General features: G+C 69.9%; 118 protein-coding genes (1 of these 118 running past the window's edge). 64 read left to right on the top strand and 54 right to left on the bottom strand.

Annotation, left to right across the window (positions count from 1 at the left end):
• From QSK25_RS32980 to QSK25_RS32970, 3 genes are all read left to right on the top strand, one after another.
• On the top strand, nt 1-8 hold the final stretch of the coding sequence (locus QSK25_RS32980) for a hypothetical protein (protein ID WP_285644094.1). 286 nt of this gene lie to the left of the window's left edge; only the last 8 of its 294 coding nucleotides appear in the window; the start codon falls outside the window, past its left edge; the stop codon is at nt 6-8.
• 205 nt (nt 9-213) lie between these two features.
• Entirely contained in the window at nt 214-1386 is a 1173-nt protein-coding gene (locus QSK25_RS32975; protein WP_285644093.1) for a M20 family metallopeptidase, read from the top strand.
• Nucleotides 1383-2660, top strand: a complete 1278-nt coding sequence (locus tag QSK25_RS32970) for a M20 family metallopeptidase (RefSeq protein ID WP_285644091.1) — start codon at nt 1383-1385, stop codon at nt 2658-2660. The genes QSK25_RS32975 and QSK25_RS32970 overlap by 4 nt, the downstream gene beginning before the upstream one ends.
• A 139-nt stretch (nt 2661-2799) precedes the next feature.
• On the opposite strand, the gene QSK25_RS32965 is transcribed toward QSK25_RS32970, so the two are convergent.
• Together QSK25_RS32965 and glpD are read right to left on the bottom strand one after the other, a co-directional pair.
• Nucleotides 2800-4233, bottom strand: coding sequence for an alkaline phosphatase D family protein (locus QSK25_RS32965; RefSeq protein ID WP_285644090.1), 1434 nt, complete (start codon nt 4231-4233; stop codon nt 2800-2802).
• A 30-nt stretch (nt 4234-4263) separates the two neighbouring features.
• Entirely contained in the window at nt 4264-6027 is a 1764-nt protein-coding gene (gene glpD, locus QSK25_RS32960) for a glycerol-3-phosphate dehydrogenase (protein WP_502881915.1), read from the bottom strand.
• Between the two features lie 230 nt (nt 6028-6257).
• Here glpD and QSK25_RS32955 point away from each other — a divergent pair, with 230 nt between their 5' ends.
• On the top strand, nt 6258-7001 hold the full coding sequence (locus QSK25_RS32955) for an MIP/aquaporin family protein (protein WP_285644089.1): 744 nt from the start codon (nt 6258-6260) through the stop codon (nt 6999-7001).
• A gap of 13 nt (nt 7002-7014) precedes the next feature.
• Nucleotides 7015-8523 carry a glycerol kinase GlpK gene (gene glpK, locus QSK25_RS32950; RefSeq protein ID WP_285644087.1) on the top strand — a complete coding sequence of 503 codons (1509 nt, stop codon included), beginning with the start codon at nt 7015-7017 and terminating at the stop codon, nt 8521-8523.
• Nucleotides 8524-8662: 139 nt separating this feature from the next.
• Here the strand turns inward: glpK and QSK25_RS32945 are convergent, their stop codons facing one another.
• Both QSK25_RS32945 and QSK25_RS32940 read right to left on the bottom strand, forming a co-directional pair.
• On the bottom strand, nt 8663-9166 hold the full coding sequence (locus QSK25_RS32945; RefSeq protein WP_285644086.1) for a sortase domain-containing protein: 504 nt from the start codon (nt 9164-9166) through the stop codon (nt 8663-8665).
• Between the two features lie 108 nt (nt 9167-9274).
• Nucleotides 9275-10678 carry an NAD(P)H-quinone dehydrogenase gene (locus tag QSK25_RS32940; protein WP_285644084.1) on the bottom strand — a complete coding sequence of 468 codons (1404 nt, stop codon included), beginning with the start codon at nt 10676-10678 and terminating at the stop codon, nt 9275-9277.
• Between the two features lie 109 nt (nt 10679-10787).
• Between QSK25_RS32940 and QSK25_RS32935 the strand changes: the two genes are divergently transcribed.
• Nucleotides 10788-11237, top strand: coding sequence for a gamma-glutamylcyclotransferase family protein (locus tag QSK25_RS32935; protein WP_285644083.1), 450 nt, complete (start codon nt 10788-10790; stop codon nt 11235-11237).
• A 172-nt stretch (nt 11238-11409) separates the two neighbouring features.
• Here QSK25_RS32935 and QSK25_RS32930 read toward each other — a convergent pair whose 3' ends face one another.
• The 8 genes from QSK25_RS32930 to QSK25_RS32895 all read right to left on the bottom strand — a co-directional run bounded on the left by QSK25_RS32930 (nt 11410) and on the right by QSK25_RS32895 (nt 18091).
• On the bottom strand, nt 11410-12219 hold the full coding sequence (locus QSK25_RS32930) for an ESX secretion-associated protein EspG (protein WP_285644082.1): 810 nt from the start codon (nt 12217-12219) through the stop codon (nt 11410-11412).
• Nucleotides 12219-13424 carry a PPE domain-containing protein gene (locus QSK25_RS32925; protein ID WP_285644081.1) on the bottom strand — a complete coding sequence of 402 codons (1206 nt, stop codon included), beginning with the start codon at nt 13422-13424 and terminating at the stop codon, nt 12219-12221. The genes QSK25_RS32930 and QSK25_RS32925 overlap by 1 nt, the downstream gene beginning before the upstream one ends.
• Nucleotide 13425: 1 nt before the next feature.
• Nucleotides 13426-13791, bottom strand: coding sequence for a transcriptional regulator (locus QSK25_RS32920; RefSeq protein WP_285644080.1), 366 nt, complete (start codon nt 13789-13791; stop codon nt 13426-13428).
• 97 nt (nt 13792-13888) lie between these two features.
• Nucleotides 13889-14470 (bottom strand): DUF3558 domain-containing protein, encoded by a 582-nt coding sequence (locus tag QSK25_RS32915; protein ID WP_285644079.1) that lies wholly within the window; start codon nt 14468-14470, stop codon nt 13889-13891.
• A 6-nt stretch (nt 14471-14476) separates the two neighbouring features.
• Nucleotides 14477-15043, bottom strand: a complete 567-nt coding sequence (locus QSK25_RS32910) for a GNAT family N-acetyltransferase (RefSeq protein WP_285644078.1) — start codon at nt 15041-15043, stop codon at nt 14477-14479.
• Nucleotides 15044-15139: 96 nt separating this feature from the next.
• A complete protein-coding gene (locus tag QSK25_RS32905; protein WP_285644076.1) occupies nt 15140-15919 on the bottom strand; it encodes an HAD-IA family hydrolase in 780 nt (259 codons plus the stop codon).
• Nucleotides 15889-16275, bottom strand: coding sequence for a DUF1707 SHOCT-like domain-containing protein (locus QSK25_RS32900; protein WP_285644074.1), 387 nt, complete (start codon nt 16273-16275; stop codon nt 15889-15891). Before QSK25_RS32900 ends, QSK25_RS32905 begins: the two co-directional genes overlap by 31 nt.
• A gap of 43 nt (nt 16276-16318) precedes the next feature.
• Entirely contained in the window at nt 16319-18091 is a 1773-nt protein-coding gene (locus QSK25_RS32895) for an acetyl/propionyl/methylcrotonyl-CoA carboxylase subunit alpha (RefSeq protein ID WP_285644072.1), read from the bottom strand.
• Between the two features lie 134 nt (nt 18092-18225).
• Here QSK25_RS32895 and QSK25_RS32890 point away from each other — a divergent pair, with 134 nt between their 5' ends.
• The gene (locus QSK25_RS32890) at nt 18226-18882 is read left to right on the top strand and encodes a hypothetical protein (RefSeq protein WP_285644070.1); all 657 of its coding nucleotides are present in this window, start codon (nt 18226-18228) and stop codon (nt 18880-18882) included.
• Between the two features lie 4 nt (nt 18883-18886).
• Here the strand turns inward: QSK25_RS32890 and QSK25_RS32885 are convergent, their stop codons facing one another.
• The 3 genes from QSK25_RS32885 to QSK25_RS32875 all read right to left on the bottom strand — a co-directional run bounded on the left by QSK25_RS32885 (nt 18887) and on the right by QSK25_RS32875 (nt 22325).
• Entirely contained in the window at nt 18887-20173 is a 1287-nt protein-coding gene (locus QSK25_RS32885) for a dicarboxylate/amino acid:cation symporter (protein ID WP_285644068.1), read from the bottom strand.
• Between the two features lie 183 nt (nt 20174-20356).
• Nucleotides 20357-20956, bottom strand: coding sequence for a Maf family protein (locus tag QSK25_RS32880; RefSeq protein WP_285644067.1), 600 nt, complete (start codon nt 20954-20956; stop codon nt 20357-20359).
• Complete coding sequence (locus QSK25_RS32875; RefSeq protein ID WP_285644066.1) at nt 20916-22325, bottom strand: MFS transporter; 1410 nt, start codon at nt 22323-22325, stop codon at nt 20916-20918. The genes QSK25_RS32880 and QSK25_RS32875 overlap by 41 nt, the downstream gene beginning before the upstream one ends.
• A gap of 77 nt (nt 22326-22402) precedes the next feature.
• Between QSK25_RS32875 and QSK25_RS32870 the strand changes: the two genes are divergently transcribed.
• Nucleotides 22403-22789 carry a hypothetical protein gene (locus QSK25_RS32870; RefSeq protein WP_285644064.1) on the top strand — a complete coding sequence of 129 codons (387 nt, stop codon included), beginning with the start codon at nt 22403-22405 and terminating at the stop codon, nt 22787-22789.
• A gap of 63 nt (nt 22790-22852) precedes the next feature.
• On the opposite strand, the gene QSK25_RS32865 is transcribed toward QSK25_RS32870, so the two are convergent.
• Nucleotides 22853-23077, bottom strand: coding sequence for an acyl-CoA carboxylase subunit epsilon (locus QSK25_RS32865; protein ID WP_285644062.1), 225 nt, complete (start codon nt 23075-23077; stop codon nt 22853-22855).
• Complete coding sequence (locus tag QSK25_RS32860; RefSeq protein WP_285644061.1) at nt 23074-24711, bottom strand: acyl-CoA carboxylase subunit beta; 1638 nt, start codon at nt 24709-24711, stop codon at nt 23074-23076. Before QSK25_RS32860 ends, QSK25_RS32865 begins: the two co-directional genes overlap by 4 nt.
• Before the next feature lie 117 nt (nt 24712-24828).
• On the opposite strand from QSK25_RS32860, the gene QSK25_RS32855 reads away from it, so the two are divergent.
• The 3 genes from QSK25_RS32855 to QSK25_RS32845 are packed head-to-tail and all read left to right on the top strand — an operon-like array spanning nt 24829 to nt 27083.
• Complete coding sequence (locus QSK25_RS32855) at nt 24829-25629, top strand: biotin--[acetyl-CoA-carboxylase] ligase (protein ID WP_285644060.1); 801 nt, start codon at nt 24829-24831, stop codon at nt 25627-25629.
• A gap of 13 nt (nt 25630-25642) precedes the next feature.
• Nucleotides 25643-26167, top strand: a complete 525-nt coding sequence (locus tag QSK25_RS32850; protein ID WP_285644059.1) for a PH domain-containing protein — start codon at nt 25643-25645, stop codon at nt 26165-26167.
• On the top strand, nt 26154-27083 hold the full coding sequence (locus tag QSK25_RS32845) for a hydroxymethylglutaryl-CoA lyase (protein ID WP_285644058.1): 930 nt from the start codon (nt 26154-26156) through the stop codon (nt 27081-27083). Before QSK25_RS32850 ends, QSK25_RS32845 begins: the two co-directional genes overlap by 14 nt.
• Nucleotide 27084: 1 nt before the next feature.
• Here QSK25_RS32845 and QSK25_RS32840 read toward each other — a convergent pair whose 3' ends face one another.
• A complete protein-coding gene (locus tag QSK25_RS32840; protein ID WP_285644057.1) occupies nt 27085-27522 on the bottom strand; it encodes a MaoC family dehydratase in 438 nt (145 codons plus the stop codon).
• Between the two features lie 97 nt (nt 27523-27619).
• On the opposite strand from QSK25_RS32840, the gene QSK25_RS32835 reads away from it, so the two are divergent.
• From QSK25_RS32835 to QSK25_RS32820, 4 genes are read left to right on the top strand one after another with little or no spacing between them, the layout of a single operon-like run.
• On the top strand, nt 27620-28105 hold the full coding sequence (locus tag QSK25_RS32835) for a YbaB/EbfC family nucleoid-associated protein (protein ID WP_285644056.1): 486 nt from the start codon (nt 27620-27622) through the stop codon (nt 28103-28105).
• Entirely contained in the window at nt 28102-28416 is a 315-nt protein-coding gene (locus QSK25_RS32830; RefSeq protein ID WP_285644055.1) for a WXG100 family type VII secretion target, read from the top strand. Before QSK25_RS32835 ends, QSK25_RS32830 begins: the two co-directional genes overlap by 4 nt.
• A gap of 1 nt (nt 28417) precedes the next feature.
• Nucleotides 28418-31069 (top strand): TNT domain-containing protein, encoded by a 2652-nt coding sequence (locus QSK25_RS32825; protein WP_285644054.1) that lies wholly within the window; start codon nt 28418-28420, stop codon nt 31067-31069.
• A complete protein-coding gene (locus tag QSK25_RS32820; protein ID WP_285644053.1) occupies nt 31066-31320 on the top strand; it encodes a hypothetical protein in 255 nt (84 codons plus the stop codon). The genes QSK25_RS32825 and QSK25_RS32820 overlap by 4 nt, the downstream gene beginning before the upstream one ends.
• On the opposite strand, the gene hisN is transcribed toward QSK25_RS32820, so the two are convergent.
• Nucleotides 31301-32080, bottom strand: a complete 780-nt coding sequence (gene hisN, locus QSK25_RS32815; RefSeq protein ID WP_285644051.1) for a histidinol-phosphatase — start codon at nt 32078-32080, stop codon at nt 31301-31303. The genes QSK25_RS32820 and hisN overlap by 20 nt on opposite strands.
• 32 nt (nt 32081-32112) lie before the next feature.
• Here hisN and QSK25_RS32810 point away from each other — a divergent pair, with 32 nt between their 5' ends.
• The gene (locus QSK25_RS32810) at nt 32113-32787 is read left to right on the top strand and encodes a response regulator transcription factor (RefSeq protein WP_285644049.1); all 675 of its coding nucleotides are present in this window, start codon (nt 32113-32115) and stop codon (nt 32785-32787) included.
• The gene (locus QSK25_RS32805) at nt 32787-34061 is read left to right on the top strand and encodes an ATP-binding protein (RefSeq protein WP_285644048.1); all 1275 of its coding nucleotides are present in this window, start codon (nt 32787-32789) and stop codon (nt 34059-34061) included. Before QSK25_RS32810 ends, QSK25_RS32805 begins: the two co-directional genes overlap by 1 nt.
• 63 nt (nt 34062-34124) lie before the next feature.
• Here the strand turns inward: QSK25_RS32805 and QSK25_RS32800 are convergent, their stop codons facing one another.
• The 3 genes from QSK25_RS32800 to QSK25_RS32790 form a co-directional block, all read right to left on the bottom strand.
• Nucleotides 34125-34658: a GtrA family protein gene (locus QSK25_RS32800; RefSeq protein WP_285644046.1), complete on the bottom strand. Its 534-nt coding sequence runs from the start codon at nt 34656-34658 to the stop codon at nt 34125-34127.
• Nucleotides 34588-35187, bottom strand: a complete 600-nt coding sequence (locus QSK25_RS32795; protein ID WP_502881916.1) for a GtrA family protein — start codon at nt 35185-35187, stop codon at nt 34588-34590. The genes QSK25_RS32800 and QSK25_RS32795 overlap by 71 nt, the downstream gene beginning before the upstream one ends.
• 148 nt (nt 35188-35335) lie before the next feature.
• Nucleotides 35336-37579 carry a sigma-70 family RNA polymerase sigma factor gene (locus QSK25_RS32790; RefSeq protein WP_285644045.1) on the bottom strand — a complete coding sequence of 748 codons (2244 nt, stop codon included), beginning with the start codon at nt 37577-37579 and terminating at the stop codon, nt 35336-35338.
• Between the two features lie 142 nt (nt 37580-37721).
• Between QSK25_RS32790 and QSK25_RS32785 the strand changes: the two genes are divergently transcribed.
• From QSK25_RS32785 to QSK25_RS32765, 5 genes are all read left to right on the top strand, one after another.
• Entirely contained in the window at nt 37722-38489 is a 768-nt protein-coding gene (locus QSK25_RS32785; protein ID WP_285644044.1) for a GGDEF domain-containing protein, read from the top strand.
• A gap of 112 nt (nt 38490-38601) precedes the next feature.
• On the top strand, nt 38602-38982 hold the full coding sequence (locus tag QSK25_RS32780; protein WP_285644042.1) for a GntR family transcriptional regulator: 381 nt from the start codon (nt 38602-38604) through the stop codon (nt 38980-38982).
• A complete protein-coding gene (locus QSK25_RS32775; RefSeq protein WP_285644040.1) occupies nt 38979-39443 on the top strand; it encodes an ATP-binding cassette domain-containing protein in 465 nt (154 codons plus the stop codon). The genes QSK25_RS32780 and QSK25_RS32775 overlap by 4 nt, the downstream gene beginning before the upstream one ends.
• On the top strand, nt 39428-39772 hold the full coding sequence (locus QSK25_RS32770; protein WP_285644038.1) for a hypothetical protein: 345 nt from the start codon (nt 39428-39430) through the stop codon (nt 39770-39772). The genes QSK25_RS32775 and QSK25_RS32770 overlap by 16 nt, the downstream gene beginning before the upstream one ends.
• Nucleotides 39769-40920, top strand: a complete 1152-nt coding sequence (locus QSK25_RS32765) for an ABC-2 membrane transporter-related protein (RefSeq protein WP_285644037.1) — start codon at nt 39769-39771, stop codon at nt 40918-40920. Before QSK25_RS32770 ends, QSK25_RS32765 begins: the two co-directional genes overlap by 4 nt.
• Here QSK25_RS32765 and QSK25_RS32760 read toward each other — a convergent pair.
• A complete protein-coding gene (locus QSK25_RS32760; protein ID WP_285644035.1) occupies nt 40878-41636 on the bottom strand; it encodes an NAD-dependent epimerase/dehydratase family protein in 759 nt (252 codons plus the stop codon). The two genes, QSK25_RS32765 and QSK25_RS32760, sit on opposite strands and share 43 nt — an antisense overlap.
• A 68-nt stretch (nt 41637-41704) precedes the next feature.
• On the opposite strand from QSK25_RS32760, the gene QSK25_RS32755 reads away from it, so the two are divergent.
• From QSK25_RS32755 to QSK25_RS32740, 4 genes are all read left to right on the top strand, one after another.
• The gene (locus tag QSK25_RS32755; RefSeq protein WP_285644034.1) at nt 41705-42529 is read left to right on the top strand and encodes a helix-turn-helix transcriptional regulator; all 825 of its coding nucleotides are present in this window, start codon (nt 41705-41707) and stop codon (nt 42527-42529) included.
• Nucleotides 42493-43680, top strand: a complete 1188-nt coding sequence (locus QSK25_RS32750) for a 5-(carboxyamino)imidazole ribonucleotide synthase (protein WP_285644032.1) — start codon at nt 42493-42495, stop codon at nt 43678-43680. Before QSK25_RS32755 ends, QSK25_RS32750 begins: the two co-directional genes overlap by 37 nt.
• Nucleotides 43677-44165 (top strand): 5-(carboxyamino)imidazole ribonucleotide mutase, encoded by a 489-nt coding sequence (purE, locus tag QSK25_RS32745; RefSeq protein WP_285644031.1) that lies wholly within the window; start codon nt 43677-43679, stop codon nt 44163-44165. Before QSK25_RS32750 ends, purE begins: the two co-directional genes overlap by 4 nt.
• Nucleotides 44166-44243: 78 nt before the next feature.
• On the top strand, nt 44244-45407 hold the full coding sequence (locus QSK25_RS32740) for an acyl-CoA dehydrogenase (protein WP_285644030.1): 1164 nt from the start codon (nt 44244-44246) through the stop codon (nt 45405-45407).
• A 127-nt stretch (nt 45408-45534) separates the two neighbouring features.
• On the opposite strand, the gene QSK25_RS32735 is transcribed toward QSK25_RS32740, so the two are convergent.
• The 4 genes from QSK25_RS32735 to QSK25_RS32720 form a co-directional block, all read right to left on the bottom strand.
• Nucleotides 45535-45975 (bottom strand): macro domain-containing protein, encoded by a 441-nt coding sequence (locus QSK25_RS32735; RefSeq protein ID WP_285644028.1) that lies wholly within the window; start codon nt 45973-45975, stop codon nt 45535-45537.
• Nucleotides 45976-46010: 35 nt separating this feature from the next.
• Nucleotides 46011-46364 carry a hypothetical protein gene (locus QSK25_RS32730; protein ID WP_285644026.1) on the bottom strand — a complete coding sequence of 118 codons (354 nt, stop codon included), beginning with the start codon at nt 46362-46364 and terminating at the stop codon, nt 46011-46013.
• 88 nt (nt 46365-46452) lie between these two features.
• Entirely contained in the window at nt 46453-46932 is a 480-nt protein-coding gene (locus tag QSK25_RS32725; protein ID WP_285644025.1) for an SRPBCC family protein, read from the bottom strand.
• Nucleotides 46929-47255, bottom strand: coding sequence for an ArsR/SmtB family transcription factor (locus QSK25_RS32720; RefSeq protein ID WP_285644162.1), 327 nt, complete (start codon nt 47253-47255; stop codon nt 46929-46931). Before QSK25_RS32720 ends, QSK25_RS32725 begins: the two co-directional genes overlap by 4 nt.
• Before the next feature lie 313 nt (nt 47256-47568).
• Between QSK25_RS32720 and QSK25_RS32715 the strand changes: the two genes are divergently transcribed.
• The 4 genes from QSK25_RS32715 (at nt 47569) to QSK25_RS32700 (ending at nt 50666) form a co-directional block, all read left to right on the top strand.
• A complete protein-coding gene (locus QSK25_RS32715; protein ID WP_285644023.1) occupies nt 47569-48501 on the top strand; it encodes a trypsin-like serine peptidase in 933 nt (310 codons plus the stop codon).
• A gap of 84 nt (nt 48502-48585) precedes the next feature.
• Nucleotides 48586-49356 carry an META domain-containing protein gene (locus QSK25_RS32710; protein WP_285644021.1) on the top strand — a complete coding sequence of 257 codons (771 nt, stop codon included), beginning with the start codon at nt 48586-48588 and terminating at the stop codon, nt 49354-49356.
• 10 nt (nt 49357-49366) lie between these two features.
• Nucleotides 49367-50125 (top strand): META domain-containing protein, encoded by a 759-nt coding sequence (locus QSK25_RS32705; RefSeq protein WP_285644019.1) that lies wholly within the window; start codon nt 49367-49369, stop codon nt 50123-50125.
• A 124-nt stretch (nt 50126-50249) separates the two neighbouring features.
• Nucleotides 50250-50666, top strand: a complete 417-nt coding sequence (locus QSK25_RS32700) for a DoxX family protein (protein WP_285644017.1) — start codon at nt 50250-50252, stop codon at nt 50664-50666.
• On the opposite strand, the gene QSK25_RS32695 is transcribed toward QSK25_RS32700, so the two are convergent.
• The 3 genes from QSK25_RS32695 to QSK25_RS32685 form a co-directional block, all read right to left on the bottom strand.
• The gene (locus QSK25_RS32695) at nt 50647-51342 is read right to left on the bottom strand and encodes a TIGR03089 family protein (RefSeq protein ID WP_285644016.1); all 696 of its coding nucleotides are present in this window, start codon (nt 51340-51342) and stop codon (nt 50647-50649) included. The genes QSK25_RS32700 and QSK25_RS32695 overlap by 20 nt on opposite strands.
• Before the next feature lie 10 nt (nt 51343-51352).
• On the bottom strand, nt 51353-52552 hold the full coding sequence (locus tag QSK25_RS32690) for an LCP family protein (RefSeq protein ID WP_285644015.1): 1200 nt from the start codon (nt 52550-52552) through the stop codon (nt 51353-51355).
• Between the two features lie 66 nt (nt 52553-52618).
• On the bottom strand, nt 52619-54175 hold the full coding sequence (locus QSK25_RS32685) for an LCP family protein (protein WP_285644014.1): 1557 nt from the start codon (nt 54173-54175) through the stop codon (nt 52619-52621).
• 108 nt (nt 54176-54283) lie between these two features.
• On the opposite strand from QSK25_RS32685, the gene rfbB reads away from it, so the two are divergent.
• Nucleotides 54284-55270, top strand: a complete 987-nt coding sequence (rfbB, locus tag QSK25_RS32680; protein WP_285644013.1) for a dTDP-glucose 4,6-dehydratase — start codon at nt 54284-54286, stop codon at nt 55268-55270.
• 6 nt (nt 55271-55276) lie between these two features.
• On the top strand, nt 55277-56125 hold the full coding sequence (gene rfbD, locus QSK25_RS32675; protein ID WP_285644012.1) for a dTDP-4-dehydrorhamnose reductase: 849 nt from the start codon (nt 55277-55279) through the stop codon (nt 56123-56125).
• Nucleotides 56126-56358: 233 nt separating this feature from the next.
• On the opposite strand, the gene QSK25_RS32670 is transcribed toward rfbD, so the two are convergent.
• Genes QSK25_RS32670 through QSK25_RS32650 form a run of 5 tightly spaced genes read right to left on the bottom strand, consistent with a single transcriptional unit; the run spans nt 56359 to nt 62027 of the window.
• Complete coding sequence (locus QSK25_RS32670) at nt 56359-57453, bottom strand: glycosyltransferase family 4 protein (protein WP_285644011.1); 1095 nt, start codon at nt 57451-57453, stop codon at nt 56359-56361.
• Complete coding sequence (locus QSK25_RS32665) at nt 57446-59938, bottom strand: glycosyltransferase (protein WP_285644010.1); 2493 nt, start codon at nt 59936-59938, stop codon at nt 57446-57448. Before QSK25_RS32665 ends, QSK25_RS32670 begins: the two co-directional genes overlap by 8 nt.
• 3 nt (nt 59939-59941) lie before the next feature.
• A complete protein-coding gene (locus tag QSK25_RS32660; RefSeq protein WP_285644009.1) occupies nt 59942-60481 on the bottom strand; it encodes a hypothetical protein in 540 nt (179 codons plus the stop codon).
• Between the two features lie 8 nt (nt 60482-60489).
• Nucleotides 60490-61149 (bottom strand): hypothetical protein, encoded by a 660-nt coding sequence (locus QSK25_RS32655; protein ID WP_285644008.1) that lies wholly within the window; start codon nt 61147-61149, stop codon nt 60490-60492.
• Nucleotides 61125-62027 (bottom strand): glycosyltransferase family 2 protein, encoded by a 903-nt coding sequence (locus QSK25_RS32650; protein WP_285644007.1) that lies wholly within the window; start codon nt 62025-62027, stop codon nt 61125-61127. The genes QSK25_RS32655 and QSK25_RS32650 overlap by 25 nt, the downstream gene beginning before the upstream one ends.
• Before the next feature lie 20 nt (nt 62028-62047).
• Here QSK25_RS32650 and QSK25_RS32645 point away from each other — a divergent pair, with 20 nt between their 5' ends.
• From QSK25_RS32645 to QSK25_RS32635, 3 genes are all read left to right on the top strand, one after another.
• Entirely contained in the window at nt 62048-63019 is a 972-nt protein-coding gene (locus tag QSK25_RS32645; protein WP_285644005.1) for a glycosyltransferase family 4 protein, read from the top strand.
• A gap of 80 nt (nt 63020-63099) precedes the next feature.
• Nucleotides 63100-64230 (top strand): glycosyltransferase family 4 protein, encoded by a 1131-nt coding sequence (locus QSK25_RS32640; RefSeq protein WP_285644161.1) that lies wholly within the window; start codon nt 63100-63102, stop codon nt 64228-64230.
• A 10-nt stretch (nt 64231-64240) separates the two neighbouring features.
• Complete coding sequence (locus QSK25_RS32635; protein WP_285644003.1) at nt 64241-65089, top strand: glycosyltransferase family 2 protein; 849 nt, start codon at nt 64241-64243, stop codon at nt 65087-65089.
• Nucleotides 65090-65117: 28 nt separating this feature from the next.
• Here the strand turns inward: QSK25_RS32635 and QSK25_RS32630 are convergent, their stop codons facing one another.
• Nucleotides 65118-65525, bottom strand: a complete 408-nt coding sequence (locus QSK25_RS32630) for a hypothetical protein (protein WP_285644002.1) — start codon at nt 65523-65525, stop codon at nt 65118-65120.
• A gap of 101 nt (nt 65526-65626) precedes the next feature.
• Here QSK25_RS32630 and manB point away from each other — a divergent pair, with 101 nt between their 5' ends.
• Nucleotides 65627-66694 (top strand): mannose-1-phosphate guanylyltransferase, encoded by a 1068-nt coding sequence (manB, locus tag QSK25_RS32625; protein ID WP_285644000.1) that lies wholly within the window; start codon nt 65627-65629, stop codon nt 66692-66694.
• An 87-nt stretch (nt 66695-66781) separates the two neighbouring features.
• Nucleotides 66782-67615 (top strand): DNA-3-methyladenine glycosylase family protein, encoded by an 834-nt coding sequence (locus QSK25_RS32620; protein ID WP_352236643.1) that lies wholly within the window; start codon nt 66782-66784, stop codon nt 67613-67615.
• Here the strand turns inward: QSK25_RS32620 and QSK25_RS32615 are convergent.
• The 4 genes from QSK25_RS32615 to QSK25_RS32600 are packed head-to-tail and all read right to left on the bottom strand — an operon-like array spanning nt 67612 to nt 71193.
• Nucleotides 67612-68139, bottom strand: coding sequence for an NUDIX hydrolase (locus QSK25_RS32615; protein ID WP_285643997.1), 528 nt, complete (start codon nt 68137-68139; stop codon nt 67612-67614). The genes QSK25_RS32620 and QSK25_RS32615 overlap by 4 nt on opposite strands.
• Nucleotides 68136-69458, bottom strand: coding sequence for a coenzyme F420-0:L-glutamate ligase (locus QSK25_RS32610; protein WP_285643995.1), 1323 nt, complete (start codon nt 69456-69458; stop codon nt 68136-68138). The genes QSK25_RS32615 and QSK25_RS32610 overlap by 4 nt, the downstream gene beginning before the upstream one ends.
• Nucleotides 69451-70404, bottom strand: a complete 954-nt coding sequence (gene cofD, locus QSK25_RS32605) for a 2-phospho-L-lactate transferase (RefSeq protein WP_285643993.1) — start codon at nt 70402-70404, stop codon at nt 69451-69453. The genes QSK25_RS32610 and cofD overlap by 8 nt, the downstream gene beginning before the upstream one ends.
• 33 nt (nt 70405-70437) lie before the next feature.
• On the bottom strand, nt 70438-71193 hold the full coding sequence (locus tag QSK25_RS32600) for a site-2 protease family protein (protein WP_285643991.1): 756 nt from the start codon (nt 71191-71193) through the stop codon (nt 70438-70440).
• A gap of 245 nt (nt 71194-71438) precedes the next feature.
• Here QSK25_RS32600 and QSK25_RS32595 point away from each other — a divergent pair, with 245 nt between their 5' ends.
• Both QSK25_RS32595 and QSK25_RS32590 read left to right on the top strand, forming a co-directional pair.
• Nucleotides 71439-71744, top strand: a complete 306-nt coding sequence (locus tag QSK25_RS32595; RefSeq protein WP_051784712.1) for a WhiB family transcriptional regulator — start codon at nt 71439-71441, stop codon at nt 71742-71744.
• A gap of 31 nt (nt 71745-71775) precedes the next feature.
• Nucleotides 71776-74934 (top strand): glycosyltransferase family 2 protein, encoded by a 3159-nt coding sequence (locus QSK25_RS32590; RefSeq protein ID WP_285643988.1) that lies wholly within the window; start codon nt 71776-71778, stop codon nt 74932-74934.
• Nucleotides 74935-74942: 8 nt separating this feature from the next.
• On the opposite strand, the gene QSK25_RS32585 is transcribed toward QSK25_RS32590, so the two are convergent.
• The gene (locus QSK25_RS32585) at nt 74943-75386 is read right to left on the bottom strand and encodes a metallopeptidase family protein (protein WP_285643986.1); all 444 of its coding nucleotides are present in this window, start codon (nt 75384-75386) and stop codon (nt 74943-74945) included.
• Between the two features lie 93 nt (nt 75387-75479).
• On the opposite strand from QSK25_RS32585, the gene QSK25_RS32580 reads away from it, so the two are divergent.
• The 8 genes from QSK25_RS32580 (at nt 75480) to QSK25_RS32545 (ending at nt 82898) form a co-directional block, all read left to right on the top strand.
• A complete protein-coding gene (locus QSK25_RS32580) occupies nt 75480-75848 on the top strand; it encodes a DUF3499 domain-containing protein (protein ID WP_285643984.1) in 369 nt (122 codons plus the stop codon).
• Nucleotides 75849-75931: 83 nt separating this feature from the next.
• Nucleotides 75932-77284 (top strand): phosphomannomutase/phosphoglucomutase, encoded by a 1353-nt coding sequence (locus QSK25_RS32575; protein WP_285643982.1) that lies wholly within the window; start codon nt 75932-75934, stop codon nt 77282-77284.
• Nucleotides 77285-77294: 10 nt separating this feature from the next.
• Nucleotides 77295-77495, top strand: coding sequence for a Trm112 family protein (locus QSK25_RS32570; protein WP_285643981.1), 201 nt, complete (start codon nt 77295-77297; stop codon nt 77493-77495).
• A 5-nt stretch (nt 77496-77500) separates the two neighbouring features.
• Nucleotides 77501-78565: an SIS domain-containing protein gene (locus tag QSK25_RS32565; RefSeq protein WP_285643979.1), complete on the top strand. Its 1065-nt coding sequence runs from the start codon at nt 77501-77503 to the stop codon at nt 78563-78565.
• A gap of 19 nt (nt 78566-78584) precedes the next feature.
• Nucleotides 78585-79799 (top strand): mannose-6-phosphate isomerase, class I, encoded by a 1215-nt coding sequence (gene manA / locus QSK25_RS32560; protein ID WP_285643977.1) that lies wholly within the window; start codon nt 78585-78587, stop codon nt 79797-79799.
• A 42-nt stretch (nt 79800-79841) separates the two neighbouring features.
• Nucleotides 79842-80765, top strand: coding sequence for a cation diffusion facilitator family transporter (locus QSK25_RS32555; RefSeq protein ID WP_285643976.1), 924 nt, complete (start codon nt 79842-79844; stop codon nt 80763-80765).
• A 155-nt stretch (nt 80766-80920) separates the two neighbouring features.
• Nucleotides 80921-82432: an amino acid permease gene (locus QSK25_RS32550; protein ID WP_285643974.1), complete on the top strand. Its 1512-nt coding sequence runs from the start codon at nt 80921-80923 to the stop codon at nt 82430-82432.
• 10 nt (nt 82433-82442) lie between these two features.
• The gene (locus tag QSK25_RS32545; protein ID WP_285643973.1) at nt 82443-82898 is read left to right on the top strand and encodes a MarR family winged helix-turn-helix transcriptional regulator; all 456 of its coding nucleotides are present in this window, start codon (nt 82443-82445) and stop codon (nt 82896-82898) included.
• A 3-nt stretch (nt 82899-82901) separates the two neighbouring features.
• Here the strand turns inward: QSK25_RS32545 and QSK25_RS32540 are convergent, their stop codons facing one another.
• Nucleotides 82902-83507, bottom strand: coding sequence for a hypothetical protein (locus QSK25_RS32540; RefSeq protein ID WP_285643972.1), 606 nt, complete (start codon nt 83505-83507; stop codon nt 82902-82904).
• A gap of 17 nt (nt 83508-83524) precedes the next feature.
• On the opposite strand from QSK25_RS32540, the gene QSK25_RS32535 reads away from it, so the two are divergent.
• On the top strand, nt 83525-84760 hold the full coding sequence (locus QSK25_RS32535; RefSeq protein ID WP_285643971.1) for a glutamate mutase L: 1236 nt from the start codon (nt 83525-83527) through the stop codon (nt 84758-84760).
• Here the strand turns inward: QSK25_RS32535 and QSK25_RS32530 are convergent.
• Nucleotides 84757-84975, bottom strand: a complete 219-nt coding sequence (locus tag QSK25_RS32530) for a helix-turn-helix domain-containing protein (RefSeq protein WP_030476549.1) — start codon at nt 84973-84975, stop codon at nt 84757-84759. The two genes, QSK25_RS32535 and QSK25_RS32530, sit on opposite strands and share 4 nt — an antisense overlap.
• Nucleotides 84975-85454 carry a DUF2975 domain-containing protein gene (locus QSK25_RS32525; protein WP_285643969.1) on the bottom strand — a complete coding sequence of 160 codons (480 nt, stop codon included), beginning with the start codon at nt 85452-85454 and terminating at the stop codon, nt 84975-84977. The genes QSK25_RS32530 and QSK25_RS32525 overlap by 1 nt, the downstream gene beginning before the upstream one ends.
• Before the next feature lie 76 nt (nt 85455-85530).
• On the opposite strand from QSK25_RS32525, the gene QSK25_RS32520 reads away from it, so the two are divergent.
• A complete protein-coding gene (locus tag QSK25_RS32520; RefSeq protein WP_285643968.1) occupies nt 85531-86109 on the top strand; it encodes a TetR/AcrR family transcriptional regulator in 579 nt (192 codons plus the stop codon).
• Here the strand turns inward: QSK25_RS32520 and QSK25_RS32515 are convergent.
• Entirely contained in the window at nt 86102-86626 is a 525-nt protein-coding gene (locus tag QSK25_RS32515) for a GNAT family N-acetyltransferase (RefSeq protein WP_285643967.1), read from the bottom strand. The genes QSK25_RS32520 and QSK25_RS32515 overlap by 8 nt on opposite strands.
• A 10-nt stretch (nt 86627-86636) precedes the next feature.
• The gene (locus QSK25_RS32510; protein WP_285643966.1) at nt 86637-89042 is read right to left on the bottom strand and encodes a hypothetical protein; all 2406 of its coding nucleotides are present in this window, start codon (nt 89040-89042) and stop codon (nt 86637-86639) included.
• 98 nt (nt 89043-89140) lie between these two features.
• On the opposite strand from QSK25_RS32510, the gene ahcY reads away from it, so the two are divergent.
• The 4 genes from ahcY to QSK25_RS32490 all read left to right on the top strand — a co-directional run bounded on the left by ahcY (nt 89141) and on the right by QSK25_RS32490 (nt 91753).
• Nucleotides 89141-90604 (top strand): adenosylhomocysteinase, encoded by a 1464-nt coding sequence (gene ahcY, locus QSK25_RS32505; RefSeq protein ID WP_285643965.1) that lies wholly within the window; start codon nt 89141-89143, stop codon nt 90602-90604.
• Between the two features lie 64 nt (nt 90605-90668).
• Entirely contained in the window at nt 90669-90869 is a 201-nt protein-coding gene (locus tag QSK25_RS32500; RefSeq protein WP_285643964.1) for a hypothetical protein, read from the top strand.
• Between the two features lie 84 nt (nt 90870-90953).
• Nucleotides 90954-91277 carry a T6SS immunity protein Tdi1 domain-containing protein gene (locus QSK25_RS32495; RefSeq protein WP_285643963.1) on the top strand — a complete coding sequence of 108 codons (324 nt, stop codon included), beginning with the start codon at nt 90954-90956 and terminating at the stop codon, nt 91275-91277.
• 14 nt (nt 91278-91291) lie between these two features.
• Nucleotides 91292-91753 carry a hypothetical protein gene (locus QSK25_RS32490; RefSeq protein WP_285643962.1) on the top strand — a complete coding sequence of 154 codons (462 nt, stop codon included), beginning with the start codon at nt 91292-91294 and terminating at the stop codon, nt 91751-91753.
• Here QSK25_RS32490 and QSK25_RS32485 read toward each other — a convergent pair.
• From QSK25_RS32485 to QSK25_RS32470, 4 genes are read right to left on the bottom strand one after another with little or no spacing between them, the layout of a single operon-like run.
• A complete protein-coding gene (locus tag QSK25_RS32485; protein WP_285643961.1) occupies nt 91746-92189 on the bottom strand; it encodes an Imm1 family immunity protein in 444 nt (147 codons plus the stop codon). The two genes, QSK25_RS32490 and QSK25_RS32485, sit on opposite strands and share 8 nt — an antisense overlap.
• Nucleotides 92177-92899 (bottom strand): DddA-like double-stranded DNA deaminase toxin, encoded by a 723-nt coding sequence (locus QSK25_RS32480; protein ID WP_285643960.1) that lies wholly within the window; start codon nt 92897-92899, stop codon nt 92177-92179. Before QSK25_RS32480 ends, QSK25_RS32485 begins: the two co-directional genes overlap by 13 nt.
• A gap of 10 nt (nt 92900-92909) precedes the next feature.
• Nucleotides 92910-93080 carry a DUF397 domain-containing protein gene (locus tag QSK25_RS32475; protein ID WP_285643959.1) on the bottom strand — a complete coding sequence of 57 codons (171 nt, stop codon included), beginning with the start codon at nt 93078-93080 and terminating at the stop codon, nt 92910-92912.
• Nucleotides 93055-94011 (bottom strand): DUF5753 domain-containing protein, encoded by a 957-nt coding sequence (locus tag QSK25_RS32470; protein WP_285643958.1) that lies wholly within the window; start codon nt 94009-94011, stop codon nt 93055-93057. Before QSK25_RS32470 ends, QSK25_RS32475 begins: the two co-directional genes overlap by 26 nt.
• Between QSK25_RS32470 and QSK25_RS32465 the strand changes: the two genes are divergently transcribed.
• Complete coding sequence (locus QSK25_RS32465; protein WP_285643956.1) at nt 93995-96037, top strand: TerD family protein; 2043 nt, start codon at nt 93995-93997, stop codon at nt 96035-96037. The two genes, QSK25_RS32470 and QSK25_RS32465, sit on opposite strands and share 17 nt — an antisense overlap.
• Before the next feature lie 127 nt (nt 96038-96164).
• On the opposite strand, the gene QSK25_RS32460 is transcribed toward QSK25_RS32465, so the two are convergent.
• Entirely contained in the window at nt 96165-97133 is a 969-nt protein-coding gene (locus QSK25_RS32460; RefSeq protein WP_285643955.1) for a hypothetical protein, read from the bottom strand.
• A gap of 156 nt (nt 97134-97289) precedes the next feature.
• Here QSK25_RS32460 and QSK25_RS32455 point away from each other — a divergent pair, with 156 nt between their 5' ends.
• The 5 genes from QSK25_RS32455 (at nt 97290) to QSK25_RS32435 (ending at nt 103205) form a co-directional block, all read left to right on the top strand.
• Complete coding sequence (locus QSK25_RS32455; protein ID WP_285643953.1) at nt 97290-97934, top strand: dTMP kinase; 645 nt, start codon at nt 97290-97292, stop codon at nt 97932-97934.
• Nucleotides 97935-98010: 76 nt separating this feature from the next.
• Nucleotides 98011-98841: an SAM-dependent methyltransferase gene (locus tag QSK25_RS32450; protein WP_285643952.1), complete on the top strand. Its 831-nt coding sequence runs from the start codon at nt 98011-98013 to the stop codon at nt 98839-98841.
• A gap of 185 nt (nt 98842-99026) precedes the next feature.
• A complete protein-coding gene (mtrA, locus tag QSK25_RS32445) occupies nt 99027-99704 on the top strand; it encodes an MtrAB system response regulator MtrA (RefSeq protein WP_030471262.1) in 678 nt (225 codons plus the stop codon).
• 10 nt (nt 99705-99714) lie between these two features.
• Entirely contained in the window at nt 99715-101472 is a 1758-nt protein-coding gene (mtrB, locus tag QSK25_RS32440) for an MtrAB system histidine kinase MtrB (RefSeq protein ID WP_285643951.1), read from the top strand.
• Nucleotides 101469-103205 carry an LpqB family beta-propeller domain-containing protein gene (locus QSK25_RS32435; RefSeq protein WP_285643949.1) on the top strand — a complete coding sequence of 579 codons (1737 nt, stop codon included), beginning with the start codon at nt 101469-101471 and terminating at the stop codon, nt 103203-103205. The genes mtrB and QSK25_RS32435 overlap by 4 nt, the downstream gene beginning before the upstream one ends.
• A 264-nt stretch (nt 103206-103469) precedes the next feature.
• On the opposite strand, the gene QSK25_RS32430 is transcribed toward QSK25_RS32435, so the two are convergent.
• The gene (locus QSK25_RS32430) at nt 103470-104288 is read right to left on the bottom strand and encodes a ComF family protein (RefSeq protein WP_285643948.1); all 819 of its coding nucleotides are present in this window, start codon (nt 104286-104288) and stop codon (nt 103470-103472) included.
• Between the two features lie 971 nt (nt 104289-105259).
• Here QSK25_RS32430 and hpf point away from each other — a divergent pair.
• A complete protein-coding gene (hpf, locus tag QSK25_RS32425) occupies nt 105260-105925 on the top strand; it encodes a ribosome hibernation-promoting factor, HPF/YfiA family (RefSeq protein ID WP_285643947.1) in 666 nt (221 codons plus the stop codon).
• A gap of 401 nt (nt 105926-106326) precedes the next feature.
• Nucleotides 106327-109275, top strand: a complete 2949-nt coding sequence (gene secA, locus QSK25_RS32420; RefSeq protein ID WP_285643945.1) for a preprotein translocase subunit SecA — start codon at nt 106327-106329, stop codon at nt 109273-109275.
• 379 nt (nt 109276-109654) lie between these two features.
• Here secA and QSK25_RS32415 read toward each other — a convergent pair whose 3' ends face one another.
• Entirely contained in the window at nt 109655-110077 is a 423-nt protein-coding gene (locus QSK25_RS32415) for an Rv3235 family protein (RefSeq protein WP_285643944.1), read from the bottom strand.
• 67 nt (nt 110078-110144) lie between these two features.
• Between QSK25_RS32415 and QSK25_RS32410 the strand changes: the two genes are divergently transcribed.
• Together QSK25_RS32410 and QSK25_RS32405 are read left to right on the top strand one after the other, a co-directional pair.
• Nucleotides 110145-110555 carry an HAD-IA family hydrolase gene (locus QSK25_RS32410; RefSeq protein ID WP_285643943.1) on the top strand — a complete coding sequence of 137 codons (411 nt, stop codon included), beginning with the start codon at nt 110145-110147 and terminating at the stop codon, nt 110553-110555.
• An 86-nt stretch (nt 110556-110641) separates the two neighbouring features.
• Nucleotides 110642-110941 (top strand): hypothetical protein, encoded by a 300-nt coding sequence (locus tag QSK25_RS32405; protein WP_285643941.1) that lies wholly within the window; start codon nt 110642-110644, stop codon nt 110939-110941.
• 6 nt (nt 110942-110947) lie between these two features.
• On the opposite strand, the gene QSK25_RS32400 is transcribed toward QSK25_RS32405, so the two are convergent.
• Complete coding sequence (locus tag QSK25_RS32400) at nt 110948-111694, bottom strand: TrmH family RNA methyltransferase (RefSeq protein ID WP_285643939.1); 747 nt, start codon at nt 111692-111694, stop codon at nt 110948-110950.
• A gap of 105 nt (nt 111695-111799) precedes the next feature.
• Here QSK25_RS32400 and QSK25_RS32395 point away from each other — a divergent pair, with 105 nt between their 5' ends.
• Nucleotides 111800-112465: a phosphotransferase gene (locus tag QSK25_RS32395; protein ID WP_285643938.1), complete on the top strand. Its 666-nt coding sequence runs from the start codon at nt 111800-111802 to the stop codon at nt 112463-112465.
• The last annotated feature ends 18 nt before the right edge of the window (nt 112466-112483 follow it).

Genomic DNA, 112483 nt, shown 5'->3' with positions numbered 1-112483 from the left:
AGGGATAGGTCGCGCGTCGTTCGAGGTGAGACGACTCGTCCCAAATGCTGGGATGTAATAGTCAAAGTTAAGCGTATCTCTCGACCATTTGCGTCATCGTTGATCGGTCAGACCGAAACTCGCTCGCCGCTCGGCGCAGCGCTGCGACCGGCCGTCCGGTTGATCATCATCAGCGCACCGCGTCCGTCAAGTGGTGATGCAGGATGGTGGCCAATGGGTACCGACTTGAAGATCAGCACACGCTCGTCCGTCGAGCGGTACTCCGACGCGCTGCTGGACCTGTCGCACTCGATCCACGCCGAGCCCGAGCTCGCCTTCCAGGAGCACCGCAGCGTCGAGAAGATCACCTCTTTGCTGGTCGAGGAGGGTTTCGAGGTCGAGCGCGGCGTCGCCGACCTCAACACCGCGTTCGTCGCCACGTTCGGCAGCGGTGAGCTCGTCCTGGGTCTGTGCGCCGAGTACGACGCGCTGCCCGAGGTAGGGCACGCGTGCGGGCACAACGTCATCGCCGCCGCTTCGGTCGGCACGGCGTTCGCTCTGCGTGACGTCGCCGACCAGTTGGGTATCACCATCAAGGTGATCGGAACCCCGGCGGAAGAGGTCGGCGGCGGCAAGGTGCTCATGCTGGAACGAGGCGTGTTCGACGACGTCTCGCTCTCGATGATGGTGCACCCCGCGCCGTACGAGTCGTGTGCCGCGAAGTCGCTGGCCATCACGGACCTGGAAGTGCACTACCAGGGCAAGCCGTCGCACGCGGCGGCCGCTCCGCACCTCGGCGTCAACGCCGCGGACGCGGTGACGATCGCGCAGATGTCGATCAGCCTGCTGCGGCAGCACTTCGAGCCCGGCCAGATGGTGAGCGGCATCGTCACCAACGGCGGTACCGTGCCGAACGTAATACCCGCCCGTGCGTCGGCGATGTTCGACGTGAGGGCGGAAAACCTGGAATCGTTGCAGCGCCTGGAGAACCGAATTCGGGACTGCTTTTCAGCCGGTGCGCTCGCGACCGGTTGCACCCATGAGGTGGTGCAGGTCTCACCGATCTACGCCGAGTTGACTCCCGACCCGTGGCTCGCGGACGCCTACCGGCGTGCGGCCACCGAGCTGGGCAGACGACCGCTCTCGCCGGAACAGGAACAGCGGGAGAAGATCGGGAGCACCGACATGGGCAACGTCACCAGAGTGTTGCCCGCCATCCACCCGACCATCGCCATCGACTGCGGAGACGCGGTGAACCACCAACAAGAGTTCGCGACCGCCTGTGCCTCGGCGTCGGCCGACCGTGCGCTCCTCGACGGAGCACTTGCCATGGCTTGGACGACGATCGCGACAGCCACCGATTCCCGGCAGCGAGCACGGCTGCTGGCCCGCGGAGGTGCGGCATGACGGTTCTGGACTCCCGGCCTTCGGGTCCCTCAACTGTGAAGACGTCCCCTGAGATGCTCGTGGACCCCACCGGGGTGAGCATGTCTCCTGTGGATGATCTCGGTGAAGGTCGTGGCCCGGCCTGGCTCGACGACTGGTTGAAGGCGCACGCCTCCGACGTCGTCGCCTGGCGCCGCCACATCCACGCCCACCCGGAACTCTCCCGGCGCGAGTACAACACCACCGAACTCGTCGCGAAGCTGCTGCGCGAGGTGGGCCTCAAGCCGCGCATCCTCCCCGGCGGCACCGGCCTGATCTGCGACATCGGCAACGGCCCCCGCTGCGTGGCACTCCGCGCGGACATGGACGCCCTGCCGCTGCACGAGAACACCGGCCTGCCGTTCGGCTCCACTGTGGACGGTGTGTCGCACGCGTGCGGTCACGACGCCCACACCACGGTCCTGATCGGCACCGCGCTGGCGCTCGCGTCGGCGACGGAACTGCCGGGCCGCATCCGCCTGGTGTTCCAGCCGGCGGAGGAGGTCATGCCGGGCGGTGCGCTGGACGTGCTCGCCGCGGGCGGCCTCGACGGCGTGGAGCGGATCTTCGGCCTGCACTGCGACCCGCGCCTGCAGGTCGGCCGCATCGGCACCCGCATCGGCGCCATCACGTCGGCGTCGGACCTGCTGGAGCTGCGGCTTTCCTCGCCGGGCGGCCACACCTCGCGCCCGCACCTCACCGCGGACCTGGTGCACGCCCTCGGCACGGTCATCACCGGCCTGCCGACGATGCTGTCGCGCCGCGTCGACCCCCGCTCCGGCACCGTCCTGGTGTGGGGCGCGGTGCACGCGGGCGAGGCGCCGAACGCCGTCCCGCAGGACGGCCTGGTGCGCGGCACGCTGCGCACCGGCGACCGCGACATCTGGGCCGAGCTGGAGCCGCTGGTCAAGGACCTCGTCACGGGCCTGCTGGCCCCCACGGGCGTGGGCTTCGACCTGCACCACCGCCGCGGCGTGCCGCCGGTGGTCAACGACCGCGAGTCGACCCAGATCCTGCGCGCCGGCATCGAGGCCGCACTGGGCGACGACGCGCTCGCGGGTACCGAGCAGTCCTCCGGTGGTGAGGACTTCGGCTGGTACCTCGAGCACGTGCCCGGCTCGTTCGCACGTCTCGGCGTGTGGAACGGCCAGGAGAAGCAGCGCGATCTGCACCAGCCGACGTTCGACCTCGACGAGCGCGCGCTCCTCGTCGGTGTCCGCGTCATGGTGCACACCGCGCTGGCCGCTCTCGCCTGAAGCGGAACCCTTTCGGTCTGAGCAGTGTTGTGGCGCGTGCGGAACGATTTCGCACGCGCCACAGCGCTGTCCGGACCCGAACGCCGAACGGTGGCCTGGGGCGCTGAACCGCGGTTCCGCGCCCCAGGCCACCGTCACATCAGGGCAGGACCCGTTCGACCTGGGCGGTGTCGTGGCGGGTGCGGTACGAATGCGCCCGCGTCACGGCGCTGTCCGGGTCCTTGCGGTCCGCCGTGTAGTGCCAGTCGTAGCGGACCTCGCCGGCGGTGACCTTGACCGTGCCGACGCCGTGCGAGTCGAGCTCCACGAACTTCGCGTGCGGGTTGAGCAGCTGGATCTGCGCCTCCAGCAGCACGGATCCGGTGCGCGGCGGCACCTTCAGCAGCTCGTCGAAGTTGTCCGAGGTCAGCGACGTCGTGATGAACTCGGTCGCCACCGAACGGCCCTCGAACGGCACCTCGCACGCCCACGAGCTGTGGATGTCGCCCGTCAGGAAGACCGTGTTCCTCCGCTCGCCCAACGCGCGCAGCACCAGTTCGCGGTCGGCGGGGAAGCCGTCCCACTGGTCCGGGTTCGACGACGGGAAGCCCGGCGCCGGCGGGATCTTGAACGGGCTGATCATCACCGAGTTGCCGACGAGCTTCCACCGCGAGTCGTCGCGCGTGAGCCGGTCGATCAGCCACGTGCGTTGCGCGGCACCGAGGATCGTGGTGTCCGTGCGGAACGAGCGCAGGTCGAGCATGGTCAGCGACGCGAGGTGGCCGAACTGGAAGCTCCGGTCGACCTTGTTGTCGCGGACGGGCATCCACTCGAAGTAGGCCTGCGTGGCGGCGGCCAGGCGGACGCCCCACGGGCCCTCGGTCGCCGGGTCGTGCAACGGCGAGCCGATGCTGGACGAGTTGTCGGCCGACTCGTGGTCGTCCCACGTCGCGATGACCGGGTGGGCCGCGTGCATCGCCTGCACGTGCCGGTCGGTCTTCACCTGCGCGTGGCGGCGCCGGTAGTCGTCGAGCGTCACGCACTCGTGCGGCGGGTCCGCCGGGCGCACCTCGGGCGCGTAGACGCCCTCGTAGATGTAGTCGCCGAGGTGGATCACGGCGTCGAGGTCCTGCTGCGCCAGGAAGCCGTAGCCCGCGAAGTGGCCCATGGACCAGTTCGCGCACGACGCCATGCCGAAGTTCAGTTCCGAGCCGCAGCCGGCGGTCTTCGTGCGGCCGACCGGTGAGACGACGTCACCGACACGGAAGCGGTACCAGTGGTGACGGTTCGGGAGCAGACCGCGGACGTCGACCTTGACCGTGTGGTCGCGGTCCGCGGAGGTGTGGGTCGTGCCGCGCTTCACGATCCGGCGGAAGTCCTCGTCGCGCGCGACCTCCCACTTGATAGGCGACGACGTGATGACGCGGGTCCACAGCAGCACGGAGTCGGGCAGCGGATCACCCGACGCGACACCGTGCTGAAAGATCACCGGCTCCGCGGCGGACGCGGAGCCGGTGGTGGACAACGTTGTGGTGGTGGCGGCACCTGCGACGGCGCCGGCCTTCAGGAACGTTCTTCTGTCAACCCCAGACATGGTTTCCACCATGCCCGAGGTTGATCACAGTCAGCTCACGGGCTCCGTCAGTTGCGGACGTGCTTCCGGCGCCGCCGCCCGCACGGCGTCCGCCGCCTGGTCGTCCGGCTTCGTCTGCGACGTGCGTTCGGCCTCGACGCGGGCGTTGTAGACCTCGACCTCGCGCTTGATCGCGTCCTCGTCCCAGCCGAGCACCGGCGCGACCAGCCTGGCCACCGCCTCCGCCGAGTCGACGCCGCGGTGGGCGTACTCGATGGAGATGCGGGTGCGCCTGGTCAGCACGTCCTCCAGGTGCATCGCGCCCTCGTGCGAGGCCGCGTACACCGCCTCGACCTGGAGGTAGTCGGGGGAGGCCGGGATCGGCTTGAGCAGGTCGGGGTCGTCCGCGGCGAGCGACAGCACCTCGTGCACCAGCGAGCCGTAGCGGTCGAGCAGGTGCCGGACGCGGTACGGGTGCAGGCCGTGCTTGGCGGCCAGTTGATCGGCCTGGTTGACCAGCGCGTGGTAGCCGTCGGCGCCGACCAGCGGCACCTTGTCGGTGATGGACGGCTGGATCCGGCCGGGCAGGTCGACGTGCGCCGCGTCCACGGCGTCCGCGCCCATCACCCGGTACGTCGTGTACTTGCCGCCCGCGATCGCGACCAGCCCCGGCGCGACCCTCGCCACCGCGTGCTCGCGCGACAGCTTCGACGTCGAGTCGGACTCGCCCGCGAGCAACGGCCGCAGCCCCGCGTAGACGCCCTCGATGTCGTCGTGCGTCAACGGGGTCGCGAGGACCGAGTTGACGTGCTCGAGGATGTAGTCGATGTCGTGCTGTGTGGCCGCGGGGTGCGCCAGGTCGAGGTTCCAGTCGGTGTCGGTGGTCCCGACGATCCAGTGGTTGCGCCACGGGATGACGAACAGCACGGACTTCTCGGTGCGCAGGATCATCCCGGCCTCGGCGACGATCCGGTCACGCGGCACGACGATGTGCACGCCCTTCGACGCGCGCACCCGGAACCGCCCGCGCGAGCCCGAAAGCCGTTGCAGCTCATCGGTCCACACACCGGTCGCGTTGATCACCGCGTGCGCCCGCACGTCGACCTCGCGCCCGTCCTCGACGTCGCGCACCCGCACGCCGGACACCCGGTCCGCCTCCCGCAGGAAGCTGACGACCTGCGTCGACGTCCGCACGACAGCGCCGTAGTGGGCGGCCGTGCGACCGACCATCATCGTGTGCCGCGCGTCGTCCGCCTGGGCGTCGTAGTAGCGGATGCCGCCGATCAGCGCGTCCCGCTTCAGCGCCGGGACGAGCCGCAGCGCGCCCGCCCGCGTGAGGTGCTTCTGCCCCGGCACGGACCGGGCGCCGCCCATCGTGTCGTAGAGGAACAGGCCGGCCGCCGTGTACGGGCGTTCCCAGACCCTGTTCGAGAGCGGGTAGAGGAACGCGACGGGCTTCACCAGGTGCGGTGCGATCCGCGTCAGCATGAGCTCGCGTTCCCGCAACGCCTCGCGCACCAGGCCGAACTCCAGCTGCTCCAGGTAGCGCAGACCGCCGTGGAAGAGCTTGCTGGACCTGCTCGACGTGCCGGACGCCAGGTCGCGCGCCTCGACGAGGGCGACCCGCAGACCGCGGGTGGCCGCGTCGAGCGCCGCGCCGACGCCGACCACGCCACCGCCGACCACCACGAGGTCGAAGGTCTCGGCGCCGAGGCGTTGCCACGACTCCTCGCGCTCGGCCGGGCCCAGCCTGCCGGTGATCGGCGGAGCACTGGGGACGTTCGGTGTTGCCGGTGAGTTCTTTCGCGTGGCCACGACAGGCGCCTCCCTGTGACGACTCGCGGATCACGTTACCTGCACGAACCGCGCTTCGCCCACGGGCGCGCGGCCTAGGTCCCTTAGGCCCACAATCGGCCTGAGTGCAGGTGGACGGCGTAGACAAGTGATCAGCTCGGGGATAGCGTCCGAGCACGTTGAAGGCGGGCGGCGCGGCCCTGACCTCGGGTTTGCGCGCCCACCTGGCCGCAAACGAGTGGAGGTCGACGATGAGCGCAGGCTCGATCTTCGTCTGGGAGATGCTGGGGACAGCGGTCCTCATCCTCCTGGGCACCGGTGTCGTCGCCAACCAGGTGCTCAAGGACACCCTCGGCAACAGCACGGGCTTCCTGTTCGTCAACGTCGGCTGGGCCTTCGCGGTCTTCGCCGGCGCCAGCATCGCCAACCCGAGCGGGGCGCACCTCAACCCCGCCGTCACCTTCGGCCTCGCCATCGCCGACAAGACGCCGTGGGCCGACGTTCCCTTCTACGTCCTCGGGCAGATGGTCGGCGCCATCATCGGCGCGATGCTCTGCTGGGCCACCTACAAGATGCAGTTCGACACGCACGACGAACCGCAGAACACGCTCGGCATCTTCTCCACCGGCCCGACCGTGCCGAGCGTGCCGTGGAACCTCGTCTCCGAGGTCATCGGCACGTTCGTGCTGGTCCTCTGGATCCTGTTGTCGCCGGGAGCCAAGGAGTCGGTGGACGGCGTGCCGCAGTTCGGGAACTCGGCGCTCGGGTACGCGGGTGTCGCGTTCGTCGTGCTGGTCATCGGTACGTCGCTCGGTGGCCCGACGGGCTACGCCATCAACCCGGCGCGCGACCTCGGTCCGCGCATCGCCTACGCGTTCCTGATGCCGATCCGCAACAAGGGCAACGCGAACTGGGGCTACTCGTGGATCCCGGTCGCCGGCCCTCTCCTGGGTGGCGCGCTCGCCGCGTTGCTCTTCCTGGTTCTCCCGGTCTGAAAGGACTTCTCGCATGACCCAGTACGTGGCCGCGATCGACCAGGGCACCACGTCGACCCGGTGCATGATCTTCGACCACTCCGGGCGGGTGGTGTCGGTCGACCAGAAGGAGCACGAGCAGATCTTCCCGCGCGCGGGATGGGTCGAGCACGACCCGAAGGAGGTCTGGCAGAACACCCGCCAGGTCGCCGCCGGTGCGCTGGCGAAGGCCGATCTGTCCACTTCGGACATCGTCGCGGTGGGCATCACCAACCAGCGCGAAACGGCCGTGGTGTGGGACAAGAACACCGGCGAGCCCGTCTACAACGCCATCGTGTGGCAGGACACCCGCACGGACAAGATCGTCGCCGAGCTGGGTGCGCTGGGCGGCGGCCAGGAGCGCTACCGGGCCAAGGTCGGCCTGCCGCTGGCGACCTACTTCTCCGGCCCCAAGGTGCGCTGGATCCTCGACAACGTGGAGGGCGCGCGTGAGCGTGCCGAGGCCGGTGACCTGCTGTTCGGCAACATGGACACGTGGGTGCTGTGGAACATGACCGGCGGGACGAACGGCGGCGTGCACGTCACCGACCCGACGAACGCCTCGCGCACCATGCTGATGGACCTCGACACGCTGCAGTGGGACTCCTCGATCGCCGCCGACATGGGCATTCCGATGTCGATGCTGCCGGAGATCAAGTCGTCCTCCGAGGTCTACGGCCAGGTGCGCGAACGCGGCGCGCTCGCCGGCGTGCCGATCGCGGGCATCCTCGGCGACCAGCAGGCGGCGACGTTCGGCCAGGCCTGCCTCTCGCCCGGCGAGGCCAAGAACACCTACGGCACCGGCAACTTCATGCTGCTCAACACCGGCACCGAGAAGGTGATGAGCGAGAACGGCCTGCTCACCACGATCTGCTACAAGATCGGTGACGCGGCCCCGGTGTACGCGCTGGAAGGCTCGATCGCGGTCACCGGCTCGCTGGTGCAGTGGCTGCGGGACAACCTCGGCATGATCGGGTCCGCGGCCGAGATCGAGGAGCACGCCCGGTCCGTCGAGGACAACGGCGGCGCGTACTTCGTGCCGGCGTTCTCCGGCCTCTTCGCGCCCTACTGGCGTTCCGACGCCCGCGGCGCGATCGTCGGGCTGACCCGGTTCGTCAACAAGGGCCACCTGGCGCGGGCCGTGCTGGAGGCGACGGCGTTCCAGACGCGGGAGGTGCTCGACGCGATGAACGCGGACTCGGGCGTCGACCTGACGGCGTTGAAGGTCGACGGCGGCATGGTCGTGAACGAGCTGTTGATGCAGTTCCAGGCGGACATCCTGGGCGTGCCGGTGATCCGGCCGGTCGTGAACGAGACGACCGCTCTGGGCGCTGCCTACGCGGCCGGGCTCGCGGTCGGGTTCTGGAAGACCGAGGACGACATCCGCGACAACTGGGCGCAGGACAAGCAGTGGGAGCCGCAGATGGACGATTCCCGGCGTGCTTCCGAGTACGCGAACTGGAAGAAGGCCGTGTCGAAGACCTTCGACTGGGTCGAGGACTGAGTATCCGGCCGCTGCTCCGCAGACGGCGGCGAGTTCGCCTTGAAGTCGGTCGTCCGGCCGACTCGCTCGCACCGAAATGGGCTCCGCCGATCTCGGCACGAGCGGGTGACCGGACGACCGACGCGAACTCGCACAAGTTCTACGTGGCTGGGGTTGCGTGCACGATCACGTTGTCGCGGGTGCCGCACGTGATCAGCCGCAACCCCGGCTCGTCCGCGTCGCGTGCCACGGCCTCCGCGAAGAAGTCGTCGCGGATGATCCTCTCCGTGCGCGTGACCGTGAAGCGGGCGACCGAACCGTCCTTCTTGGACACTTCGAGCAGGTCGCCCTCGCCGAGGTCGTTCAGTCTGAAGAAGACACCTCTGGCCTTGTTGCTCTCGATCCGGCCCACGATGATCCACTGCTGCGGTTGTGCCTGGTACCAGCCGGCCTGCATGCCCTCGTTGGCGGGCGGCATCTGCACGACGCCCTGAGGGTCGAGGCCGAGCGCCACGAGCGACGACCGCACGCCGATGCGCTCGATCCGGAGTTCCATCGGATCGGAGTCGCCGAGCGGTGACACCACCGGCGGCGGAGCGCTTTCGCTCGTCGCCGCCGACGGCTTCGGTGCGGGCGCCTGCGAGCAGGCTGTGGCCAGTGCCACACACAGCACCGCGATCAAGACACGAGTCCCCACAGACCCATTGACGCACAACCCGTTGGTCAGTTGCGCGTCCAATCGAGGCGGGGTCGAAATGTGATCATCGACCACTCAGTCGAGGTCGTCGTGCCGCATGAGCTGGCGGCCGGCCTCGGTGATCGAGCCGGACAGCGACGGGTACACCGAGAACGTCGTCGCGAGGTGCTCGACCGTCAGCTGGTTCTGCACGGCGAGCGCGATCGGCAGGATGAGCTCGGACGCGTTCGGCGCCACGACGACACCGCCGATGACCACGCCGGTCGCCGGACGGCAGAAGAGCTTCACGAAACCGCGGCGCAACCCCTCCATCTTGGAGCGGGGGTTCGTGGCGAGCGGCAGCATGATCGTGCGCGCGGGCACCTCGCCCGAGTCGATCGCCTGCTGGCTGATGCCGACGCTCGCGATCTCCGGGTTGGTGAAGACGTTCGCGGCGACGGTCTTGAGCTTGATCGGGCTGACGCCCTCGCCGAGCGCGTGCCACATCGCGATGCGCCCCTGCATGGCGGCGACCGAGGCGAGCAACAGCACACCGGTGCAGTCGCCGGCGGCGTAGACGCCGCTCACGTTCGTGCGGCTGACCCGGTCGACGGGGATGTAGCCGCCACGCCCGAGCTCGATGCCGATCTTTTCGAGACCGATGTCACTCGTGTTGGGCACCGACCCGACCGTCATCAGGGCGTGCGACGCCTCGATCGTGCGACCGTCTTCCAGGTGGATCAGGACGCCGTCGCCGGTGTTCTCGACCCGGTCGGCCCGCGCGTGCTTGACGACGGCCGTGCCGCGCTCGGCGAACACGTCCTCCAGCACGACGGCCGCGTCGGCGTCCTCGTGCGGCAGGACCCGGTCCCGGCTGGAGACCATCGTCACCTTCACGCCCATCTCGGTGTACGCGCTGGCGAACTCGACACCGGTGACGCCGGACCCGATCACCGCGAGGTGTTCGGGCAGCTCAGGCAGGTCGTAGATCTGCCGCCAGGTGAGGATCCGCTTGCCGTCGGGCTCGGCGCCCTGCAACACGCGCGGGGTGGCGCCGGTTGCGATGAGCACCACATCCGCGTTCAGGACCTCCTCGGTCCCGTCCGCGGCCGTCGCCACGACCTGGTGCTGGGCGAGTCCGCGCGAGTCGTCGACGAACTTCGCGAGCCCGTTGATGAGCCGCACGCCCTCCCGCTGGAGGCGCGCCCGGACGTCCGCGGACTGCGCGAGCGCAAGCCCCTTCACCCGTCCGTGTACGACGGGGAGGTCCACGGTCGCGAGCTCGTTGTGAGTCTGAATCCCCAGCTCACCGGCGTTGCGGAAGGCACTGCGCGCCCCCGCCGAAGCGATGAACGTCTTGGACGGCACGCAGTCGTACAGCACGCACGCGCCACCGGCCCCGTCGTTCTCGACCACGGTCACGTCGGCGCCGTGCTGCGCCGCGACCAGGGCTGCTTCGTAACCTGCGGGTCCGCCGCCGATGATGACGATGCGGGTCACGATCAGTTCCCTTCCACGGGCTTGTTGGGCGGGTCAACCGTACGCGTTGACCGAATCGACCGTGTCGTCAGTACCGAAAGCTGATCGTTGGGTCGCTACGCTGTCGGACGTGCCGCTCTATGCCGCGTACGGGTCGAACATGGATCCGAACCAGATGATGGAGCGAGCCCCGTACTCCCCGCTCGCGGGGACCGGCTGGCTCGTCGGTTGGCGTCTGACGTTCGGTGGCGAGGACCTGGGCTGGGAAGGTGCCCTCGCGACCATCGTGGAGGAGCCGGACCAGCAGACGTTCTGCGTGCTCTACGACGTGTCGCCGCGCGATGAGTCGCGGCTCGACCGGTGGGAGGGCGCGCTCGGGCTCTACAAGAAGATCCGGTTGCGGGTGCAGACCCTGGAGGGGTCTGTGGTGGCCTGGCTCTACGTGCTGGACGCGTACGAGGGTGGGTTGCCGTCTGCTCGGTACATCGGGGTGGTGGCTGATGCGGCCGAAGCCGCCGGGGCGCCGGACGACTACGTGAACGACCTGCGGACCCGGCCGTGCACCGGGATCGGGCCCTGAGGCCTGTCCTCGACTTCGGGGCCCTTGCGAGGCGCTGGTCGGACCGGAGAGGCCGGGCTGAAAAGCGCCCGGCCGAGCCACGAGTGGTAGCGCGGCGGGCGTTGTCCTTCAGCTGAGAGCTACGGACACCTCGTCTGAACTCACCGCTCTGCCGCCTGGCCTGTCACCCTGGTCAGGCGGTACCCGTGGCCTCCGCCAGCAGTTCGGTCAGGTGGTGGTGCAGGCGGCGGTAGTCGACCGGCGTGATGGTCGACCACGGTGGCTGCCCCTCGGTCGCGCGCCTCATCTGGAGGTAGCGGCCCTTCGGCGTGTCGTAGAAGGCGACCACGCGGTCCGGGCGGTTGCGCTTGCCCCACTTGTCCCGGGCCGCTGCTCCGAACTGGCCCCTGTTGGTCGCGTCGCGGACCATCTCGGCCAGGGTGTGGGCGTCGTTGCCCCGGAGGAGGCCCTGGAGGCCCGTTTCGAGGTCTTCCGGGGTGGTGGCCGCGGCTGCGGCCGCGTCCAGGTCTGCGGACGGCAGGGTGATCGAGTGGCCCTCGCCCGCCGGTGCCGTCGGGAGGGCCGTGAGGGCCTCGCGGGGGAGGCCGTCGGCTTCTGCCGGGCGCAGGATCAGCTGGGTGCCGTCGAGGACGGCGAGGACGCCTGCCTGGCCCTTGCCGCAGGCCAGGAGGCGGAGGCTGCGTTCGTCCAGCCAGATGCGGGCGTCGATCTCCTGTTGCGGGCGGTTGAGGACGTGCAGGAGGTCCTCGAGGGTCGGGTCCAGGGAGCGGGGGCCTCCCAGGCCCCTCGCTCCCAGCTGGCGCCAGACCTGGTCCTCGATGGTGCGCCGTTCCTCGTGGGTCTTGCCCGGTGAGGGGACCTTGAGGACGAGCGGCATCGTCTCCAGGCCCAGGTGGTCCCAGAGGACGTCGAACTCCAGCGTGGAGATGATCACCGGGTCGCGCGTGTCGCTCGTCCCGACGTCCAAGCCGAACAGAGTCATCAGTCGGTCGTGCTCTCCCCGATGACGGGCAGCGAGTAGCTGCCCACGCCGTAGATGTCGTCGCGTTCGCGCAGGTAGTCGGCGGCCTTGTGCTCCAGGTCCTCTTCGTCCTCGCCCTTGCGCGGGCCCATGCCGCCGAACGGGTCGAAGGACTGGGGCATCGGCACGGCGCGCCGGTGGACCTGGTCGTTGTTGTTCTGGGCACCCACCGTGCCCGTCGGGCCCATGGCCGAGCCCGCCGCGCCCGAGACGCCTGCCGCGTGGCCGGCGTTCATCACGGTGCCGGCCGCCGCGGCGCTGGAGGCCGCGGTCGCGCCCTCCTCCATCTGCTTCGGGCCGCCCTCGGGGTTCTGGGAGCCCGGACGGCTGGAGGTGCGCTGGCCGGGGACGCCGATGCCCGCGGTGCCGGTGCTGCCCGGACCGCCCGTGCCGGCCGACGAGGTCGAGGTGTGGGTGCCCTTGGCGGCCGGCGCCGAGGTGCCCGTGCCCGAGGTGCGGGTCGTGGAGCCCGGCGCGCCCGAGCCGGGGCGGGGCGGCGGTGCTGCCGCCGTGCCGCGGGTGCCGGTGGTGGTGCGGCCTCGCGTGCCGCCGGGGCCGGTGCCGTTCGGGCCGACGCCCCAGACCGCCGCCGTGCCGATCTGGGCTCCGCCGCCGTGCGCGACGCCGGTGCCGCTGATCTGCAGCTGCGGGGGCTGGGTGAACTGGCCGAGCGTCGAGGTGTTCGCCGTCGTGGACGACGCGTAGGTGGACATGACCTCACGGGCGCGGCGCTCGGCGGCGTCCTGGGCCGCCTCCTGCTTCTCGTGGTCGGTCTGCCCGCCGAAGAGGTGGGTGATGCCGGTGACCAGGGCGCCGGGCTGCTCGGCGGTCACGGTGACCGGCTTCGGCATGTCGGCGCGGGCCTTCGCGACGTACCCGGCCTGCAGTTCGGCCGAGACGCGCATGACGTCGGCGCCGCTGCGGGCGCTGTCGGCCCAGGCGGCGACGGGGTTGAGGCCCGACTGCGCCATCTCGGCGGCCTTGCCCTCCCACTTCGCGCCGGAGAGCGTGATGCCCTTGTGCAGGTCGTCGTTGATCTCCGTCAACGCCGCCGAGACGCCTTCCCAGCGCTGCATCGACGCGAAGGAGGCGGCGGCACCCGGACCGGAGTGGATGCGTTCGTACAGCTCTTTGTGGCTGTAGCCCTGCCAGCGGTGGTCGGCCATGTCAGCACCCGCTCTTGTTCATCATGCCGGTGTTGTCGCCCTCGACCACGTTGTACTGCCGCTCGATCTGGTTGAGGTTGTCCATCGCGGTCTTGAGCTGTCGCTGGTAGTTCAGCAACGCCTGCAGGGCCGAGTCGCCGTCCGAGATCGAGCGGTCGTTGAACTTCTCGGCCGCCTCGGCGCTGACCGGGTCGCCCGCCCACGGCCGCACGCGGAACTCGGTGATCGCCATCTCGATCTGCTTGTCCAGCTTGATCAGCGCGGCCGAGAACGTGTTGCGCAACGCGGGGATCGCCTCCGGCTCCACGTTCAGCTGGTGCGCGGCCGGCGGCGAGGCGTCGGCCCCGCTGCGTCCCCCTGGCGGCATGGTGAAACCTCCGGCGATTGTGCCTACAAGCGCTTCGACACTCTAACCACCGAAGGTAACGCTGGGGAGTGCGATCAGTGACATCCGCCCGTGTGGGTCAGCGCTTCTGGAGCAAACTGGCCATCGCCGCCTCTGCCACACGCTGGGCACCGAGGCAAAGATGATCTTGTTGTACCGCACTGGAATTGCCGCCGTCGCGGAACATCACGTCGAGGAACTGCCCATCGGCTACGTCTATCTCGACGTTGCAGACGTCGTGCACGTCGGGTGTGCGGACAGTAATCGCCGCAAACCCTTCGATGACCCCGACCGTGTAGTCGACCTGGGCGTTCTCCGACAGCCACACGTCCGCGCCGGAGACCGTCACGAGCGCCAGCCGGGCCACGTTGCCGCTCGTCGTGCTGCGGATGGTGCACGCCCGCGCGCCGCCGAAGCTCGGCTCCACGTACGCGCTGGGCGGGTTGTCGAGGCTCAGCGCGGTCAGCTGGTCGGGCGACAGGATCCCGCACGGCTCGACGGCGTCCAGCGGCACCGCGCGCGGCCGTTGCGGGAAGTCCATCTGCGACGTCGTCGTGGGCGAGGGCGGCGGAGGCGGCGGGGTGGTCAGCGAACTCTGCTCAGGCGGGGCCGTGCACCCGGCCAGCACCAGCACGACGATGAGCAGCCCCGTGGTCCGCATGGCCGGTCACCGTAGCTGCTCGGGGAAGGGATCCGACGCCAGTCGTGACCACAGCAACTGGTCTTCGCGCTGATCATCGACCATCGCCTCCTCGCGAAGACGACCCTCAAGAGTGAATCCGCACTTCTCCGCGACCCGCTGTGACGCCGTGTTCGAGACCGCGTGCCGGTACGTCACCCGGTGGATGTCCATCGCGCCGTACACCCAGCCGAGGACGGAGTTGAGCGCCTTCGGCAGCACGCCCTTGCCGCGGTGCGCGGGCTGGCTCCAGCACATCACCTCGGCGGACGCCAGGTGGTGGTCGACGTTGTGGATCACGATCCCGGCCCACACCTCGGCCGTCACCGCCTCGCACACCGCCCACGACCAGCGGTAGTCCTTCTCCCAGCCGTCGGCCAGCAGCATCACGAGCGTCTCGGCGGACGGCGCGTCCTGGCCGGTCAGCCGCGGCATGTAGCGGCGGGTCTCCCGGTCGGCGAACGCCTCGGCCAGCGCCGGCACGTCGTCGATGCGGTCGTCGCTGCGGAAAGCGCGCAGGTAGTACTCGCCCGCGTTGATCTCGACTGGCTCCACGGCGAGGAGGCTAGCCGCCGCTGCCACAACGCACGCGGGGACCTTTCGTTCGCGTGGGGCGAACGAAAGGTCCCCGCGTGCCGAAGAGAAAAGGGGCTAGCTGTCGCCGGTGAAGCCCTCGTGCTGTTCCGCGAGCGCGTCGAGTTCCGGGCGGTGCGCGGAGGCGGGCGAGCCGTCCGGCGCGGTGGTCAGCTCGACCACCCAGTCCACGTCCTCGGCGTCGTCCTCGCCCGCGAGCATGTCCCGGTGCACGAGGCACGGCCCCCAGCCGTCCTCCAGCAGTTCGGCCGCCAGCTCCTCGGCCTCGTCGCGGTCCGGCAGGATCAGCAGCACGGTCGGCGGGATCAGCCCGCGCACCGCCAGCGCCGTCCGCAACGCCGCCGTGTCCGGCACGTGCACGCCGTCCAGCCCGGCCGCCGAGGCGGCCAGGGCGTTCGCCTCGGTGTCGTCGCAGAACACGCCGGACGCGTACCCGAGTTCGTCCAGCACACGCCGGAAGATCGCGGGATCGGGCTTCGCGAGGCCGAGCCGCGAGGAGTTGAAGACCGCGTCCACCTCGGCGTCGAGGCCGAGCGCCACGAGGTCGGACTCCAGCCGCGTGGTCGCGTTGGTCAGCAACGCCACGAAGCACTGCCGCCGGGCGACGCGCACCAGCGCCAGCGCCTCGGCGACCACCTCGCCGGCCGAGACCGGGAACCCGGCTTCCGCCCGCCACTGCTCGTCGGTGATCTCTCCGGTGATCGCGCGCCGCAGCAACGACGGCTCGAACGCGCGGGCCGCGACCTCGGGCGCGACCGGTGGGAACGACCTCAGCACGCCGTCGAGGTCCAGCAACAGCAGGGGTTTCAGCGCCGGCGTCCGTTCCAGGTGCCCCACAGGATCGCCACGGCGGGCACCAGCAGGAAGATCAGCGGGTTCTTGACCAGCGCGAAGAACAGGATCACCGTCGCGATGCCCACGACGGGCACGACCGCGCTCTCCCACCGGCGCGCGGGCGCCTTGGCGGGCTCGTTGAACATCGGCACGGGCGCGACGAACTGCGGCCGCGGGTCCGGGAGGTCGTAGAACAACGCCATCAGCTCGCCGCGGGTCTTCGCGGTGGTGATCTTCGCGGACCGCTCGCCGTACTCGGTGATGTCGATGCGGCCCGCGCTCATGTGCTCGCCGAGCACCTGCAACGCCTGCTGACGCTCGGTGTCACCGATGCGGATGTCCCTCGCCGGGTCGCTCACGAACTCAATCGTAGGTGAGCGACCCGGCGGGAGAAGCGGACACTCAGTCCTTCAGCTCGCAGATCACAGTGCCCTGGGTGATCGGGTCGCCGGGCGCCGCCGCGAGGCCCGTCACGGTGCCCGCCTTGTGCGCCGTCACCGGGTTCTCCATCTTCATGGCCTCCAGGACCACGATCAGCTCGCCCGCCTCGACGGTCTGCCCGTCCTCGACGGCCACCTTCACGATCGTGCCCTGCATCGGCGCCGCGACCGCGTCACCCGACACCGCCGCCGCACTGCCGCCCGCGCGCTTCGCCTTGGGCTTCTTCGAGGCGGCCGCAGCGGCAGGACGAGCCGAACCCATCGCGAGGTCACCCGGCAGCGACACCTCGAGACGACGGCCGCCGACCTCGACCACGACGGTCTGGCGGGGCGTCTCCTCGTCGGCGGCCTCGGCCGAACCGCTGAACGGCGCGATCTGGTTGTCGAACTCGGTCTCGATCCATCGCGTGTGGACGGTGAAGCCCTCGGGCTTCTCGGCCGTGAACGCCGCGTCCCGCACGATCACCCGGTGGAACGGCAGCACGGTCGCCATGCCCTCGACGACCATCTCGTCCAGCGCCCGGCGCGACCGCGCCAGCGCCTCCTCCCGCGTCTCGCCGGTGACGATCAGCTTGGCCAGCAACGAGTCGAACTGCCCGCCGATCACCGAACCGCTCTCGACACCGGCGTCCACGCGCACCCCGGGACCCGACGGCGCGACGAACGAGGTCACCGTGCCGGGCGCGGGCAGGAAGCCGCGACCGGCGTCCTCGCCGTTGATCCGGAACTCGATGGAGTGCGCACGGGGAGCGGGGTCCTCGGTGAACCGCAGCTTCTCGCCCGCGGCGATGCGGAACTGCTCGCGCACCAGGTCGAGACCCGTCGTCTCCTCGGACACCGGGTGTTCGACCTGCAGGCGCGTGTTGACCTCCAGGAACGAGATCGACCCGTCGAGGCCCACGAGGTACTCGACCGTGCCGGCGCCGTGGTACCCGGCCTCCAGGCAGATCGCCTTGGCGGAGGAGTGGATCGTGGCGCGCTGCTCGTCGGTCAGGAACGGCGCGGGCGCCTCCTCGACCAGCTTCTGGTGGCGGCGCTGCAACGAGCAGTCGCGGGTGCCGACGACGATCACCGTGCCGTGCGTGTCGGCGAGCACCTGGGCCTCGACGTGGCGCGGCTTGTCCAGGTAGCGCTCGACGAAGCACTCGCCGCGGCCGAACGCCGAGACGGCCTCGCGGACCGCCGAGTCGAACAGCTCGGGGATCTCCTCCATCGTGCGGGCGACCTTCAGGCCGCGGCCGCCACCGCCGAACGCGGCCTTGATCGCGACCGGCAGCCCGTGCTCCTGCGCGAACGCGATGATCTCGTCCGGCCCGTTGACCGGGTCCTTGGTGCCGGGCACCAGCGGCGCGCCCGCGCGCATCGCGATGTGCCGTGCGGTCACCTTGTCGCCGAGGTCGCGGATCGCCTGCGGCGTCGGGCCGATCCACGTCAGCCCGGCGTCGATCACGGCCTGGGCGAAGTCGGCGTTCTCGGACAGGAAGCCGTAGCCGGGGTGCACGGAGTCGGCGCCGGACTGCGCGGCGGCCGCGAGCACCTTCTCGAACGAGAGGTAGCTCTCACCGGGGGTGTTGCCGCCCAGTGCGAACGCCTCGTCGGCGAGCCGCACGAACGGCGCGTCGCGGTCGGGATCGGCGTAGACGGCGACGCTCGTCAGACCGGCGTCACGGCAGGCTCGGATGACCCGGACGGCGATCTCACCGCGGTTCGCGATGAGCACCTTGCGCAGCGACACGGCGTCGTACCTCCTGCTGGACCGGTTATTTACGGCTCTGGCTGGTGCCGCAGTCTACGGAAATCGATGAACTCCGAGAGGGAGAGACGGCTCACTTCACATCCATCGTGAGCCCATCGAGCACAATCAGCGACGTGGGAGGAACCAGGTCCGTGCAGGTGGTCGCCGTCGCCGCCGCCGTGGTCGTCGTCGCGGGGGTGCTGTTCGCCTATTTCCAGAGACCTTCCGGCACCGATTCAGGTCAATCCGGTTCGGACACCGGAATGCGCTGCGGTACCACCGTCTGCCAGGTCGTGATCGGCAAATCGGTCGGCAAGGACCTGGTGGAGGTGCTCACCGGGACGGGTGGCGGGCGGATCAGGGTGACCGGCGCCTCCGGTCCGTACGTCTTCGAGATGACCATCGCCGAGGCGGGCGCGGTGATCACCGACCAGTCGCTGTTGTGCTCGGACGCGCCGGTCGGCGTGTGCCTGGTGCGCGGCGACGCGGACGGCAAGGTGGTCGGCGAGGTGCTGATCCGCAAGGACGGCGTCTGGTCGCGCGCGCAGTCGACCTACCTGTCGAACGCCGGGTACCTCGCGCTGCACGACGTGGACGAGGACGGCACCGCGGACATCGTCTCGGCCCAGCGCGCGTGCGACGGCCAGTGCAACGACGCGTTCGTGCAGGTGTTCTCGGCGCTGGGGGCGAACGTCGGCTGCACGACGCCGGCACCGGCGCGGGAGCAGCTCCCTGGCTGGCCCACACCGGTGCCGAAGTTGTCGCAACTACGTCCGTGCGCTGATTCCTAGCGCACTAGGCCTTCACGAGCTCCGGCTCGTCGGCCGCGACCGGCTCCTCGATGAGGTGCTCGGTGCGGGCCACGACCACCGGCACGGTGATCTGCCCGGCCACGTTGGTGGCGGTGCGCATCATGTCGAGGATCGGGTCGATCGCGTAGACCACGGCCACGCCGGTCGCGATCACCTGAGGAGGCAGGCCGACGACGCTCAGGGTCAGCGTGAGCATCGTGTACCAGCCGGTGGTGCCGGCGGTGGCGAGCGCGCCGAACACGGCGACGAGCACGATGCCGACGTACTGCCACACCGAGAGCTGGATGCCGAAGAGGTTCGCGATGAAGATCGTCGCGACGGCCGGGTAGACCGCGGCGCAGCCGTCCATCTTGGTCGTGGTGCCGAGCGGCACGGCGAAGTTCGCGTACTCGTTCGGCACGCCGAGGTCGGTGGCGGCCTTGCGGGACAACGGAAGCGTGGCACCCGACGAGCGCGACACGAACGCGAACTGCAGCGCGGTGCCGGCCTTGCGGAAGAACTCGACCGGCGAGGTCCTGCCGACGAACTTCAGCAGCACCGGGTAGACCACGAACAGCACCAGCGCCGAACCGAGGTACACCGCGAGGATCAACGAGAACAGCGGCTGCACGAACGAGTTGCCGTACGAGGCGACGGCGTTGCCGATGAGGCCGAAGATGCCGATCGGCGCCAGCAGGATGATCCAGCCGACGACCTTCTGCACGATGTCGAAGAACGACTTCACCAGGTTCGTGAACGGCGCGGCCTTCTCGCCGAGCGCGTAGGCGGCGAACCCGACCAGCACGGCGATGAACACGACCTGCAGCACGTCGCCCTCGGTGAACGCGCTGAAGATGTTGGTGGGCACCAGGTTGTCGAGCAGCGCCTGCCACGAGCCGGACGCCCGCTTGGCGAGCTTGTCGACGGCACCGGCGGCGGGTTCGATCTGCAGGCCCGCGCCGGGCTTGAGGATCGAGGCGACCGCGATGCCGATCAGCACCGCGATGAACGACGTGATGGCGAACCACAGGAACGTCTTGCCGCCGAGGCGCGCGGCGGTGCGGCCGCCACCGAGGTTCCGCAGCGACGCGATACCGACGACGATCGCGGTGAACACCAGCGGGATGACGGTCAGCTGGAGCAGCGCGGTGAAGGTGGAGCCGATCTTGGCGAGGACGGGCGCGAGCCACGTGCCCTTGCCGAGCCAGCCGGCGAGCGCGCCGAGGACGAGCGCGCCGAGCACGGTGAAGCCGAAGACCTTGGGCTTTCGGTATGTCTGGACGAACGACACTGGAACATCTCCTGGGCAGGGATGAGCGGAACGGGGCGGCGGAGGCGTTTAGCTCCGACAGCCCGTGCTCGTCCTGCGTGCCAGGTCGATGTGCCTGCGACGCGTCAAGTACTCGTTCACCGCTAGCCCCCAACGCCGGCGTTGAGGGCAGTCTTCCCCGATCGGGTGAACTGTGACCAGGGTCTACCAGAGCGTGGACACGGAAACGCCCACCTGGCCGAGCAGCTTCCGGGTGAGCGGCAGGCTGATGCCGATCACCGACGTGTGGTCGCCCTCGATGCCGTCGATGAACCAGCCGCCGCGGCCGTCGATCGTGAACCCGCCCGCGACGTGCAACGGCTCGCCGGACGCGAGGTACGCCTCCAGTTCCTCGTCCGACGGCGTGCCGAACCGCACGGTCGTGGACTCGGCCGCTGAAGCCCGGTCGACGACCTCGCCGCCCGACACCCGCAGCACGGTGTGGCCGGTGATCAGCTCGCCGCTCTTGCCCGCGACCCGCCGCCAGCGCTCGCGCGCGACCTCGGCCGTGCCGGGCTTGCCCACGAGTTCGCCCTCGAACAGCAGCATCGAGTCGCAGCCCACGACCACGCACTCGTCGTCGTGCTCGATCGCCTCGGCCTTCGCCGCGGACAGCGCGACGACCGTCTCCTCCGGCGTGGGGTTCTGCAGGGACGCGACCAGCGCGTCCTCGTCGACACCGGAGACCCGGACGACGGGCTCGACGCCCGCTGCCCGCAGGACGCTAAGACGGGCGGGTGACTGGGAGGCCAGGATCAGACGCACGCGGCGAGTCTGCCACGCTCGGGGCGGCGACCTGCCGGAAGGCGAGCGCGGCCGCGATGCCGAGCACGGTGACCGCCAGCAACAGGTAGAACGCGGCCCGCACGGCCGAGGTGAAGTCCCCGGTCGCCGCCAGCACGATCTGCAGCACCGCGGCCGTCACCGCGCTGCCCAGCACGTTCCCGAACTGCCTCGACGTGTTGTAGATGCCGGACCCGGCGCCGAGCAACGACCGGTCGAGCGTGCGTGTGGAGATGTTCGTCAGCGGCGAGAACACCATGCCCATGCCGACGCCGAGCAGCACCATCGACGGCAGCAGCACCCATTGCGAGCCGTCACCCAGCAGGAACGTCATCACCAGGATCCCCGCGCCCATCAACGCGAACCCGATGATCGGCAGGTACTTGGCGTCGGCCCGGTTCGACCAGCGCCCGGCGAAGATCGCCACCACCCCGGACATCAGCGACGCCGGTGCCGTGACCAGGCCCGTCATCAGCGGCGACAGCTTCGGCACGGTCTGCAGGAACAACGCGAGCGGCACGAACACACCCGTGACCGTGATGCCGATGGCGATGTTCGCGACGTTGCCCAGCGAGAAGTTGCGGTTGCGGAAGATCCGCAGCGGCATCAACGGCTCGGCGTTGCGCGCCGAGGCCTGCCAGAACACGAACGCGGCGAGGAACAGCACCCCGGCCGCGATGATCTCGGCGATGGTCACGGGTCCCGCGACCCGCCCCCACCCGTAGTGCTCGCCGTTCTGGATGCCGAACACCAGCAGCCCGAGCCCGAGGCAGCACAGCACCACGCCGAGCACGTCGAACTTCGGCGCCCGCCCCGGTTGCAGGTCGGGCACCCACAGGAACAGCAGGACCAGGGCGAGCACGCCGATCGGCAGGTTCACGAAGAAGATCCACTCCCAGCCGAGGTGCGTGACCAGCACCCCGCCGAGCAACGGCCCGGAGACCGTCGCCAGCCCGGCCACCGACCCCCACATGCCGAGCGCCGCACCCCGCTTGGCCGGCGGGAACAGGTGCGTGATGAACGCCATCGTCTGCGGCGTCATGGCCGCCGCCCCGAGCCCCTGGAACACGCGGGCCGCGATCAACGCCTCCGCGCTCGTCGCGAGGCCGCAGGCCAGCGAGGCCCCGAGGAACAGCACGAGCCCGATCCCGTAGAGCCGCTTCGGCCCGAACCGGTCACCCAGCCGCCCGGTCAGCAGCAACGGCACCGCGAACGCCAGCAGGTAGGCGCTCACCACCCAGATGACGTCGTTCAGGGACGCGCCCAGGTCGGTGATCATCGACGGCAGCGCGACGTTGACGATGGTCGTGTCCAGCAGCGTCATGAAGAAGCCGATGCACAGCGCGTACACGGTCCGCCAGTTCTCGCGGTCCGTCCGAGTAGTACTACTGATGCGCGATCACCTCTTCAGTCGGCACTCTCGGCGGAGTGAAGCGCTGGGTGCTTGTCCTCACCGAACGCGGTTCCGATCGCGAAGGCAAGCGCAGACGGATCGCGGCACTTTTCGTCGTCATCGGCGGACTCATTGGATCGTGGGGCGTTGGAAGCGTGCTCGCGAGTGACCCGATCGGGTACGGCGTACCCGTCTGGCCGTTCGCCGACACCGCGGACCGCGCGGAGAACGCTCTGCTGAGCCAGGTCGTGCCCGCCGTGCGGTCCGGATCGGCGTTCAACCACGCCGGCGTCGAGGTGCTGCGGCGGAGTCAGGCGTACGGCAGCGCGTTCTGGACGTTGAAACTGCAGGTGGACGGCGAGACACGGTGCCGCGAGGTAGCCGTGGGCCTGACCGTGACGAGCCGCCGCGTGGACTGCTGAACGACGCACGCGGGGACCTTTCGTTCGCGCCACGCGAACGAAAGGTCCCCGCGTGCGGCTGGATCAGCCGGGGAAGCCCGAGGCTCGCCAGGCGCCCGGCCCGTGCTGGAGCGGCCGGCGCACCCGGCGGGCCGGGTTCGCCCACTCCGAACGCCGCTTCGGCGCCTCCTCGACCGGCGCGGCCGAAGCCAGCCCGGCGATGACGGCCGTCAGCGCGGCCAGCTGGTGGTCGTCCGGTGTGCCCTTGACGACCTTCAGCAGCGGCACGTTCTCCTCCGGCGCGCTCACAGCGGGATGTTCCCGTGCTTCTTGGGCGGCAGCGTCTCGCGCTTGTCCCGCAGCATCGACAACGCCCGCGCCACGTACCCGCGCGTGTACGACGGCGGGATCACCGAGTCGACGTACCCGCGCTCGGCCGCCACGTACGGGTTGCAGAGGGTGTCCTCGTACTCCTGCTGGAGCCGGGCCCGCAGCGCGTCGACGTCCTCACCGGCGGCACCGGCCGCGGCCAGCGTCTTGCGGTGCACGATGTTCGCCGCGCCGGACGCGCCCATGACGGCGATCTGCGCGGTCGGCCACGCGAGGTTGATGTCGGCGCCGAGGTGCTTGGAGCCCATGACGTCGTACGCGCCGCCGTACGCCTTGCGCGTGATGACGGTGACCAGCGGGACCGTCGCCTCGGCGTAGGCGTAGATCAACTTGGCGCCGCGCCGGATGATGCCGTTCCACTCCTGGTCGGTGCCGGGCAGGAAGCCGGGCACGTCCACGAACGTGAGCACGGGGATGTTGAACGCGTCGCAGGTGCGCACGAACCGCGCGGCCTTCTCGGAGGCGTCGATGTCGAGGCAGCCCGCGAACTGGGTGGGCTGGTTCGCGACGACACCGACCGACTGGCCGTCCACCCGGCCGAAGCCGACGAGGATGTTCGGCGCGAAGAGCGGCTGCACCTCGAGGAAGTCGCCGTCGTCGAGCACGCGGTTGATGACCTCGTGCATGTCGTACGGCTGGTTCGCGGAGTCCGGGATGAGCGAGTCGAGCTCGCGGTCCTCGTCGGTGATCGAGTCGGAGAGCGCACCGACGGCGAGCGTGCCCTCGAACGCCGGGGTCTCGCTCAGGTTGTTGGACGGCAGGTACGACAGCAGTTCCTTGACGTACGCGATCGCGTCCTCCTCGTCGCTGCCGAGGTAGTGCGCGTTGCCGGACTTGGTGTTGTGCGTGCGACCGCCGCCGAGCTCCTCCATCGTCACGTCTTCACCGGTGACGGTCTTGATGACGTCCGGGCCGGTGATGAACATGTGCGAGGTCTGGTCGACCATCACCACGAAGTCGGTCAGCGCGGGGGAGTAGACGTGCCCGCCCGCGTTCGAGCCCATGATCAGCGAGATCTGCGGGATCACGCCGGAGGCCTTGACGTTGCGGGAGAAGATCTCGCCGTAGAGGCCGAGCGAGACGACACCCTCCTGGATGCGCGCGCCGCCGCCCTCGTTGATGCCGATGATCGGGCGGCCCGTCTTGATCGCCAGGTCCATGACCTTGACGATCTTCTCGCCGTAGACCTCGCCGAGCGACCCGCCGAAGACCGTGACGTCCTGGGAGAACACGCACACCGGACGGCCGTCGACGGTGCCGTAGCCCGTCACGACGCCGTCGCCGTAGGGGCGGTTGCGCTCCTGGCCGAAGTTGGTGGAGCGGTGCCGGGCGAGTTCGTCCAGTTCGACGAACGAGCCGGGGTCGAGCAGGAGGTCGATGCGCTCGCGGGCTGTCTTCTTGCCCTTCGCGTGCTGCTTCTCGACTGCACGTTCCGAGCCGGCGTGAACCGCCTCGTCGTTGCGCCGGTAGAGGTCAACGAGCTTGCCCGCGGTGGTGTGGACGTCGGGCGCGTTCGCGGGGACGTTCCCGATCGGCTCGGTCGCACTGCTCATGGGCTGGCAGCCTAACGAGACCATTGCTGAACTGCCCCGTGCAGTTGTCCAGGTCACGGCAACCTGTCGGCAATCTCCGATCGCACGTACTCTCTTCCGTTCCAATAGCCTGGCGCGATGACCACCGCACTCGACGCAGAAGAGCTGCGCTCCCGGCTCGTCGCCCCCAACGGCCCGTACGCCGCCCTCGACGTCGTCGAGACCACGGCCTCCACCAACGCGGACCTGGCCGCCGCGAACGCCGCCGACCGCACCGTGCTGATCGCGCTGGAGCAGACCGCCGGGCAGGGGCGTCGCGGCCGCAGCTGGTCGTCGCCGGAGGGCGGGCTCTACGTCAGCGTGCTGTTCCGCCCGGACGTCGCGCCCGCGAAGCTGCCGTGGCTCAACCTGATCGCCGGGCTGGCGCTCGTGCGCGTCGCCCAATCGGTTGGTGTCGAGGCGACCCTGAAGTGGCCGAACGACCTGCTGCTCGGCTCCGGGCCCGGCAAGGGCGCGGGCATCCTGTCCGAGATCACCGCCGACGGCTCGGTCGTCGTGGGCATCGGGCTCAACGTGGCGAAGCTGCCGGCGGACGTGGAGGCCGCGCCCGGTGGTCTCGCGCCGACGTCGTTCGAGGACGAGGGCGCGGACGAGCTGGACCGCACCGAACTCGCGTTCCGGCTGCTGGTCGAGCTGGCCCAGCTCGAAGGCGTGTGGCGCAAGAACGAGGGCGACGCCGAGGAGTCCGGGGTGCTGGAGGAGTACACCGAGCACTCCTCGACGCTCGGCCAGAACGTCCGCGTCGAACTCTCCGGTGGGGTTCAGCTCCAGGGCGTGGCGCAGCGCATCGAGCCGGACGGCACGTTGGTCGTGCGCGGCACCGACGGGGCGGACCACGGCGTGTCCGCAGGTGACGTGGTGCATTTGCGTCCGGCGTAGTTAGGGTTGCCCCATGGCGTACCCCGACGACCTGCTGAGCTCCGGCGAGCACGTCGTGATCCACAAGCACCCCCACTGGAAGATGTTGATCTTCCCGGTGTTCTGGCTGCTGGTGGTGGTCGCGCTCGGCACCTACCTGGCCGGTCTCGTCGGCGGTCAGTCGTGGGGCTTCATCGCCCTGATCGCACTGGCCGTCGTCGCCGTGGTCCTGGTGCTGTGGCTGACGGTGACGCCGTTGCTGCGCTGGCGGACGACGCACTTCATCATCACCTCGGACCGCGTGATGTACCGCGAAGGGGTGTTCAAGCGCACAGGCCTCGACATCCCTTTGGCCCGTGTCAACAGCGTGCGTTTCGAGCACTCTTTCGTGGACAGGCTGCTGGGCTGCGGCACGTTGATCATCGAGTCGGCTTCGGACGAACCGCTCGAGTTCGACGACATCCCGTCCGTCGAGAAGGTGCACACCATGCTCTACCGCGAGGTCAACGACAACCCCGAGGACGACTTCCAGCCGAGGCGGCTCGATGGGCGCGCGTGAGGCCGGCCTGCCCGACGTCGTCGCGGGTGCGTCGCTGCCGTCCGCCGTCACGATCTGGGAGGTCGGGGCGCGCGACGGGCTGCAGAACGAGTCCGCGGTCGTGCCCGTCGCGGTGAAGCTCGAGTTCCTCGACCGGCTGGCCGCCTCCGGACTGTCCGTTTTGGAGGCCACGTCGTTCGTGCACCCCAAGTGGGTGCCGCAACTGGCCGACGCGGCCGAGGTGCTGGCCGGGCTGAAGCCCGCTGACGGCGTGATCTACCCGGTGCTGGTGCCGAACGAGCGCGGGCTCGACCGGGCGATCGAGGCCGGCGTCACGCACATCGCGATCTTCGCCTCCGCCACGGAGACGTTCGCGTCGCGCAACCTCAACCGGACGCTCGACTCGCAGTTCGAGATGTTCGAGCCGACGGTCGCGCGGGCGCTCGAAGCCGGGATGTCGGTGCGCGGGTACGTGTCGATGTGCTTCGGGGACCCCTGGGAGGGACCCGTGGCGCAGTCGCAGGTCGTGTCCGTCGGCGAACGACTGCTCGGCATGGGGTGCTCGCAGGTGTCGCTCGGCGACACGATCGGCGTGGCGACGCCGGGTCAGGTCGAGTCGGTGCTCGGCGGGTTCCGCGACGTGTCGGCGTTGGCCGTGCACTTCCACGACACCTACGGGCAGGCGTTGTCGAACACGCTGGCCGCTCTGCGGTGCGGCGTGACGACCGTGGACTCGTCCGCCGGTGGTCTGGGCGGGTGCCCCTACGCCGAGTCGGCCACCGGGAACCTCGCCACCGAGGACCTCGTGTGGATGCTCGACGGCCTCGGCGTCGAGACCGGGGTGGACCTCGACAAGCTCGTCGAGACCTCGGTGTGGATGGCCGAGCAGCTCGGCCGTCCCAGCCCGTCGAGGGTCGTGCGGGCGCTCGCGAAGTGACTCAGCCGCGGGCGGTGAACATGCCCGTGGCGATGAACCGGAAGACCGGCTGGTCGCCCCTGTGCGCCGTGCCGGCGAACTCCACCAGGCCGAGGTCCGGGCGCTTCTTCGACAGGCGAGCGCTCAGGACCTCCGCCGCGAACGTCAGCGTGTCGCCGGGGTGGACCGGTGCGAGCCACGAGAGTTCGCGGCCTCCCGGCGAGCCCTGCGACGTCGAGTCGGCGAGGACGACGTCCACCCAGCGGCGCATCCACAGCGACGCGGTGTACCAGCCGGAGGCGGACAAACCGCCGAAAATCGAGTTCCTGCCCGCTTCCTCGTCCAGGTGGAACGGCTGCGGGTCGAACTTCTTCGCGAAGTCCAGCATGTCGTCCCGGTCGACGGTCAGGTCGCCGAGCGGGATGATGCGGCCTGCGGGCAAATCCTCGAAGGCGATCATCTCGTTGATCCTACGTAACTGAATCCGCTGGGAACCGATCTAGTGGCAACGGCGTCCTAGAGCCCGAGCCGTGGGCTATGCGTGTGAGGGGGACTCGGTGGACGACCACCGTGCGCAGGTCGAGGAGCTGCTGGCCGACTACCGGCGCAGCCGCGAGCAGCTGGTGTCGGTGCAGCGCGACCTCGCCGCCGTGTCCGGGCGTGCTTCCAGCCCGGACGGGACGGTCGAGGCGACCGTCGGTGCCGGCGGGAGGCTCGTCGGCCTCGAACTCTCCGAGACGGCCTACCGCAGGCACCGGCCGGAGCAGCTGGCCGAGCTGATCGTGCGGACGGTCGCCGCGGCCGCCGCCGGTGCGGCCGAGGAGACCTACCAGGCGTTGAGCACGGTGCTGCCCGCCGCCACGGACCCCGCCGCGCTGGTCGCCGGAACCGCCGACCTGCAGCCGTCCGAGTACGAGGTCTCCGAGTACGACACCGTCGATCTCGGGCAGCAGCCGGTGCGCCGCCGGGTCGACGACGACGAGGACAACGAACAGCGGGAGAGCTGGCTCGACACCGAGCTCATCAACAGGAGGGTCCGATGACCGGGTACTCGGCCGATCTCGACCGGCTGGACTCCGGCGCGCGCGAGATGAAGGGCTTCGCCGGGCAGGCGACCGAGATCGCGGGCGCGCTCGACCGGGCGCTGGCGGGCTTCGGTGCCTGCTGGGGTGACGACGCGATCGGCCGCAGCTTCGCCGCCTCGCACGAGAAGCCCGCCGGTGACGCCTCCGGTGCCCTGGCCGGGCTTTCGGCGACGCTGGGGGAGGTGGGCGACAAGCTCGCTTCCACCGCCGCCACCTATCGGCACGTCGAGGAGACCAACGCCTCCGGGATGAGAAGGTTGGACGGCTGACATGGGCATCGAGCTTCCCGCCGAACTCACCGCCATCGCCGCCAAGGCGGGCGTCACGTGGCCGAAGGCCGACGAGGACGCCATGCGCTCCAGCGCCACGGCCTGGCGCGAGGCGGGCGACAAGATCAAGAGCCTGGGCACCACCTCCGACGGCGCCGCGAACCGCGCGCTGGGCGGCGTGACCGGTGCGACCGGTGACGCCGCCCGAGGCCGTTGGGCCAAGGTCGTGGCGCCGGACGGCGACTTCCAGCGCGCCGCCAAGGGCTGCCACGCCGCCGCCGACCGCCTCGACCACGCCGCCAAGCAGGTGGGCGCCGCGAAGGTCGAGATCGTCCGCGAGCTGGTCGCCCTGGCCAAGAACAACGACGCCGCCACGGCCTCGGCCAACGCCGGCAACCCGAACGCGCTGGCCGGCCTCGACACCCTGACCAAGGGCGCCGCCGCCAACGTCGCGAACCTCACCAGCCTGCTGACCTCGGCCATCCGCCTGGACAGCGGCATCGACATGTCCCAGGGCGTCCCGCCCGTCAACACCGCACCCGGCGCCCACGGTCCCGGCGGCGGTGGCGGCCTGTTGTCGCCCGTCACGAACATCGTCGGCGGCGTGGTGGCCCCGGTCGCGGGCGTGGTCGCCCCGATCGTGGAGCCCGTCGCCGGTGCCGTCGCGCCCGTGGTCGCTCCGGTCGCCGGTGCCGTCGCGCCCGTGGTGGCCCCGGTCGCCGCGGTGGTCGCTCCGGTGACCGAAGCGGTCGCGCCGGTCGTGGGCGCCGTGACCGCTCCGGTCGCCCCCGTCGTCGCTCCCGTCGTGGGCGCGGTGGGCGAGGCAGCCGCACCGATCGCGGACGCCGTGGCCCCCGTGACCGCTCCGGTCACCGCACCCGCCGCCGCCGTGGTGCACCCGGTGCTGGACGCGGTGCCCGGTGGCCGCGACGCCGTCGGCCCGGTCCTCGGCGACGACAACGGCCCTGGCAACGGCCACGGCAACGGTCCCGGCGGCAACGGTCCCGGCGACAACCAGGGCCGAGGCGACGGCAGGGGCCCCGGCCCGTTGCCCGGCCTCGTGCAGCACCCGGCCCCGCCGGTCGTCGCGCCGATCGCCCAGCCGGTGGTGGACGCGATCCCGAGCGTCCACGGCACCCTCGGCCCGGTGGCGGAAGGCACGACCCAGGCGTCCGCCGCCGTCCTCGACCCGCCGCTGATCCGCGGCGGTGAACTCCCGGCCCAGGCCGCCGCGGCCGCCCCCGCGGCAGCGGCTCCGGCCGCTCCGGCCGCTCAGGCGGGGCCTGCTGGTCCCGCGATGGGCAGCCCGATGGGCGGCGCCCCGGTCGCTGGTCCCGTGGGTGGCGCGGTCAGCGGCGTTCCGGCCGCGGCCGCGCAGGCCGCCGGTGCGGTCGTCGGTCAGCAGAACCAGCCGGCGGCCCAGCCGGCGCAGTCCCAGGCTGCCCAGCAGGGCCAGCAGGCCGCCAAGGCCACCGACGCCAAGGCCGCGACCGAGGCGAAGGCGGGCGAACTCCGCTCCGGCGAGCCCAAGGCGGGCGAACTCCGCTCCGGCGAAGCCAAGCCGGGTGCCTCGGCTGCCGCAGCCAAGTCCGGCGCCCCGCTGCTCCCCGGCACCCAGGCGACGACGGCCCAGTTCGGCGGCCAGTCCAGTACCCAGGCAGCCCAGCCCGGCCAGACCGCGGCCCAGGCCCAGACCTCGTCCGCCCCGGTGTCGGCGAAGGACGCCACCGCCAAGGACCTGGCGAAGGACAGCACCGCCGACGGCCTGCTCGACGGCGACGTCGCCACCGTCGACAACCAGGGCGAACGCCGGCTCAGCGACACCATCGCCACCCCGGCGGCCCCCGGCGCGGACGTCGACCTCGGCGCCCGGCCCGCCACCGCCGGCCCGCTGGCCACCACCGCGGACTTCGCCACCCACGGCGGTTCGCACGCACTCAGCGACCGCCTCGAGAACCGCGACGGCAACCAGGCCCTCGCGGACCCCGGTCTCGCGGGCGAGATCGCGCGTCACACCTACACGGCGGCGGCCGCGGGCAGCTGGTTCATGGCGATCTTCCTCAGCGCGGGCAGGGCTCCTCGCCTCGCCCCGAAGCCGGCCCGCCAGCTCCCACCGCCCCCGCAGTCCGCGCAGGAGCAGCCCGTCCCGAGGTTCGCGCCCGGCGACCACCCGCAGGCGATCGACACCTCCGAGTCGTCCCCGTCCACGCACCCCACCGAGGGTCTCGGCGTGGACCACCCGGTCGTCCAGGCGCTGCTCGAAGGCCACGACCCGCTCGCCGGCATGCACGAACGCGACTGGGAGAGCCTCTTCCAGCACGAGGACGGCAGCCCGCGCTGGCCGGCCGAACGCGAGGGCGGCTACGAGGACAGCCAGGCCGAGGTCGTCGAGGCGGGCACCGAGCTGGACAGGTTCGGCACGCCGGAGGGCCGCGTGCTGAGCGCGGCCGGCACCCCGTTCGCCCAGCGGTCGCTGCCCCCGCAGGCAGCCGCCGAGGGCTACCGGTGCTACCGGGTCGAGAAGGACCTGCCCGTGCACCGCACGATCAGCGCGCCCTGGTTCGGCCAGCCCGGCGGTGGCAGCCGGTACCGCACCACCTACCCCGTCGCGGACCTCGTGGCGCTCGGCTACCTCACGGAGATCACCGCATGAACGTCGAACAGCTGCCCGAGTGGCTGAAGAAGATCGGCGTGCCGGACGACGTCGTCAGCCTCGGCGAGGAGACGGACCAGCGCTGGTGCCTCCTCGCTGACGACAAGGGCTACGAGGTGTTCTGGCAGGAGCAGGGCAACCGCTACGACTGGGCCCGGTTCGACGACGAGAGCGTGGCGTGCCACTACCTCTTCGGCCGGCTGGCGTGGGCCCAGGTCGCGCGCGGAAGTCTCAGCGTGCCAACAGCTTGAGCGCGGCCTCGTGCAGGTGGCCGTTCGACGTCAGCACGCTGCCGGCGTCGTAGCGCTCCTCGCCGCCCAGCGAGGTGAAACGGCCACCCGCCTCGGTCACCAGCACCTGGAACGGGGCGATGTCCCACGGGTTCGCCACGCACTCGGGTGCGAGGTCGATCGCGCCCTCGGCGACCAGGCAGTGCTGGTAGAAGTCGCCGAACGCGCGGCTCTCCCAGGTCGCGTCCACCAACCTCAGCCACGCCTCGCGTGAGTGGTACGTCACCCACGACTTGATGTCGGTCGTCGACACGTACGCGTCTTCGAGCGCGCGCACCCCGGACACGGAGATCGCGCGTTCACCGGACGCGTCCGACGCGAACGCGCCCCCACCGGCCGCCGCCCACCAGCGACGACCCAGCGCGGGCGCGGACACCACGCCGACCACCGGCACGCCGTCGACGACCAGGGCGATCAGCGTGGCCCAGATCGGCACGCCGCGCAGGAAGTTCTTGGTGCCGTCGATCGGGTCGAGCACCCAGACGCGCGACGCGTCGAGCGTGCCGCCCCGCTCCTCGCCCATGACGACGTCCTCGGGACGTTCGGCGGCGAGCACGGCGCGGACCGCGTCCTCCACCGCGACATCGGCATCGGTGACGGGCGTGCGGTCCGGCTTGCGCTCCACGGCGAGGTCGTGGGCACGGAACCGGGTCGCGGTGATCGCGTCGGCGGCGTCGGCGAGGCGGAGGGCCAGTTCGAGATCAGCATCGTGGCGTGACACGCGGCGATCGTTCCACGAATACGCTGGGGCCCGTGAGCGTGGTGTTGCTGGCCGAGGACGACCCGGCCATCGCGGAACCGCTCTCCCGCGCCCTGACGCGGGAGGGCTATTCGGTGCAGGTCGTCGGAGACGGGCCGCAGGCCTTCGAGGCAGCGATCGCCGGGGGCATCGACCTCCTGGTGCTGGACCTCGGCCTGCCCGGCATGGACGGCCTCGAGGTGTGCCGGAGGCTGCGGCAGAGCGGCAGGAGCGTCCCGGTCCTGATGCTGACGGCCCGCGCCGACGAGGTCGACTTCGTGGTGGGCCTGGACGCCGGAGCCGACGACTACGTCGCCAAGCCGTTCCGCCTGGCCGAGCTGATGGCGCGCATCCGGGCCCTGCTCCGCCGCCGCGCCCCCGGCACGCTCGAGGTCAACGGCGTCCGCGTGGACCTGGCCGCCCGCCGCGTCACCGTCGACGGCGGGGAGATCCAGCTCGCCAACAAGGAGTTCGAACTCCTCAAGGTCCTCATCCAGCGCGCGGGCCAGGTCGTGAGCCGCGACGAGATCCTCTCCGAGGTCTGGAACGACCCGGACCTCAAGGGCAGCAAGACCCTCGACATGCACATGTCCTGGCTGCGCCGGAAGCTGGGCGACGGCACCCCGAACTCCGCCGAGAAGCGAATCGCGACCGTCCGCGGCCGCGGCTTCCGCTTCAACGCCGACTAGTGCGCCGCCGGATCCTGCGGGCGATCCTGCTCGCGGTCGCCGTGACGGGCATCGTCCTGGGCCTGCCCCTCGGCTACTCGGCGCTGACCCTCGTCGAGGACACCGCCCAGGGCACCCTCAACCAACAGGCCCAGCAGATCGCCACGGCCCTCGACGACCAGCTGGCCAGGCAGGAGCCCCTCAGCATCGAGGGCGTCCGGGTGGCCATCCCGGCCGACGGCCGGCTGACCGTCACCTCCGGAGGCACGACCAAGGTCAGCGGCCCCTCACCGGGTGACGACCCCCTGGCCGTGGAACTCTCCATCGCCCAGCAGGGCACCGTCCGCCTGGAGATCCCGTCAGGCCCGATGCACACCCAACAGGCCCAGGTGGCGGGCCTGGTCCTGCTGCTCCTCGCCATCTCCGTGGGCACCGGCACCATCGTCGCCCTGGTCACGGCGCAAACGCTTGCCCGCCCCCTCGGCCACGTGGCGGCCCGCGCCTCCCGCCTGGGCGCGGGCGACTTCAGGGCAGACGGCCAGCGCTACAACATCCAGGAACTGGACGCGGTCTCCGAGGCCCTCGACACCTCGGCCACGGCCCTGGCCCGCCTCGTCCAACGAGAACGAGAACTGGTCGGCGACGTCTCCCACCAACTCCGCAGCCGCCTGACGGCCCTGCAACTACGCCTCGAAGCCCTGGCCGAACACCCGGAACCGGACACGGCCGCCGAAGCCAGGGCAGCCCTGGAACAGGCCGAACGCCTGGCCGCGGTCCTGGACGAACTCCTGGCCGCGGCCCGGGCAGCCCGAGCGGTGGGCGCCGAACCCCTGGAACTCCGCCCGGCCCTCACCCTGATCGCCGACGAATGGCGCGAACAGGTCCGCAGCCAGGGCCGAGCCCTCCGAGTCCGAGTCCCGGACGGCCTCCTGGCCAGGGCAACCCCGGCTCGCCTGCGAGAAGCGATCGGCGTCCTCCTCGACAACGCCCTGCGCCACGGCGAAGGCTCCGTGGTCGTCTCGGCGCGCAGCGAAGAGGGCACCGTCGTCGTGGAAGTCAGCGACGGAGGAGCCGGAGTCCCCGACGAACTGGCGGCGCACATCTTCGAACGAGGAGTCTCGGGCGGCGGCTCGACGGGCGTGGGCCTGGCCCTGGCCAGAGCCCTGGTGGACGCGGACGGAGGCCGCCTGGAACTCTCGACGGCCCGCCCGGCCACCTTCGCGGTGTTCCTGCCCAAGCCGAAGGCGCAGGACGTGGTCGGCATCTCCTGGAAAACCCCAGGCACCCCGCGCTAGCACCAACAGCAACGCACGCGACCGCAGTCGCGAACGCAACCCGACCACCGTCTTGGTGCGAGATCAGGAATGCCCCAGCGCTTCCTCATCGGAATCCGAACGCCCACCCCGGACGTTCTCCTCGGGGAACACCCAGTTCTTGTACCCGTACCACCGGAACGCCATGGCGATCAGCGTCCCGATGATCTGAGCGCTCAAGAAGTCGGAAACCTCCTCAGCGAACCGCGAGACATGCGGCTCCTGGAGGTGGAACAAATACCGGGAAACCCACAAAGGCGCCGAGTTGAGAACGATCCCGATCCCGTTGACCAAGAAGAACAACAGGGCTTCGTGATGCCGCTCCCGCCCACCTCGCGTCCGGAACGACCACTCCCGGTTCAGGATGTACGACACGATCGTCGCCACCAGCGTCGCGATGATCTTCGCCGTCACGGGGTTGTTGGGCAGCACGAGCGTCTTGATCCCGAAGAACAGGACCGTGTCGATCACGAAGCAGGTGCCCCCGACCAGGGCGAACTTGACTAGCTCACGATGCTTCAGCGCGATCGACCGGATCGGCTCCGGGAACCGCGAGATCACTGTTTCGCCTAGGGACACGAGGCGAGTCTACGGAGATCGGGTGAACGTGCCGGTCAGGTCGCGCACCAGCGTCGGGGAACACCCAGCGGCGCATCGCCCAGAACTTGAAGCCGGTGGCGAGCAGCATGCCGATGATCGAGCCCGACACGAAGTCCGCGACCTCTTCGGTCAGCACCGAGACGAACGGGGCCTGCAGGCCGAACAGGTGCCGCGACAGCCACAGCGGCAGGATGTTGATGCCCACACCGAGGCCGCTGACCAGGAAGAACAGGGCTGCCTCGTGGTGGCGTTCGCGGCCGCCGCGGGTGTGGAAGGACCACTCGCGCGACAGGATGTACGAGGCGATGATCGCCACCAGGACGCCGATGACCTTCGCCGTCACGACCTTGTCGGTCAGCACGGTGAGCTTGAGCGCGTACCAGACGCCGTTGTCGATCAGGAACGTCGTGCCGCCGACCAGCGCGAACCTGATCAACTCGCGGTGCTTGTGCAGCAAGAACTGGAGTGGTTCGGGCAGCCGGCTCATGGCCCGGCGAACGACTGGCAGCACCGCGCCAGCTTACGGATCAAGGTAACGGTACCTGCCTCCGGGTGTTACCTACCGCCACCCAGAGGCGTCCCACCTGCACGTTCAGTGACGAACGAAGATCAACATTTGATCAACTCCGCAACGGGTCCGCCCTCCGCGGTGCCGATCAGCTCCGCGGGGGTTCGCAGTCCGGCCAGCCGATGATGCCGCCGATCAGCCCCGGCAACAGCCCGTGCGACGGTTCGCACGGCTCCTCCGAACGAGGCGGAGTGGTCGTCGGCGGCACCGAAGGCGGCAACGTCGGCGTCGGCAAGGTCGGCAACGTCGGAACCGTCGGCACGGTCGGCGACGGCACGGTCGGCGTCTCCACCGGCTTCGTCGGCTCGGTCGAACCCGGTTTCGTGGGCTCGGTCGACCCGGGCCTGGTCGGCTCGGTCGGACGCGTCGGCTTCGTCGTCTCGGTGGTCGGCGCCGGAGTGGTGGTCGTCGTCGGCGGGTTCGGCGGTTCCTCGCCCGGCGGGTTGCCCGGCCACCCCTTCACCGGCACGGTCACGGTCTTCGTGGCGTTGCCGAGCGTCGCGGTGACGGTGATGTCGCCGCCCTTGCGCCCGAACGCCCAGAACGACATCCGGAACCGCTCGCCGCGCGGCAGGTCCGCGACGCAGCGGATCGCGTTCTCGCCGGCCTGCCGGCACTGCCGGTACGGCGCGAACACCACGAGGTTCTTGGTGGACGTCACGTCGATCTTCAACGTCCCGGCGCGCGGCCCCCTGTTGAGCACCGACACGTCGGTACGGGGGTGGTACCAGAACACGTCGTCCCAGGTCTTCACCGCCAGGTCGATGTCGTCGTTCACCGGCGGCACGTTGACCGCGACGCTGATGTCGACCGTGATCGCCGTGCCCGCGCTGATCACACCGGTGATCGTGCCCGGCACGGCCGTGTCGGTCGCCCGCAGCCGGAACTGGAACGTCGCCTGCCCGCCCGCTGCGATCCCGGACGGCGTGACGCACGTGATCGTGCCGGTCCCGGCGGGGCACTCGACGGTCTGGTCGGCCGACCCGTCCGGCTGCACCAGCCGGGCACCGGCGAACCCGGCGGGCCCGCCGGTCGACACGACCCCCGGAGGCAGGTTCAGCACCATGCTCGCGGGCGGTGCCGCCGTGCCACCGGTGTTGCGGATGGTGATCGGGAAGTCCTTGGGCTCCTCGCCCGGCGTCAGCGTGTACCCGCTCGGCACGGTCGGCGTGAGCGACGGCGGCGCCGGTGCGGGCGGCTCGGGCGCGGGAGGTTCGGGAGCGGGCGGCGGCGCGGGAGGTGCCACCGACGGCGGTTCCGGAGTGGTCGTCGGCGCCGGCGGCTGGGTCGTCGGAGCGGGTGCGGGCGGCACCGGCGGAACGGGCGGACGCGGCGTCTGGACCTGGGTCTGCGCGGGCGGCGGCTGGATCGCCTCCACGACCGGTGCCGGCTGTTCCCCGCCGGCCGCGGCCAGCGCGATCACCACGGCGGCGGCCACCGCGGCGGCCGAGCCACCGACCGTCACGAGCTGGCGGGGGATCGCGGCACCGACGGCACCGGCACCACCGGCGGCCGCACCGGCCCCGACGACGGCGGTGGTCGTCCCGGCCGTGACCAGGTACGCGGTGGCTCCGATGCCGAGCACCAGCGGCGCGACGAAGATCCGCAGCGCGCCGTTGACGTCCGCGAGTTCGGCAGCCAGCGCCCGGCATCGGCCGCACTCGTCGAGGTGCGCCTCGACCTGCGTCGCCTCGCGCTTGGACAGGCCACCGCGGGTCCACGCGCCGAGCCGGTCGACGGTCGCCTTGCAGCGCTCGGTGGCCGTCTCGGCCAGGTGCATCTGGAGGTACTGCTGCTTGAGGCCCTCACGGGCGCGGTAGGCGAGCGCGGACACGCCGTTGGCCGTCAGCCCGAGCAACGGGGCGACCTCGGCGGGCGACTGCCCCTCGATCTCGGTGTGCCACAGCACCATCTGCCAGCGTTCGGGCAGGGCGGCGAACGCGCGTGCGGCCATCGACTTCTCGAGCCCGGCCACGGCGGTGTCGCTGAACGCGACGGGCGGCGCGACGTCGGTCATGTCCTCGGTGAGGTCGACCTTCTTGTCGCGGCGGGTCTTGTCGTAAGCGGTGTGGCGCAACGCCGTGAGCAGGTACGCGCGGAACGCGGCGTCCGGCCCGCGGCCGGCGCGAAGGGTGTCCAGGACCTTGGCGAACGCCTCGGAGACGAGGTCGTCGGCCTCGGCCTGCGACCGCGCGAGCTGGCGGGCGAGGTTGTAGGCCGCCGAGACGTGGCGTTCGTACAACTGGCCGTAGGCGTCGATGGTCCCGCCGCGCACGGACTCGATGAGTTCCGCGTCGCTCGGTCCCTGGACGTCTGCAGGAACGATCGCCACAGTCTTTGTTTCCCTCCCACGCGGCGCCCAGTGTGACTTACGGCGGCTGGCGGAGTCATCTGAATCCCCCGCGCGGGTTGCGTCACGATCCGGCGACGGGTGCGTCTCCCACCTGGAATCGGACGAGCCGAAGGGAGACCGGGTGGGTGTCGCACAAGCGGAACGCCTGCTGAAGTCCAGGTGGCGCACCGCCACCATGGCCGCCGGCTGGGCGTTCCCCGCAGACTGGCCGCTCGCCGAGGTCGACGACGTGTGCGCGGCGATGCTCGACGACGCGGACCCCGGCGACGCGCTGGTCCGGCTGGGCCGGGCGCGGGCGGAGGCGGGCGCGGGGTTGAGCGAGACGCTCATGGACCTCGCCGCGCTGCACGCCGTGCTGACCGACGGGTCGCAGATCGTGTCGCCGAACGTCGACGCGCTCCCTTCGCGGATGCTGCGCATGACAGCGCTGGGATGGGCGGACGTGGTGACGAAGCAGGCCGGCGACTGCGCGGCCGAAGATCCTCTGACCGGGCTGGCGACTGCCGCCTACCTGCGGACACGACTGGGCGAGGTGTACCGGGAGACGCCTGTCGCGTCACTTGACTACGCGCTCGTGCTGCTCAGGCTCGACGTGCACCGCGCCACCGGCTGGTCCCGGGTCGTCGCGATGACGCTCGTGTCGGACGCGCTGCGCACCGTCTTCGACGGCGGCGAGACCCTGGCGACCCTCGGGCCGTGCGTCGCCGCGGTGCTGGTCCGCAGGGACGAGCTGCTCGCCAGACGCGTGTCCAACCTGCGGGTGCTGGCGGCCGACCGGCTCGCCGACGACCCGAACGTCCGGCCGGTCGGACCCGCCAAGGTCTGGATCGAACGCCTGCCGGACACGCACGCCGAGGCGCGTGCCCTCCTCACCTCGCTCGGGCGCTGACCCCCCTGTCCCGCGTCCGGCGGCCCTCCCCGTGTCCCCACCGGGGTCGCTTCCCAACACACTCAGAAGTGTTCTATTGTCCTAGTTCACTAGAACAATCTGGGGAGCGTGCGTGGTCGAGTTCCACGTTGACCGCGGCAGTGGCTTTCCCGCGTACCTGCAGCTCGGTCAGCAGGTGAGGGAGGCTCTGAGGCTCGGCTGGCTGCAGCCGGGTGATCGGCTGCCGACGGTGCGCGACGTCGTCGCCACGAGCGGCGTGAACGCGAACACCGTGCTCAAGGCCTACCGCGAGCTGGAGCTCGCCGGCCTCGTCGAAGCCCGCCAGGGCTCCGGCACCTTCGTCAAGGCCACCTTGGGGTCCGCCGCCCCCGAGGACCTGGACCCGTTGCGCGAGGGACTCGCCAAGTGGGTCGCGGAGGCACGCTCCGCCGGGTTGGAGGACGAGGACATCTACGCGCTGCTGCGCGAAGTGCTGAGTGGGGGAGCGCAATGAGCGTGGTTGCGGCCGGAGTCTCGAAGTGGGCCGTGCGGAACGTCTCCTTCGAACTGCCGCCGGGCAGCGTCACGGCGATGGTCGGGGCCAACGGCTCCGGCAAGTCGACGCTGCTCAACGTGCTGGCCGGGCACCTCCCGGCCGAATCGGGGCACACGGCCGTCGCGGGCCGCGTGGCGTACGTGCCCCAGCACAAGCCGATGTACAGGTCGTTCAAGGTCGCGGACGTCCTGAACTTCGGCCGTCGCATGAACGACGTCTGGGACGAGCAGCGGGCCGACCGGTGGCTCACCAGGTTCAAGGTCCCGCGCAAGCTCCAGATCGGCGACCTCTCCGGCGGTCAGCGCACGCACGTGACGCTGGCGCTCGCGCTGGGTCGCGCCCGGACGTGCTGCTGCTCGACGAACCGCTGGCCGAACTGGATCCCCTCGCCCGCCAACGGGTCATGCGCGAGCTGCTGACCGAGGTGAGCGACCGGGGCCTGACCCTGGTCTTCTCCACGCACGTCGTCGCGGAGATCGGCGGTGTCGCCGACCGGTTGCTCCTGCTGTCCAACGGCCGGCTGCTGGTCGACGGCGACACGGACGAACTGCTGGAACAGCACGTCCTCTACACCGGTCCGCACGCCTCGAAATCACCCGTGGAAGGACCTGTGGTGCTCGCGAAGCACGGCAAGTCGCAGTCGTCGTTCCTGGTCCGCTCCGGCGGTCAGCGGATCGACGAACCCTGGACCGCCCGGTACGTGACGCTGGAGGAGCTCGTCGTGGCCCACCTGGAGCGTGCGGCATGAGCCTCGGCACGACCATCTGGCTGACCTGGCGCCAGCACCGCTGGCAGATCGTCAGCGTCGCGGCCGTCGCGCTGCTCGCCTCCTACTCGCTGATCTTCACCGAGACGGGCTCGGCGGCGATCGACTCGATGCCGATCACCGGCTTCTACGGGCTCATGGTGCAGCTCGGCTTCGGCGGGATCATCGGCATGTTCTGGGGCGCCCCGCTGCTCGCCCGCGAACTCGAGGAACGCACCTACTTCGTGGCCTGGGGCCAGGACGTCACGCCCGTGGAGTGGTTGCGCGGCAAGGTGGCCGTCCTCGCCGTGCTCGCCGTGCTGCTGGGCGCGCTGATCGGCGCGGGCGACGGGTACGTCGGTTCGCGCCGGGTGTGGTCCGGCTTCGAGGCCAACCCGTTCGTGCAGGGCGGGTACGCGCTCCTGGGACTGTCGATGGGCGTGCTCATCGGCCTGCTGACCAGGCACGTCCTGACGGCGATCGCGGGCACGCTGGTGTTCTTCGCGCTCGTGCGGTTCCTGCTCGCCGGGGTGCTGCGCGACTACTACCTGCCGCCCGAACGCATCATCGTGCGCTGGGAGAACACCCCGGTCGTGCCGCAACACGGGCTGACGCTGGGCAGCGGGTTCGTCGGCGACGACCTCGAACCGGTGTCGGTGCCGGACAACTGCCGGCTGATCAACGAGAACACCTGCATGCGCAACACGAAGGCCGCCATCGGCACGTACGTCGACTACCAGCCGATCGACCGGATGACGTACTTCCAGGTCTTCGAGGTCTTGCTGTGCCTGCTGCTGGCCGCCGGGTTCCTCTTCCTGTCGCTGTGGCTGCTGCGCCGGGGTGGCGGGTGGAGGCCGACGCGGGCGCACCGGAAGGTGGGCGGCGCCGCGGCGGCCGGACCGGTGTCGATCGTGGCCGTCAGCGGTGCGGCGGTGGTGGTCGACGGGGCGTCGGGCGGGGCTGCCGAGCCCGAGGCGGGGGCGGTGGCGGTGCTCGTCGCCGATCCGGACGCTGAGATCGAGTGGGTGCCAGAGCCCGAATCCGAGAGCGCCGAGGTCCCCGAAGAGGAACCCGAGGTCTCGGCGGCTCCCGAAGTTCCCGAGGCGGATCAGAGCGCGCCGGCCACCGACGCCGACAAGGCGGACGGGTAGCGCGGCCGGAAGCCGAGCTCCCGCTGGGCGTGCTCGGTCGAGACGATCCCGTTCCACGGGTCGAAGTCCTGCTGAACGGCCTCACCTGGGGGTAGGCCGTTCAGCAGGTGCAGTTCCAGCGCGGTGACGGGGCTGTCGTCCGCGACGTTGAAGATCCCCTCGGCCCCGGCACCGAGCACCTTTCCGACCGCCTGAGCGACGTCCACGTGATGCACCACGTGCAGGCGTTGGTGCGCGGGCCAGGTCGACGCCCACCGCAGCGACTCCTCCAGATGCGGATCGCTCTCGCCGTAGACGAACGCCAGCCGCAGCACCGCCGCCGCCCGCGTGTCGAGAACCGCCTTCTCTCCCAACGCTTTGGTGCGCGGGTAGTCGCCGAACGCCGGGTCCGGCCCGGTCGGGTCGGTCTCGACGGCCGGTCGCCCCAAGCCGTTGGGGTACACCAGGTTCGTGCTGATGTGGACGAACTGCGGCACCTTCACGCTGAGCTCGGCGAGCGTGCGCGTGCCGTGCACGTTCACGGCCTCGAAGTCGGTGCTCGTGCGCAGCGCGGCGGCAACGTGCACCACGGCGTCCACGCCGTCGACGAACTCCTCCACCGCCGCGGTGTCGGCGAGCCTGGCGGTCAGCGTGCGCACGTCGTGGCCCTGGTCCCGGAGCCGGGGGAGGAGCCTGCCGCCGACCCGTCCGGTCGACCCCGTCATCGCGATCTTCATGTGCTCCAGCGTCTTTCCGCACCGAGCGACCAGCCAGGGACAGTCGATCCCTGGCTACCTTGGAGGGCATGCAAGAGCTGGCGGGCTTTCTGCGCAGCCGTCGTGAACGGCTGGCGCCCGTGCGTGGTGGACGGAGGCGCACGCCCGGACGTCGCCGCGAGGAGGTGGCAGAGGCCGCGGGCATGTCCGTCGACTACTACTCGCGACTCGAACAGGCGCGTGGGCCGCATCCGTCCGTGCCGGTGCTCAACGGGCTCGCACGCGCGTTGGAACTCGACGCCGACGAGCGCGCGCACCTGTTCCGCCTGGCAGGAGAAGCCGTGCCCGAGGAACCCGCGACGACGTCCATCCGGCCCGGGGTCCGGCTGCTGCTCGACCGGCTGCGCGACGACCTCGCCGTGGTGATCTCCGACCTCGGCGACGTGCTGGCCGCGACGCCGCGGGCCGAGGTGGTGTTCGGGGACGTCGTCGGGCGCAACCTGCTCAGGTCGTTCTTCCTCGGCGACCAGAGCTGGGTGCCGGAGGAGGATCGCGAGGCCATCGCGCGTGCGCACGTCGCGGACCTGAGGGCGACCCTTGCGCGCAGGCCCGCCGCACGGCCGTTGGTCGACGAGTTGATGGCGAGCCCGACGTTCGCGCGGTTGTGGGCGGGGCACGACGTGGCGGTGCGCCGGTCGGCCCGCAAGCGGCTGCGGCACCCGGTCGCGGGCCTGCTGGAGTTCGACTGCGAGGTGCTCGGCGCGCCCGAGCACGACCAGCGGCTCGTGATCCACGTCGCACCGGAGGGCAGCGTCACCGCGGCGCGGCTGGCTCTGCTGGTGAGCGCGGGCGAAGCCGCAGGTAGGATGCCTGAACCGTGGACTCTCGTACCCGTCTCCCCGTCGTCGGAATGATCGGCGGCGGGCAGCTCGCCCGCATGACGCACCAGGCCGCGATCCCGCTCGGGCAGTCGCTTCGCGTGCTCGCAGTCTCCGAGAACGACCCCGCCGCGCTCGTCGCGCGGGACGTGGTCCTCGGCACGCACACCGACCTCGACGCGTTGCGCGCGTTCGCGAAGGGCTGCGAGGTCGTCACGTTCGACCACGAGCACGTGCCGCAGGACCACCTGCGCACGCTCGTCGCCGAGGGCGTCAAGGTGCACCCCGGTCCGGACGCTCTGCAATTTGCGCAGGACAAGTTGAAGATGCGCGTCCGGCTCGCCGAGCTGGGCCTGCCCGTGCCGCCGTTCGCGGAGGTGCACGAGGTCCGCGACGTCACGAAGTTCGGTGCGGAGCACGGCTGGCCGTGCGTGCTGAAGTCGATCCGCGGCGGTTACGACGGCCGTGGCGTGTGGATGCTGAACACCCCGCAGAGCGCCGAGCGGGTCGTGCCGGAGCTGCTCGAGGCCGGGACGCCGTTGATGGTCGAGCAGTGCGTGCCGATGCGCCGCGAGCTGGCCGCCGTCGTGGCGCGCTCGCCGTTCGGGCAGGGCGCCGCGTGGCCGGTCGTCGAGACCGTGCAGTCCGACGGCATCTGCGTCGAGGTGCTCGCGCCCGCCCCCGCGCTGGACGGCGCCGCGGCCCAGGAACTCGCGCTGAAGGTCGCCGACGCGCTGGGCGTCGTGGGCGTGCTGGCCGTCGAGCTGTTCGAGACCGCGGACGGCGTGGTCGTGAACGAGCTCGCGATGCGCCCGCACAACTCGGGCCACTGGTCGATCGAGGGCGCGCGCACGTCCCAGTTCGAACAGCACCTGCGCGCGGTCCTGGACTACCCGCTGGGCCGCACGGACCTGATGGCACCGGCCGTCGTCATGGCGAACGTCCTCGGGGCTGCGGAACCGCCCGCGATGGGCCCGGACGAGCGCGTGCACCACCTGTTCGCGCGGTTCCCGGACGCGCACGTGCACCTGTACGGCAAGGAGGAACGGCCGGGCCGCAAGGTCGGCCACGTGACGTTCCTCGGCAACGACATGACCGAGGTGCGCGAGCGCGCCCGCCTCGCCGCGGACTGGTTGTCCACGGGCGTGTGGTCAGACGGATTCGACATTCACGGGAGTGCAGAGTGACGCAGGTTGGCGTGATCATGGGCAGTGACTCGGACTGGCCGGTGATGAAGGCCGCGGCCGAGGCCCTCGCCGAGTTCGGCGTGTCCTACGAGGTCAGTGTCGTCTCCGCGCACCGCACCGTGCAGCGCATGATCGACTACGCGAACTCCGCCGCCTCCCGTGGCCTGAGCGCCATCATCGCCGGCGCCGGCGGCGCGGCTCACCTGCCCGGCATGGTCGCCTCCGCCACCGTGCTCCCGGTGATCGGTGTCCCCGTCCCGCTGAAGTACCTCGACGGCATGGACTCGCTGCTCTCGATCGTGCAGATGCCCGCAGGCATCCCGGTCGCGACGATGGCCATCGGCGGCGCGCGGAACGCGGGACTGATGGCCGTCCGCATCCTCGCCGCCTCCGACCCGGCCCTGCAGGAGCGAGTCGCCCGCTTCCAGGCAGAACTCGAGCAGCTCGTACTAGACAAGGACGCGGCTCTGCAGAAGTCCCTCTGAGTGCTCAACGGCACAGCAGCGCTCGACGTGAACGGGCGCTAACATCGTGCCGAGGACTCGCTACTGGGAGGTAACAAGGTGAACCCGAGCTTCGGCACCTATCAGCTCGCCGAGGAGCACGAGGCGCTGCGTGAGGCCGTCCGCTCGCTCGCCGAGAAGGAGATCAAGCCGCACGCGGCTGAGGTCGACGAGAACGAGCGCTTCCCGGTAGAGGCCCACAACGCCCTGGTCAAGGCCGGCTTCGCGGCCGTCCACGTGCCCGAGTCGTACGACGGCCAGGGCGCGGACTCCGTGGCCACCTGCATCGTGATCGAGGAGGTGGCCCGCGTCTGCGCGTCCTCCTCCCTGATCCCGGCCGTGAACAAGCTCGGCACGATGCCGATCCTGCTCTCGGCCTCCGAAGAGCTGAAGCAGCTCGTCATGCCGTCCATCGCCTCGGGCGAGGCCATGGCTTCCTACGCCCTGTCCGAGCGCGAGGCCGGTTCCGACACGGCCTCGATGCGCACCCGCGCCGTCCTGGACGGCTCGGACTGGGTGCTCAACGGCACCAAGTGCTGGATCACCAACGCCGGCGAGTCCACCTGGTACACCGTCATGGCCGTGACGGACCCCAACGCCGCCAAGAAGTCCGCGGGCATCTCGGCGTTCGTCGTGCACAAGGACGACCCGGGCTTCTCCGTCGGCCCCAAGGAGCGCAAGCTCGGCATCAAGGGCTCGCCGACCCGCGAGATCTACTTCGAGAACTGCACCATCCCCGCGAACCGCATCATCGGCGAGCCGGGCACGGGCCTGAAGACGGCCCTGAAGACCCTGGACCACACCCGCCCCACCATCGGTGCCCAGGCCGTCGGCATCGCGCAGGGCGCGCTGGAAGCCGCGGTCGCGTACGTCAAGGACCGCAAGCAGTTCGGCAAGTCCATTTCGGACTTCCAGGGCGTCCAGTTCATGCTGGCCGACATGGCGATGAAGATCGAGGCGGCCCGCCACATGGTCTACGTCGCCGCGGCCAAGGCCGAACGCGGCGAGCCGAACATCGGCTTCATCACCGCCGCCGCCAAGTGCTTCGCCTCCGACGTGGCCATGGAGGTCACGACCGACGCCGTGCAGCTGTTCGGCGGCGCCGGCTACACCCGTGACTTCCCGGTCGAGCGCATGATGCGCGACGCGAAGATCACGCAGATCTACGAGGGCACGAACCAGATCCAGCGCGTCGTGATGTCGCGCGCGGTCCTCAACGGCTGACGTGCTCGCCTGAACGGCCTGGAACCCTCCAGGCCGTTCAGCACGCGTCCACCGAACCGGCGAGCATCGCGCCCGGTGGCGGCCACCGCACACCGGTCCCCGCGACCAGCACGCAGTCCCGCAGCCCTCACCTCGTGGCCGGGGCGTACACCGCGACGGTCGCGGCGAGCGGCCCGAGCTTCGCCGCGATCAACGGTTCCACGTCGGCCCACGCGAGGCCGCCGAGCCCGCACCCCAACGCCGGCACCGCCACCGACCGCAGCTCCAACTCCTCGACCACGCGGGCCAGATCGTCCAGCCCGGCGGCCACGTCGGAGAGCTTCGACCACGAACGGAAGTGCTTCTTCGTCGGGAAGCTGAGGAAGCAGCGGTCCAACGAGACCACGTGCACGCGTCCCAACCGCACCTCACCCGAAGCGCAAGCCGCGGCGTAGGCCGAGAAGTACGCGGGGAAGCGTTGCTTGAACTGCAGCGCCAGCCCCTTGCCCATCACGCCGACACAGTTCACCGCGTTGACCAAAGCGTCCACGTCGGCGTCCAACAGATCACCGGAACCCTGCACGATCACAAGCCGCATCATGCAGGGCGCCACCGACAAAAACGTCAGGCCGGCACGCACGTGCCGATCGCCTCGCCCACCGCGCCCTTCGCCCCCAGCACGCACGGCGACGAAGCGGTCAACGACTTGTCGGCGAGCTGCTGCGCGAACGCGATGGCCACGTTCATCATCCGCGTCGGACTGCCGCTGTCCACGGCCGCCTTCACGGCAGCGGACCGTGCTTCCTCGGTCGTGCACGACAGGTCTGTGCCGAAGCCGGTGACGCGGGGCAGCCACAGTGCCTGAGTGCCGGAACCGCACGGCACCACGTCCCAGCGGGTGGCCGAGGCGAAAGCCGAAGGAGCGGACAGCACGGCGAAGCCGAGCACGAGGGCCAGTGCCACGAGGAAACGTCCCATGAAGCCGAACGTAACCACACCCAACACCCACTACCGGGGGAACCGTTGGCGCGAAAGGTGATTACGCAGCGGCACAGGACACAAAGGACTAGAGCGAGGCGAGGACCTCGCCCAGGCGCTCGTACGAACGACCGGCACCGTCCGACATGCCGGTGGCGAGAACGGCGTCGCGAGCCTCCTGCGACACCAGGGTCATGGTGGACGTCATGACGGTCTGGCCGCCCTCCTCGACGAACGTGACGGTGGTGATGGCCGGCGGGTTGTCCTCGAAGATCTCGGTGTTCACGATCTTCGAGAACGGCGTGACCTCGGTGTACTCGCCGTGCATCTCGAAGCCGGCGGAGCCGTCCGGCAAGGCCCAGCCGTAGCGCCACTTGCCGCCCACGCGCAGGTCGACCTCGCAGATCGGCATCTCCCAGCCGTCGGGGCCGAGCAGCCAGCGGCGCAGCAGCTCCGGCGTGGTGAAAGCCTTCCACACCAACGAAGCCGGTGCGTCAAACGTGCGCGACATCGCGATCTCGGTGTCGGACGGGAGGGTGACGGTCGTGCCGAACTTGACGGTGCTCATTCCTCGTTCTCCTTCATCTCGGTCAAGAGCTCGTCCAGGCGTGCGTAGCTCGCATCCCAGAAGCGGCGGTAGTTCTCTGCCCACACGGAAACCTCCCGCAGGGGTGTCGCGTCGAGTTGGCAGGGACGCCACTGGGCCTCCCTGCCGCGGGTGATCAGGCCTGCCTTCTCCAGCACGCGCAGGTGTTTGGAGATCGCCGGGCCGCTGATGTCGAACGGCTCGGAGAGCTCCTTCACCGTTGCCGGGCCCTCGGTCAGCCGCGCGAGGATCGCGCGGCGGGTCGGGTCCGCCAGCGCGGCGAAGGTGGCGCTCAGCTGGTCCATCTCGTACCTAACCACTTGGTTATCTAACCTCTGGGTTAAGTAGACCCACGCGCCGCCGGGCTGTCAACCCCCAGGTTCAAGATCAACTGCAGGATAACGCTTTCCGATGCGGCACATAAAAAGCGAAAATGGGCCGGGTGGACCGCCTTCCATGAAGCATGGAATGGTAGCGGGGCTGAACAGAGCAATCTGCAAATTGCCGCTGGACAGCAGGTCAGGGGCCTCGCTACGTTCGCAAAGCCGCAAGTGAACCTCGTTTAGTGAGGTATTTCGAATGAGAGCGAAAAGAACTGTTTCTTTAGTGTTCGGATTTGTGCTGGCAGCTTCCGTGCTCGTGCCGACCGCGCAGGCGGCACCGAACGGCAGTTCCAGCAGCCTGGCCAGAACCTCCGACAACAAGATCCAGACGGCCGCCGCGGCCGAGCAGTACTGGACCGAGGAGCGCATGGCCACCGCGATCCCGGCGCAGGCACCCGCCACGGTGAAGGCCGCTACCCCACACCAGCCCTCGGGTCGTGCGGGCAGCATCGAGGGCGTCGCACCCTCGGTGAAGGTCGCGAACCAGCAGGCGCAAGGCATCGGGACGATGCTCAACGAGTCGCAGACGGTCGGGAAGGTGTTCTTCACCAACCCGCAGAACGGCCTGAACTACGTCTGCTCCGGCGCGACCGTCAGCAGTGGCAAGAGGAAGCTCGTCCAGACGGCGGGCCACTGCGTGCACGGCGGTGCCGGCGGTACCTGGATGTCCAACTGGGTGTTCGTGCCCCGCTACCGCAACGGCGCGCGGCCGTTCGGCACGTGGAGCGCGTACACGTTGACCACGCGCACGGCGTGGATCAACTCCAGCAGCCTCGACGAGGACATGGGCATCGTCGTCATGAACACCCTCGGCGGTCAGTCGATCGCGAACGTCGTGGGTGGCAACGGGTTGCGCTGGAACTGGGGCTACTCGGTGTTCGTCACGATCCTCGGCTACCCCGCGGGTGCGCCGTTCACCGGTGAGCTGCAGTACTTCTGCCAGGGCACGACCTGGAACGGCCACGGCCAGCAGGTGCGGGCCTGGTGCAACATGACCGGCGGCTCGTCCGGCGGTCCGTGGTTGCAGGAGTACAACGACCAGAACGGGCTGGGCTACATCAACAGCGTGGTCAGCCACCGGCACGCCGACCCGAACCAGATGGACGGGCCGTACTTCGACAACGACATCAAGAGCCTCTACGACTTCGCGGAGTCGCTTTCCCCCTGATGTCGAATTCTCGTTGGCCGGGCGCGGAAATCCCGCTCCCGGCCTTCGGGCAACCGAAACGCGGTGGAGTTGCGTCCTACCCGCATGAGCCACCGAATCGTCCTCGCCGTCCTGCTCCTCGCCGCGACGGCGGCCTGCACCGCCACGCCGAGCGACACCCAGTACAAGAGCGCGAACCTGCGCGGGAAGGTCTACGTCTCGACCTCGGTGCAGGAGCAGGGCAAACCGCGCACCCTGGTCGAGGGCACGAACGTCGAGCTCAGATTCACCGAGGACGACCGGCTCATAGCCGGCGCGGGCTGCAACCAGATGCAGGGCGCCGTGATCCTGGACGGCGGCAAGGTGTCCGTCGGCGAACTCGGCATGACCGCGATGGGCTGTCCCCAGCCCGAACTGCACGAGCAGGAGACGTGGTTGGCGAAGCTGCTCGAGGCGAAGCCGGAGTGGAGGCTCGACGGCACGAACCTCGTGCTCACCGGCGCGAACGCGGAGATCGTGCTGGCAGCCGAGCAGCCCGCCACCCTGGACGGCACCTGGACCGTCGACGGCATCGTCGCGATGGACTCCATCTCGTCGGTGCCCGCGGGCGCGAAGGTGACCATCACCTTCAAGGACGGCACGGTGGCCGTCGACAGCGGCTGCAACCGCAACGGGAACGCGGTGCCCTACGAGCTGTCCGGCCAGACGATCAAGGCGACGCTCGGTCCGCAGACCCTGAAGTCCTGCGGTGCGGTGGACGAGGTGGAAACCGCCGTGAACAAGGCGTTCGAGTCCGGCGCGGTCACCTACAAGATCAACCGCTCCACGCTGGTCCTCGACAACGCGTTGGGCGCCGGTGTCACGCTCAAGAAGTAGGAGGCAGGACATGGCATTCCGAGTAGCGGCAGTCGCACTGGTCCTGCTGGCCGCCGGGTGTGGCAGCGAGAACGCCATGAGTGGGCAGACCCTGCCGCCCAAGGTGTACACCTCCACGTCGAGCACGCGCGCCTTGGTCGAGGGCACGAAGATCGAGCTGAGGTTCACCGACGACGGCAGGCTCAACGCCAACGCGGGCTGCAACCAGATGCAGGGCCCGGTGAGCACGAACGGCGGCAAGCTCGCCGTCACCGACCTCACCACCACCGACATGGCCTGCCCCGCCGAGGGGCTGGGCGAACAGGACCGGTGGCTGTCGGAGCTGCTGACCGGGAAACCGTCCTGGAAGCTCGACGGCGCGAACCTGGTGATCACCGGGAACGACGCGGAAGTCGTTCTGGCGGAACGGAAACCGGCGACCCTGGAAGGGGAGTGGGCCGTCGAAGGGCTCATCTCCACCGACGCGGTGTCGTCCCTGCCGGTGGGTGTCACGGCCAAGATCCGGTTCGAGGAGGGCTACGTCCACGTGACCGGCGGCTGCAACGGCGGCTCCAGCAAGAGCAGCAGCGCCAAACCGTACGAAGTGGACGGTCAGACGATCAAGGGCGTCGGGCTGATCATGTCGGTCAAGCGGTGCGGCGACGCCGAGATGGAGGTCGACGGCGCGATCCTCGCCACGCTCAAGCCGGACGGGTTCACCTATCAGATCGAGGGCGACACCCTCACGCTCAAGAACGCCCAGGGCGTGGGCCTCCAGCTGCGCAAGTGACCTGCGAACCTAAGGACTCGCTGTGGGAATCCTGTCGAAATCATGAGGTCGTTCAAATCTGCACTACTTTTGGTTCGAGGTTGAACGACCTACAGCTGAACGACAGGATCGGGGAGCAAGCATCATGGTCAAGGACGTCGCCGCACTCATCGGCCGCATCGCCGTCGGCATCGTGTTCGTCGCGCACGGCTGGCAGAAGTTCACCGAGTGGGGCATGGCCGGCACCGCCGGGTCTTTCGACAAGATGGGTGTGCCGCTGCCGACGCTGTCCGCCTGGTTCGCCGCGTCCGTCGAGCTCGCCGGCGGCCTCGCGCTGATCGCGGGCGTGGCGCTGCCGGTCGTCGGCATCCTGCTCGCCGTCGACATGCTCGGCGCGTGGCTGCTCGTGCACCTGCCGAACGGCCTGACCGGCGAGGGCGGCGCGGAGCTCGTGATCGTGCTCGGCGCGGCCGCCCTGGCGCTCGGCTTCAACGGTGGCGCCTACGCGCTCGACCGCGTGCTGTTCAAGAACAACAAGGTGCTCAACCCAGCGGCTGCGTGATCTCCTGGGTGACCTTCTCGCTGTCCCGGCGCGCGGCCAGCCGGCCCGCGTCGGGACTGCTCACCTGAACGAGTGAGCCACCGGCCGCGAGCACGGCCAGGAACCCTTCCAGCACACCGGAAGGCGAGTCCCACTCCAGAGTGGACAGCACGCGTGGCTCGGGGCCGAGCTTCGCGCCCAGCTCGCGGGACAGCGCGACCACCTCGTCCACAGTGGACGAACCCAGGGCGGGCGTGGAGCCGGGAACCGGTTCCCACGGCAGGAAGTCGTCGCCGTGCACGCGCACGTCGTCGTTGTAGTCGACCGGCGCGCCCGAACCCAGGCCCAGCGGGTGCAACGAGGCCACGGCCACGACGTCCGCGTCCGCCGTGCCACCGGGCGGCACGACCGCCACCTTCGCCGGGACACCGGCCCCGACCACGTGCGCACCGCACCACCAGGCGCCGAGCAGCACGCCGACGGTCTGCCAGTGCGCGGGCAGCAGCACGGCCACCGCGTCACCCGGCTCGACGTCGTGTTCGTCGCGCAGCCAGTTCGCCGTCTTCGCGGCCCAGTTCTTCACCGTCGCCCTGGACAGCTCGATCCGGGTGTCCGCCGCGTCGTCGTAGTGCGTGATCAGCGGACGACCGGGGTCGGCCTTGAGCAACGGCGTGAAGAGGACCTCGGTGACGCTCACGCGGTGACTCCTAGTCGACGCAGGGCACATCCTGGCGGGCCGCGACGGCGTGGGCGCCGTCCAGCGAGAGCAGCTTTTCAGGGCCGAACCGCGACGGTGCGGCCGGGGTGGACGACGCGGTGGTCGACGACGGCGCCGGCTTCGAGGTCTCGCCGATCAGCTGCGCCACCCACGCCTTCACGGCCTCGCGATCCACCGTCACGATGCTCTGCCCGCGCTCGTTGCGGGCGTCGATGCTCGTCACCGGGATCGTGGCGAACTCCACGTTGCCCGACGCGAGCCCCTGGGCCTGCGCCGCCAGCGTCGCCAGGTCGAGCTTCTGGTCCACCACCACGGACTTCGACACGGCGTCGAGCAGGCCGCTCATCTTGCCCGGGTCGGTGAACGTGCCCGCGGACAGCAGCTGCTTCATCGCCTGCGACATGAACACCTGCTGCCGCGTGATGCGACCGAGGTCACCGCCGGGCATGTTCCGCTGCCGCACGAACGACAACGCGTCGCCGCCCGAGATCAGCTGCGGCCCCGCCCGGAAGTTCGCGCCGGAGTTCGGGTCCGACGTGCCCGCCTTCAGGCACACCTGCACGCCGCCGATGACCTCGGTCAGCAGGTAGAAGCCGTAGAGGTTGATCTCCGCGTAGTGGTCGACGCGCATGCCCGTCAGGTCCTGCACGGCCTGGACCAGTGCCTTGCGGCCCGCCTCGTCCGACTTCCGCTCGCGCTCGGCCTGGTCGCTCACGCCCTCGGCCTGCAACCGTTCCGCGGTCAGGTACTTCACCGCGCCGTACGCTGAGTTGATCTTGTCCTCGCGGTAGCCGGCGATCGGCACGTACGTGTCGCGCGGGATCGAGATCGCGCTCGCCTTGCCGCCGTTGCGGGGGACGCGCATCACGATGATCGTGTCCGTGTTCACCGTGTCGGTGCCCTCGGTGCGCAACTTGCGCAACACGTCCGCTGGAAGCGGACGACCCTGTGCGTCCGTCCGGCTGTCGCTGCCCACCAGCAGGATGTCGATCGCGCCGTCGTCCGCGGGCGGTGAGTTCGGGATGTCCTCCAGCACCTGGAGGATCTGCGTGGTGTTGGTGTTCTCCTTCACCAGCCGCAGCGCCGTCCAGAAGTAGCCCGAGAACGCCAACGTCGTCACGGCCACCAGCGCGACGACCGTACGGCCCAGCACCCGTGCGGTCTTCTTCGCGCGTGCGGCAGTGCTCAAGGTCGGGCCCCCTGTTGCTGTTCCTGAGTTCTCAGCGTAACTATCGTCAGAGCGTTACGCCGGGTTTCAGTTCACGCAGACCAGCCCGCCGGCCGTGATCGGCGGCGTGCTGGAACTCGGGGCGGTCGACGTGCCGGGGGCGGCCTGCACGTCCACGTCCTCGCTGTCGTCCTGCTGCTGGTAGTCGCCGCCGACGAAGACCTGCACCTGTCCCTTTCGGACGGACGCGTCCTCCTCGACGCCCACGTTCTGGCCGAGCTCCGCCGCGACCTTGCGCGCGGAGCCCTCCTCGCCGGGCGCGTGCTTCACGACGGTGGTGTCGCTGTTCTGCGCCGAGGCCACCGTTCCGCGCAAGAAACCCTTGGCGGTCAACGTGTTCATCACGTCGCCGGCGAGGCCCTGGATGCCCGCCGCGTTGTAGACGGCGACGGTGATCGCCGAGTTCGGCGGTGCGGGCAGGTTCGTGGTCGTCACCGGGGCGGAGCTGCTCGCCGACGGCTTGTCGGCGGCCAGCGAGGTGATGAACTTGCGCACCTCGGCGGGGTTCACCGGCAGCACGTTGCCGTCGCTGTAGGTGTCCGTCGGGTCGCCCACCGGGATCGTCTTGAACTCGAAGTTGCCGCCCACCAGGCCCTGCATCTGCTCGGCGAACGTCGTGATGTCCCAGCCCGAGCTGAGGATCACCGACTTCTGCACCGCCTCGACGAGGCCGTTGAGCTTGGACGGGTCCGTCAGCGTGCCGGTCGACAGCACCTTCTTGGCGAGCGCACCGATGAACACCTGCTGGCGCACGATCCGGTCGAGGTCGCCGCCGGGGAGGTTCTTGCGCTGCCGCACGAACGACAACGCGGACGCGCCCTCGATGGTCTGCCGGCCCGCCTGGAAGTTCGCGCCGGAGTCGCGGTCCTGCGTCGGCTCGTTCAGGCACACCTCGACGCCGCCGATGGCCTGCGTGACCTCGTAGAAGCTGGCGAGGTTGACCTCGGCGTACCGGTCGATGCGCACGGTGCCGCCGGACATGTTCTCGATGGTCTTGATCAACGTCTTGCGGCCGGCCGCCATCGATTCGTCACGGATCCGCTTCTCGTCGGTGACGCCCTGCGACCGGAGCTTCTCGTCGACGGTGTTGCGCTGGCGGGCGAACGCCGAGTTGAGCTTGTGCTTGCCGAAGCCGTCCGCCATCTCGACGTAGGAGTCGCGGGGGAACGAGATCGCGACCGCGCGCGTGCCGTCGACCGGGATGTGGACGAGGATCATCGTGTCGGTGTTCTGCTCGCCGTCGGGGATGCCGCCGTTGAGCATGGCCAGCACTTCCTTCGACAGCGGGTTGCCCTGCGCGTCGGTCCGGCTGTCCATGCCGACCAGCAGGATGTCCACCGCGCCGTCGAGCGGCTTGGGGCCCTGGACCGTCACGTCCTCGCCGATGACGTCGGTCTTGACGATGCCGTCGTTCGCGTTGCGGAGCTTGGTCCAGCCGTACGACGTGACGAGAAGCACAGCGACCGAGACGACCGCGACGAACGTCTTCCCCACCACGAGGAATGCGCGGAAAGCCGACGACGGCCGGGTGCTCACCACCCTGACCGGCAGAGTCCTGCCTTCCACCGTCGTTCCCTCCCCCACCACACCGAGTTTAGACGTTTATAAGTCACACGACGTGACGTTGCTGTGGGTTGCAGCGATTACCTAGGTGACAGACTGCTGTCGGGGTACACCACAGGAGGAAATGGCATGCGCGTACTGGTGACAGGTGGGGCCGGGTTCATCGGCTCGCACTACGTGCGGGAGTTGGTGAGCGGGTCCTACCCGGCGTTCGCCGGTGCCGAAGTCGTGGTGCTCGACAAGCTCACCTACGCCGGCAGTGAGACCAACCTCGCGCCGGTCGCGGGCAAGTTCGAGTTCGTCCAGGGCGACATCTGCGACGCCGCGCTGGTCGCGGAGCAGATGAGCGGCGTCGACGTGGTCGTGCACTTCGCGGCCGAGTCGCACGTGGACAGGTCCATCACCGGATCCGCGGAGTTCGTCCTCACGAACGTCCTCGGCACCCAGACGCTGCTCCAGGGCGCGCTGAACGCGGGCGTGGGCAGGTTCGTGCACGTGTCCACGGACGAGGTCTACGGCTCGATCGAGACCGGTTCCTGGACCGAAACGCACGTCCTCGAACCGAACTCGCCGTACTCGGCCTCCAAGGCCTCTTCCGATCTGCTCGCGCGCGCGTTCCACCGCACGCACGGTCTGCACGTGAGCATCACACGGTGTTCGAACAATTACGGGCCGTACCAGTTCCCCGAAAAGGTGATTCCGCTCTTCGTCACCAATTTGATCGACGGCAAGAAGGTGCCGCTCTACGGCGACGGCCTGAACGTGCGCGACTGGCTGCACGTCGCGGACCACTGCCGGGGCATCCAGCTCGTCGCCGAGGGCGGCCGGCCGGGTGAGATCTACAACATCGGTGGCGGCACCGAGCTCACCAACCGCGAGCTGACCGAGAAGCTGCTGGCCGCGACGGGCCGCGACTGGTCGGCCGTCGAGCCCGTCCAGGACCGCTTGGGCCACGACCGCCGCTACTCGGTCGACATCTCCAAGATCGCCTCCGAACTCGGCTACGCGCCGCAGGTCGACTTCGCCGTCGGCCTCTCGGACACCGTCGAGTGGTACCGCGAGAACCGCGCGTGGTGGGAGCCGCTCAAGGAGCGCGCGGCGCTGGTGAAGGGCTGATCTTCCGTGATCCTCGTTCCCGGTGGTCGTGGCCAGCTCGGTCACGACCTCGCCGCCCTGTCCTGCGACGTCCGCGCGCTGTCGTCGGCCGAGCTCGACGTGACGACGGTGACGGCCGACGACCTGGCGGGGGCGTCCGCGGTGATCAACTGCGCCGCCTACACCGCCGTCGACGCGGCCGAGACCGACGAGGACCGCGCGTTCGCGGTCAACGCCGTCGGCCCCGGCCTGCTCGCCGAGGCCTGCGCCTCGCTCGGCATCCCGATGGTCCAGGTCTCCACGGACTACGTGTTCGCGGGTGACGGCGACCGCCCGTACGAGCCGTCCGACCCGGTGGGCCCGAAGTCCGCTTACGGCCGCACGAAGCTCGAAGGCGAGCACCGCGTGCTGGAGGCGGGCGGCTACGTCGTGCGCACGTCGTGGGTCTACGGCGTCAACGGCTCGAACTTCGTGAAGACCATGGCGGCACTGGAGTCCTCGCGGCCTTCGCTGTCCGTTGTGGACGATCAAACCGGCGCGCCCACGTGGTCGCACGACCTCGCGGCCGGGCTGCTCGAGCTCGTCTCGGTGCTCCCGGCACAACGGTTGCTGCACGCGACCGGCGGCGGCGAGACGACGTGGTTCGCCTTCGCCCGGGCCATCTTCGAGGAACTGGGCGCCGACCCGGCGCGCGTCCGGCCGTGCACCACCGCCGACTTCCCGCGACCGGCCCCGCGACCCGCCTACTCGGTGCTGTCGGGTGCGGCGTGGGCAGCAGCGGGACTACGCCCTTTGCCGCACTGGCGAAGCGCCCTTTCGGCGGCGTTCAAGGCGGGCGTGGTAGCTCCCCGTGCTGGTGCTGCGCCATTGGAGTGACCGGTCTGGCACGGTAGTTCCAAGTGCGGGACCCTTTTCGGCATGTTCGATTCCGGGCGCACGCATCCGCGCCCCGCGACAGAAGAATCCGATCGGCGGCGCTTCCTGACCTGCGTCGCCGTTGTCACGGGCTCGCGGCAGGTTTCGATGAGCCAGCTCGACAAGCGCTCGCCGAGGCCGCACTCTCGGTGAAGTCGTTGGGGCGTCAGGTCTTCCTGACGCCCCTCACCGTGTCAGGCCCGGCTCAGCCGGTACGCCTCGACCGTCTTCTCCGCGCACCGCCGCCAGGTGAACCCGGACGCGTGCGCCCGCCGTTCGCTCTGCGCTTCCGGGGTGGCCGGTGCCGCCACGGCCTGGGCCAGTCCCTCGGCCAGCGCCTCGACGTCCCCGACCGGCACGTGCAGTGCGTGCCCGCCCGCCACCTCGCGCAACGCGGGCACGTCCGAACAGACCACCGGAACGTTGCACGCCAGCGCTTCCAGCACGGGCAGCCCGAAGCCCTCGTCGCGCGACGGCAGCACCAGCGCCGTGGCGCCGGCCACGACCGACCGCAGGTGCACGTCCGACAGGTACCCGGTCCGCAGCACGCGACCGTCCACACCGGACCGGCCGGGTCCGACGATCACCAGCGGCGGCAGCGACGGGTCCGAGGCGTGCGCCTTGACCAGGTACTCCAGCCCCTTGCGCGGCCCGTCCGCGCCGACGAACAGCAGGTACTCCGACGGCAGCCCGAGACGTCCGCGCAACGTGGCCGACGGCGGGCGGGAGGCGAACCAGGCGGGGTCGACGCCCAGCGGCGTCACGACGATCTTCTCCAGCGGCACCGAGAACCGGTCCGCGACAACGGAAGCGACGGCCGCGGTCGGCGTGCAGATCACGTCCGCGCGGTTCGCCGAGAGCCGGACCAGTTCCGGCAACCGGCGGTCGGACGGCGGCAGGTCGCCGGGCGCGTCCAGGAACGCCAGGTCGTGGATCGTGACGACCCGACCGGCCCGCACGGTCGGCGGCAACACGAAGTTGGTGCCGTGCATCACATCGGAGAACCCGGCCAGCATCTCGACCGGCGGGAACGGGGCGCGCAGCCACATCTGGCGCAACGCCCGCGCCGCCACCGGCAGGCCGCGCGCCGTGACGTCGTGCGGCAACACCGTCCGCAACGCGCGCCAGCCGCGCAGGGTGAACGCCACCGCCCGTACGTCGGCCTCCTCCGGCATGGAAGCCAGTTCTTCGGCCAGAGCCGCCGTGTAGCGGCCGATTCCGGTGCGATGTCCGAGCAGGGGTGTGCCGTCGAGCAGCACGGAGAGGGGTTTCTTGGGGGATCTAGCCATGCTTGCCACCACGCGCGATCTTGCGCAGACGCCCCGTCGCCCGCTTGGCCAACTCGGTCGGGCCACCCGCGTCCAGGTACTCGCGCACCAGTTGCAGGTCCCGCTTCACCTTGTCCGACCTGCTCAGCCCTGGTGTGCGCACCAGGGGGGCCGAGCCGGGCAGACGGTCCGCGGCGGGCCTGGGGTTGCGGCAGAACTCGGCCAGTGGCGCGAGTGCCGTCTCCCAGGTGAACCGCTCGCGTACGACGGCGATGCGCTCGCGGCACGCGGCCGCGAACTCCTCGTCGTAGAGCACCTTCTCCAGTGCGTCGGCCAGCGCCTCCGGGTCCTCCGGTGGCACGACGACGCCCAATCCTTCCCGCAGCACCAGGTCCGCGAACGAGTCGCCGGACGTGGTGACGATCGGCAGCCCCGCCCACAGGTAGTCGAGCACCCGCGTGCGGAACGCGAACGTGGTCTCCACGTGTTCGTAGTGCGTGGTGACACCGCAGTTCGCGTCGAGCAGCCAGTTCTGCCGCTCGTTGTAGGGCACCCACCCGTCGTTGAAGAACACGGTCTCGCCGGTCAGCCCCAACTGCGCGGACAACGCCCGCGTCTGGCCGGCGATGTCCATGTCCGGGACCTCGGGGTTCGGGTGCTTCATGCCGAGGAAGTACAGCTTCGCCGACGGCTGCCGCCTGCGCAGGTGGTCCATCGCCTCGATCAGCGACAGCGGATCGAACCAGCTGTAGACGCCACCCGCCCAGATCACGACCTTGTCCGCGTCCGACACGCCCGGCACGACGTCCTTGATCGCGGGGCCGGTGCGCTGCGGCGGCTTGCCCGAGAGTCCGAAGGGGACGATCCCGAGCAACGACTGGGTCGTGGGGTCGTTGTCGTACAACGTCGGCGTCAGGCGGCCCAGGGCGGCCAGGTGGCCGAGCCAGAAGTGCCGCTGCCGTTCCGACGCGCACAGGAAGAAGTCGCCGCGTTCGAGCTGCGTGTTCAGGACCCTGGTGACGGTCTCCAGGTCCAGGGCCCGCTTGTCGTCCGTGTCGTCCTTGCCCTGCTCCAGCAGTTCCAGGTGCATCGGGTCGTACATGTCGCAGACGACGATCTTGGTGGAGGACGCCTTCTTCAGCTCGGCGACCATCTCCAGCGCGTGGCCCTGCAGCACGACCACGTCCGCCCACGCGACGTGCGGCGGCAGCTCCTTCGGCCGGGCGCGCTCGACGCCGAACGGGGCGTCGGGAGGCGCGCACAGCGGGTTCGTCGTGACCAGGCGGACCTGGTGCTCGCCGGACAGCACGTCGGCCATGTGCCAGGCGCGGATCGCGGGACCGGCCATCCGGTCGGAGATCGCGTCACCGGTGATCACGAGGATCTTGCGCGGCTTGCCGAACACGTCGTCGAGGCCGAGCACGTCGACGAGGACGTCGTGCGCGGCGAGGTAGCGCGGCAGGGGATAGGCGGGCTCCAAGGCCTTGCGCATCAACGGGACCAGGTCGGTGTCCGACATCCGGCGCGCGGCCTGCTCGATCTTGCGCGACTTCTGCAGCGACGGCATCGCCTCGACGAACTGGTCGATCGCGAGGAACCCGGCGAGCGCCTGGCGCGGCACCCCGACGGGCGCCTGGTCGTCCGCCGGGTCGGCCGGACGGCGGGTGATCTCCAGCTGCGTGGGATCGATCTCACCGCGGGCCGTCGCGCGGCGCACGCACAGCGCCAGCGCGGCCGGCAGCACCTTCGCCAGCGTCTCGTCGGAGAAGTTCTTGTACAGCGACATGAGCGCGTTGCGCTCCAGCAGGTACAGCTCGCGGCTGTGGTCGATCGAGCTCATCGACGCGTGGTGCCGGTGGTACGTGAGCGACGCCGGTTCGTAGCGGACCCGCCAGCCGCGCAGGTTGAGCCGCCAGCCGAGGTCGACATCCTCGTAGAACATGAAGAACCGCTCGTCGAACCCGCCGAGCTGCTTGTAGAGCTCGGTGCGGACGAACAACGCGGAGCCCGTGCCGAACAGCACGTCCTTCGGGCCGTCGTGGCTGCCGTCGTCGTCCTGCCCGGCGTGCCGCTTGTAGCCCATGCCGAACCAGGTCAGCCCGCCGTCGACGAAGTCGATCTTCTCGCCGTCCCAGTCGAGGACCTTGCTCGCGACCGCGCCCACCGCCGGTTCGGCGTGGAAGACCCTGATCGCGGCCTTGATCCAGTTCCGGTCCGCGCGCGCGTCGTTGTTGAGGAACGCGAGCACGCCGCCCGTCGCGTGGTCGACGCCGAGGTTGCAGCCGCCCGCGAACCCGAGGTTCTGCTCCGACGTGACGACCTTGACGCCCGGCAGTTCGGCCTTGAGCCGTGCCGTGTCGTGCGCCTCGTTGTCGACGACGATGACTTCGAGCAGCTCGGCGGGGTGGTCGACCTCCGCCAGCCCTCGCACGCAGGTGATCGTGTCCTCCGCGCCGCGGTAGTTGACGACGACGACGGACACGACGGGCAGTGAGGCTCGATCCACGTGCTAAGCCTGCCTCATCACTCTGCGCGCCCGCAGTGTGGTTGCACAGATCAGGAGCAAAGCGACAGCCGCGGGCACCCCGAAGACCCACTCGGCCGACCAGTCGTTGCGGTCGGCGAGCAGCGGCCGCATCACCGGGTGCCGCAGGACGGTGGCCGGACCGGGCTCCACCCGCTTGTCCCGCTCACCCCGCACGGCGATCCGCAGCTCGGCGCCGTCCGGGCAGGTGAGGTGGTGGACGTACTCCGGGTTGTCGAGCCCCGGCACGTCCTCGACGCTGGTGATCACGCACGTCCGGGGCGTGCCGAGGGCGTCCATCAACGCCCGGTGACCGTCGCCGAGCAGCACCGCCGTGCCGGGGATCACGACCATGAACGCGGGCAGCACGAGCCACGCCGTCCCGAGCTTGCCGAGGCCCCACGCGAACGCGAGCGACATCAGCAGGCACGGCACGAGCACCAGCAGGTCGTACCGCTCCGGCACGACCGCGCCCAGCACCACCGCGACGGCCACGGCGGCGAGCCCGATCACGATGAGTGGCACAGGCCGCCTCACGGCTGCTTCCTGAGCAGCCGGGCGACCGGAACGAGGAGGATCATCGCTCCGGGGACGCTCGAGACCAGGAGGAGGTTCCACCGGGTGTACGAACCCCACAGCGGCCGCAGCGGTTCGCCGATCGCCACCGGGGCCTCCGCGCCCTTGAGGCGGTCGTTCCAGTCGAGGTCCAGCTCGACCTCGCCGCCGGGGCAGGCCAGCACGTAGTCGACCCGGGGGTACTTGGCGGACGGGTGCTCCTCCTTCGAGCTGACCGCGCACATCTCCGCGTGCCCGATGCGTTGCATCAGCACGCTGTGCACGCCGAAGGTCAGCACGAACGGTGCCAGCAGGCCGAGCACGAACGCGGGCAGGGCGATCCACTTGCGCTGGGACAGGCCGCTGACGCCGAGGGCGTAGGCGAGGCCGCCGAGCAGGCAGACGAACACGAACCCCTGGCCGAGGGTGATGGACAGGGCGACACCGGCCGCGAGGGCGGTCAGGCCGCCGGTGATCAGGAGCCAGGCGGGGCGCTCGGACTCGGGCGCGGTGGGGATCGCGCGGTGGTCCGGCGGGGTGGTGGACCCGCGATGCCGGGCTGCCGCGGCCTGGCGGGGTCTCCTGACCTCGCGGCGCTTGCGTCTGCCCGGCATCAGCGTCCCGCCCAGTCCCGCCACACCCGCTGCCTCGGCACCCTCGTGGTGATCCGCAGCCGCTGCACCACCGTCACCGGCAGCCTGAGCAGCACCTCGCCCAGCACCCGCGCCCGCAGTCCGAGGCGGAAGTTCGCGGCGTCCGGCACGTCCTTGCGCAGCGGCAGCACCACCGTGATCGCGGCGAACCGCGCGAGCTGGGTGAGCGCGACCTTCGCCGGGGCGCAGCGCAGCAGCATCAGCAGGCGGTTGCGTTCGTTCCAGCGGTGGAAGAGCACCGAACCCGGCCGCGTGCTGGCGCCGTGCCGGTGCCGCACCCGCGCCGGCCCGACCGAGATCACCCGGTGCCCGGCCAGCCGCAGCCGCCAGGCCGTGTCGGTGTCCTCGTAGTAGCAGAAGAAGTTCGCCGGGACGCCGCCGACGGCTTTGAGCACGTCGGTCCTGAGCAGGGCCGCGCCGCCGCAGAACCCGAACACCTCGCGGCCCGCCAGCACGACGTCCCTGCCGTACCCGTCGGCGGTCAGCGCGACGCCGACCGACTGCGTCGAGCCGTCGGTCAGCAGGATCGACGACGTGGCGGCGGCCGCCTGCGGTTCTGCTTCGAGAGCGCTCTCCAGCTCGGCGAGCCACGACGGGTCCGGTGCCGCGTCGTCGTTGAGCCACGCGACGTACGGGGTCTCGACCTGGCCGAGGACGGCGGCGAGCCCGCCCGCGTAGCCGGCGTTGCGGGGGAGCCGGACGACCTCGTGCCCGCTGATCAGCTCGGCGGTGCCGTCGTCGGACGCGTTGTCCACGATGATCGTCCTGTGTGGACTCTTCTGGGCTTTCAGGGCGTCCAGGCACGCCGTGATGTGGTCACGGCCGCGCCACGTCACGACCACCACGGTGCTGACTGCCGACACGGCGTGAGACGGTACGCGACGTGCCCGAGCTAGTAGTGCTGACCGAGCAACTCAACGCCCCGGTCCCCGGCGGCACCGGCCGCTACACCGCCGAGCTGCTCGCCGCGTTGCGGGAGAACACCCCGGACGGCTGGTCCGTGACGACCGCCGCCACCGCGAACGCCGACCGCGTGCTCAAGGTGCCGCGCCGGGTGCTGGTGGCGTTGTGGGAACGCGGCCTACCGCCGAAGCTCGGCCCGCACGTGCACGCCCCGACCCCGCTCGCGCCGCTGCCGGGTGCCGTCGTCACCGTGCACGACGTGGTGCCGTGGACGCACCCGGAGACGCTGACGCCGCGCGGGGTCGCCTGGCACCGCAAGGTGATCGCGCGGGCCGCCGCGGAGGCGCGGGCGCTGGTCGTGCCGACGCAGGCGGTCGCGTCTCAGCTGGCGGAGTGCGTGACCGTTTCCGTCCCGGTTTTCGTGGTGCCCAACGGGGTGACGCGGTTGGTCGGGCCGCCTGCGGATGATTTTCCTGATCGTTACGTGCTGGCTGTCGGAACCGTGGAGCCCCGCAAGGGTTTCGAGCTCCTCGTGCGGGCCTGCGAACGGCTGCGCGTGCCGTTGGTGGTGGTCGGCCCGCAGGGGTGGGGCGGTGTCGACCTGCGCGCGCCGCACGTGACGTTGCTGGGCAGGGTGTCCGACGCCAGGCTGGCATCGGTGCTGGCCGGGGCCACCTGCCTGGCCGCACCGAGCCTCGCCGAGGGCTTCGGCCTGCCGGTGCTCGAGGCGATGGCGGCGGGCGTCCCGGTCGTGCACTCCGACGACCCGGCGCTGGTCGAGGTCGCCGGGGGCGCGGGCACGGTCGTGCGCAGGGGAGATCTCGCGTCGTTGACGGAAGGACTCCGTGCGGTGTTGGCTGATCCACGCCACACGGTCGAGGCCGGGATCACCCGCGCGAGTGAGTTCACCTGGGAAAAGACCGCACAGAGTGTTTGGAGAGCACACGCTTGACGACCGGATTAGTGCATTCCTGTCAGACGCATTCGCAAATGACATTACGCTAGCTGACCGTGCCCTCCGTCGAACCCAGCGTGCTGATCGACGCCACCGCGATCCCCGCAGACCGTGGTGGCGTAGGCCGCTACGTGGACTCGCTCGTCGCGGCGCTGGACGCGGACGGGGCCAGGCTCTCGGTCGTGTGCCAGCCACGCGACGAAGACCTGTTCACGAAGATCGCCCCGAACGCCCGCGTCATCCGCGCGGCCGACGCCGTGGCCACCAGGACGGCCCGTCTGGCCTGGGAACAGACCACGCTGCCGCGCCTCGTGCGGAGCCTGGGCGTGGACGTGGTGCACTCCCCGCACTACACCCTGCCGCTGGCCGCGAAGGCCGCCTCCGTCGTCACCCTGCACGACGCCACGTTCTTCACCGACCCGGTGCTGCACTCGTCGGTGAAGGCCCGCTTCTTCCGCGCCTGGACCCGGGCCTCGCTGCGCCGGGCCGACCTCTGCGTCGTCCCCTCGCAGGCGACCGCCGACGAACTGGCCCGCGTCGCCGGCGCCGACCGCCACGCGTTGCACATCGCCCAGCACGGCGTGGACACCGAACGCTTCCACCCGCCGTCGCCCGACGAGGTCCTGGCCGTCCGCCGCTCCTTGTCCTTGGGCGACACGCCTTACGTCGCGTTCCTCGGGGCGTTGGAGCCGCGCAAGAACGTGCCGGCCCTGATCCGCGGCTTCGCCCAGGCGATGGTGGGGCGCGCCGAGCCTCCCGCCCTGGTGCTGGCCGGCCAGCCCGGGTGGGACAGCCAGGTCGAGCGCGCACTGGACTCCGTGCCGCACCGGATCCGCGTGATCCGCGCCGGGTACCTGCCGTTCGAGCAGCTGGCCGGGTTCCTGGGCGGCGCCGAGCTGGTGGCCTACCCGTCCCTGGGCGAAGGCTTCGGCCTGCCGGTGCTGGAAGCGATGGCGTGCGGGGCCTGCGTGCTGACCACGCGGCGGCTGTCGTTGCCCGAGGTGGGTGGCGAGGCCGTGGCCTACTGCGGTGTGGGCGCAGGCGACATCGCGGCGGCCATCGCCGACCTGCTCGACGACCCTGCCCGCCGTGCCTCGCTGGCCGCCTCCGGTCAGCGCCGGGCCAAGGACTTCTCGTGGGCCGTCAGCGCCGACCGGCACCGCGAGGCGTACGAGCGTGCCGTGATGGTGCGTCGCGGCCGGCGCTAGGGTGGCGCGCGTGAACTACGGCGATGGACTTGGTGTCGTGACGGTCACGTACTCGCCGGGCGAGACGCTGGCCCCCTTCGTGGACACCCTCGAGAAGGCCACCACCCGCCCGGTGCAGGTGGTCCTCGCCGACAACGGGTCCACCGACGGGGTGCCCGAGGCCGTTGCGGCGTCTCGGCCTTCCGTGACGTTCCTGCCCACCGGGGGGAACCTCGGCTACGGCGGAGGGGCCAACCGGGGCGTCGCCGCGCTGGGCGAGGACGTCGGGTGGGTGCTGATCGCCAACCCCGACATCGAGTTCGCACCCGGTTCGGTGGACGCGCTGATCGAGGCCGCGTCGCGGTGGCCACGGGGCGGGATGTTCGGGCCGCTGATCCGCGAACCCTCCGGCGAGGTCTACCCGTCCGCGCGGCTGCTGCCGTCGATCGGGCGCGGTGTCGGCCACGCGCTGTTCGGTTCGGTGTGGAAGTCGAACCCCTGGACCCGTGCGTACCGGCAGGAGGAGGAACCCGTCGAGCGGACCGCCGGATGGCTGTCGGGCTCGTGCTTCCTGATGCGGCGCGAGGCCTTCGACTCCGTGCGGGGCTTCGACGAGCGCTACTTCATGTACTTCGAGGACGTCGACCTCGGTGAGCGCGTCGGTGCCGCCGGGTGGCTGAACGTCTACGTGCCCGACGCCGAGGTAACGCACATCGGCGGGCATTCGACCGCCCGGTCTTCGGATCGGATGCTGCGGGAGCACCACAAGAGCGCCTACCGGTACCTGGCCGACCGGCACACCGGGGCGCTGTGGGCGCCGTTCCGGCTCGTGCTGAAGGCCGGGCTGGCGCTGCGGGTGAAGATTCTCACCCGCAGCTGACTCGAAGGCCCGCTGACCGCGGGCCTTCTCACATGTCGCCGCTGAGCCGCTGCGACAGCGTGTTCCGCTTCTGCTGGTGGTGCGACACCGTCGGGATCAGCCCCGGCTGCACGACCTGAGTGATCTCCGCGTCATCTGACGGCGCTCCCCCCGGTCCCTGCGGGCCCGGTTGCCTCGGCGGCGCGGCCTGCTGGGGCATCGGCTGGGTCGGCATCGGCGGCGAGCCCGGGCGCTGCTGCATGCCCATCTGGGCCGGGGCCAGGATCATGGTCGAGTCCGGGTCCCGGCGCGGGTCCACCGCGTTGACCAGCGTCCTTGGGATCTGTTGCGTGTCCGAAGCGTCCATCGGGGACGTCATGTTGTCCGGCGTCACGATGTTCCGCCCACGTGCGCGGGCGCGGGCGAGCAAGGCGTCGGCCCGGTCGCGGGGGTCCATGTCGGATTTAGCTCCTTGCCGGGACCAGATCCCATATGACGATCTGCTTCGTGTCAGAGTATTCCGTCGAACGGCTCGCTGTAACGCGGAGGAGGAAAAAGGTGCACGGCGTCGAAGCTGTGGTGCTGGTCGGGGGCAAGGGCACCCGCCTTCGCCCGCTGACCCTGTCTGCTCCCAAGCCCATGCTCCCGACCGCGGGGGTGCCATTTTTGACGCACTTGCTCTCGCGGATCAAAGAGGCCGGCATCACCCACGTGGTGCTGGGTACCAGTTACAAGGCCGAGGTGTTCGAGGAGTACTTCGGGGACGGATCCCGGCTCGGGCTCGAGCTCGAGTACGTGGTGGAAGAGGTACCGCTGGACACGGCGGGCGCGATACGCAACGTGGCGGACAAGCTGCGTGAGCCCGACGTGATGGTCTTCAACGGCGACATCCTGTCGGGGGTCGACCTGACGGGAATCGTGGACACGCACCGCAAACACGAGGCGGACGTGACGCTGCACCTGGTGAAGGTGGCGGACCCGCGGGCCTTCGGGTGCGTGCCGACGGACGACGAAGGGCGCGTCCAGGCCTTCCTGGAGAAGACGGAGAACCCGCCGACGGACCAGATCAACGCCGGCTGCTACGTGTTCCGGCGTGAGGTGATCGACGCGATTCCCGCCGGGCGGCCGGTGTCGGTGGAACGCGAGACGTTCCCCGGGCTGCTCGCCGCGGGCAAGAGGTTGCAGGGGCACGTGGACGCCACGTACTGGCTGGACCTCGGCAAGCCGGAGGCGTTCGTGCAGGGGTCCGCGGACCTCGTACGCGGTGTCGCGCCGTCGGCGGCAGTTGCACAGCCCGGTGACTACCTGGTGCTGGAAGGTTCGTCCGTCCACGAAGGAGCAACGCTCAAGGGCGGGGCCACGGTCGGTGCGAACTGCACGGTCGCGGAAGGCGCTGTACTCGATGGCGCGATTCTGTTCGACGGTGCCGTTGTGGGCGAGAACGCCGTGGTCGAGCGTTCGATCGTGGGTGCAGGTGCGCTCGTGCAGGCCGGTGCGGTGCTGCGGGACTCCGTGGTCGGCGACTCCGCGGTGATCGGCGCGCGGTGCGAGTTGATCGGCGGGGCGCGGGTCTGGCCGGGCGTGGTGTTGCCCGAGGCAGGCGTGCGCTTCTCGACGGATGCCTAGTGGCGTGACCACGAGCACCCCGGCGACGCTTTGAGCCGCGCCACCAGCAGAACCTGGACTCCACCGTTCCCGCTCGACCTGGGAGCGGTGCTCGGCACGTTGCGCCGCGGGCCCGGCGACCCGTCCTTCTCCGCGGAGGGCGGCGTCTGGTTCGCGGCGAACACGCCGTGCGGTGCGGGCACGCTGCACGTCACCAGGACGAACGGTGAGGTGCTCGCCGAAGCGTGGGGTGAGGGCGGGCCGTGGCTGCTCGACGGCCTGCCCGCCCTGCTCGGCGCGGACGACACGGTGGACGAGTTCGTCGCCCACCACCCGGTCATCGCCGAGGCGCGCCGGCGGCGGCCCGGGCTGCGGCTCGGCGCCGCGAACCGCGTGTGGGACCTGCTGTTCGCCTCGATCCTGGAGCAGAAGGTCACCGGGACGGAGGCGTTCCGGACGTGGCGCGAACTAGGCCGCAGGTTCGGTGAGAGCGCTCCCGGACCCAAGCCGCTGAAGGTTCCGCCGACCCCGCAACGGTTGCTGGGCCTGCAGGACTGGGAGTGGCACCAGTGCGGCCTCGACGGCGCGCGAAGGCGAACGCTGATCAACGCCGCCCAGGTCGCGCACCGGCTGGAGAAGGCCGCCGAGATGCGCAGCCGCGAGTTGCTCGAGAAGGTGCCCGGCATCGGCGTGTGGACGTCCGCCGAGGTCGCGCAACGGTCCTGGGGGGACCCGGACGCGGTGAGCGTCGGCGACTACCACGTCGCCAAGAACGTCACGTGGGCGTTGACCGGCACCCCCGGCGACGACGACGCGATGATGGAGTTGCTGGCGCCGTACCAGCCGCAGCGCCATCGCGCCGTCATGTACCTGGCGTCCGCGGGCATGCAACGGCCGCGGCGAGCCCCGAGGTTCTCGCCGCGCGACTACCGCGGGTTCTAGCCGAGCCGGGTGAGAGCGCTCTCGATCAGCGGGTGCAGGTCGTCCACGTTGTCCGGCAACTGCTCCAGCGGCCACCACTGCAGGTCCACGGACTCCGCCGAGCGCACCGGCTGCGCGCCCACCGGTGCCCGCACCAGGAACCGCACGTCGAAGTGACGGGTCGGCTTGCCGAGCGAGCACGTGATCGGGTGCACGTCGAGGTGGATCGGCGTCGGCTCGATCCGCAGCCCGCGCATGCCGGACTCCTCGGTGGCCTCGCGCAACGCGGCACCGGCGAGGGTCTCGTCCTCCGGCTCGCAGTGCCCGCCCAGTTGCAGCCACCGGCCCACGCGCGGGTGCAGCGTCAGCAACGCGTGCTCCGCGGTGGCGTCCAGCACCAGCGCTGACGCGGTGATGTGGCCGGGTTCGCAGGAGCGCAGGCAGGCGTCCTCGCGGGCCGCCAGGAAGCCCAGGTAGGCCTCCTTCAACGCGTCCTGGCCCGAGAACCGGCTCAGCGTCGAGACGGTGTCGGCGTGCAGCGTCACAGTTCGATCAGCCCTTCCAGCGGTTCACGCGGCGTCAGCGGCTCGACCGGGTGCCCGACCGCGACGGCGCCCAGCGGCTCCCAGTCGTCCGGCACGCCCAGCACCGACCGCACCAGGTCCGCGCAGAAGATCGTCGACGACACCCAGCACGAGCCGAGCCCCTCGGCGGCCAGCGCCACCAGCAGGCCCTGCACGGCGGCGCCGCCGGCGACCGTGAACATCGTCTTCTCGGCGTCCGCGCGCCGGTCGTCCGGGTAGCTGTGCGCGCCGTCGCGGACCAGGAACGGCACCACGATCTCCGGTGCCTCCACCAGCAGGTCGCCGCGCCGCACCCGGCGGGCGATCTGCTCGTCGGTGAACCCGTCGGCGCGCAGGTCGGTCTCCCACTGCTCGCGCATCGACCGCAGCAGTTCCGCGCGCTTCTCCCGCACCAGCACGAACCGCAACGGCTTCGTGTGGTGCGGCGCGGGCGCGGTCAACGCCGCCCCGACCGCGCGCTTCAGCACGGCGAGGTCGACGGGCTCGTCCGAGTAGAACCGCACGGACTTGCGCATCAGCACGGCCTGAGCGCGCCCGAGCGCGAGCGCCTCCTCCGTGCCGAGGCTGAACAGGTCCTCTTCGACGGGCCGGTTCAGGTCGCGTGCCGTGGACCCGTCGTCCACCACGTCGAACCCGCGCAGCACCGCCACCGGCACCGCGCCGAGCTTGCCCTTCACCAGGTCCGCGGCGGCCGCGATCTCGTCCGCGACCGCGACCATCGTCACCGCGAGCTCGTTGCCGTGCTCGTCGACCGCGCCCGCGTAGTCGTGCAGCACGCGGAGGCCCGACGCGCCGATCGCGGCGTCGGTCTGGCCCATCCGCCAGGCGCGGCCCATCGTGTCGGTGATCACCACGGCGACCTCGACGCCCAGCGAGGCCTTCAACGCCGCTCTGAGCGACGCCGCCGAGCCGTCCGGGTCGACCGGGAGCAGCGCGATCTCGTCGCCCGCCACGTTCGAGGCGTCCACCCCGGACGCGGCCTGCACGATGCCGAGCTTGTTCTCGGTGATCAGCGTGCGCATCTTGCGGGCGAGCACCCGCACCGACTCCGCGGCCACGTGCTCGCGCCGGATGCGGTCCCGCTCCTCGGGGTCGGCCGGCACGCGGACGAGCCGTCCCTCCACTTTGGACAAGACCTTGGACGTGACGACCAGCACGTCACCGTCACGCAGCCAGGGGGCGGCAAGAGCGATCGCGCCGGCCAGGTCGTCGCCGGGGCGAAATTCCGGCAGGCCGGTGACGGGCAGCAGTTCCAGTGCCGCCGCGGCGTGGTCAGCCAACGTCGACCCCGGCCAGTTCCAGCGCGTCGCGGGCCATCTGCGCCGTGGCGTCCACATCGGACATCAGCAGCGGGACCGCGCGGACCGCGACGCCGGGCACGTCGGCGCGGTCGCCGGTGTGCACCAGCCACGCGTCCAGGATGCCGTCCTCCGAGCACTTGCGGGAGCCGTAGAGCCGCCCGACCGCCTCGGCCGAGGTCTCCACGCCGATCGCGTCCAGGCAGGCGTCGGCCATGCCCCGCAACGGTTTCCCTCCGATGATCGGGGACAGGCCCACGACCCCGGCCTCGGTCTTGCGCAACGCGTCGCGCACGCCGGGCACGGTGAGGATCGTGCCGACGCTCACCACCGGGTTGGACGGGGCCAGGACCACCGCGTCGGCCTCGGCGATCGCGTCGAGCACGCCGGGACCGGCCGTCGCGGTGTCGGCGCCGACGTACGCGAACGACTGCGCGGGGATGCCGGCCCGGTGCTTCACCCACCACTCCTGGAAGTGGATGGCCTTCTGCTCGCCGTCGATCTCCACGACGACGTGCGTCTCCATGCGGTCGTCCGTCATCGGCAGCAGCCGCACGCCCGGCTGCCACCGGTCGCACAGCGCCTCCACGACCGCGGACAGCGGATAGCCCGCGCGCAACATCTGCGTGCGGACGAGGTGGGTCGCCAGGTCCCGGTCGCCCAGGCCGAACCACGACGGTTCGGCCCCGTACGCGGCGAGTTCCTCCTTGACGGTCCACGACTCGCCTGCGCGACCCCAGCCGCGTTCGGTGTCGATCCCGCCGCCCAGCGTGTACATGCAGGTGTCGAGGTCAGGGGTGATGCGCAGCCCGTGCATCCACACGTCGTCGCCGGTGTTGACCACCGCCGTGACGTCCGCCCCGAGTGCTTTGAGGCCCTGCAGGAACCTCGCGCCGCCGACCCCGCCGACCAGTGCTACGACCTTCACGCCCGCCCATGCTTCCACAGCGCTGGCCGGCCCCTAAATCGAGCGCCAGAACATGAAGGTCTCGCTGCCGACGAACGCCGAGTAGGGGTCGCCGCCGATGAGCCGGAACAAGTCCAGCGACAGGCGGAAGAAGGTGCCACTGACCTCGGAGAAGGCGATCAGCAGCGCGAACAGCACCAGCGGCGCCCACGGCCGGACCTTGGCGCCGAACCGCTGGGCCTCGTAGGGCAGGAACGGTTCGATCGCGCCCCAGCCGTCGAGGCCGGGCACCGGCAGGATGTTGAGGAGGAACGCGAACACCTGCAACAAAGCAAGGTACGAAATCGCGTTGGCGAGCGCGGCCGGCGGCGAGGTGAACGCGACGACGAACGCGAGCAGCACGCCGATCACGAGGTTGGAAATCGGTCCCGCGAGTGAGACCAACGACTCGATCCGCTTGTTCCGCAGGGCGTGGTGGTTGATCCAGACGGCACCACCCGGAAGCGGGATTCCGCCCATGACCAGCAGCACCAGCGGCAGCACGATGCTGAGCACGGGGTCGGTGTAACGACGGATGTCGAGGGTGAGATAACCCTTGTCACGTACGGAGAAGTCGCCGCCCTTGTACGCGACGGCGGCATGCCCGAACTCGTGCAGGCACAGCGTCACCGCCCACCCGGCGAGTACGAAGAGGATGGTGCCCGACTTGATCGCGACGTCGCTCTCGACCAGGGTGAGGGCGGCTCCGGCGACGACCGCCGCGAGCAGGCCGAGGAACAGTGGGCTGGGGCGAACCGCTGATCGCTTCACCCCACCAGTGTGGCGTGTCGGACGGCGGTGTGGGCCGTTCGGGAACGGGTCGCGGCACCTGAATCACTGTCTGTGCAGCGAGTCAAGGTTTTTGCGGCCATCTGCGCGAATATCCCCCGACGTGTGGACTCCGCTTGACCGCCCGCTGTGACGCAGGTGTAATCACATCGGTGTCATTCGTCGTTGTGGGAACGGCGTCTGGCGTCCGCCAACCGGGGAGAGCGGAAGGCGAGGAGGCGGACGAAATGCAGGAATTCGAAGAGCTCGAAGAAGATCACGTCACGCAGCCGGTCGTGCAGGGCGAGCTGTCGTACCTGTTCGACCCTGCCGACGAGCAGGACTGGCAGGAGCGCGCGCTCTGCGCGCAGACGGATCCCGAGGCGTTCTTCCCCGAAAAGGGCGGTTCGACGCGGGAGGCCAAGCGCATCTGCCTGGGCTGCGAGGTTCGTTCGGAGTGCCTGGAGTACGCGCTCCAGCACGACGAACGCTTCGGCATCTGGGGTGGTCTCAGTGAACGAGAACGCCGCAAGCTGAAGAAGAGAGCTGTCTAAAAGCGTGATCTTCTTGCCTTAACTTGGGGGCGTGACAAGCCCTCACCCGAGGCTCCGGACAGCGCCGGTGCTGTGCGTCCTGGTCTGCCACGACGGCGACCAGTGGCTCAGCACGGCGCTGTCTGCCTTGCGCCGCCAGCGAATTCGTCCACGGCACGTGATCGCCGTCGACACCGGGTCCACCGACCGGACGGCGAAGGTGCTGGCCGAGGCGGAGGACCTGCTGGACGGGGTGCTGACCGCGCCGCGCGGCACGGGCTTCGGCACCGCCGTGCGCATCGCGGTGGAACACGCTGTTCAACGCTGGGGTGACCCCGGCAAGTGGGTGTGGCTGCTGCACGACGACAGCGCGCCCGAACCCGACTGCCTGGCGGCTCTGCTGACCGCCGCCGAGGTGTCCCCGTCGGCCGCGGTGCTCGGTCCGCTGTGCCTCGATTGGGTGGATTCTCGGCTCGTCGTCGAAGCGGGTCTCTCGACGGATTCTTCAGGACATCGACAGACGGGTCTGTCCTCCGCGGAACATTCCGCATCGTTTCAGCAGAGCACCGAGGTTCTCGCCGTCTCGTCCGCCGGATCGTTGATCAAACGTGAGGTGTGGCACTCCCTCGGCGGTTACGACGAAGCGATGCCGTTGCTGCGTGACGATCTCGACTTCGGCTGGCGCGCTAATCGCTCAGGTCATTTGGTCCTGTGCGTACCGGTCGCACGCATGCGACATGCGCGCGCCGCAACTAAAGGGGCACGCCGTTTGGACGCGGCGATGGCTCGGCCGGGTCCGTCATTTCGCGGTGTCGACCGGGCGCACGGCATGCGCACTTTCTTGGTCAATTGTTCAGGTTCCTCGTTTCTGGTGGGACTTCCGCGGCTGCTGGTCTTGTCGCTGCTGCGGGCTCTCGGCTTCCTCCTCCTCCGGCGTTTCGCCGACGCACACGCCGAGGTGGGAGCGGCCCGTTACCTCCTCACGCGGGGCCGTTTGCTGGAGGGCCGGCGCGCGCGCCGCGGCTCCGCGGTCGTGCGCGGCCTCTTCACCAGCAGACTCACCCGGCTGCGCAACGCCGTCCGGGCCGGAGCGACGTTCCTGATCCGCCGTCGCGTGCTCGCCGACGCCGCGCTGGGTCGTTTGCCCGCAACCGATTCCGGATCGACCTGGCTCGAACCGTCCGAAGTGGACTCTCGGCCGGTCGGCCCGTCCGCTCTGCCGGCCGGGGCGTCGCGCGGCCGTCCCCGCGTCGCCGGTCTGCGCCGCCCGCCCGTCGTGGTGCCCGTCGACGCCGCGCTGCCGGGTGCGCTGCGCCCGTCGCCGCGGCCCCGCCCCTCTCCCGGACCCCGTGGCGCTCCCGGCACGGTCTTCGTCGAGGTCGACCAGTCGCGGGTGCTGCGATCACTGCTGCTGGCGCCGCCCGTTCTGCTGGTGCTGGGACTCTCGGTCGTCGCCCTGATCGCGAACTGGTCGCGGCTCGGCCTGGACCTCGCCGGCGGCCGTCTGCTGCCCGTCGGGTCGGCGGGGGAGGTCTGGTCGACCTACCTGGCGTCGTGGCACCCGGTGGGCGGTGGCACCGCGGCGCCCGCTCCGGCAGCGCTGGCCGTGCTGGGCCTGATCCCCGGCGGACCGTCGTTCGCCGTCGCGTTGTTGTTGCTCGGCGACATCCCGCTCGCGGCGTTGTCGGCCTACATCGCGTCACGCGGCTTGCGCGTACGACGTTCCGTGCGCGCGGTGGTCGCGGCCTTCTACGGGCTGTTGCCTGTGGCCACCACTGCGGTGTCTGAAGGTCGTTTGGACGTCGTCGTCGTGCACATCGTCACGCCCGTGGTGTTCGCCGGCGTGTACGCGGTCTTGCGCGCGTCGTCCACCCACGCCTGGCTGCCGATGGCGTCCGGCACGGCCATCGGTGTCGCCGTCCTCGGCGCCTTCTCGCCGCTGACCCACGTCGTGATCATCGTGGGTGCGCTGGCCGGCTTCGTGGCGGTGACGGGCGGGGCACGCCGGATCGCCGCCCTGTTCGCGATCGTGCTGCTGCCGATGGCATTGCTGCTGCCGTGGCCCGCTGTGTTGCTGCAACACCCCGACATGGTGCTGAACGGCCTCGGCGCCGCCTACTCGTCGCCGCCGCCCAACCTGATCGTGTGCTCGGTGTTCGTGGCGGCCGCCTTCGCCGCCGCCGTGCTGCGGCCCAACGTCCTGATGCTGCCCGGGCTCCTGGTGATCGTGCTGGCCATCGGCGCCCTGGCCGCCGTGGCAGCTGTAGGTGCGTGGCCCGGGACGCCCTTGGTGTTGCTGGCGTGGGGGCTCGTGTGTGTGGTGCTCGCCGGGTGTCAGCGCGGGGTGCCGCCGGGCATCGCACGGTTGGCCCGTGTTCGTCGCGCTGTGTACGTCGTCGGTGTGGTGACGCTGGTGAGTTTGGGGGTCGCTGGGCTGCTCGACCTGCGGTCCGGGCCGTTGAAGGCCGACGGCGGGGTGGCGCTGAACTCCTCGTTGACCGCGGAGTTGGAGCGGACCGGGCGGTCGGTGCTGATCCTCGGGTCGCCGGTGCGCCAGGTGGCCGGGCGGCTGCCGGCGTTCGGGGACGACGACCTGGTGCCCACGGTGTCCTCGCCCGCTCGGTTGCGGCGGTGGAACTCGTCGTTGCTGGACGGGGCCGGGCCCGCGGTGAAGCTGGCGCTGGCCCAGGCCGCGTCTTCCGGTGTCTCGTTCATCGTGCTGCCGTCGGACGACGCGGCGGCGCGTGTGCGAGGAGCCGCCGGGGAGTCGGTGTCCGAGGCGCCCCGGGCCACCGACGGGCGGCCTGTGCTGCGGATGCGGCTCACCTCGGACACGGGGGTGTTGCTGGCGCCTGATCTGGCTCGGCGGGCCCGGACCGGTGGGGAGCCACCCGAGGCGGTGGGGGCCGACGGGGTGGCGCCGGTCAACGTGACGCTGCCCGAGGTCGCCGTGAAGGTGTCACCCGGCGGGGAGGGGCGCGTGCTGGTGCTCGCCGCCGAGGACGAACCCGGCTGGCGGGTGTTCGTGGACGGGGCCGAGGTGCCCGTGGTGCGGGCGTGGGGTCACCTGGTCGGGGTGCCCTTGCCGTCCGGCGGCGCGGAGGTGCGCGCGTCCATGAGCACGACGCTGAGGGACTTCCTGTTGCTCGGGCAGGCGGCGGCCGCGTTGTTCACGCTGCTGACCGCGATCCCGACCAGGAGAAAGGTGTGAGGGGTGTCTCAGCCCTCGTCGACGACGTCCGGGTCCAGGCCCAGGTAGTTCGCCACCTGTTCCACCAGGACGTCGTGCACCAGGTCGGCCAGGTCCGCGCCGTCCTTCGCGCGGGCCTCCAGCGGGCGGCGGTAGAGAACGATCCGGGCACGGTTGTCGGAGCCCGCGGGCAGCAGGCGGGCCAGGGGGACGTTGCCGTCCTCGACCACGCCGTCCTCGCCCTCGACCTGCACCTCGGGCACGTCGTCGACGGCCACGTCCAGCTGGGTGAGTTCGGTGCGCCAGCGGGTCTCGATGGGCTCCAGGGCCTCGATGACCAGGGCGTCGAAGCGTTCCGCGCGCGAGCGGGCCGCCGGGAGGGTGGCCGGGTAGAGCGGGCCGCGCAGGCCTCGGCCGTGCCGGTCGCGGTTGCGTCGGCGCGGCGAATCCTGCCGCTGTGAACCCCGTGCCATCACCACAACCCAGCAGCCTAGTTGTTCGCCCTGACGACTAAACACAGCGTGCCTCACACACAGCATCCCGTGGACGCGCTATCGTCCCCGATCGTGCGGAGCGTGAGACGGTGCTCGCGAACCGGGTGTGCTAACCCGGCTGTCGCCACGCTCACCTACGCCTATGCGGACTCCACCGCGGTCGTCGGGCCGCTCGCCACGTACTCCGAACCGCACAGTTACGACCTGTGCGAGGAGCACGCGCTGCGGCTCACCGCGCCACGCGGTTGGGAGGTCGTGAGGCACCAGGGTGAGTTCGCGGCGCCCGAGCCGAGCGTGGACGACCTGACGGCCCTGGCCGAGGCGGTGCGCGAGGCCGGGCGCGCTGACGTGTCCCCGAAACTGCCCGACGTGCCCGCGGGCAGCGCGGGCAGTCATCGGCGTGGCCACCTGCGGGTGTTGCCCGACCCGCACGAGGACTGAGCGACCACACGCACCGCTAATCTTCTCGCCGGTAGGCTGCCGACCAGTGGCCGTCAAGAGCGAGTTTCCTGGGAGTGTGCGGCGTGCGTGACCTGTCCGGCATCGTCAAGGCGTACGACATCCGTGGGGTGGTCGGCGAGCAGCTGGACGCCGGCCTGGTTCGTGACTTCGGCGCGGCCTTCGCCCGCCTCGTCGGCGGACCGACCATCGTCATCGGCCACGACATGCGCGACTCCTCGCCGGAGCTGAGCAGGGCGTTCGCCGCCGGTGCGCAGGCGCAGGGCGTGAACGTCATCAGCATCGGCCTGGCCAGCACGGACATGCTCTACTTCGCGTCCGGCAAGCTCGACCTGCCCGGCGCCATGTTCACCGCGAGTCACAACCCGGCGCAGTACAACGGCATCAAGCTCTGCCGCGCCGGCGCCAGCCCCGTGGGCCAGGACTCCGGTCTCGCGCAGATCCGGCAGGACGCCGAGAACCAGGTCCCGGACGCCGAGGGCGTCGAAGAAGGCACCTTCGAAGAGCGGAACATGCTCGCGGAGTACGCCGAGTACCTGAACCAGCTGGTCAACCTCAAGGACATCCGCCCGCTCAAGATCGTCGTGGACGCGGGCAACGGCATGGGCGGCTACACGGTGCCGCAGGTCTTCGAGGGCCTGCCCATCGAGGTGGTCCCGATGTACTTCGAGCTCGACGGCAGCTTCCCGAACCACGAGGCGAACCCGCTCGACCCCAAGAACATCGTCGACCTGCAGGCCGCCACCTTGGCCGAGGGCGCCGACGCCGGTGTCGCGTTCGACGGCGACGCGGACCGCTGCTTCGTGGTGGACGAGAACGGCGACCCGGTGAGCCCCTCGGCGATCACCGCGCTGGTGGCCGTGCGCGAGCTCGCGAAGGACCCCGGCGGCACGATCATCCACAACCTGATCACGTCGCACGCGGTGCCCGAGATCGTCAAGGAGCACGGCGGCAACCCCGTGCGCACGCGCGTGGGCCACTCGTTCATCAAGGAGGAGATGGCCAAGACCGGCGCCATCTTCGGCGGTGAGCACTCCGCGCACTACTACTTCCGCGACTTCTGGCGCGCCGACACCGGCATGCTGGCCGCACTGCACGTGCTGGCCGCGCTGGGCGAGCAGGACGGCCCGCTGTCGAAGCTGACCGAGGTCTACAACCGCTACGCCGCCTCCGGTGAGATCAACTCGACCGTGGCCGACCAGGCCGGTCGCATCGCCGCGATCAAGGACGCGTACGGCTCCAAGGACGGCGTCACGATCGACGAGCTCGACGGTCTCACCGTGCAGCTGGCGGACGGGTCGTGGTTCAACCTGCGGGCCTCGAACACCGAGCCGCTGCTGCGCCTGAACGTCGAAGCCGCCACCCCCGAGGCCGTCGCCGCGCTCAGCGACGAGGTCCTCGCGATCGTGCGGGCCTGAGGAGAGAACCGTGGCCGTCAAGCTCGAAGAGCAGTTGCTGGAGATCCTCGCCTGCCCGTGCCCCGAGCACGCGCCGTTGCAGGTCGGGACGCCGAACGACCCCGAGGCCGACTTCCTGACGTGCACCTCGTGCGGCAGGTCGTTCCCGGTGCGCGACGGCATCCCGGTGCTGCTGCTGGACGAGGCGGTCGAGCCGCCGTCGGCTGGGTGACGTAGGTGCTCGACGACACGCTGCTCGACGACTCGAGCCGCCTCGCCGACGCCGACACGGGTGGCTGGCTGCGCGCCGCCGCACGGGCGGGGGCACAGGTCCGTTCCACCGCCGAGGCCGCGGCCGAGGCGGGGGTGGAGCGGATCTTCGCCGAACGCCCGCGCGCGGTCGTGCTGGTCACCCGGCCCGGCCACGCGGTGGCGGTCGCCGAGGTCGTCATGGCGTTGCTCGGTCCCGCCTGCTCGGTGCCGGTCGTGCTGGCCGACGAGGTGCCGCCGTGGGTCGGTGCGCTCGACGTGGTGCTCGCGCACACCGAGGACCCCGGTGACCGGGTGCTGGCCGAGTCGATCGACCGGGCCGTCCGCCGGGGCGCCCGCACGTTGCTGACGGCACCCGACGCGGGTCCGGTCGCCGCGGCCGCCGCCGGTCGCGGTGTGCTGCTGCCGCCGCGCGTCGACGTCCCGCCGGGCTTCAGCTTCCCGCGCGCGCTCGCCGCGTGGCTGCTGGTGCTGCACGCGCTCGGACTGCTCAAGGTCGACGTCGACCTCATCGCCGACGAACTCGACCGCGAGGCCGAGCGCGACCACCCGATGCACGAGTCGTTCGTGAACCCGGCGAAGTCGCTCGCGTTGCGCGTCGCCGACCGCACGCCGTTGCTGTGGGGCCTCGACGAGGTCGCCACGGCCGTCGGCGGGCACGGCGCGGGCGCGCTGGCGGCGTTCGCCGGTGTCGCGAGCGACGTCTGCGGGTACCCGCAGGCGCTGACCCGCCCGGTGCTGCACCGCCGCGCGGTGCAGGGGACTTCCGGTGCAGACCTCTTCGCGGACCCGGACGACGAACCGGGCAGCGGACTCGTGCGCGTGCTGTTGCTGGCCGTGCGCCAGGGCCCGGTGGCCGATGCTGTGCGGCACGCCGCCGAGGACGCCCTGCCGGGAGCCGACGTGCTCGAGCCGGCCGTCGAGGTGGCGGGAGGCGACGCGGTCAGCGCCGCACTGCTCGCGCTCCGCTTCGAACTGGCCGCGCTGTACCTCGGGCTCGCCACCGGGACTCTCGGCGGCAACCCGTACTGATTTGGGAGCTGACTTAGAAGTGGACCTGCTGCACAACGCGGTCAGGCCGTACGCGTGGGGATCACGCACGGCCATCGCCGAGCTGCTCGGGAAGGAGGTGCCCGCACCCCATCCCGAGGCAGAGCTGTGGATGGGCGCCCACCCCGGCGACCCGTCCCGCGTGCTCGGCGCGGACGGGGTCGAGCGCTCGCTGCTCGACCTGCTGACGGCGGACCCCGACGGCCAGCTCGGCCCGCAGGTGGCGCAGCGGTGGGGCAGCAGGCTCCCGTTCCTGCTCAAGGTGCTCGCCGCCGAGGAGGCGCTGAGCCTGCAGGCGCACCCGTCGGCGGCGCAGGCGGCCGAGGGCTTCGCGGCCGAGGAGGCACGTCTCGTGCCGCACGACTCGCCGGTCCGCAACTACAAGGACCCGGCCGCCAAGCCGGAACTGATCTGCGCCTTGACCGAGTTCCACGCGCTGGCCGGCTTCCGCTCCCCGGACCGCACGGTCGCCCTGCTGCGCAGCCTGGACGCACCCGACCTGGCGCCGTACACGGAGATGCTGGTCGCCCAGCCGGACTCCTCCGGCCTGCGCGCGTTGTTCACGATGCTGATCACGCTCCCGCAGACCTCGCTGTCGTCGTTGCTGCCGCAGGTCCTCGACGCGTGCGTGCTGCACGTGAAGGAGCACGGCGAGTTCGACATGGAGTGCCGCACGATCCTGGAGCTCGGCGAGTCGTACCCCGGCGACGCGGGCGTGCTCGCGGCGTTGCTGCTGAACCGGATCGTGCTGCAGCCGGGCGAGGCGATCCACCTGCCCGCCGGCAACCTCCACGCGTACCTGCGCGGAACGGGCATCGAGATCCTGGCGAACTCGGACAACGTCCTGCGCTGCGGCCTCACCCCGAAGCACGTCGACGTGCCCGAGCTGTTGCGCGTGCTCGACTTCACGTGCGGTGACATGGAAGTCCTGCTGGGCGAGGAGGTCCAGCCGGGCGTCCGCGTCTACCGCACGCCCGCGCCCGAGTTCGAACTGTCCAGGTTGGACCTGACCGGCGAGACCCGGATCGACCACCACGGTCCGCAGATCATGATTTGCACGGCCGGTGCGGTGGTACTCGCGAACGGTCGTGGCGAGGAGCTCCGGCTGTCCCGCGGTGAGTCCGTGTGGCTGCCGGCGGCGGACCCCGCTGTCCTCGTGCGACCGGATGGTGTCGAATCCGCCGAACTTTTCCGCGCGACCGCCGGAACAGACTAAGGTTCGGCCGGACAAAGCGGACTGGTTGCAAGGAGACAAGGCGTGTCAGCAGGGGGCGGGACCAAAGCGATCGTCGCGGCGTTGGTGGCGAATGCCGGTATCGCGGTGGCCAAGTTCGTCGGATTCTTGATCACCGGCTCGTCGTCGATGCTGGCCGAGTCGGTGCACTCGGTCGCGGACACGTCGAACCAGGGCCTGCTGCTGCTGGGCCAGAAGACGGCGCAGCGCCGGGCGACCAAGCTGCACCCGTTCGGCTACGGCCGCGACCGGTACTTCTGGTCGTTCGTCGTGGCGCTGATGCTCTTCACCCTCGGCTCGGTCTTCGCGCTGTACGAGGGCATCCACAAGCTCCAGCACCCCGAGGGCCTCACCAGCCCGCTCGTCGCGGTCGGCATCCTCGTCGTCGCGATCGGCCTGGAGAGCTACAGCTTCATCACCGCGATCAACGAGTCGAAGAAGATCAAGGGTGACGCCACCTGGTGGGGCTTCATCCGCAACTCCCGCACGCCGGAGCTGCCCGTCGTGCTGCTGGAGGACCTCGGCGCGCTCGTCGGCCTGGTGCTGGCCCTGCTCGGCGTCGGCCTCACGACGATCACCGGCGACCCGGTCTTCGACGCCCTCGGCACCATCTCCATCGGTGTGCTGCTCGGCGTCATCGCGATCATCCTGATCATCGAGATGAAGTCGCTGCTGATCGGTGAGGGTGCCTCCGACAAGGACCTCGACGTGATCGTGGACGAGCTGGCCGCCGGCAAGGTGCAGCGGGTCATCCACATCAAGACCCAGTACATCGGGCCGGAGGAGCTGCTGGTCGCGGCGAAGATCGCGCTGGAGCCCCGGCTGCCGCTGGACGAGGTGGCCCAGGCGATCAACGACGCCGAGCAGCGGGTGCGGAACAAGGTGCCGCACGCCCGCCTGATCTACCTGGAGCCGGATCTGGACCGGTCCACGGTCTCCAGCTCCTGATCTCGTTTCGCAGAACCGCCTCGGGTGAACTCCCGGGGCGGTTCTGTCGTGTCGAGACAGAACAGCGGACAAACGCCGGACGAGAGCTATGGGCATCTCAGCAGGTGGTTACCTCTAGGGTGGGCCGAACGAGTTCCATCAAGGAGGTATGCACCGTGCCGGGGAACGGGTTGTGGCGCACCAAGTCGATCGAGCAGTCCATTGCCGATACGGACGAGCCGGGTACCAAGCTCCGCAAGGACCTGACGGCCTGGGACCTCACGGTCTTCGGTGTCGCGGTCGTCATCGGTGCCGGCATCTTCACGCTCACGGCGAGCACCGCCGGGAACATCGCGGGGCCCTCGGTCTCGCTGTCGTTCGTGCTGGCGGCGATCGCCTGTGCGCTGGCCGCGTTGTGCTACGCCGAGTTCGCCTCGACGGTGCCGGTCGCGGGTAGCGCCTACACGTTCTCGTACGCGACGTTCGGCGAGTTCGCGGCGTGGATCATCGGCTGGGACCTGGTCCTGGAGTTCGCGGTCGGGTCGGCCGCGGTCGCCAAGGGGTGGTCGGCCTACCTCCAGACGACGCTGGGGTTGTTCGGCCTCGACGTGAAGACCGAGGTCGGCGACGGCATCAAGTTCGACTGGGGCGCTGTGCTCCTGGTCGGCGTGCTCACCGTCCTCCTGGTCGTCGGCACGAAGCTGAGCTCGCGGGTCAGCGCGGTCATCACGGCCATCAAGGTCGCGGTGGTGCTGCTGGTGATCGTGCTCGGCATCAGCTACATCAAGGCCGAGAACTACTCGCCGTTCATCCCGCCCGCCGCCGAGAGCGGTCCCGCCGCGCACACCGGCATCGAGCAGTCGCTGTTCTCGCTGATCACCGGGTACTCGGGCAGCACCTACGGCGTGCTCGGCATGCTGGCCGCGGCGAGCATCGTGTTCTTCGCGTTCATCGGGTTCGACGTCGTGGCCACCACGGCGGAGGAGACGAAGAACCCGCAGAAGGCCGTGCCGCGCGGCATCCTCGGCTCGCTCGCGATCGTCACGGTGCTGTACGTCGCGGTCACGCTGGTGATCACCGGCATGGTGCCCTACAAGGAGCTCGCGACCCAGCCGGACGGCACGCGGGCGACGTTGGCCAGTGCGTTCGCGCAGAACGGGGTCGACTGGGCCGCGACGGTGATCTCGGTCGGTGCGCTCGCCGGTCTGACGACCGTGGTCATGGTCCTGATGCTCGGCCAGAGCCGCGTGCTGTTCGCGATGTCGCGCGACGGGCTGCTGCCGCGCGGGCTGGCCAAGACCGGCAGCCACGGGACGCCCACGCGCATCACGATCATCATCGGTGGGCTGGTCGCGGTCGCCGCCGGGTTCTTCCCGGCCGGCAAGCTCGAAGAGATGGTGAACGTCGGCACGCTGTTCGCGTTCATCCTGGTCTCGGCCGGCGTGATGGTGCTGCGCAAGACGCGGCCGGACCTCGAGCGCGGGTTCCGCGTGCCGCTCGTGCCGTTGGTGCCGATCCTCGCGATCATCGCCTGCACCTGGCTGATGCTGAACCTGACCGCGCTCACCTGGGTCCGGTTCCTCATCTGGATGGCACTCGGCGTGGTCGTCTACTTCGTCTACAGCCGGCGCAACTCCGTGCTCGGCAAGCAGGGTGAACGAGCAGGAAAGTCCGAGAGCACCAACTAATCTGCGCACCATGGAAAACGCACGGTGGCTCTCCGAGGAGGAGGGCAGCGCCTGGCACCACTTCGTCCAGGCGTACCACCTCCTCGAGAGGCAGATCGAACAGCAGTTGCAGCGCGACGCGGGTCTCTCGCACGCGCAGTACAACGTGCTGGTCGTGCTCGCCGAGCGACCGGGCAACCGCATGCGCATGACCGAACTGGCGCGCAGGGTCGTCGTGTCCAAGAGCTCGCTGACCTACCAGATCGGGAAGCTCGAGAAGGCGGGACTCGTGCGGCGCGAACCGCACGAGTCCGACGAGCGCGGCATCCTCGCCGTGCTCACCGATGCGGGCAGGGAGCTGCTGGCCGCGGCCGCTCCCGGCCACGTCACCACGGTGCGCGAGTACCTGATCGACCTCTTCACGCCGGAGCAGCTCGCGCAGCTGGGGGCGTTCATGCAGACCGTGCACGAGAAGGCGGACGACTAGGTCCTAGAGCGTCAGCAGGTCGTTCTCGTCCAGCCACGCGGCCACGTCGTCAGGTCCGTGCCGGGTCACGTCGAACTCGAAGACGGGCAGAACCGACTTCGCCGCGAGCGCGCGGAGCTGGTGCTGCTCCTCGACGAACGGCTCCAGCGACACGTACTGCTTCGGGTTCGCGCTGATCTTCAGCCGTTCTTCGCGGGCCTCCTCGAACGTCTCCTCCGGCCGCGTGCACAGCACGATCGCGAAGTTCAGCGGCTTCAGCCGTTCCTCCAGCCAGCCGAAGTCGAACTCCCGCCCCTGCCGGGCCTGGTGGGCGAGTGTGGACAGGTGGAACCGGTCGACGATCCACGAGTAGTACCGCTGGAGCTCGAACATCCGCACCCACGTCTCGTAGGTCTCCATCGCGTGCGCGGTCTCCTCCGGCGCGAAGTCGATGAGCCCGCGGCCCCACGGTTCGTTGCTGAACCCGCTCCACTCGGCCGAGATCAACGGTGAGTGGTAGCGGTACCGGCGGTGGCCGACCAGACGCGGGTGCTCGTTCAGCGCGAACGCCAGGTCCGTCTTGCCGGTCAGCCTGGTGCCTTCGAGGATCACCTTGGGCGTGAGCTTCATGATGGCAAGCTAACCCCGTGATCCTGTGTCTCGACGTCGGTTCCACCTGGACCAAGGCCGCGCTCGTCAGCGACGAGGGCGAACTGGTCAGGACCGGCCAGCACCCCACCACGCCGCCCGAGGTGTTGCACGGCATCGACGCGTTGCGCACCGAGGTCGGCGACGGCGAGGTCCTCGCGTGCTCGTCGGCGGGCGGTGGGCTGCGGCTTGCGGTCGTCGGCCAGGAACGCGTCGTCAGCGCCGAGGCCGGGTACCGGGTCGCTTTGAGCGCAGGCGCCAAGGTCGTGCACGTCAGCGCGGGCCCCGTGGACGTGCGGGCGTTGCGCGCCGCCGAACCCGACCTGGTCCTGCTGGTCGGTGGGACGGACGGCGGTGACCAGAAGGTCCTGCTGCACAACGCCGCGAAACTCGCCCGCGTCGCCGTGCCGATCGTGCTGGCGGGCAACGTCGAGGCGCAGCCGGAAGCGTTGGCGTTGCTGGGGAGGCGCACGGTGGTCGCGTGCCCGAACGTGCTGCCCGACGTCGGCCGGCTCGCCCCGGAACCGGCCCGCAGGGCGATCCGCTCGGCGTTCCTCCAGCACGTGATCGGTGGCAAGGGACTGTCGCGCGGCCAGCGGTTCCGCCGGCTCGTCCGCGCCGTGACGCCCGATGCCGTGCTGGCCGGTGTTTCCCGGCTGGCACACCAGGACCGGGAAGGCGCGGTGCTCGTCGTCGACGTCGGCGGCGCGACCACGGACGTGTACTCGGCGGTGTCCACGGTGGACAGTGAGGGGCTGGAGAGGACGGTCGCGCTGCCGCCGGACCGCCGCACCGTCGAGGGCGACCTCGGCATGCGCTGGTCGGCACCGGGCGTCGTCAAGGAGGCGCTCGTGGAACGGCTCACCACCGAGGACCTGACCGCGGAGGCCTGGTACCGGGCCGAGAACGTGGGCTGGATCGCGGAAGACCCGACCGTGGACCTGAAGCTCGCGTCGTTCGCGGCGATCCTGGCCGTGCGCAGGCACCTCCGGCAGGTCGACGGTCAGCTCGGACCGCACGGCGCGGGGCTGCTGGTGTTGTCGGGCGGGGTCTTCCGGCACGCGCAGGACATCTCGCCGGTCGTCGAGGCTCTGCGTGACGACCCGGTGTTGCGACCGGTGCTGCGGACCGCCGAGATCACCGTCGACCGCGACTACGTGCTGGCACCGGTGGGCCTGCTCGCCGAGTCGGGGCGGCTCGAAGCCGCCGACCGACTCGCGAAACGGCTGGGTTAGGCGCTTTCCTCGTCGTCCACGAACTCGAGGAGGTCTCCGGGCTGGCACTCCAGCACCCGGCACATGGCCTCCAGGGTGCTGAACCGCACGGCTTTCGCGCGTCCGTTCTTCAGCACGGCGACGTTGGCGGGGGTCAGCCCGACCTTCTCCGCGAACTCGCCGACGCTCATCTTGCGCTTGGCCAGTTCGACGTCGATGCGCACGACGATGGCCATCAGATCACCGCTTCCATGTCGGAACGCAGGTCGGTGGCGCGCCGCAGCAGCGCCCGCATCACGATCATCACCAGCCCCACCACGGTGACCCCGGTCGTCATCAGGAACAACAACATCGGCAGTCCGGGGTCGTCCGCGTTGAAGCCGACCCACAGGAACACGCCGACGAGCACGACCCACCCGGCCGCGATCGCCCACACCATCACGTTGACCCACTTCAGCGCACCTTCGGTGAAGATCAGATCCTTGCGCACCAAAGTCAGCAGCTTCCACGTGGCCACCACCACGACCTGCACGCAGACCACCCAGAACACCGTGATGATCGTCGCGGGCCACCTCAGGTGGGCGTCGTTCGGGTTCTCCTGAGCCATGTGGGCGAACTGGCCCGGCAGTGACATCGTCTCGAAGACGACCAGGATCCCGAACAGGACCACCAGGAAGACCCGCAGAGCCGTCACGGCCCAACGTTCAGCAATCATGCATCGAGTATCGGTAGTGATCTATCGAAAGTCAATCGGTAGTGATCGTGTTGCAACAGGTCTCTACAGTGATCGCGTGGGACTGCGCGAGCGCAAGAAGACCGAGACCCGAGCGGCGCTGTCGGCCGCGGCGCTGAGACTCGCCCTGGAGAAGGGCGTGGACGAGGTGCGGGTGGACGAGATCGCCGAGGCGGCGAACGTCTCACCGCGCACCTACAACAACTACTTCCCGAGCCGCGAGCACGCGATCGTCGCGGGCATCACGGCTTCCCGAGCGCTCGAGGTCGCCGAAGCCCTGCGCTCACGCCCGCACGACGAGCCGCTGGTCGAGTCGATCATCGCCGCGTTCGCCGAGCAGTACCGCGAACCCCCGATCGAGGCGCTGGCCCTGATCACCTCGACCCCGGCCCTGCGCGAGGCCTACCTGGACTCGGTGACGTCGCTCGAACCCCCGATCGTCGAGGTGATCGCCGCACGCCTGGGCACGTCGGAACGGGGTGCCGAGGTGCTGGCCGCCGCCGTCTCCGCGGCGGCGCGCCTGGCCGTGCAACGCTGGGTCGACCTGCGCCCGTCCGGCCTCGTGGTGGTCGGCACCGCGTCCGTCGAGGACCACCTGCGCGAGGCGATCGGTCACCTCGCGCCCGTCCTCAGGTGAGCTCGTCCTTCAGCACGCACATCAGCAACGCGTCGTGCCACTCGCCGTCGCGGAAGAACGACTGCCGGAACCGCCCGTCGACCTGGAACCCGACCTTCTCGTAGGACTTGATCGCCCGCTCGTTGGCCTCCACGACCCCGAGCTCGATCGAGTGCAGCCGCATCGTGTCGAACCCGTACCGGCACACCGTCCGCAACGCGTCGGTGCCGAACCCGCCGCCCCAGTGGTCCTTCTCGCCGATGTAGATGTCGACCTCGGCGCGGGCGTTGATCGGATCCGCGTCGCGCAGCGCCACGATCCCGATGAGCTTGCCGTCGCGCAACGTCTCGATGCACAAGGTGACCTTCTCGTACGAGTTCTCCTGCCGGTCGGCGATGCGTTTGCGCGTCGACGCGAGCGACGAGTGGTAGTAGCTCTGCAGCCACCGCATCACTTCGTCGTCGTTGTGCCAGCGGTTGATCGCATCGGCGTCCTCGGGCTCGACGGGCCGCAGTCGGACGAGCTCACCAGTCAGCATGATCAGGAGACTAGGAGCTGCCGAACGCGTCCCGCGACCGGGTTTCCGGCTTGCGCGCGAACGGCAGCGCCGGTGACTCCGGCGCGTCCACCTGCAACAGCCCCGCCGCGACCGCCACCGCCCGGTCCCACTCCGGGTCCGACGTGTAGTCCGCGTGCCCCGACACCCCCGACCGCCACCGCCGGCCGGGGAACGGCCCCCGCTGGGGGTCCGGCAACCAGTGGTCACCGCCCAGCACGAGAGCCCCGGTCGGCCCGCGCAACGCCGGTGCCAGCGCGCCCTCCGAGCCGTCCTCCCGGTAGCCGACGCCGAGCAACATGCCGTCGAACACCTGACGCCGCCACGTCGTCACCGCGCCGCCCAACGGGTCCGTGCCCCGGCACAACGCGCGCCACCGTCCGTCCAGCCCGCCGGCCAGCCGGGCCAGCGACGCGTGCGGCACCACGGCCGGGAACGCGCGCGGGTAGGCCCACTGCAGCTGCGAACCGGCGGTCACCAGCCCGATCCGTTCGCGGTCGTGCGCGGGCAGGTCCTCCAGCAACCGCGCGGCGGCCACGGCGACCAGCAGCGAACCCTGCGAGTGCCCGCAGAGCACGACGCGGGTACCGGGGTCGCGCAGGTGGTCCTGCACGCGGGCGACGAGTTCCGGCACGACCTTCAGGGCGTAGCAGGGTGGCACGATCGGGTGGGCTTCGCGCGGCCAGAACTGCGCGATGTCCGCGATGATCCCGAGCCGCCGTCCTGACTCCGGCTGCCGCGCTGCCAGGTAGACGGCGCGCAGCAACGACACGGCGAGCAGACCGAGCACGAACACGCCGAAAGCCGAGAAGGGCGCGGTCCAGGACGCCAGCGGCACGTTCCGCAGTCGCAGCAACGAGGCCAGCACGGCGCCCACCACCAGCACGCCCGCCACGACCATGATCATGCGGTGACCGTGGTTGCGTTCCCAGCGCGCCCACCACCACGCACGGGTCGCGGCACGGAGGTCGCGCATCCGTCCGGAATGCAGCAACGACGCCTCACGCGCCCACACCTTGCCCTTGCGGAACGCCCGCCACCGCACGGCACCGGTGAACGACACCACCGCGAACGTGCTCAGCAGCGCCAGCACCCCCGCCACACCCCACAGGAGGGTGATGTAGCGGTATCCCTCCGGCAGCGCGAGCCCGTCACCCAGCGCCTTCTGCACCGGCAACGCCACGCCCGCGCCGAACCCGCCGCCGAGCAGCCCGGCGATCGCCAGCACGGGAGCCGAGAACCAGCCACCCGCCCACGGCCGGAGTTCGCGCGGCAACGACAGCCACGTGCGCCGGGCCAGCAGGGCCGCGGGCACCAGCAGCAGCCCGAACAGCACCAGCACGAACGCCATCAGCAACGCCACGACCTGCACGGTCACGTCCGCGCCCGGCACCCGCAACGGGATCTGCTCCTGCAAGCCCAGCGTCGTCAGCACCAGCAGCACCGAGAGGACCAGCAACACCCGCCGGGGCTTGCGTCCCAACGCTGCTCGCAACCACCGCCCGCCACGATGAGGCGCACCGCCCGTGGGGTCGTCCAGCAGCAGTACACCCAGCACGGACACACCGATCAGCACGAGCGACACGAACCAGGCCACCGTGATCGCCACGCCCATCCCGCCGGTCGCGGTGAGCTGCTTGAGCGGTCCGCCCAACGCGATCAGCGCCGCCACCGCCAACGCCGCCACGACGTGCAACGACCGCAACGCCGGCGTGTCCGGGTCGGTCGCGACGTGCGCGCCGGGCAGTCCGGACGAGGGCTGCTTCTCCTGCTCCTCGGCCTCGGCGATCTCCCGCCGTTCGATCCGCCACTCGACGTGCGAGATGCGCCGCATCACGGCGACCACCACGAGGATCGGCAGAAGTCCCAGGAACGCCCGGAACCACGGGAAAGCGCGCACGTCGTCCGGGATGCTGGTCAGGCACGCGGTGCCGGGACGCAGGCACTGGGCCGCGAGCAGGTCGAGGCTGACCACGGAGATCTGTGCGACCAGCAACGCCGTCAGCAGCAGTGCGAACACCCGCAACAACGACCGCAGGCCGATGCCCAGCAGGTGGGCCGGGAGGTTCCGCTCGGGGACGGGAGGGAGCATCCAGTGCGCGACGTTCGCGATGCTGAAGGGGAAGAGCAACGCCCAAGTGGCCTTGGCCACACCTCCGGACGTCATTCCACCCCACAGGTACCCCTCCACCACGCGGGGGATGGGCCGTCCGTCGGTCTGCAGCACAGGTCCGGGCGCTGGTCTGCGGAGCCGGTCAGCCGGGCGCACGATGCGCCCGAGTCCGTCTCCCGCAACGTCCACGGCCGCAACGGCGTCGACCAGCGTCTGCGGCGTCGTTCCTTGAACGCCGTGCACGCGCAGTTCGACGACACGTGTGTCCGGGCCGGCAATCAACACCCGAGACCTCCCTCACCCAACGTGGGGGCCATAGTGGTGCATCGGAGGGCGGTATGGTCGGACGACACCCTCTCTGAAGTGCCTTGGAGGACTTCGCAATGACCGCGGACCGCTTGCAGACCCGCAACGGCATCGACTTCGCAGTGGCCGACCTGTCACTCCACGAGTTCGGTCGCAAGGAGATCCGTCTGGCCGAGCACGAGATGCCCGGCTTGATGGCGTTCCGGCGCGAGTACTCCGGGGTGTACCCGCTCAAGGGTGCTCGGATCTCCGGCTCGCTGCACATGACGATCCAGACGGCCGTTCTCATCGAGACCCTGGTCGACCTGGGCGCCGAGGTGCGCTGGGCCTCCTGCAACATCTTCTCGACGCAGGACCACGCGGCCGCCGCCGTCGTCGTCGGCCCCCACGGCACCGAGGAGGAGCCCAAGGGCATCGCCTGCTTCGCGTGGAAGGGCGAGACCCTGCCGGAGTACTGGTGGACGGCCGAGCAGATGCTCACCTGGCCGGACGGCAAGGGCCCGAACATGATCCTGGACGACGGTGGCGACGCCACCCTGCTCGTCCACAAGGGCGTCCAGTACGAGGCGGCCGGGGTCGTCCCCGCGGCGTCCGAGGATGACTCGGAAGAGTGGACCATCGTCCTCGACACGCTGCGCGCGTCGCTCGAGAAGGACGGCAAGAAGTGGACGAACATCGCCGAGGGCATCCGCGGCGTCACCGAGGAGACCACGACGGGCGTCATGCGCCTGTACCAGCTGGCCGCCGCCGGTGAGCTGCTCTTCCCGGCCATCAACGTCAACGACGCCGTCACCAAGTCGAAGTTCGACAACCGCTACGGCATCCGCCACTCGCTCGTCGACGGCCTCAACCGCGGCACCGACGTCCTGATCGGCGGCAAGGTCGCGGTCGTCTGCGGCTACGGCGACGTCGGCAAGGGCTCGGCCGAGTCGCTGCGCTCGCAGGGCGCCCGCGTCATCGTCACCGAGATCGACCCGATCTGCGCCCTGCAGGCCGCCATGGACGGCTACCAGGTCGCGAAGCTCGAGTCGGTCCTGCCGATCGCGGACATCGTGATCACGACGACGGGCAACAAGGACGTCGTCACCGTCGAGCACATGGCCCAGATGAAGCACCAGGCGATCCTGGGCAACGTCGGCCACTTCGACAACGAGCTCGACATGGCGGGCCTGGCCCGTTACCCCGGCATCCGCAAGAACAACATCAAGCCGCAGGTCGACGAGTGGGTCTTCCCGTCGGGCCGCACGATCATCGTGCTGTCCGAGGGCCGCCTGATGAACCTGGGCAACGCGACGGGCCACCCGTCGTTCGTCATGTCGAACTCCTTCTCCAACCAGGTGATCGCGCAGATCGAGCTGTTCACCAAGCACAAGGAGTACGACAACGAGGTCTACCGCCTGCCCAAGGTGCTCGACGAGAAGGTCGCGCGCATCCACCTGGAGGCGCTGGGCGGCGAGCTGACCAAGCTCACCAAGGAGCAGGCCGAGTACATCGACGTCGACGTCGAGGGCCCGTTCAAGCCGGAGCACTACCGCTACTGAGTTCGTTCGTCCGACGAGCCCCCGCCGCTGCGGGGGCTCGTCGTCGTTCTGAGGGAGACCGAAGGTGTTCGACCGTTTCTCGGCCGCCTACCCGCTGGACGCGGGCGAGTCGTCACCACCGGCGGACGTCGGGCCGTTGCGGCAGGTGCCGGGTCTCGCCGAGCTGGTCGCGCTGGCGGCCGGTCTCTCGTTCGGCGACGGCGTCCTCCGCGTGTTCACCGACGACCAGGCCCGCCGCGCCCAGGCGCTGGCGAACCTGATGTGACCGGAGCTCGCGCCGCGCACCCGCCCGTTCGCGCAGGACTGGACGGGCCGCCAGTACGTCCTCGACCTGCACAGCGGCGCGTCGGTGCTGCTGCTCGACCCCGGCGCCGCCCAGGTCCTCAGCCTCGACGGCACCATCCCGGACCTGCTCGACGAGTACGCGCTCGAAGACCCGGCCACCTTCCTCGCCCAGCACCTGTTCACGCCCTGGCGAGCGGCGCACCCGCAGCGGGAGCCGCTGGGGTCGTGCGTGGGTTACCGGCGACCGCTGTTCCTCGGCGGAACCGACGCCGTGGAGAATCTGGAGGTGGTGGACGAAGAGGTCTACTGGTCGGTCCACGGACAGCTGTGGGCCAAGGTCAAGGATCTCCCGGACGGCACGCCGGTCAGCGGCGTCGACATCAGCTGAGAGGACTGGCGACAGTGGGTTTCTTCGGCACCTTCGCCTACGAGAACGGTTCCTGGAAGACGCTGTCCGAGGGCGAACTGCCGCCGCTCGCGGAGCCGTCGCTCTGGATCGACGTCCACGACAGCGACATCACCTCGGTCGTCTACGCCCCGGCGGGCCCCGGTTCCGGCGTCGCCTACCTGGGCCTGACGCCGCGCACGTACTTCGAGAACCCGAACGCCTCCGATCCGACCGACGTGCTGCGCGAGGCCGCGGGCCTCGCCGCCTGGTGGGGTGAGCTCAACCCCGGCGGCGACGTGCCGTCCATGCAGGCCGAGCTGCTGCAGTACCTGGCGGAGGACGAGGACCCCCACGGCTTCGAGTGGGACGAGTCCGAGGACGTCGACGAGATCGACGACGGCGAGGTGTTCGTCGAGGTGAAGACCCGCCGCTTCCTGACCGCGCTGGGGCTGCCGCTGCCCGCCGAGCTCAGCTGATGACTTCCACCTCGCGCAGGTGCGGGAAGTCCGACGGGATCAGCCCACCGTGGTCGAGATAAGCGGCCAGGACTGAACGAACGACGTCGACAGCGACCTCGTAGCTCGCGGGAATCAACGTTTCTTGACCTTGGAAGTCATAGATCACCTCGCCTGCGGCACCCGGATCGCCTTGGGTCGCCCGCACGTCATCCTCCCCACTGATGCGGACGTACCCCCGCTCGCCACCGATGCCCGCGTTGACGGTGGGAAAACCGTAAGGGTCCTCGGCGATGGACACCTCGACCAGCGAAGGACGAGGCTGGGAATGGGAACGCTTGCTCACGCGGTCGATGAATGCGGTCAGCTCTGCCTGCGTGGACACGATGACTGCGGGATCACCGGCGCCGAGGTCGTTGTCCGGTTTCTGGTCGTACCAGATCTCTAGCGTTGCCAAGGCGGCCGCTTCCCTCCTGTGAACGTCTTCCGGTAGTTCGGCCCGTACACGGTCAGGGTGCATCCCGTGGGCAGAAGCACCGGCAACAGGTTGTCACAGCCCCACTTCATGCGGCACGGCGTGTAGTTGATCACCACGGTCGCGTGCCTGACGTTCTCCCGCCGCATTCGCACGGCGAGTTTGGTCTCCACGTGGGTGATGGTGATGGGCGGGCCCTTTTCCGGGAACTGCGTTTCCTGCAGGACACGCCAGACCACCGCGGAGTCGGCGTCCTCGCCGCTCACGACAGAACGTGCCTCTTCGCCGACGGAGGTGAACCATCGCCCGTGAGTCTTCTGCCCGCTACCTGACTGGACAGGAGCAGGCAACTGGCTGCGCAGGGTGTCGACTCGCTCAGAAACACTCGGCGAGGGCGGGTGTGGTGGTTCCTCCCCGGTGATGCCGTTGCGGCGCAGGTAGGAGCGGATCTCGTCGGCGATGGTCGCGAGCGTGGATATCTGACCTTCCGGCTCGGAGATCCCCTCGACCACGCGGGTGAGCCACGCGCAAACCTGTTCGACGTCTGAGTGGTTGCTGCCCGTGCCGGTAACGTTCAGAATCTGCCGAGCTTGGCTGGCGAGCTCGGACGCCTCGTGGTGCGCGGCGATCGACTGGTCGATCTTGTCCAGCACCTGGCGCAGGACGTCACCCACTTCGCCGAGTGACGCCACACCGATCCCCTCAGTTGACGAATGCCTTCCAGGCCTCGACGCTGAACGCCAGCTCGGGGCCTGCGGTGTTCTTCGAGTCGCGAACGCGCACAGCTTGGCCGAACGTCACCTCGACGCAGTTGTCGTCGATCGCGTCGCCACCGCTGTAACTGCTCTTACGCCAAGTGCAGTCTCCGGTCACCGAGGCCCTCCCGCGATCGACTGGCGAGGTCCGCCACCACCGATCGCGATTGTTCCTCACTCAGTGCGAGCGCGTCCAGGCGCGCGAAGATCGACTTGCAGCGCTTGACCCCGATGTCGTCCTGCACGAACACCTTCGCCAGGTCCGAGTGCGTGTAGGCGACGCTGCCGCGTTTCTCGTACTCCCAGAGAACGTAGTTGGCGAGCAGGACGCCCGCCGGTCCACTCGCCGCAGGCACGATCCGAATGACGTGCGTGTGGAAGAGAAGGCGCATGAGCTGCTCCTCCATCACCTCGTCATTGCCGACCTTGAGTCGAAGAGCGTTCTCATGGACGTAGAAGACGCACTGCGGCCGGTCGTGCCGCCGCAGGATCGCCTGCCGCTCGATACGGAAACGGACAGCGGCTTCGATCATGTCCTGACTCAGCACGCCGCGAGCGACGTACAGCGCGGTCGCGTACTCCTCGGTCTGCAGCAAGCCGGGTATGTAGGTCAGGTCGTAGCTGGTGATCTTCTCCGCCGTCGATTCGGCCATGGCCATCGTGCGCAGGCTGTCGGGGACCTGGACGACATAGGTGTCGAAGGCGGAGCGGTACCGCTCCAGGAAGTTCTCGATGAAGGACTGCGGGCGGCCGCACCGCCCCAGGTACTGGATGATGTCGATCTCGCTCGCCCGCACCTTGCCGTGCTCGATGTTCGAGACCTTCCCCGGATCCCACCCGAGCATCCGGGCTATCTTCCGCCCACGGAAGGTCGTCCACTGCTCGCGGATCTGGCGCAGCTCGTCCCCGAGGTCACGGCTGTACGGGGTGGACGGATCACCGTTCATGCGGTCTGACGTTAGGCGTTGGAGACCGAACAACATCGTGCCCAAACGGGTGGAATTGCGTTGACGTGCGGGTTTTACTGGCGGGGTGCGGACGACCATCATCAAGAGAACCCTGCGCGTGCCCACTTCGGACGGTGCGCCGGGAGACGGTGCCGCCGTCGCGCGCCAGTTGGACGCCGCGCTGCTCCGGTCGGGCTTCAAGGCCTCTCGTGACCTGCTCGAACACGTCTCTGGCCTCCACGACGCCGAGGAGTTCGCCGGCGACACCGTGCGCGCGGTCAAGGAGCTGATCGGGGCGCGCGGGCAGCACAACCCGTACTTCAAGGAGTTCCCGCACAACGTGCCGGACACGCTCGCCTTCTGGTGGGAGTGCGTGCGCGACGCGGTGGAGCAGGGCGTCGAGCCCACGGGCAACCTGCTCGACCTGCCCGGGTACGGGCGCGTCCAGCACACCTACGAGGAGATGCTCGCGGCGCACGATGACCTGGTCCCGTCGCTGAAGGACCGCGTCACGGTCGTGCGCCTCGGTGGCACGCTCGAAGAAGAAGTGCAGCGGTTGTTCGAAGAACTCGCCACGAGCCCGATCCCGTTGGCGGAGAACGACAGGGCGTTGCTGGGCGAGCTCGCCGTGCTGGCCGAGGACGTCGAACTCGACGTGCCCGTGCGGGAGAACCGCGCGATCCTCAACGCCGCACGGCTCGTCGCGCAGCGGCCGTTGCAGGACGTCGACACCGTCACCGACGTGCTGCGGCTCGCGGCCGAGGCGTCCGGGGGAGACGTGACGCTCGAGGAGCCGACGCGGTTCCGGTCGTTCCGCCGTCCTGAGCGCAGGGCGTTGCTGCGGGCGCTGAACGAGGTCGCGGAGAGCAAGCTCGGTGACGTCAACCAGCACCGCGAGGCGTGGAAGCGCCTCGGCGAGCGGCTGCACCCGCACGAGTACCCGTTCGAACGGGCGCAGGACGTGTTCGCGGTGGCGCGCAAGGAGAAGGTCGCGCGGTCGTTCGCCGGGCAGGTCGAGCTGGCCTTCGCCGACGGTGACACCGACCGTGCCGCGCGCATCCTCGCCAACGCGCCCGGACTGCTGCTGCGCCAGCTCGACCGGTTGCTCCGCAACGGTGCCGCGGACCTCCCGGCGCGGGTCGGGGAGGCGGTGCCGCAGGTGTCGAGCCGCGTGCTGATCTCGGTGCTGGAGCACCTGTCGAACCGATCGGCGCCCGACACCGCCCGCGTCTTCGCGACCCGTGCCCGCCGCGTGTGGATCGCCGACGACGACCGCGCGCCGCTCGACCCCGCCCAGGTCGCGCCGATCGTCGAGGTGGTCGAGGACGAGCTGGTCCGCAGGCTGCCCGAGCACTCCGCACTGCACGTGGACGACGAGGTGCTCGACGTCGTCGTGCCCGTGTCCGGGACGGAGGAGGGCTTCGGCGTGCTCCCGCGCGGTTCGAAGCTCACGTTCGAGGGCGACGTGCTGCGGTTCTTCGTGCACTGGCGCCAGCAGGCCAAGCGCACCGACTACGACCTGTCCGCCGTGCTGCTCAACGAGAAGTTCGAGTACCAGGGCCAGGTGTCGTGGACGCAGCTCAAGGACGGCGGCGCGGTCCACTCGGGCGACGTCACGGACGCCTCGGCCGGTGCCACCGAGTTCGTCGACGTGCACCGGTTGAGGACGAACGCCAGGTACGTGGTGCCGCAGGTGAACATCTACTCGGGCGAGGGGTTCGACGACGTCGCCGAGTCGATGTTCGGGTTCATGACCCGCGACCTCGACCAGATGGGCAAGCCGTTCGAGCCGAGCACGGTGCGCGCGCGTTCTTCCCTGCGCGGCAAGGGGAAGGTCGCGCTGCCGGTGATGTTCGAACGGGAGGGCGACACCTGGTTCGGCACCTGGCTGCACCTCTACCTGCGCGGCTCGGCGTGGGGCAACCGGGTCGAGGAGAACCGCGACGTCGTCAAGCTGATCGCCGCGGCGGCGTTGCGGCGCAGGTACTTCACCGTGACGAGGGTGCGTGACCTGTTCGCGCGCATGGGATCCACAGTGGACGCTCCGGCGATCAGGATCGGGCTGGCGCAGGACGAGACCGGCGCCGTCACGACGGTGGCGGAACTCGGGAAACTGCTGTCGGACTGACCCGGATCACTGCTACCGTGGCGAACGCGAGGCCATGAGAGGGCTTCCTCCTAAATCCGGAACCGGAATGCTCTTCGGAGCGCCGGTCTCTAGCCCTCTCGCTCTCCTCGCCCCAGCTTCGCAGGCCTCAGGTCCACTCGACGGCGATGCCCGCGATCCCCGGCCCGACGTCGCCGAAGTAGGCGCTCACGACGCCGCCGAGCCCGCACACCAGCTCGTCGACGTCGACCGGCGTCGCGTCAGCCGAGGCCAGGAACTGCTTCATGCAGCGCGCGGGCATCGCGCGCCGGTGGAACGACAGCTGCACGAGGTACGAGCCGCAGCGGTCGCGGAAAGTCCGGTGGTGGCCCGGCGTCGCGTTGCCGGTGTCGTCGACGATCGTGAAGCTGAAGACGTGCTCCTCGCCCGCCGCGAGCCGCCGGTCGAACAGCATCTCCACGGCGAGGTTGCGGGAAGCGCTTTCCCGGCGCAGGCGTCCCTGCCGGCAGCCTTCGCCGGCTCTCACCATCGCGTTCTCGATCAACGAGCCCTCGTCGCCGTGGTGCATCGCCAGGTACCTGTCCGGGCCCTGTCGGGTCGCGCGCACGACCAACCGCGTGGTGATGGACCGCTGTTCGCGGTGCATGCCTATCTGGACGGTGTCGTGCACCGAGAGGACTTCGAGGTCGGCGTTGCCCCGCGCGGCCTCCGGGACGGAGTCGAACGTCGCGAGCAACGGCGCGGGCTCCGGCCAGGTCGCGACGGGACGCGGTGCGTACGTGTTGGCGTTGCGCGGGCCGATGAGGTCCAACAAGGACGACGGCGGTAGGCGCAGCACGGACTCCAGCGCGCGCACCGTCGTGATGGCCCGCGGGACCTCGGGATGGCGCAGACCGCGTTGCCAGTACGAGAGCGTCGACTGGCCCACTTGGACACCCAGCTGCTCGAGATGTGCGCGCAGCCGGGCCAGCGAGAGGCCCCGGTGGGCGATCGCCTCGCGCAGTGCGCGGTGGAAAGGCCCGTAGCGCAGCGTCTCGGCGAGAGGGGTCGGCAGACCCCCGGTCGGGTTACCGATCGGCTCGTCGACCGATCCGGCGTGCCCGGAATCCGCGGCCACCGCGGCACCTACCCTTCACACACGCGCCGTGTGACTGTTCACCGTAGTCACTCGTTCTGGTGATCGAAAGATCGGATTTCGCCCGTGTGGGGGACCTCCTGCCGCCGTGTGAGTGGGCGGAACCGGTCCCGCAGCCGGTCCCGTTAGGGTTCTGGCGTGGGAAAGCTCGTAGTGATCGAAGGCCTCGACGGTGCCGGGAAGCGCACTCTCGCCGGCGGACTGACCGAGGCGCTGGCCGCACAGGGCAGGACCGTGGCGAGCCACGCGTTCCCGCGCTACGGCATCAGCGTGCACGCTGACCTGGTCCGCGACGGTCTCTACGGCCGCCTCGGCGACCTCAGTGACTCCGTGTACGGGATGGCCGTGCTCTACGCGCTCGACCGCAGGGGAGCGGCCGACGAGATCCGCAAGGACCTCGAGGAGCACGACGTCGTGCTGCTCGACCGGTACGTGGCGTCGAGCGCCGCGTACAGCGCCGCGCGGCTGCACCAGGACGAGCACGGCGAGTTCGTGCGGTGGGTGCACGAGCTGGAGATCGAACGCTTCGGGCTGCCCGTGCCCGATCTGCACCTGCTGCTGCGCGTGCCCGTGGAGGTCGCGGCCGAGCGGGCGGCCAAGCGCGAGCAGGACGACGATTCGCGGGCCCGTGACATTTACGAATCCGATGGCTCGCTCCAGGCGCGGTGCGGGGTCGTTTACGACGGATTGGCGAACATCGGCTGGCTGGCCCCGTGGCAAGTGGTCGACGGGCGGTCAAACGTGAACTTTCATTCGCTTCTGGGACCACTCTTCACTCCTTGAGTGGTCGCTCACGTGCGCACCGATTGACACGATCGAGTGTCCGGTTAGTCACTGTGAGTGTATAGGAGATCGCAATTTGAAGCGTGTTCTGCAGCGTCCCCCGGTCGGTGTCGCCCGGACGGCGGTGCTGATCGCTGCCGCCCGCGCCAATGAGCAAAGTCGTCTCCGCCGCCTCTTCGACGACCCCCTGGCCGCAGGACTCGTGGAGGCCGCCGGCTCCGCGAGCGACCTGAACGGCGTCAAGAACCTCGCGGGCGATCACTTCGTCCTGCGCACCCGCTACTTCGACGATCAACTCCTCGGGAGCGCCCAGCCCCAGGTGGTGATCATGGCGGCGGGGCTCGACACAAGAGCGTTCCGGCTGCAATGGCCACCGGGCACAACACTCTTCGAACTCGATCTGCCCGAACTGATCGAGTTCAAGGAGGACGCCCTGCACGACCTGCGCGCCGAACCGGCGTGCGACCGCGTGGTGGTCCCGTGCGACCTGCGCGAGGACTGGCCGACAGCGCTCATCCGCGCGGGGTTCGACCCGAAGAGGCCCACGGCGTGGTTGCTGGAGGGCCTCTTCATGTTCCTGCCCCCGGACGCGGGCGAGCAGGTCCTGCACTGGGTGACCGCGCTGTCGGCGAAGGGCAGCACGCTCGCGCTCGAACACGTCAACCGCGCGTTCCGCGAGCTGCCGCAGATGAAGGCCGTGCACCGGCGGTTCGACCGGCTCGACGCCCGCTGGCAGTCCGACGTGGAGGACCCGGTCGGGTGGCTCGAGGGCCACGGCTGGGACGCCGAGGTGACCCACCAGGTCGATCTCGCCGCGCGGCACGAGCGCGCGGTGCCGGCGATCACCGATCCGCGGAAGGTGGGTGACGCGCGCATCTGGCTGGCCGCCGGCGTCCGCACGGGGTGAGCACACCCGGTAACGAAAGGTGATCCTCGCGCGCTTACTCCGGCGACGAACAGGTCAAACGGGGTGAGGTGGGGGACGTGGAACGACAGTTCCGGCCGGTGACCGAACGAGCGCACACCGCCACCAGCGGCAACGGAACGTGGGCGGTGCGCGAACATCCGACCGGCAGTGCGACGATGTTGGGCATGAAGGCACGCGTGCTCGTCGTCGATGACGACCCCGCCCTGGCGGAGATGCTGACGATCGTGTTGCGCGGGGAGGGCTTCGACACCGCGGTGGTCGCCGACGGTGCCCGTGCCCTGCCCGCGCTGCGCGAGCTCAAGCCCGACCTCGTGCTGCTCGACCTGATGCTGCCCGGCATGAACGGCATCGACGTCTGCAAGGCGATCAGGTCCGAGTCGGGCGTGCCGATCGTGATGCTCACCGCGAAGAGCGACACGGTCGACGTGGTGCTGGGCCTCGAGTCCGGTGCGGACGACTACGTCGTCAAGCCGTTCAAGCCCAAGGAGCTGGTGGCCCGCATCCGGGCGCGCCTGCGCCGCACCGAGGCCGAGCCGTCCGAGGTCCTGCAGATCGGCGACCTGACGATCGACGTCCCCGGCCACGAGGTGCTGCGCGAGGGCAGGCCGATCCAGCTCACGCCGCTGGAGTTCGACCTCCTCGTCGCGCTGGCCCGCAAGCCGCGCCAGGTGTTCACCCGCGAGGTGCTGCTCGAGCAGGTGTGGGGTTACCGCCACGCCGCCGACACGCGCCTGGTGAACGTCCACGTGCAGCGGCTGCGTTCCAAGGTCGAACGGGACCCGGAGCACCCCGAGGTGGTGTTGACTGTTCGCGGTGTCGGGTACAAGGCCGGCCCTCCGTGACAGGTGGCGTATGAAGTTCGTACGGCCGGTCGCCGCGAAAGCGCGGTTCCTCGTCGAGGAAGCGCGCAAGCGGTGGGCCGCGTTTGGTGACCTCTGGCGTCGTTCGCTCCAGCTGCGCGTCGTCGTGTCCACGCTCGCGCTCTCGTCGGCCGTGGTGTTCGTGCTGGGCATGGTGCTGCAGATGCAGATCACCAACCAGCTGCTGAGCACCAAGGAAGAGGCGGCGGTGCGCCAGGCCACGGCCTCGCGCGCGCTGATCCAGTCCGACCTGGTCGGCCTGAACCCCGGTCCGGACAGCGTGCAGACGCGGTTCACCAGCGCGATCAACAAGCTCGCCGTGGGCGGCGCCGGCACGGACGCCACGACGGCGGGCGCCGGTGCGTTCGAACCCGTGCTGGCGGACGGGCAGAGCTCGGCCGGTGGTGGCCGCGTGCCGTCCGTCGGCAAGCTCGACGACGTGCCGCGCGGGCTGCGCGAGATGGTCGAGGACGGCGGCTCCGGCACCCAGATCCACACGGTGGTGCGCGACAACCAGCCGACGACGTTGTTCGTCGTGGGCCTGCCGATCAGCACGTACGCGCGCTCCATGCAGCTGTACCTGATCTTCCCGCTGACCGCCGAGCAGCGCACGGCCGAGGTCGTGCAGTCGACGCTGGCGGTCGGCGGCATCGTCCTGCTCGTGCTGCTGGCGTTGATCGCGAACCTCGTGACGCGCCAGGTCGTCCGGCCCGTCCGGCAGGCCGCCGAGGTCGCGGAGAGGTTCGCGGACGGCACGCTGCACGAACGGATGCACGTCGTCGGCGAGGACGACGTGGCAAGACTCGCCGAGTCGTTCAACGAGATGGCCGAGTCGATCCAGGCCCAGTTCAAGCAGCTGGAGGAGTTCGGCCAGCTGCAACGCCGGTTCACCTCGGACGTTTCGCACGAACTGCGCACGCCGTTGACGACGGTCCGCATGGCCGCGGACGTCCTGCACGCCTCGCGCGAACAGTTCCCCGCCGGCCTCGCCCGGTCCACCGAGCTGCTGGTCGACGAGCTCGACCGGTTCGAGTCGTTGCTCGGCGACCTGCTGGAGATCTCGCGCCTGGACGCCGGTGTCGAGGAACTCACCGCCGACCAGGTCGACATCCGCGTGCTCGCGCGCCGCGCGCACGACTCGGTGCGCGCGATCTCGACCTCGGCCAACTCCCCGGTGGTGCTGGACCTGCCGGACTCCGAGCTCGTCGCCGAACTCGATTCCCGCCGCGTCGAACGGATCCTGCGCAACCTGCTCGCCAACGCCATCGACCACGGCGAGGGCCAGCCCGTCGAACTCACCATGCGCGGCAACGACGACGCCGTCGCCATCACCGTGCGGGACCACGGCGTCGGCCTGCGCCAGGGCGAGGCGGAACTGGTGTTCAGCCGCTTCTGGCGCGCCGACCCGTCGCGCAACCGCCGCACCGGCGGCACCGGCCTCGGCCTCTCGATCTCGCTCGAGGACGCCCGCCTGCACGGCGGCTGGCTGGAGGCGTGGGGCGAACCCGGCCACGGCGCCGTGTTCCGCCTGACGCTGCCCCGCCGCCACGGCGAGGAACTCCGTGAGAGCCCGCTGCCGCTGGCCCCCGCCCTCGAACTCGCGCCCGTCGCCGTCGTCGAGGAACCGCTCCCCGACCAGGAGCCGGGCGAGATCGAGCTGCGTCCCGAGGAGATCACCTGGCAGCCCGCCGAGCCCGTCGACGGCACCCCGGCGGCGAAGGCGGACGAGGTTTCGGAGGAAGTGCGGTGAAGCGCCTTTCGTTGCTGTTGCTCGTGCTCGTGACGCTCACCGGGTGCGCCGCGATCCCCACGAACACCCAGCCGAAGCCGATCGGCTCGAAGGACAACAAGTCGTCCAACATGCCGGCCGCCCCGGAACCGCTGCCGAACATCGACCCACTGACGCTCGTGCGCCAGTTCCTCGAGGCCACGGCGAACCCGGACGGCGAGTACGCGGCGGCCCGCGCGTTCCTGACGCCCGAGGCGAACAAGAACTGGGACACCAAGAACCCGACCATCATCGAGACCGGCTTCTCCACCGTCCCGACCTCGGCGGCGGCGTTGGACAAGACGCAGAACGTCATCCTGCAGGGCAAGTACGTCGGTCGCCTGGGCAGCGACAACGCCTTCACCTCGTTGCTCGGCGACTACCAGAAGGTCGTGAAGGTAGAGCGCAACAGCGAGAACCAGTGGCGCATCTCCGAACCACCCGCCGGCGTGGTCATGCCGCAGAACGTCTTCAACAGCACGTACCGCCGCGTGACGCTCTACTTCTACAACCCGGAGTTCACCGTCCTGGTGCCGGATCCGCGCTACGTCGTGATCCCACCGGCCACGAGCATCCCGACGCGCGTCACCGAACTCCTGCTCGCGGGCCCGGGTGACACCACGCGCGACACCCTCGTCAGCGCCCTGGGACCGGACACCGACAAGTTCTCCGACACCAAGGAATCCGACGACGGAGCCCTGGAGGTCAACCTCACCAACGTCGGCAAGGACCTGACCCCGGAGAAGCGCAAGCAGATCGTGGCGCAGGTCGTGAAGTCGTACTCGGGCGTCACCTCCTCACGGGTGCGAGTCCTGGTCGACGGCCAGCAGATCCTTCCGGACCAGCGTGACTACCGCCCGTCCGACGTCGCGGGCACGGCGGGCGACGCACTGCTCTCGTTGAACTCGAACCTCCAGGGCATGCTCGTCTCGGACGGCACCGTCCGTTCCCTGACCGACAACATCCCGATCAAGGGCCCGGCAGGCTCCGGCGCCTACAACGCCGTCTCCGCCGCCCAGTCCCTCGACGGCTCCCGCCTGGCCGTGGTCTCCCGGGCAGGCAGCTCGATGCGCCTGCGCGTGGGAGAACTCGAACAGGACCTGTCCGAAGTGGACCTGAGCGCCACCACCCTGACCCGCCCGACCTGGCAGCTGTCGAGCGGCCCCAAGGAACCGGGCACCGAGGTCTGGACCGCGGTCAACGGCAACTCGGTGGCCCGCGTCACCCGAGCCGACAACGGCAGCTGGACGGCCAAGGCGGTCAACATCACCGACCTCCAGCCGTTCGGCTCGATCAGCGAGATGCGCCTGTCCCGCGACGGCACCAGAGCGGCCCTGGTGATCGCCGGCAAGCTCTACATCGCCTCGGTGGTCCGCAACGCCCAGGACGTCGCCCTGCGCGTGCCACGCCAACTCCAGCCGACCGTCCTGGGCTCCGCGGTCCAGTCCATCGACTGGCTCTCCCAGGACGTCCTGGCGGTCTCCACCAACCTCCCTTCGTGGCCGGTCAGCAAGGTCTACACGGACGGCTACAAGATGGACCGCTACAGCCAGTCCAACCTGACCGTCCCGGTGGGTTCGGTGGCGGCCGCGGCGGCGCGCCAGGTGCAGGTGGTCGACCCTTCGGGCCTGTGGTCGGCCTCGGACATCACGGACGTGTGGAAGTCGAGCGCCATCCGCGTACCGCCGGGCACCCTGGTCTTCTACCCGGGCTGACCGCACTGCTGCGGGCGGCCGGCACGCCACGGGACGCGCGCGGGTCTGCTGACGGGCGTTGGGCCGGTGCGGTCGGGCTGACGCGGGCCTCGCCTGCCGGGCTGCGCTGAAGATGCCTGGCACGTGGCGGCAGCACCGGGTGCGCTGCCAGCCTTGCGACACCGACACCGACACCGACACCGACACCGACACCGACACCGACACCGACACCGCTGCCGGTGTCGTGTGACACCGGCCTGGCCACCAGGCGTCCCTGAGCGGTCCCTACTCGCCGGGCCCAGGCGGCCGAGCCGACGTCAGCACCAGCACCGCGTTCGCACGCACGCCGGCCTGCCTCAGCGCCCGCACACAGGCCGAAGCCGTCGCCCCGGTGGTGACCACGTCGTCCAGCAGCACCGTGGTCCCAGCCGCGCCACCAGACCTCGGCCCGGCTCTCGGCGGCGCCAAGATCCCCGGCGGCCCAGGCCCTCGCGTGCCCGCCACCTCTCGCGTGCCTGCCGCCTCTCGCGTGCCCGCTGCCCCGAACGTGCCCGCTGCCCCGAACGTGCCCGCTGCCCCGGACATGCCCACCGAGCCGGCGGTCCCGAAGTCCCCCGCCACCCCGAAAGCCTCCGCCGCCCCGTGCACCTCCACCCGCCCCTCCAGGTTCCGCCGCCGCGCCCCCGGCCCCAGCCCCACCGAGTCCGCCACCCCGGCCGCCAGCCGCAGCACCGGCGCCACCGCGGCCACCTCCACCTCGCGGGCGATCCGCAGCACGTGGTCGCCCCCGCGGTCCCGCGCGGCGCTGCGGCGTGAGGGCGCCGGCACGAGAGTCCAAGGTGGAGGTCCGATCGAGAGCAGCGCGGCCGCCACCAGGGCGCCGAACCAGGCCGCCAGGGCGTGGGCGCCGCGTTCCTTGAAGGCGAGCACCAGTTCGCGGGGCGCGCCGCTGTACGGCGCGAGTGTCCACACAGGCGGCGCCACACCCGGTACCCGGAGGCGGCGTGGTGGGCCGAAGGCGTCGAGGCACTTGGCGCAGCAGGGAGTTCCGGCGCGGCCGCAGCCGCTGCAGTGGGCGGGGACGAGGAGGTCGAGTGCTGTCATTGACCCAGGATGGCGGCGAGGTCTGACAGAAAAATCGGGGCCGGGCCGCGGACGGGGTCTTTCGGCACCGCCCACAAGGGTGAAGTTCAGGTGACGTTGTCGATCTCCGGGAGGCGGCGCGCCACGAGAAATCCCCTGCTCGGCAAGAGTTCTGTGACGATGCCCCAAGATCCGGTGACTCGTTTCGCCCCGTTTGTCCCAGCGACTGTTGAGCCGGTGTTTCGGAACCGATCAGTCCGCACGCCTGGACAGTCGATCAAGCGTGCCCGGCCGCCCCGCCCGGCCACGTGCACCACCCGCTCAACGCCGTCTCACAAGGGCCTCAAGTTAACGATTATTCACGTATGGAGCTGACCAGCGGTTATTCATTGAATGGCCCCTTCGTGTCGGGCCGGCGGTGATCGACACCCTTGTCCGTGATTGGGCGAAATCCGCCGTTCAGCCGGGCGTGACAGGGCCGTGATCGGGCATCCGCGCTGCCTGAAGGCGCCAGAAGAAGTGCGTCAGGCGTGCCGGAAGTGGTTCGGAATCGATCTCTTCCAGGTTTCGGGAACATGACGCACGGGTCGCCCGTTGGCTGGGTATGAGGGCGCAACGGGAGCCGTTCGACGCAGTGGGACTGCCGTCGAGTGTCGCCACGATCGTGCGCCGTTCGGGTGAGCGAGGTGCTGTGGGGTTTGGTTCGGAGCACGCTCGGGAAGTGAGCGACGACAGGCTGTCGTCGCGCTGCGTAGTCACCGAAAAATCTCGTCGTTCCCCCGGCAAGGGGGCTTACGCGACGGTGAATCCCAAGCTAACGTGCACCGCTATCAGCGTTCCCGGCCCGCGGGGAGGAGGCGAACAGCCCATGACCCTGGCGCCGTGAGAGCTGCGAGGGGACAACCCTCAGCGACACATCCGCGATCCAAGATCGCCACGGCGCTTTTAAAGCAGTCCAGCCATAGCTCGCAGCAAAGCGAGGGAGGTCGTGTATGGACATCGTCGTTAAGGGCCGCAACGTCGAGGTGCCCGATCACTACAGGGTTCACGTCGCCGAAAAGCTGGCCCGGCTTGAGCGCTACGACCGCAAGGTCATCCGCTTCGACGTGGAACTTTTCCACGAACCGAACCGCCGCCAGTCGAAGAACTGCCAGCGGGTCGAAATCACCGGCAAGGGACGTGGACCCGTGGTCCGTTCCGAAGCCTGCGCGGGTGACTTCTACGCCGCGCTCGATTCTGCGGTCGCGAAGCTCGAGAACCGTCTGCGTCGGTCGCACGACCGCAGGCGCGTCCACCACGGGGCCCGCGCCCCGATCTCGGTGGCCGAAGCGACAAGCGGACTCGGTGACGTGTCCGCAGGCGAAGCAATGACGTCGCGCCGCGCCAAGACCGCGGTGCTCGACGCACCCGAGGCCGACTACGAGGGCATGGCGGAAGTGCCCGCGCAGCGTTGGGACGACGGCCTCGAAGACAAGTTGCCCGGACGCGTCGTACGCGAAAAGGAGCACGCCGCCAAACCGATGACCGTCGACCAGGCCCTCTACGAGATGGAACTGGTCGGACACGACTTCTACCTGTTCGCCGACACCGAATGCGGGCGCCCGAGTGTCGTCTACCGCCGGAAGGGATTCGACTACGGCGTGATCAGGCTGGCCTGACCCGCACGGACCCTCGTTCCTTCGACCGCCGCCGCCCCGCACCCCTCGCGTGCGGGGCGGCGGCGTGCGTCTGCGCAGCGCCACGGCCGGACCCCGGGGTGTGCCGTCTACCGCCACCCGGCCCCTTTTGACGTCCTGAAGTTCACCGTCAAGGTGAAATCCGCCGGACCAGGAACCTTTACGCGGTCCTCATGCGTTCTCCACAGCAGTAGCCGAGGTGGGGGCACCGGCGACAGGTGGGTTCGGGAAGATCCCGGAAACAGCACCTGACCTGCGGATTCCAGGTCGGGCGTGGCAATCCGCCTGTGTCCGTGCACACATCTTGGCGACTTGCCTACGATGGGCAGGGGAAAGGCGTCCGACGAGGGCGCGCCGCGATACAGGTGATGAGGTCTATCCAGATGGTGCTGTCCCGACTGCTCCGCTCCGGCGAGGGCAAGATGCTCAAGCGCCTCCGCAACATCGCACAGCACATCAACCACCTGGAAGACGAGGTGGTGGACCTCTCCGACGCCGAGTTGCGCGGCAAGACCGAGGAGTTCAAGAAGCGTTACGCCGAGGGCGAGACGCTCGACGAACTGCTCCCCGAGGCGTTCGCCGTGGCCCGCGAGGCCGCGAAGCGCACCCTGGGCCAGCGGCCCTACGACGTGCAGATGATGGGTGGAGCGGCGCTCCACCTGGGCCAGATCTCCGAGATGCGCACCGGTGAGGGCAAGACGCTGACCTCGGTCATGCCGGTCTACCTCAACGCGCTCGCCGGCAAGGGCGTCCACGTCATCACCACGAACGACTACCTGGCCAAGCGCGACGCGGACTGGATGGGCCGCGTGCACCGCTTCCTGGGTCTGTCCGTCGGCGCGATCCTTTCCGAGATGACGCCGGAGCAGCGCCGCGCGTCCTACAACTCGGACGTCACCTACGGCACGAACAACGAGTTCGGCTTCGACTACCTGCGCGACAACATGGCGTGGAGCCTGGACGAGTGCGTGCAGCGCGGCCACTACTTCGCGATCGTCGACGAGGTCGACTCGATCCTCATCGACGAGGCCCGCACCCCGCTGATCATCTCCGGTCCGGCCGAGCAGTCCGCTCGCTGGTACACGGAGTTCGCGCGCCTCGCCCCGCGCATGCGCGGCATCGACGTCACCCAGCTCTCCCAGAAGGACCGCATCGAGGTCATCGAGGAGAAGTCGAAGTCGTACCACTACCAGTACGACGAGAAGAAGCGCACGGTCGCCGTCACCGAGCTCGGTGTGGAGTTCATCGAGGACCAGCTCGGCATCGACAACCTGTACGAGGCGGCCAACACGCCGTTGGTGGGCTACCTGAACAACGCCCTCAAGGCGAAGGAGCTCTACAACCGCGACAAGGACTACATCCTCCGCAACGGCGAAGTGATGATCGTCGACGAGTTCACGGGTCGTGTGCTCTCCGGTCGTCGCTACAACGAGGGCATGCACCAGGCCATCGAGGCCAAGGAGGGTGTGGAGATCAAGGCGGAGAACCAGACCCTCGCCACGATCACCCTGCAGAACTACTTCCGTCTCTACGAGAAGCTCGGCGGCATGACCGGTACCGCCGAGACCGAGGCGGCCGAGTTCCACCAGACCTACAAGCTGGGCGTCGTCCCGATCCCGACGAACCGCCCGCCGCAGCGCACCGACCAGCCCGACCTCGTCTACAAGACGGAGGAGGCGAAGTTCGAGGCCGTCGCCGAGGACATCGCCGAGAAGCACGAGAAGGGCCAGCCGGTCCTGATCGGCACGACGAGCGTCGAGCGCTCCGAGTACCTGTCGAAGCTGTTGGTGCGCAAGGGAATCCCGCACGAGGTCCTGAACGCGAAGCACCACGACCGCGAGGCGTTGATCATCGCGAAGGCGGGCCGCAAGGGCGCCGTCACCGTCGCGACGAACATGGCCGGCCGCGGTACCGACATCGTGCTGGGCGGCAACCCGGACATCATCGCCGACCACGAGCTCCGCGACCGAGGCCTCGACCCGGTCACCACGCCGGAGGAGTACGAGACCGAGTGGGCGAAGGTCGTCGAGGAACTGACGACCCTCGGCAAGGCCGAGGCCGACGAGGTGCGGGAGGCCGGCGGTCTCTACGTCCTCGGCACCGAGCGCCACGAGTCGCGCCGCATCGACAACCAGCTCCGCGGCCGCACCGGCCGTCAGGGCGACCCGGGCGAGTCGCGCTTCTACCTCTCGTTGCAGGACGAGCTGATGCGCCGCTTCAACGCCGCCATGGTCGAGATGGTCATGAACCGCCTCAACGTGCCGGACGACCAGCCGATCGAGCACAAGATGGTCACCCGCGCCATCCGCAGCGCGCAGACCCAGGTCGAACAGCAGAACTTCGAGATCCGCAAGAACGTCCTCAAGTACGACGAGGTCATGAACCGCCAGCGCACGGTCATCTACGCCGAGCGCCACCGCGTCCTCGCGGGCGAGGACCTGCGGGAGCAGGTCGAGCACATGATCGAGTCCGTCGTGGAGGACTACGTCCACGGCGCCACGGCCGACGGCTACGCCGAGGACTGGGACTTCGAGAAGCTCTGGACCGCGCTCAAGACCCTCTACCCGGTCTCGATCAACGCGGACGAGCTCCTCGAGTCCGATGAGGACGTCACGCGCGAGTTCCTCCGCGACGCCCTCGTCAAGGACGCCATGGACGCCTACCGCGCTCGCGAGGCCGACATCGACAGCCGGGTCGGCGAAGGCGCCACCCGTGAACTGGAACGCCGGGTCCTCCTCTCGGTGCTCGACCGCAAGTGGCGCGAGCACCTGTACGAGATGGACTACTTGAAGGAGGGCATCGGCCTGCGCGCCATGGCGCAGCGCGATCCCCTCATCGAGTACCAGCGCGAGGGCTTCGAGATGTTCAACGCGATGCTCGACGCGCTCCGCGAGGAAACGGTCGGCTTCCTCTTCAACCTCCAGGTCGAAGCGGCAGAGCCCGAGCAGCCCGCGGAACCCGAGGTGCCGGTGACCCTCGCCGCCACCCCGCAGGCGCTCCCGCAGGTCTCGGGCAACGGCGGCGGAGGCGGCGCCCGCGCCAGGGCGAGGGCCGCGGCAGCAGCCCAGCAGCAGGCCCAGCAGCAGGCGCAGGCCCCCGCGGGCCCGGCCATGGCCCAGCTGGCCAGCGGCAACGCCATCCCACCCGCCCTGCGCGGCAAGGGCCTCGGCGGCCCCGGCCAGCAGAACCTGAGCTACAGCGGCCCGGCGGAAGACGGCGGTGTCGAGGAGCACGGCGAGTCGGGCGGCGCCCAGGGCCAGCAGGGCGGCACCCGCAAGGAGCGCCGCGAGGCGGCCCGCCAGGCGGCCAAGAACCAGCGCAAGAGCCGCTAGGCAGCCGCCAGCACCACCGCACGACCACCGAGTGGGCCGCGTTCCTCAGGGACGCGGCCCACTGGGCTTTCCGGGGCAAGAAGCCTGCGGGGAGACACGCCCGGGAAGGCGCCGCGAAGGGTGTTGTGTGGTGTGGTGCGTGCGGTAGCCAAGAGCCAGGTGGCCGGTGGCTTGAGGGAAACGACACCGCAGGCGAGGCCGACAGAGCACGAGCATCGCGACGGCGCAGCCGAGCCGACCGTCTTGGCTGAACCGTCAAGCCGGTATCCGTGACGTGCCAACGAAACCCAGCCCCAATCCCTGTCGACGCACCAGCGGCGATGCCGAAACCAAAGCTCGTCAAGGTCTGCCCGGCCACGCTGGAACGCAAGGCCAAACCTCACTCCAGCACCGAGAACGCGGTGAACCACCACCGCCCGCCCCGGAACTCCACCCGAGCCGCAACGGCCAGAAACCGTCCCTCCCGCCGCACGGTCACCGAGATCTCCCCGACCAGCCGAGCGGGGTGACAAACCCGGGGCGGCCGAACCATCCGCGTGGAGGAAGCTCGAACCGCGGCGCCCAACCGAGCAGCCAGAGAGGGCACGCAGACCTCCCGCAACAACCGGACCACCCGCCGCCCGTCCAACACCTCCAACACGACGCCGACCAACCGCCTGGCGTCCAAAGCAGGCGAAGGCGGGACGGGCAGGGGCACCCAAACAGGCCGGGGCCGGGGTGGTGGCACGAACGGCGAGCCACCGACGGGCGGCTCGTAGGGCGCGAGACGACGAATGCCGGGACGGCGAATACCTGGGGGCATGCCGAACCAGGCGAACGAGTCGCCACATCAGGACCCGGAACACCCGAAAGTGGGTACCGTCCGAAGTGTGCTCAAAGCTCTGGTGCTCGACTACGGCGGCGTCCTCACCGATCCCGGCGAGGACAACCCCGCGGAACCTCCGCTCCTCACCGCCCTCAGGAAGGCCAGGCAGCAAGGCCTGAAGACGGCCCTGCTGTCCAACGCGGACGGCTGGTGGCAGCCGCCGGCACAACTCACCGCCGTCCTGGACGTCACGGTCCTCTCGGGCGAGGTGGGCCTGGCCAAGCCGGACGTCGAGATCTACGAACTGACAGCGCGCAAGCTCGACCTCGCACCCAGCCAGTGCGTGTTCGTCGACGACCTGGCCGTCAACATCAGAGGGGCCGCCGAGGCCGGCATGGTCGGCGTCCACCATCGGTCGACACGGTCCACCCTCGAGGAGTTGGAAATCCTGCTAGCGATCGCACTCCGCGATTGAGGGTTCACCCTGCGGCGTCATTGCCCCTTAAAACGGCAACGGCTAGCGTCTTTTTGGTCAGCCGGTCGGATTGCATAGGGGAGAAAATGCGAAGAATTGTCGCTTGTGTTGCAGTCGCCATTGCAGCCACGGCAATTGCATCACCCGCGCAGGCGCAGGAACGCGGTTGCTTCGAGGATTACCTGCGGGACGGGCGCACCGTCGAGGTCTACTGCGACGACGGGCGGCCCGGGCGGTTCAGGGCCGTCGCGCACTGCACGAACGGGCTGGGGGTCTGGGACCAGTACGGGACGATCGGCCGGGTCAGGGGCGAGCCGTCGGTGGCCGCGTGCACGTCGTTGCTCGGGTACCCGCGGGTGAACGGGTACCACGTCGACTGGATCTGACGGGCGTCACAAACCCCGGCGGACCAGTTCGAAGCAGAGCACGGCTGCCGCTGAGGCCACGTTCAGGGATTCCACGCCCGCCGCCATCGGAATCGTCAGTCGTGCCGTGATGTGCTGGGCCACGTCATCGCTGATTCCGGATGTTTCGCCGCCGAGCACGAAAGCGACGCGACCGTCGAAAGACGCGGAATAAATCGTGTCGGACGCGTGGGAATCCAGCGCGAACAACCCGAAACCGGAAGCCCGCAACAAAGCCGAGGCCTCCGCCGAGGTGCCGCAGCGCAGCACGGGCGCTCGGAAAGCCACTCCGGCGGAGGCCTTGACCACGAGCGGGTCAATCGAGGCGACGCCGCGGCGGGGGACGACGATGCCGTCGATGCCCGCGGCGGTCGCGGTGCGCAGGATCATGCCGACGTTCGCGGGCGTGGTGATGCCGTCCAGCACCAGCACGGAACGCAACGAACCCTCTTCCAACGCCAGGGCCAGCGGCTTCATCCGGGGTGCGACCACGTCGGCCAGCACGCCCTGGTCCTGCTTGCCGTTGCCCGCCAGCACCTTCACCCGCTGCGCGGTGGCGCGCTGCACGGCGACACCACGTGACCGGGCCGCGTCGAGGATCTCGCGGGCGGCGGGGCCGCGGGCCGTGTCGGCGAGCACCACCTTGTCCACCGACAACGCCGGGTCGTCCAGCGCTTCCAGCACTGGCTTGCGGCCGTAGACGGTGACGAAGCGGTCCTTGGGCGAGATCTCCACCAGAAGAGGGTGACAGAGGCACCCATGCCGGGCTCAAACGGGTGAAGAGCCGCACTAGAGCCGTTCGGCCCTTGTGTTTCGGATCATATCGATGATGATCGTCACATGACGGCAGGTATGCGCAGCGTCGCGCAACGTCAACATCTCGCGAGCGGTCAGGACTCGGACGTGTTCATCCGGTCCGACGGCTTGCTGGTCAAGCGCACCCGCACCGGTCGTGACCTGCGGCGCGAGGCCGAGATGATGACGTACCTGAGCGGTCACGGCATCCCCGTCCCGCGCGTGCACGAGGCCTCCGAGCAGGAACTCGTCATGCAGTACGTGCCCGGCCCGCGGATGTCGGAGGAGATCGGCCGCAAGCCGTGGCTCGCCGGCAGCCTCGGCGCCGACCTCGCCGACCTGCACCACCGCCTCGACGTCATCGCGGCGCCCGACTTCCTGGACGGCGAGGGCGACCTGCTGCACCTCGACCTGCACCCCGGCAACGTCGTGCTCGGGCCGGAGGGGCCGGTGGTCCTGGACTGGGCGAGCGCCACGAAGGGTGACCGCAGGCTCGACGTCGCGCTCAGCTGGGTCTCGCTCACCGTCGCCCACCTCGCGCCGGTCATGAAGATGACGCGCTGGCGGTTCCTGAGGTCGTTCATGGCCAACGTGGACCCGAAGGCGAAGGACGCGATCCCGGAGGCCGCGCGCATCCGGCTGCAGCGTCACGACCGCGATCCGCGCGAACGCGCCGTGCTGCAGAAGTTGATGGACCGCGAACGCCACTAGTGGCGTGGATCGGGACGT

Source organism: Lentzea sp. NBRC 102530, assembly GCF_030269365.1.
In the GTDB taxonomy this organism is placed as follows: Bacteria; Actinomycetota; Actinomycetes; order Mycobacteriales; family Pseudonocardiaceae; genus Lentzea.
The sequence above is the reverse complement of the archived record's forward strand: the minus strand, read 5'-3'. Positions and strand labels throughout refer to the sequence as shown.

What these genes read in the sequence shown, in the direction of transcription:
- QSK25_RS32700 (WP_285644017.1), top strand. Translation starts at nt 50,250, where the DNA reads ATGGTCAAGGACGTCGCCGCACTCATCGGCCGCATCGCCGTCGGCATC.
- QSK25_RS32585 (WP_285643986.1), bottom strand. Translation starts at nt 75,386, where the DNA reads ATGGCACGGGGTTCACAGCGGCAGGATTCGCCGCGCCGACGCAACCGC.
- QSK25_RS32705 (WP_285644019.1), top strand. Translation starts at nt 49,367, where the DNA reads ATGGCATTCCGAGTAGCGGCAGTCGCACTGGTCCTGCTGGCCGCCGGG.
- mtrB (WP_285643951.1), top strand. Translation starts at nt 99,715, where the DNA reads ATGAAGTTCGTACGGCCGGTCGCCGCGAAAGCGCGGTTCCTCGTCGAG.
- QSK25_RS32765 (WP_285644037.1), top strand. Translation starts at nt 39,769, where the DNA reads ATGAGCCTCGGCACGACCATCTGGCTGACCTGGCGCCAGCACCGCTGG.
- QSK25_RS32855 (WP_285644060.1), top strand. Translation starts at nt 24,829, where the DNA reads ATGACCACCGCACTCGACGCAGAAGAGCTGCGCTCCCGGCTCGTCGCC.
- QSK25_RS32595 (WP_051784712.1), top strand. Translation starts at nt 71,439, where the DNA reads ATGCAGGAATTCGAAGAGCTCGAAGAAGATCACGTCACGCAGCCGGTC.
- glpK (WP_285644087.1), top strand. Translation starts at nt 7,015, where the DNA reads ATGACCCAGTACGTGGCCGCGATCGACCAGGGCACCACGTCGACCCGG.
- QSK25_RS32515 (WP_285643967.1), bottom strand. Translation starts at nt 86,626, where the DNA reads ATGCTGACTGGTGAGCTCGTCCGACTGCGGCCCGTCGAGCCCGAGGAC.
- QSK25_RS32730 (WP_285644026.1), bottom strand. Translation starts at nt 46,364, where the DNA reads ATGGGACGTTTCCTCGTGGCACTGGCCCTCGTGCTCGGCTTCGCCGTG.
- QSK25_RS32930 (WP_285644082.1), bottom strand. Translation starts at nt 12,219, where the DNA reads ATGACTCTGTTCGGCTTGGACGTCGGGACGAGCGACACGCGCGACCCG.
- QSK25_RS32525 (WP_285643969.1), bottom strand. Translation starts at nt 85,454, where the DNA reads ATGATTGCTGAACGTTGGGCCGTGACGGCTCTGCGGGTCTTCCTGGTG.
- QSK25_RS32770 (WP_285644038.1), top strand. Translation starts at nt 39,428, where the DNA reads ATGCGCGAGCTGCTGACCGAGGTGAGCGACCGGGGCCTGACCCTGGTC.
- QSK25_RS32430 (WP_285643948.1), bottom strand. Translation starts at nt 104,288, where the DNA reads ATGACAGCACTCGACCTCCTCGTCCCCGCCCACTGCAGCGGCTGCGGC.
- QSK25_RS32670 (WP_285644011.1), bottom strand. Translation starts at nt 57,453, where the DNA reads ATGGCTAGATCCCCCAAGAAACCCCTCTCCGTGCTGCTCGACGGCACA.
- QSK25_RS32915 (WP_285644079.1), bottom strand. Translation starts at nt 14,470, where the DNA reads ATGCGGACCACGGGGCTGCTCATCGTCGTGCTGGTGCTGGCCGGGTGC.
- QSK25_RS32710 (WP_285644021.1), top strand. Translation starts at nt 48,586, where the DNA reads ATGAGCCACCGAATCGTCCTCGCCGTCCTGCTCCTCGCCGCGACGGCG.
- QSK25_RS32540 (WP_285643972.1), bottom strand. Translation starts at nt 83,507, where the DNA reads ATGAAGCTCACGCCCAAGGTGATCCTCGAAGGCACCAGGCTGACCGGC.
- QSK25_RS32845 (WP_285644058.1), top strand. Translation starts at nt 26,154, where the DNA reads ATGGGCGCGCGTGAGGCCGGCCTGCCCGACGTCGTCGCGGGTGCGTCG.
- QSK25_RS32840 (WP_285644057.1), bottom strand. Translation starts at nt 27,522, where the DNA reads ATGATCGCCTTCGAGGATTTGCCCGCAGGCCGCATCATCCCGCTCGGC.
- QSK25_RS32405 (WP_285643941.1), top strand. Translation starts at nt 110,642, where the DNA reads ATGCGAAGAATTGTCGCTTGTGTTGCAGTCGCCATTGCAGCCACGGCA.
- rfbB (WP_285644013.1), top strand. Translation starts at nt 54,284, where the DNA reads ATGCGCGTACTGGTGACAGGTGGGGCCGGGTTCATCGGCTCGCACTAC.
- QSK25_RS32970 (WP_285644091.1), top strand. Translation starts at nt 1,383, where the DNA reads ATGACGGTTCTGGACTCCCGGCCTTCGGGTCCCTCAACTGTGAAGACG.
- QSK25_RS32920 (WP_285644080.1), bottom strand. Translation starts at nt 13,791, where the DNA reads ATGCCGCCAGGGGGACGCAGCGGGGCCGACGCCTCGCCGCCGGCCGCG.
- QSK25_RS32530 (WP_030476549.1), bottom strand. Translation starts at nt 84,975, where the DNA reads ATGGCCATCGTCGTGCGCATCGACGTCGAACTGGCCAAGCGCAAGATG.
- QSK25_RS32965 (WP_285644090.1), bottom strand. Translation starts at nt 4,233, where the DNA reads ATGTCTGGGGTTGACAGAAGAACGTTCCTGAAGGCCGGCGCCGTCGCA.
- QSK25_RS32725 (WP_285644025.1), bottom strand. Translation starts at nt 46,932, where the DNA reads ATGAGCACCGTCAAGTTCGGCACGACCGTCACCCTCCCGTCCGACACC.
- QSK25_RS32830 (WP_285644055.1), top strand. Translation starts at nt 28,102, where the DNA reads ATGACCGGGTACTCGGCCGATCTCGACCGGCTGGACTCCGGCGCGCGC.
- QSK25_RS32860 (WP_285644061.1), bottom strand. Translation starts at nt 24,711, where the DNA reads ATGAGCAGTGCGACCGAGCCGATCGGGAACGTCCCCGCGAACGCGCCC.
- QSK25_RS32820 (WP_285644053.1), top strand. Translation starts at nt 31,066, where the DNA reads ATGAACGTCGAACAGCTGCCCGAGTGGCTGAAGAAGATCGGCGTGCCG.
- QSK25_RS32825 (WP_285644054.1), top strand. Translation starts at nt 28,418, where the DNA reads ATGGGCATCGAGCTTCCCGCCGAACTCACCGCCATCGCCGCCAAGGCG.
- ahcY (WP_285643965.1), top strand. Translation starts at nt 89,141, where the DNA reads ATGACCGCGGACCGCTTGCAGACCCGCAACGGCATCGACTTCGCAGTG.
- QSK25_RS32975 (WP_285644093.1), top strand. Translation starts at nt 214, where the DNA reads ATGGGTACCGACTTGAAGATCAGCACACGCTCGTCCGTCGAGCGGTAC.
- QSK25_RS32470 (WP_285643958.1), bottom strand. Translation starts at nt 94,011, where the DNA reads ATGATGGTCGTCCGCACCCCGCCAGTAAAACCCGCACGTCAACGCAAT.
- QSK25_RS32760 (WP_285644035.1), bottom strand. Translation starts at nt 41,636, where the DNA reads ATGAAGATCGCGATGACGGGGTCGACCGGACGGGTCGGCGGCAGGCTC.
- QSK25_RS32755 (WP_285644034.1), top strand. Translation starts at nt 41,705, where the DNA reads ATGCAAGAGCTGGCGGGCTTTCTGCGCAGCCGTCGTGAACGGCTGGCG.
- secA (WP_285643945.1), top strand. Translation starts at nt 106,327, where the DNA reads ATGGTGCTGTCCCGACTGCTCCGCTCCGGCGAGGGCAAGATGCTCAAG.
- mtrA (WP_030471262.1), top strand. Translation starts at nt 99,027, where the DNA reads ATGAAGGCACGCGTGCTCGTCGTCGATGACGACCCCGCCCTGGCGGAG.
- QSK25_RS32955 (WP_285644089.1), top strand. Translation starts at nt 6,258, where the DNA reads ATGAGCGCAGGCTCGATCTTCGTCTGGGAGATGCTGGGGACAGCGGTC.
- QSK25_RS32925 (WP_285644081.1), bottom strand. Translation starts at nt 13,424, where the DNA reads ATGGCCGACCACCGCTGGCAGGGCTACAGCCACAAAGAGCTGTACGAA.
- QSK25_RS32775 (WP_285644040.1), top strand. Translation starts at nt 38,979, where the DNA reads ATGAGCGTGGTTGCGGCCGGAGTCTCGAAGTGGGCCGTGCGGAACGTC.
- QSK25_RS32720 (WP_285644162.1), bottom strand. Translation starts at nt 47,255, where the DNA reads ATGGACCAGCTGAGCGCCACCTTCGCCGCGCTGGCGGACCCGACCCGC.
- QSK25_RS32415 (WP_285643944.1), bottom strand. Translation starts at nt 110,077, where the DNA reads ATGCCCCCAGGTATTCGCCGTCCCGGCATTCGTCGTCTCGCGCCCTAC.
- QSK25_RS32545 (WP_285643973.1), top strand. Translation starts at nt 82,443, where the DNA reads ATGGAAAACGCACGGTGGCTCTCCGAGGAGGAGGGCAGCGCCTGGCAC.
- QSK25_RS32395 (WP_285643938.1), top strand. Translation starts at nt 111,800, where the DNA reads ATGACGGCAGGTATGCGCAGCGTCGCGCAACGTCAACATCTCGCGAGC.
- QSK25_RS32630 (WP_285644002.1), bottom strand. Translation starts at nt 65,525, where the DNA reads ATGGACCCCCGCGACCGGGCCGACGCCTTGCTCGCCCGCGCCCGCGCA.
- QSK25_RS32850 (WP_285644059.1), top strand. Translation starts at nt 25,643, where the DNA reads ATGGCGTACCCCGACGACCTGCTGAGCTCCGGCGAGCACGTCGTGATC.
- hpf (WP_285643947.1), top strand. Translation starts at nt 105,260, where the DNA reads ATGGACATCGTCGTTAAGGGCCGCAACGTCGAGGTGCCCGATCACTAC.